Consider the following 112,970-nt stretch of genomic DNA (forward strand, 5'->3'; position numbering starts at 1 on the left):
GCCCAGCTGGTGGGCGCCTCTCGCGAGACCGTGAACAAGGCGCTCGCCGAGTTCGTGCAGCGCGGCTGGATCCGCCTCGAGAACCGCGCCGTCGTGATCCTGGACCTGCAGCGCCTGCGCCAGCGTTCGCGCTGACCCGCACCGCACACACGAGGGGGCCCGCCGAAAGGCGGGCCCCCTCGTGTGTGCTCAGTGCCGCCCGGTCTCCTCGGCGTGCATCCACAGGCGGCCGCTGCCGTCGTCGGGCTCGGTGACCACGGTGCGCTGCGGGATGGCGCCCCGCCCCACCCCTTCCGTGAGGGAGAGCAGGAAGGCGGCGGCCGTGCGGTGGGCGGCCACACGCCGCAGCAGCGCCTGGGTCATGGGCGTGGAGACCTGGTCGAGGCGCACCGTGCCCGCCTCGCCGAGCCAGCCCTCCGGACCGGGCAGGGCCACGGGCCCCTCGAGGATCCGTCGCGCGGAGCACCAGCCCCGCTCGCTCGCGCCGGCGGCCGCCTCCGACGCGGTCTGCTGCGGCGGCAGGGCCGCGGCGAACACCACCGTGTCGAAGCGCCGGTGGCTGTGGAGGGCGCTCTGCCAGCGCTCGAGCGGGCGCAGCAGGTCGGCGCGCAGTCCCAGACCGCGGGAGTCCAGGAGCGAGGGCAGTCCCGCCTCCCCCTGCTCGAGGGAGGCCCGTGTCCCGCCCCAGGTGCGGCCACGGGGCTGGAGCACGATGTCCCCGTCCGAGCGCCCCGCCAACAGGACGCCGGTCTCCTCGAAGAGCTCGCGGACCGCGGCCACCACGTGCTGGCGGGCGCGACGCCGATCCGGGATGCCGAGGCACGCGGACCAGCGCGCGGGCTCGGGCCCGAACCACCGGCACGTCTCCGCGTCCGAGGTGGAGAGCGAGCCCCCGGGAAGGCCCACCCGCCCGAGGGGAGTGTTCCCCGTCCGGTGGCGCAGCAGCACCTCGGGCCCGTCCGTCCCCTCGCGCACCATCACGACGGCGGACGCCGGACGGGCGGGGCGCACCTGCCGGAATCGCTGGGCGAGCCACTGGCGGGTGAGGTCCACGTCCTGGTCCGGGACGGGGACCCGCCGCGCGGCGGCGTCAGCGGACGCGGACAGTGATCTCGACCTCCACGGGCGCGTCCAGGGGCAGCACGGCCACGCCGACGGCGGAGCGGGCATGGCGGCCCGCGTCGCCGAAGATCTCGGCGAGCACGTCCGAGGCGCCGTTGATCACGCCGGGCTGACCGGTGAAGTCGGGGGCGGAGGCCACGAAGCCGACCACCTTGACCACCTGGACGACGCGCTCGAGGTCGCCGACCACCTCATGCACGGCCGCCACGGCATTCACCGCGGCGACGCGGGCCAGCTCGGCGGCTCGCTGCGGGTCCACCTCCGCGCCGACCTTGCCGGTGGCCGGCAGGGCGCCGTCCACGAAGGGCAGCTGGCCGGAGGTGAGGACGAGGTCCCCGTCCCGCACGGCGGGGACGTAGGAGCCCACGGGGGCGGCGACGGCGGGCCGGGCGAGGCCCAGCGCGGCGAGCCGGTCCGCCGCGGTCCCGGAGCCCCAGGAGGGGCGGTCGGGCTCGGTCATCGGGCTCACGCGGCCTTGGGGCGCTTGAGATAGGCCACGGGGTTGGCGCCCTCGGGGCCGGGGATCACGGCCACGAGCTCCCAGCCGTCCTCACCCCACTGGTCGAGGATCTGCTTGGTCGCGTGGATGAGGAGGGGGATGGTGGAGTACTCCCACCGCGTGTGCTGGGTCATGGGACCAGCGTAGCGAGCACGCGTCCCGCCCGCAGGGCGGCCCAGCCACGCGGGATACACTTCCCGCCATGGCGTCCCGCAAGTCCCCCCTCCCCGCTCGCTCCAGCGTCCTCGGACGGATGCTGGCGTACCTGGGGCTCTCCGCTCTGGCGGGGCTGCTCGTGGCGGGGCTGATGCTGCCGGCCGTGAGCCTCGCGGGCGCGGGCGTGGGCGTGGGGCAGGACATGCTGGACCGGATGCCGGACGAGCTGCCCACGGAGCCCGTCTCGGTCCCCTCCACGATCGTCTCGGAGGACGGCCAGGTGCTGGCCACATTTTATGCGGAGAACCGCACGCCGGTCACCCTGGACCAGGTCTCGGACCACATGGAGCACGCGATCGTGGCCATCGAGGACGCCCGCTTCTTCCAGCACGAGGGCGTGGACGCCCGCGGCCTGGTCCGCGCGGCCGTGCACAACGCCACCTCGGACTCCACCCAGGGAGCCTCCACGCTGACCCAGCAGTACGTCAACCAGCTGCTGATCAACTCACAGCAGATCCGCGGCGACTCCCGCCTGACCATCTCCGGCAACAAGAACGTGTCGGACAAGGTCAAGGAGATCAAGCTCGCGGTGGCCGCGGAGAAGCAGATGTCCAAGGAGCAGATCCTCGAGGGCTACCTCAACATCACGCTCTTCCAGGGCCGCGCCTACGGCGTGGAGGCCGCGTCCCAGTACGTCTTCGGCAAGCCCGCCGCCGAGCTGGAGAGCTGGGAGGCCGCCACCCTGGCCGGCATGGTCCAGTCCCCCACCGGCTACAACCCTTCCCGCAACCCCGAGGGCACCACGAACCGCCGGGACACCGTGCTGCGCGCCATGCGCAACAACGGCTACCTGAGCGAGGAGGAGCTGCAGCACGCCCTCGCCCAGCCCCTCGAGGTCGTGATGAAGGGCGTGCCGTCCGGCTGCCTCAACGCCGAGTTCGGCGCCTACTTCTGCGACTACGTGGAGCGCCAGGTCCTGGCCGATCCCACCTTCGGACCCGACGTGCTCTCCCGCCGCGCCCTCCTGGACCGCGGCGGCCTGACCATCCGCACCACCCTGAACACCGAGCTGCAGAAGTCCGCCGAGGACATCACGCGCCGCGCCATCCCGAACGACGAGGCCTACGGCGCCGGCCAGGCCCTCGTGTCCCTCGAGCCGGGCACGGGCAACATCCGCACGATGGCCCAGAACACCGAGTACGCCATCAAGGACGAGCTGGGCCGGACCACGCTGAACCTCAACGCGGAGCGCGAGTGGGGCGGCGGCGCCGGCTTCCAGGCCGGCTCCACCCTGAAGCCCTTCGTGGCGCTCGCGTGGCTGCGCAACGGCAACCACCTGGTGGACACCGTGGACGCCTCGCGGAACCTCTACCCCGCGGGGACCCGCTTCCAGGCCTCGTGCCGGCCCGGCGGGTACGTCAGCATCGGCACCGACTGGAACATCAACAACGTGGTGGACGGCCTCGTGAAGCGGGACCGCATCGACGAGGGCATCTTCTGGTCCGTCAACACGCCGACCGTGGCCACGGCCTACCAGATGGACCTCTGCGACATCACGAACCTCACGACCCAGCTGGGCATCCGCCGGGCGATCGACGGCTCCCCGTTGCAGCCGGACGAGCCCACCTTCCTGCTGGGCTCGGACTCCGTGGCACCGCTCTCCCTCGCCGGGGCCTACGCGGCCCTCGCCGCGAACGGCCTGTACTGCGAGCCGCGCGCGATCCTCGAGGTCACGGACACCACCGGCAACCAGTACGACGTGGGCGAGCCGACCTGCACCCAGGTCGTCGCCCCCGAGCACGTGGCCGAGCTGACCCCCGTTCTGCGCCACCACGCCGGCTACAACCTGGCCCCGGACGGCGCGGGCTACGAGTTCGCCGGCAAGTCCGGCACCAACAACAACAACTCCTCCACGTGGTTCGTGGGCTACACCACCGAGCTGGCGACGGCCGTGTGGTCCGGCCGGTACACCAACCTGAAGTCGATGATCGGCGAGACCGTCCGCGGCCAGAAGCGCGACGTCTTCTATGGCACCACCTTCAACGGCCCGTCCTGGCTCGAGTTCAACCAGCGCGCGAAGGAGATCTACCCCCCGGGAGAGCTCCCCGAGTACTCCGGACCGCAGTCCGAGGACCCCGGCGAGGAAGGTCCGCACCCGGACGGCATGGACTTCTTCGTGGAGGACATCCAGCGTGGCGGCGCGGACCCCGAGAACGTCCCGGAATGAGCACCGTGGACCTCACCCGGGGCCATGGACGGCGGCTCGTGCGCACCGGCGCGCGGGTCGCCGTCGGCGCGGGCACGACGGCGGCCCTCGGCCTGGCCTGGGGCCTCGCCGAGGCCGAGGCCCGGGTGGTGCGGACGCATACGCTCGCGGTCCTGCCCGCGGGGGCGCGGCCGATGCGCGTGCTGCACCTTTCCGACATCCACCTGCTCCCCCGGCACCGCGCGAAGCTCGCGTGGCTGCGCGGGCTCGTGGACCTGGAGCCGGACCTCGTGGTGAACACGGGGGACACCATCTCCGCGGCGGCCTCCGTGCCGCTCGTCCTCGACGCGCTGGGCCCGCTGCTGGACATGCCCGGCGTGTTCGTCCCCGGGTCCAACGACTACTACGCGCCCAAGCCGGCCAATCCGCTGCGCTACCTCCGGGGGCCCTCCCGGATGGAGGCCGGGCGGGCCGAGCTGCCGCACGGCGAGCTGTTCGGCGCCTTCCGTGCCGCCGGGTGGGCGGACCTGACCAACCGGGGGGCCGTGCTCGAGCTGGGCTCCGAGGGTGGCGTGCCGACGCGCATCGCGGCCGCCGGCACGGACGACCCGCACCTCGGCCTCGACGCGTGGCCGGGCTTCCCGGAGGAGGCCGCGGCGCCGCCCGGTGCGGCGGCCCGTCCCGACGATGGCGTCCTCCGCCTCGGCGTCACCCACGCTCCGTACCGGCGGGTGCTGGATGCCATGACGGCGGACGGTGCCGACCTGCTGCTGGCCGGCCACACGCACGGCGGGCAGGTGTGCCTCCCGTGCTTCGGGGCGATCGTGACCAACTGCGACCTGCCCCGCTCCCAGGCATCGGGCGTGTCCACGTGGACCGCGGCGGGGCGCACCGTGCCCCTCGAGGTGTCCGCCGGGCTCGGCTCGGCGCCGTCGGCACCCGTGCGGTTCGCGTGCCGGCCCGAGGCGGTCGTGCTGGACCTCGTGCCCCGGGTCTGAGCGGGACCCTCCGAACCGCACCTGCCTGGGGCGATCCCGCCCTGTGAGGTCCGCCGCCGCCGGTAGAGTGCGCGTGTGACCCGCACCTCCTCCGAGCCCCTCCCCCTGCGCGACGCCCTGCACGGGGTCGCCCCGTACCTGGAGGGCGTGCGCGGCCGCTGGGTGGGCGGGCTCCTCGCCGCCCTCGCCGCGGGGCTCGTGGCGCTGGCCATCCCCCAGGTGATCCGCGTGCTCGTGAACACCGTGTTCGCGCACTCGGCCCCCGGCGTCCCGGGTCCGGCGGACCCCGCTGCCGGGGTGTGGTGGGCGGCGCTCGCCCTGGGCGCCCTGGGCCTGGCCGAGGCGTTCTTCATCTGGCTGCGCCGCTTCTTCATCCTGCCGCCCGCCGCGGACGTGGAGAACCGGGCGCGGATCAGCATCTACCGGCGGCTGCAGCGCCTGCCCGCGAGCTTCCACGACGCGTGGCCCTCCGGCCAGCTGCTCTCGCGCGCCCAGGCGGACCTCTCCCTGCTGCGCCGCTGGATCGCGTTCGGGTCCGTGATGCTCGTGGTGGAGAGCGTGACCATCGTGGTGGGCCTCGTGCTGCTCTTCACCATGTCCTGGCAGCTGGCCCTGCTCTACCTCGTGGCCGCCGTGCCGATCATGATCCGCTCGTTCCGCTTCCGCAACGACTTCCGCGCCGCCTCCCGCCTCTCCCAGGACCAGGCGGGCGACCTCGCCACCACGGTGGAGGAGTCCGTGCACGGCATCCGCGTGCTCAAGGCGTTCGGCCGCGGACCCGACGCGCTCGAGGGCTTCCGCGGGGAGGCGGAGACCCTGCAGGGCACCGAGGTGCACAAGGCCGCGGTGCTCGCCCAGTTCACGGGCCTCGTGGTCGCGCTCCCCGAGGTGGTGCTCGGCGTCGCGCTGGCCCTGGGCGTCTACCTCGTGGCCGTCGGCGACCTCACGGTCGGCGCCCTGGCCGCGTACTTCGCCACCACGGCCGTGCTCTCCCGGCCCGTCGAGGGCATCGGCCAGCTCATGGGCATGACCCTGGCCGCCAAGACGGGCATCGACCGGCACCTCGAGGTCATGCGCACCCCCGTCGTCATCGCCTCGCCGACCGGCACCGACGCCGCCGAGGAGCAGGCCACCTCGCGCGCCGTCGCCTCCTCGGAGGCCACCTCGGCCGTGGTGCTGGACGGGCTGCCGCCGTCGTCGGGCCGCCTCGCGTTCCGGCACGCGCGCTTCGCCTACCCGGACACGCCCGCGGACGCCGCGCCCCTGCTGGCCGACGTCGACCTCGAGCTCGTGCCCGGGGAGACGATGGCGCTCGTGGGCGTGACCGGCTCCGGCAAGTCCACCCTCGTGCAGCTCGTGCCGCGCCTGCAGGACGTCACGGGTGGCGCCGTCGAGGTGGACGGGCTCGACGTGCGGGAGTATCCCCTCGAGGAGCTGCGGCGCCGCGTGTCCATCGCGTTCGAGGACGCCACCCTCTTCTCCGACACGATCCGGGCGAACGTGCTGCTCGGCGCGCCCGCGGAGGCGATCGCCGACGGCCTGGACTCCCCCGCCGCCGAGGAGCTGCTGGAGACCGCGCTGGACACCGCGCAGGCCGGGTTCGCCAAGGGCCTGCCCGAGGGCGTGGACTCAGAGATCGGCGAGGAGGGGCTCAGCCTCTCGGGCGGCCAGCGCCAGCGCATCGCGCTGGCCCGCGCGATCGCAGCGCGGCCGGCCATCCTCGTGCTCGACGACCCGCTCTCCGCGCTCGACGTGCGCACCGAGGAGGCGGTCACCGCCCGGCTGCGGCAGGTGCTCGCCGGGACCACGACCCTGATCGTGGCGCACCGGCCCTCCACGGTCGCCCTCGCCGACCGCGTGGCGGTGCTGGAGGGCGGGGTTATCGTCGACGTCGGCACGCACGCCGAGCTGCTCGCCCGCTCCGCCGCGTACCGCGACATCATCACCACGGGCGCGCAGGCCGACCGCACCCTCGAGCGGTTCGCCGACGCCGGCGACGCCGCGTCCCATGCCGATGCCGCCGGTTCCCACGCCGCCCCGACCACGGAGGACGCCCGATGAACCCGCAGGATCCCCGAGCGCAGGCGCCCGGCACGGCACCGGATCGCCCGGCCGACCGCGGCGTGACGGGCCCCGACACCTCGACGCTCACCGTGGTGGACCCGGCGCAGGCGGCCTCCCTGCGCGTCGTCGGGGTGGGCGGGGAGGAGTCCCTCGAGTACACGCCCGAGGAGCGTCGGCACGTCCGCCGCCGCTCGTGGGCGCTGCTGCGCCAGCTCGCGGCGCCCGTGCGGGGCACGCTCCTGCTCACCGCCCTGCTCGTGCTCGTCTCCAACGCGGCGCGGGCGGCCGTGCCGCTGATCATCGCGTGGGCCATCGACCGGGGCCTGCCCCAGGTGGTCGAGGCCGTGCGCACGGGCGCGGACCCGTGGCCCGTCGTCGTCCTGGTGGGCGGGGTGTACGCCCTGACGGGCCTGACCGCGGGCGTCCTGCTGGGCGTCTACCAGTGGCTCACGGCCAAGGCGAGCCAACGCATGCTGCTGGCGCTGCGCGTGCGGGTGTTCCAGCACACGCAGCGTCTCTCGCTCGGCTTCCACGAGACCTACACCTCCGGCCGTGTGATCTCGCGGCAGACCTCGGACCTCGAGGCGCTCCGGGAGCTGCTGGACCAGGGCGTGTCCTCGCTCGTCTCGGGCGTGCTGTTCATGGTGTTCACGTCCGCGTCGATCGTGCTGCTGGACGCGCCGTCGTTCCTGGTCCTGCTGATCGCGTTCGTGCCCGTGGCGATCGCGGTGCGCTGGTACCAGGTGCGCTCCGAGGAGGCCTATCGCCGCTCCCGCGTGTCCTCCGCGCGGTCCATCGTGCACTTCGTGGAGACCATGACGGGCATCCGGGCTGTGCAGGCGTTCCGCCGCGAGCGGGCCAACGACGCGAAGTACACCCGACTGGCCACCGCCTACCGGGACGACATGGTGGAGACGCTGAACCTCTTCGGCGTGCTGCAGCCCGTGCTCGTGGTGACCGGCAACCTCACGGTGGTGGCGCTGCTGGTGTTCGGCGGCCTCCGCGTGCTGGCCGGCGACCTCGAGGTGGGCGTGCTCGTGGCGCTGCTGCTCGCCGGGCGCCGCGTGTTCCAGCCCATGGAGATGGTGGCCATGTTCTACTCCTCGTTCCAGTCCGCGGGCGCCGCGCTGGAGAAGGTCTCGGGCCTGCTCGAGGAGGAGCCCGCCGTCGTCGAGGCCGCCCAGCCGGCGCTGCTGCCGGGGGCGACGCGCCCCGGCGAGGGCGTGGCCTCCGGGCGCATCGAGTTCCGCGACGCCGTGTTCGGCTACGGGCCGGAGAAGGTGATCCTGCCCGAGTTCGACCTGACGATCCCGGCCGGGCAGACCGTGGCCGTGGTGGGGCAGACCGGCGCGGGCAAGTCCACCCTGGTGAAGCTGATCGCGCGGTTCTACGACCTGACGTCCGGCTCGCTCACCCTGGACGGCGTGGAGCTGAAGGACCTGGCGAGCCGGGACCTGCGGCGCAACGTGGTGATGGTGACGCAGGAGGCGTTCCTGTTCTCCGGGTCCGTGGCGGAGAACATCGCGCTGGGCCGGCCGGGGGCGTCCGAGGCGGAGATCCAGGCGGCGGCGCGGGCCGTGGGCGCGCACGAGTTCATCCTCGCGCTGCCCGAGGGGTACGACACCGACGTGTCCAAGCGCGGGGGGCGGCTGAGCGCAGGGCAGCGGCAGCTGGTGTCCTTCGCGCGGGCGTTCCTCGCGGACCCGGCCGTGCTGATCCTCGACGAGGCGACGTCCTCGCTGGACCTGCCGAGCGAGCGCCTCGTGCAGGACGGCCTCGAGCGGCTGCTGGGCAACCGCACGGCGCTGATCATCGCGCATCGGCTGAGCACCGTGGAGATCGCCGACCGCGTGCTCGTGGTGCACGACGGCCGCATCGTCGAGGACGGCAGCCCGGCGGAGCTCGTGGCGCAGGGCGGCCGGTTCGCGGCACTCCACGGGGCGTGGGAGGACTCGCTCACCTGACCGATCCTCTCCCCTCCGGAGGCGGACACTTTCGCTAGGGACATCGTCGTCTCCATCCCAGCATTCTGGGATGGAGACGACGATGTCCCTAGCGAAAGTCAGGAGCGGTGGCGGCGGACCCACTCGATCGCCCGTGCGAAGCCGGTCAGCCGGTCGTCGGCGGTGAGGCGCAGCGAGCGCCACCCGTGGTCCTGGAGCCATCCGTCGCGCCGCGCGTCGCGTGCCTGCTGCTCGCGAGACCGATGGTGCTCGCCGTCGTACTGGAGTGCCAGCCGCCACGCCCGATAGCCGAGGTCGACGATGGGGGCGAACCGATCCTGCGGATCACCGGGCACCTGAAGCTCCGGCTCCGGCAGCCCAGCCTCGATCAGTGCGAGGCGGAGCTCGGTTTCCGGTGGAGGGTCGGCCCCGACCCGAACCAGGTGCAGAGCCTCCCGCGCCAGGCGCACTCCCTTGAACCGGCCCGTCCGGCGGAGGGCCTCTCGGAGTCGCTCGGGAGTCGTGACGGGGTCACTGCGCTGGCCGTCCGCCCACGGCCGGTTCACCCGCGCGTCTCCGGCGATCACGAGGGGGTCCCGGGGCCCGCGCGGCCTCAGCGCTGCCAGGTCGAGCCATGCCCGCTCCACCGAGGTGGTGCGGATGCCGTGGATCTCCACGACGTCGTCGGCCGCCTCCTCCGGAGGCCACGGCACGGGGTCCTCATCGTGCCCGAGCGCTCGCCAGTCCTCGACGGCGGCACCCGTGGCGCGGTGCACACCGTGCGTCACCGACCGGAGGTCCGCGCGGCGTGCTCGCTCGGCGCTGAACCCCGCGGCGGTCAGGTCCGTGAGCCGGAACGTGGAATGCGCAAGCGGGGAGGGGCGCGGGCTCGACGGGTGCCATGCCCCGCATGCTGGCCGCGCCCACGTCTCCCCCGCGCGCCGGCGCCGCGATCCGTGGACGACGCGCCCGACGACCGCCCCTGTGCAGGAGCGGCGGGCCGCGGCCGTCAGCCCCCCTTCCTTGTTTTCGCTAGGGACATCGTCGTCTCCATCCCACGAAGTTGGGACGGAGACGACGATGTCCCTGGCGAAAGTGCCGGGGGGTGGGACGGGTCAGGGGGTGAAGGTCCGGCCCGTCAGCTTCTCGTACGCCTCCACGTAGCGCGCGCGGGTCTTGGCCACGACGTCGGCCGGCAGCGCCGGCGGCTCCCCGCCCGAGGCACGGTCCCACCCGGATGCCTCGCTCGTCAGCCAGTCGCGCACGAACTGCTTGTCGAAGCTGGCCGGCGCGCGCCCGGGCTCGACGTCGTCGGCGTCCCAGAAGCGGGAGGAGTCCGGGGTCAGCACCTCGTCGCCCAGCACGATCTGCCCGGTCGTCGGGTCCACGCCGAACTCCACCTTCGTGTCCGCAAGGATGATCCCGGCCTCCCGCGCGATCGCCTCGGCCCGCGTGTAGAGGTCGAGCGTGAGGTGGCGCAGCCGCGCCGCGGCCTCGTCGCCCACCCGCTCCGCCATCTGCTCGAACGTGATGTTCTCGTCGTGCTCGCCCACCTCGGCCTTCGCGGAGGGCGTGAAGATCGCGGGGTCCAGCCGCGAGCCGTCCACGAGCCCGGACGGCAGCGGCAGTCCCGTCACGGCCCCGGACTCGCGGTACTCGGCCAGGCCCGAGCCGGTGAGGTAGCCGCGCGCGATGCACTCCACGGGGAACATGTCCAGCCGCTTGACCACCATGGCCCGGCCGGCCACGGCCTCGGGGACGTCCGTGCTGACCACGTGGTGCTCGAACGGCGACGCCGCCGCGCCGTTGCAGCCCTCCGCGAGCCTCTCGAACCACCACAGCGTCAGCTGCGTGAGGATCGCGCCCTTGTCGGGGATCGGCGGCGCCAGCACGTGGTCGTACGCGCTGATGCGGTCCGAGGCCACCACCAGGAGCGTCTCACTGCGTCCCGGCTCGGCGTCGGCCGGCTCGTAGAGGTCACGCACCTTGCCGGAGTACACGTGGCGCCAGCCCTCCAGCTCGAGGGCCTCGGCGCCGTCGAAGCCGCGGCGCGCCCCCGCGCCCACGACGTCGTCGCCCACCGCCGCGCGCTCGTCACCCGCCGCCGTGCGATCCGCGCCGGCACCCGGCACCGCGATCTCGCCGCGCTCGGCCTTCTCGGCGATGTCGGTGCGCCACTGGGCGCCCTCGAAGCGGATCCGCTCCACGCCCTCGTACGCCCGCTCGCGAGCCTCCACGAGGTCCGCCCCACGCCCGACGACGGCCAGCACGCGCCCGCCGTTCGTCACCACGCCGGCCTCGGTCGCGGCCGTCCCGGCGTGCATCACGTCCACGCCGTCGAGCCCGAGCGCATCCTCGATCCCCACGATCACGTCCCCCTTCGAGGAGCTCGCGGGGTACCCGGCCGAGGCCATGACCACGTCGACCACGGTGTCCGCGCTCCAGGCCAGCTCGCGGTCCGCGCCGAGGCGACCCGCGGCGGCGTCGGCCAGCAGCCCGCCCAGCGGGGTCTCGAGACGGGCGAGCACGGCCTGCGTCTCCGGATCGCCGAAGCGCACGTTGAACTCGATGACCTGCACGCCCTTCGCGGTGACGGCCAGGCCGCAGAACAGCACCCCCGTGAAGGGGGTCCCGCGGCGGGCCATCTCGGCCAGGACCGGGCGGGCCACGCGGTCCATGACCTCGTCCACGAATCGCTCGGGCAGCCACGGCAGCGGCGTGTAGGCGCCCATGCCGCCGGTGTTCGGGCCGGCGTCGCCGTTGTCGATGCGCTTGAAGTCCTGCGCGGGGCTCAGCGGCACCGCGTCCTCGCCGTCGCACACCACGAAGAGGGAGACCTCGGGGCCGTCGAGGTACTCCTCGATCACCACGGTGCCGCCCGCGGCGAAGCACGCCTCGGCGTGGGCCAGGGCCTCGGCGCGGTCCTCGGTGACCACCACGCCCTTGCCGGCGGCCAGGCCGTCGTCCTTCACCACATGCGGAGCGCCGAACGCGTCCAGCGCGGCCTCGGCCTCGGCGGCGGTGGTGCACACGCGGGCCCCGGCGGTCGGCACGGACGCGGCGGCCATGACCTCCTTGGCGAACGCCTTGGACGCCTCGAGCTGGGCGGCGGCCTTCGAGGGGCCGAAGACGGCGACGCCGGCCTCGCGCAGCGCGTCGGAGACGCCGGCCGCGAGCGGGGCCTCTGGGCCGACGATCACGAGGTCCGCGTCCAGCTCGCGGGCGAGCGCGACGACGGCGGCGCCGTCCGTCGGATCCACCGCGTGGAGCGTGGCGGCATCGGTCATCCCGGCGTTGCCGGGGGCCACATGGAGGGCGCTGACCTGGGGGTCACGGGAGAGGGCGCGGAGCAGCGCGTGTTCGCGGCCGCCGTTGCCGAGCACGAGGATCTTCACGCGCTCCAGCCTACGCGGTGGCGCCTGGCCACCCCGGGCTCGGGCCGCCTACCGTGGAGCCCATGACGATGCCCCCCATCCACCACGGTCGCGCCGACGGACCAGGCCCCGGCCTGCGGACGGCGTGGATCTTCGTGGCCACCCTGTTCACGTGCTCCCTCATCGGCTTCTGGAGCCTCCGCCTGTTCGGGGTCGGCCGGGGCGAGGTCGGCTGGGGCACGGTCGCGGTGATCCTCGCCGTGGCCACCGTGGCCGCCGCCCTCATCACGCGGTTCGTGCGGAACCGCTGAGGCACGGCGGCGGCGCATCCGGTGCGCCCGCCCCCGCACCCGCCCGCCGCGCCCGTTCTTCAGCAGGTCCCGGCCCGCCGCGGTGTCCGCCCCTCAGCGGATGATCCGCCGTCGCCGCGCCTCGGCCACCGCCGCCGTCCGATTGTCCACGCCGAGCTTCTGGAACGCGTGCACCAGGTGCGTCTTCACGGTGGCCTCGGAGATGAACAGCGCCTTGGCCGCCACCCGGTTCGTTGCACCCCCGCCGATCAGCGTGAGCAGCTCGATCTCGCGCGGCGTCAGCGCCCCGCTGTCCCCGGCCCCCCGGCCCACGAGCCGCGCCGCGATCTCCGGGGCGAGCGCGCGCCGCCCCGCCGCCGCCGTTCTCACGGCGCCCGCGATCTCCTCGCTGCTGGCGTCCTTGAGCAGGTAGCCGGCCGCGCCGGCGTCAAGGGCGGCAAGGACGTCCGCGTCCGCGTCGAACGTGGTGAGGATCAGCACCGGCAGCCCCGGGAACCGGCCCCGCACCGCGCGCGTCGCCGCCGCGCCGTCCATGCCGGCGCCCATCTGCAGGTCCATGAGCACGACGTCGACGCCGGGCCCGGCCGCCCCGACCGCCCCGAACTCGGCCTCGGCGGCGGCCCGCTCGAGCACACGCAGCGCCTCCTCGCCGTCGGCGGCCTCCGCCACCACCGCGAGGTCCTCGTGCCCCTCGAGCACGGCGCGCACGCCCGCGCGCACCACGGGGTGGTCGTCCACCAGCATCACGCGGATCATGCGTCCTCCACGCTCGGTCCCCGGTCATCCTCGCGCGCAGGGCCGCTGGGCGTCCGCGGCAGGGGCACCCGCAGCGCGACCACGGTGCCCTCCCCCGGCGCGGACTCTACCGCGGCCTCCCCGCCCAGCAGTTCCATGCGCTCGCGCACCCCGGCGAGCCCGACGCCGGTCGAGCCGTCCGTCCGCGGGGCGTCCGTCCGCGGGCCGCCCGCACGATACCCGTCGACCCCGGCGGGGTCGACGCCTCTGCCGTCGTCCGCCACGTCCACCGTGATCTCCCCCGGCAGGAAGGCGAGGGACACCCGCGCCCGCTCGGCACTGGCGTGCTGGCCGACGTTCGCCAAGGACGCGCGCACCGCCCGGACCAGCGCGGTCTCCACGGCCTCCGGGACGGGCACGGCCTCCCCGACGACGTCCACGTCCGCCGCCACCGGCGTCCCCGCCGCGGCCTGCTGCGCCGCGAAGGCCCGCACCGCCGCCTCGAGGGACTCCACGAGCCCGGCGCCCGTGGCCCCGCTGCGCAGCTCGCGCACGAAGGCGCGGGAGTCGGCGAGGCTCTCCGCGGCGGTCGCGCGCACGGTCTCGAGCCGCTCCCCCGCGAGCGCTGCGTCCCCGTCCCGCAGTGCGTCCTGCGCCGCGCGGGAGACGAGCACGATCGAGGCGAGGCCCTGCGTGAGCGTGTCGTGGATGTCCCGCGCCAGGCGCTCGCGCTCGGCGAGCGCACCCGCCGAGCGCTGGCTCGCCGCGAGGTCCGCGCGTGTCGCCCGCAGCGCCTCGGCCACGGCGCGCTGCCGCTCGGACTCCTCGAGCAGGGCGCGGTAGGCCCCCGAGAGCACGAGCGCGACCACCGCCCCCACGAGGGGGCCGATCACGGCGGCGGGCGGCACCCCCTCGCCGGCCGCGGCCATGCTCAGCCCCACGACGCCGGCCATGGCGAGCACGAGGAGGGTGCCCGCCACCCGGCCCAGGCGGCGGTGCCGTCCCGCGACGTGGCCGGCCACGTGCAGCACCACGAAGAAGAGCGGGAACGCCACCCACGCGACGTCGGGGTGGTGCGCCACGAGCAGACCCCACAGCCCGAGCACGACGGCGAGCCACACGGCCGCCGCGCCCCGGCCGACGTCGGCCCCACGCCGCCAGCGCCGCCGCTCGACCACGGTGCCGGCCAGGTACACGGCGGCGAGCGCGACGGAGAGGCCAACCAGCACGACGGTCGTGAACGGCCCGGGCGTCTGGCCGGCGCCTGCCGCGCGCACGCCCGCGAGCGCCCGGGCCAGCCCGACGGCGAGCATGGCCGCGAAGGCCACGTGCAGGATCACGCGCAGACCCGCCAGCACCGCCGCGGTGCCCGACGGCTCACCGGCCTCGGCGACGGGGGCGGACGTCGTCGTCGGAGGCGGGGTGCTGCTCATGCCGCCACCCTACGGCGGACGCCGCCGGCCCCCGCCCTCCGCCCCCCGAAGCAGGTGTCACGAAACGTTGGTATCCGAGGCGGATTCCCACACATCGTGACACCTCGTTCCGCAGGGGGTAGGGACGGGATCAACCGAAGGGTTGACCCGGGATCAACCCTGGCGGTCGATGTGCGGACCGAGTCCCGGCGGGAGGCTGGAACAGACGTTCCAGCCGGGCGGGAGGCGCCTCCTCCTCCCCGGCGCGACACCCCTCATCGAAAGGACGCGCACCATGTTCCTCGCCCTGCGAGACCTGCGCTTCGCCACCGGCCGCTTCGCCCTCATGGGCTGCGTGGTGGCGCTGATCTCCCTGCTCCTCGTCATGCTCTCCGGCCTCACCGGGGGTCTCGCCCACCAGAACACCGCCGCGCTGGACTCGTTCGAGGAGCAGGGCGTGCAACGGATCGTGTTCGGCGGCGCCTCAGGCCAGGAGCCCACCGCTGACTTCACGCAGTCCGAGTTCACCACCGCCCACCGGGACGCGTGGGCCGCCACCGACGGCGTCGCCGCCGTCGAGCCCGCCGGCGTGAGCCAGGGCCGGCTCGTGGGCCTCGAGCACGCGGTCGAGCCCGCGCCCGGCGCCCTCGCCCCGGCCGACGGCGTCACCCGCGTGGACACGGACGGCGTGCCGACCACCGGCGTCGCGTCGGCCTCCCTGCTCGGGCTCGAGGCCGGCTCCCCGCACGCCCCCGCCGGCCTGGCCGAGGGCACCGTGGTCCTCTCCCAGTCCCTCGCCGATGAGCTGCACCAGGGCGAGGGCGGCACCATCACCTCCTCCGGCGTGCCGCTGACCGTGGTCGACGTCGTCGCGGACTCCTACTACTCCCACACCCCCGTGGCGTGGGTGACCACGCGCGACTGGGCCGCCCTGGCCCACTCGGACGACGCCGACGTGATCGGCACCGTGGGCCTGGCCTCGTTCGACGCCGGCGCGGACGCCGACGCGGTGACCACCGCGGCCGACGACGCCGCCCACACCACCGCCGCCACCGTGCAGGGCTCCTACAACGCCCTGCCGGCCTACACGTCCGAGCACGGCTCGCTCGCGCTGATGCAGGGCTTCCTCTACGGCATCTCGGCCCTCGTGGTCATCGCGTTCCTCTCCATCTGGACAGTGCAGCGCACCCGCGAGATCGCCGTCCTCAAGGCCCTCGGCGGCTCCACGGGATGGGTCCTGCGCGACGCGCTCACCCAGGCGGCCTTCGTCCTCTCCGTGGGCGTGCTCGTCGGCACCGCGGCCGCGTTCGGCCTCGGCCTCGTGGCGGCGAACGTCGCGCCGTTCATCGTGGACCCCGCCACCGTCCTGGTCCCCGCGGCCGGCGTCCTCGTGCTCGGCATGCTCGGCGCCGCGCTGGCCGTGGCCCGCGTGACCCGCGTGGACCCGCTCACCGCGCTCGGCGGCAACTGAGCCACGCCCCGCCACCGCCGCCCGCTCCCCCACACGCCTGCCCGGAAGGACCCCCTCATGAGCACCGCCGCCACCGACCTCCGTCTCACCGCCGCCGATGAGAGCTCCGCCGACCTCGATGCCCTGCGCACCCCCGCCGCCGCGGCCGCCCGTCCCGGGGCCACCCCCGCGCTCTCCGTGCGGGACGCCGTCCTCGAGTACCCGGACGGGGACAACGGCGTGCTGCGCGCCCTCGACGGCGTGTCCCTCGACCTCCTCCCCGGCTCCTACACCGCGATGGTCGGCCCGTCCGGCTCCGGCAAGTCCTCCCTCCTGGCCGTGGCCGCAGGCCTCATCACGCCGACGTCGGGCACCGTGACCGTGGCCGGCCGTGAGATCACGGGCCTGACCCGCGGCGAGCGCACCGCCCTGCGCGGCAAGGAGATCGGGATGATCTTCCAGCAGCCCAACCTGATCGCCTCGCTCACGGCCCGCGAGCAGCTCGAGCTGACCGTGCACCTGGACGAGGACGCCACGCGGGCGGACAAGAAGGCCGCACGGTCCCGGGCCATGGAGCTGCTCGAACGCGTGGACCTGGCCGGCCAGGCGGACCAGCGCCCGCACCAGCTCTCGGGCGGCCAGCGCCAGCGCGTGAACATCGTCCGCGCCCTCATGGCCTCCCCCGCCCTGCTGCTCGTGGACGAGCCCACGTCCGCGCTGGACCGCGAGCGCTCGGCCGCCGTCGTCGCCCTCCTCGGAGAGCTGACCCGGGACGCGGGCGTGGCCACCCTCATGGTCACGCACGACCATGAGTTCCTCTCGGCGACGGACCGGACGCTGACCATGGTGGACGGGCGGCTGCAGGACTGACCCTCCTCTCCCTCGACGCATGCCCCGGACGCCTCCTACGTCCGGGGCCGTCGCTAGGGTGGGGCCATGACCCAGACCCCCGCCGCCCCCGCCGGTCAGACCTTCGCCCTCGCCGACGCCGTCGAGCTCGTCCACGTCACCCGCAACGGGTTCGTGGAGTCCCGCACGGCCGGCGCCGCCGTCGTGACCGGCCCGGACGGCGAGGTGCTCGCCGCGCTCGGCCCCGTGGACGCGCTGATCTACCCGCGGTCCACGCTCAAGCCGTTCCAGGCCATCGCCTCGCTGCGCCACGGCGCGGACCTGGAGGGCGAGCAGCTGGCCCTGGCGTGCGGCTCGCACCGCGGCACCGCCCGCCACCGGGACGTCGCGCAGGGCGTGCTCGAGGCCGCCGGACTGGGCGAGGACGCCCTGCAGTGCCCGCCGGCATGGCCGGCCGACGCGGACGAGATCCTGCGCGCGGTGGCGGACGTGGAGCATCGCGCGGCCAAGACACCGCTGGCCTACAACTGCTCGGGCAAGCACGCCGGCTTCCTCTCGGCGTGCGTCGCCTCGGGGCACGACGTCGGCACGTACCTCGAGCTGGACCACCCCCTCCAGGCGGAGGTCACCAGGGTCATCGAGGAGTACTGCGGCGAGCCCGTGGCCCACGTGGGCGTGGACGGATGCTGCGCCCCGGCCGCCGTCGTGTCCCTGGCAGGGCTGGCACGCGGCATCGGGAAGGTGGCCGGCGCCCCCGGCCGCCGCGACGCCGAGATGCACGCGGCCTCCGTGGCGAACGCGATGCTCGAGCACCCGTGGGCCGTGCAGGCGCCGGGCCGGGCGAACACCGTGGTCATGGAGGAGCTCGGACTGATCGCCAAGCTCGGTGCGGACGGCGTCCTCGTGATGGGCGCCCCGGACGGCACCGCCGCGGCCGTCAAGGCGCTCGACGGCGGCGACCGCGCTGGCACGCTCGTCGCGCTGGCCCTGCTGGCGCACGTCGCCCCCGAGCACGTGGACCACGAGCGCCTCACCGCGGTGCTGCCCCGCGTCGTGCCGCCGATCGAGGGCGGCGGGAAGCAGGTCGGCTCCATCCGCCTGGCCCGGCCCGTGCTCGAGCTGCTCGACTGATGACCGCCGGCTCCGTCCCCCGCCGCCGCGTGCCCGTCGTCGAGGGCCACGCGGCGCTCACCGCGTGGGCCCGCGCGCACGACGAGGACCCCGCCGCCGCGGCCGCCCTCCCGCGCTCGACGCGCGCCATGGCGGTCCGCTTCGCCCTGGAGGAGCTCGCCACGCGCGTGCCCGGGAACTCGGTGGAGGTGCGCGTGCCGCCCTTCGGCGTCGCCCAGTGCCTCCCCGGGCCCCGGCACACCCGGGGCACCCCGCCCAACGTGGTGGAGATGGACGCCGTGACATGGCTGTCCCTGGCGACAGGCCTGACCGCGTGGGGGGCCGCCGTCGAGAGCGGGGCCGTACGCGCCTCGGGGGTCCGCGCCGACCTGGCCGGGCACCTGCCGCTGATCCGGCCGTGAGACGCGCGGTGCGCGACGTCACCCGCGAGGCGAGATCGCCGCGACGTGCCCCGTCCGCCCGCTCGATAGACTGGCCCGCATGACATCCGGCTCCGAGCCAACCCCCGTCTCCCCGCGCGCCCACGCGGAGGCCTCCGACCGGCACCCGTACGTCGTCCGCCGCGCCCCCCGCCTGGCCGCGGTGCTCACCCTGGCCGGCGTGCTGGGCCTGCTGGCCGCCCTCGCGATCACGGCTGTCGTGCACGCCTCCCCCACCCCCGTGGCGGACCCGTACTCGGGCCAGCCCGTGACGTTCGGCACCACCTTCGGCTACATGGCGCTCGCGTGCCTCGTGGCGGCGGCGCTGCTCGGTCTGCTGGTGTGGCTGCTGATGGACCGCCGCTCGCGCACCACCGTCCGCACCGTGGTGCTCGAGCGCACGGACGACCCCGCGCAGGCGGACGTCAGCCTGAACCGCCTCGAGGCGGACGCGCTCCGTCGTCGCGAATCCGGCACCTCCCTCCCCGAGGACCCGGCCGCCCCCGCCGAAAGGACCCCCCAGCAGTGATCTCCGCACGCACGAAGCGTGGCGACGGCCGCCTCACGGCCGCCCTCGACCCCCAGGACGCCGGCCCCCAGGACGAATGCGGCGTGTTCGGCGTCTGGGCGCCGGGCGAGGAGGTCGCGAAGCTGACCTACTACGGCCTCTACGCGCTGCAGCACCGCGGCCAGGAGTCCGCCGGCATCGCCGTCTCGGACGGCAAGCGCATCGCCGTGTACAAGGACATGGGCCTGGTGTCCCAGGTGTTCGACGAGAACACCCTCACGGCGCTGACCGGCTCGATGGCCGTGGGCCACTGCCGCTACTCCACCACCGGCGTGAACAAGTGGGCCAACGCCCAGCCCACCCTCGGGGCCACCGCCGACGACGGCACCGTGGCCCTGGCGCACAACGGCAACCTCGTGAACTCCGCCGAGCTGCTGCGCATGGTCCAGGCCGCGGAGGGCCGGCACACCCACGGCGAGATGAAGCAGGGCAACACCACGGACACCGCCCTGGTGACCGCGCTGCTGCACGGCGAGGAGGGCAAGAGCCTCGAGGAGACCGCCCTCGAGCTGCTCCCGAAGATCCGCGGCGCCTACTGCTTCGTGTTCATGGACGAGCACACCCTCTACGCCGCGCGCGACCCGCACGGCGTCCGCCCGCTCGTGCTCGGCCGCCTCGAGCGCGGCTGGGTCGTGGCCTCCGAGCAGTCGGCCCTCGCCACCGTCGGCGCCTCCGTCATCCGCGAGGTGGAGCCGGGCGAGATGATCGCCATCGACGCGGACGGCATCCGCTCCACCCGCTTCGCCGACCCCACCCCGGCCGGCTGCGTCTTCGAGTACGTCTACCTCGCCCGCCCGGACGCCGCGATCAACGGCCGCTCCGTGTACGAGTCCCGCGTGGAGATGGGCCGCCGGCTGGCCCTCGAGCACCCGGTGGAGGCCGACGTCGTGATCCCCGTGCCGGAGTCCGGCACGCCGGCCGCCGTGGGCTACGCGGAGGCGTCCGGGATCCCGTTCCGGCAGGGCTTCGTGAAGAACGCCTACGTGGGCCGCACGTTCATCCAGCCGTCGCAGACGCTGCGGCAGCTCGGCATCCGCCTCAAGCTCAACGTGCAGTCCTCCGTGGTCTCGGGCAAGCGCGTGGTGGTGGTGGACGACTCGATCGTGCGCGGCAACACGCAGCGCGCCGTGGTCCGGATGCTCAAGGAGGCCGGCGCCGCCGAGGTGCACGTGAAGATCTCCTCCCCGCCCGTGAAGTGGCCGTGCTTCTACGGCATCGACTTCGCCACGCGCGCCGAGCTGATCGCCAACGGCGCGGGCGTGGCGGAGATCGCCTCCTCGATCGGCGCCGACTCGCTGGCCTACATCAGCGAGGACGGCATGATCGAGGCCACCGAGCAGCCGCGCGAGCGCCTCTGCACCGCGTGCTTCACGGGCACGTACCCGATCGAGCTGGCCGACGAGAAGCAGCGCGGCAAGGCCGTGCTCGAGGACAGCCCGATCACCGCCGAGGCCACCGAGGTGGTGGCCGCAGACGGCTCCGGCACCACCACCGTGGCCTCCACCGGGTGCGAGCCCGGCCCCGACTCCGACGACGAAGCCCTCCTCACCGAGACGGACAGGACCCCGCTGTGACCGACGCCCAGAACACCGCCCCCGCCGCGCAGGACGCCGCCCCCATCACCTACGCCGCCGCCGGCGTGGACGTGGAGGCGGGCGACCGCGCCGTCGAGCTCATGAAGGGCGCCGTGAAGGCGACCCACACGCCCGAGGTGCTGGGCGGCGTCGGCGGCTTCGCCGGCATGTGGGACGCCTCCGCGCTCACCGCCTACCGCAAGCCACTGCTGGCCACGTCCACGGACGGCGTCGGCACGAAGGTGGCCATCGCCCAGGCCCTCGACAAGCACGACACCATCGGCCAGGACCTCGTGGGCATGGTGGTGGACGACATCGTGGTGGTCGGCGCCACGCCGCTCTTCATGACCGACTACATCGCGTGCGGCAAGGTCGTGCCCGAGCGCATCGCGGACATCGTGCGCGGCGTGGCCGAGGGCTGCCGACTGGCCGACACGGCGCTCGTGGGCGGCGAGACCGCCGAGCACCCGGGTCTGCTGGGCGTGGACGAGTACGACGTGGCCGGCGCGGCGACCGGCGTGGTCGAGGCGGACATGGTGCTCGGCCCCGAGCGCGTGCAGTCCGGGGACGTGGTGATCGCCATGGCCTCCTCCGGCATCCACTCCAACGGCTACTCCCTGGTGCGGCGCGTGGTGAACGCGGCCGGCTGGCAGCTGGACCGCGAGGTCTCCGAGCTCGGCCGCACCCTCGGCGAGGAGCTCCTCGAGCCCACCCGCATCTACACGCGGGCGTGCCTGGACCTCGTGACCCGCCTCAACGGGCACGACGGCGGCGCCGACCTCCCCGTGCGCGCCTTCAGCCACGTGACCGGCGGCGGCCTCGCGGCCAACCTCGCGCGGGTGCTCCCCCAGGGCCTCATGGCCACCGTGGAGCGCGACACGTGGGCGCTGCCCCCCGTGTTCCGCCTCGTGGGCGAGCTGGGCCGGGTGCCCCAGGCGGACCTCGAGCGCACGCTCAACCTCGGTGTGGGCATGGTGGCCGTCGTGGACGAGGAGGTGGCCGGCAAGGCGATCTCCGCCCTGCTGGACGCCGGGATCGACGCGTGGGAGATGGGCCGGATCGGCCGGATCACGGACGAGGCGCAGGCCGCCGGCGAGGACTACGTGCAGGGCGCCAAGGGCGTCGACGGCGGCGCGGTCCTGATGCGCGGCGCCTACGCGGGCTGATTCCCACAGCCCCACGCAACGAGCCCTGCGTCGGTGCCGCTGTCCCGGTGAGACAGCAGCGACCACGCAGGGCTCGTCCGGGTGTGGGGCTCAGTCCGTCCGGGCCAGGAGGTGGCGCGCCGCGAGCACGATCATCGCGATGACGGTGAGGATAAGCATCCCGTCCACGGCGACGTAGGCGTAGTGCCAGAGCGATCCGCCGTCGTCGATGCCGGCGAGGACCATGTCCGTGCGGCGGTTGAGGAACGGGCGGATGGCGATCACCTTGATCGCGAGCAGCGCCGTGGCCGCGAGGCCAGCGAGCCACAGCCGGCCGGGCCCGGCCGTGATGCCGCGCGGCCGCCCGAGGGCCTTGACGAGGGAGAGCACGAGCACGGCCGCGAGCGCGATCTCCACCATGTTCATCGCGAAGAACACGCGGCGCCCGATGCCGAGGCCCAGCGGGATGGTGATGCCCGGGGCGGTGAACTTCAACGGCGCCTCGATCAGCGAGATGCCGGTGAGCAATCCGAGCCAGATCGCCGGGATCGCGAAGATCAGCGCCCGTGCCCAGACGGGCCCGCCCACGGAGGGCGAGAGGGTCCGGGAGGTGCGGGGGGCGGCGGCGCGGGTGTCCATGCCCGTCAGGCTACTCGCAGGGCTCGTCTCAGGGGTGTCGTCTCCGGCGGACGGGTCAGAGGCGGGCGTCGAGCCAGGCCAGCGCCTCGGCCACGCCCTCACGCCAGCGCCACTGCGCCTTGGCGTCCGCGCGGGTCGGCCCGCGGTTGATCAGCCCCACCTCGTGCCCCGCACGCTCGGCGCGCAGCACGAACCGGAACCCGCTCATCACCGCCAGGGACGTCCCGACGGCGAGCACCGCGCCGCCGGCGTCGGCCATCTCCTCGGCCGCTCGCCTGCGGGCCACGGGCACGTTCTCCCCGAAGTAGACGACGTCCGGCTTGAGCTCCACGGAGCCGCACGCCCGGCAGCCGACCATCACGAACTCGTCCACCCACCGGGCGTCCAGCGTCACGTCGCCGTCCGGGTTCACCGCGGCCGGGTCGATCGCCACCCGCTCCAGGTAGCCGGGATTCGCGGCCTCGAGCCGCACATCCAGCGCGCGGCGGGACTCGCTGGCGCCGCAGGTCAGGCACGCCACCCGCGCGAGGTCGCCGTGCAGCTCGATCAGCCGCTCCCCCGGCACGCCCGCCTCGCGGCCGGCGGCGGCATGCAGCCCGTCCACGTTCTGCGTGAGGATGCCCGCGATCCGCCCCTGCTGCGCCCAGCGCGCCAGGATCCGGTGCGCCTCGTTGGGCTGCGCCTGATCCATCCGGCGCCAGCCCACGAAGGAGCGCGCCCAGTAGCGGTGGCGCGCGGCGGGGTCGTCCCGGAACTCCTGGAAGGTCATCGGGCGGTGCCGGTGGAGCGAGCCGTTCGGCCCGCGGTAGTCGGGGATCCCCGAGTCCGTGGAGACGCCCGCGCCCGTGATGACGAGCGGCGTCGTGGTCTGCAGCAGGCGCAGAAGACCCCGAGACGCGGTCTCGGGGTCCTGCGGTGGTGCGGTGTCCTCCACGACGCGGGCGATCGACCGCAGCGCGGCCTGATGCCCGTCGAGCGCGGGATGCCTCACCGGTGTCATCGTGACGTCATCGCACGCGCGATGCGTCGTCCTCGTCCTCGTCGGCGTAGAGGTCGGCGTAGGGATCCTCGTAGAGGTCGTCGCCCTCCGTCTCCGGCTCGGGCTGCGCGACGGGAGTGACGTGCGTACGTCCGCCCGCGAGCTCCCGCTCCAGTGCCGAGAGGTCTGTGCCAGGCGTGTAGTACTTCATCTCACGTGCCTGCTTGGTGGCTTTCGCCTTCTGACGGCCGCGCCCCATGAGCGTGACCCCCTTCGCATCTCTCGTGCCCGGGTCTGACGGCGCTCAGAGGCCGGCCGGGTTCTCACTGGTCAATAAATGGTTCGTGCAGTCAAGGGTACAACACCACCCCGACGTCGGGCGCTCACCCGCGGGGGCCCGGGCGGGAGGCCACGCCCCCGCCCGCGCCCCGTTCAGTCCCGGCGCGCCTCCACGCTCAGCCCGTCGGCGTCCGCGCCCTCGGCACGGTCCACCAGCACCGTGTCGCCGTCGGCGATCGTGCCGCCCAGCAGGCCGCGGGCCAGCCGGTCGCCGATCTCCCGCTGCACGAGACGGCGCAGCGGGCGGGCGCCGTACGCCGGGTCGAACCCGGTCAGGGCAAGCCACTCGCGGGCCGCGTCCGTGACCTCGAGGCTCAGGCGGCGGCCGGTGAGCCGCTCCTGCATCGCGTCCACCTGCAGGTCCACGATCTTCGCGAGCTCGGCCACGCCGAGCGCGTCGAACAGGACGACCTCGTCCAGCCGGTTGAGGAACTCCGGCTTGAACGCCCCGCGGACCACGTTCATCACGGCGTCCTTGCGGGCCTGCTCCTGCATCGACGGGTCCACCAGGAACTGGCTGCCCAGGTTGGACGTGAGGATCAGGATCACGTTGCGGAAGTCCACGGTGCGGCCCTGGCCGTCGGTGAGGCGGCCGTCGTCGAGCACCTGGAGCAGGATGTCGAAGACCTCGGGATGGGCCTTCTCCACCTCGTCCAGCAGCACCACGGAGTACGGGCGCCGCCGCACGGCCTCGGTGAGCTGGCCGCCCTCGTCGTAGCCGACGTACCCGGGAGGGGCGCCGACCAGGCGGGACACGGCGTGCTTCTCCGAGTACTCGGACATGTCGATGCGCACCATGGCGCGCTCGTCGTCGAAGAGGAACTCCGCGAGCGCCTTGGCGAGCTCGGTCTTGCCCACGCCCGTGGGGCCCAGGAAGAGGAACGAGCCGGTGGGGCGGTTGGGGTCCGAGATGCCGGCGCGGGCACGGCGCACCGCATCCGAGACGGCGACGACGGCGGCCCTCTGCCCGATCAGCCGCTCCCCGAGGTGCTCCTCCATGGTGAGCAGCTTCTCCGACTCGGAGGCCAGCATGCGCCCGGCGGGGATGCCGGTCCACGCGGAGATGACCTCGGCGATGTCGTCCGCCGTGACCTGCTCGGACACCATCGGCGAGACCTCGTCCTCGGGTGCCTCCTCGGCGCGGCGGTCGGCCTCCTCGAGCTGCTTCTCCAACGCCGGGATCTCGCCGTACAGCAGGCGCGAGGCCTCGGCGAGGTCGCCGTCGCGCTGGGCCTTCTCGGCGAGCGAGCGCAGCTCGTCCACCTTGGCGCGCAGGTCGCCGGCCTCGTTGAGCGAGGCCTTCTCGGCCTCCCACCGGGCGGTGAGGGCGCGCAGCTCCTCCTCGCGGTCCGCCTTCTCGGCGCGCAGCCCCTCGAGGCGCTCCACCGAGCCCGGATCGGTCTCGCCGTCGAGGGCGAGCTCCTCCATGGTGATGCGGTCCACCTGGCGGCGCAGGACGTCGATCTCCACGGGGGCCGAGTCGATCTCCATGCGCAGGCGCGAGGCGGCCTCGTCCACGAGGTCGATGGCCTTGTCCGGCAGCTGGCGGCCCGTGATGTAGCGGTCCGAGAGGGTCGCGGCGGCCACGAGCGCCGAGTCCGCGATGGCCACCTTGTGGTGCGCCTCGTAGCGCTCCTTCAGGCCGCGCAGGATCGCGATCGAGTCGTCCACGGACGGCTCGCCCACGTACACCTGCTGGAAGCGGCGCTCCAGCGCGGGGTCCTTCTCGATGTTCTCGCGGTACTCGTCCAGCGTGGTGGCGCCGATGAGGCGCAGCTCGCCGCGGGCCAGCATGGGCTTGAGCATGTTGCCCGCGTCCATGGCGCCCTCGGAGGCACCCGCTCCCACCACGGTGTGGATCTCGTCGATGAACGTGACCACCTGGCCGTCCGACGCCTTGATCTCCTCGAGCACCGCCTTGAGCCGCTCCTCGAACTCGCCGCGGTACTTCGCGCCCGCGATCATCGCGCCGAGGTCCAGGCTGATGAGCTGCTTGCCGCGCAGCGACTCGGGCACGTCGCCCGCCACCATGCGCTGGGCCAGGCCCTCGACGACGGCGGTCTTGCCGACGCCCGGCTCGCCGATGAGCACGGGGTTGTTCTTGGTGCGGCGCGAGAGCACCTGCACGAGGCGGCGGATCTCCGAGTCGCGGCCGATCACGGGGTCGAGCTTGCCCGAGCGGGCGACCTCGGTGAGGTCCGTGCCGAACTTCTCCAGCGACTGGAAGGTGTTCTCCGGATCCGGGGAGGTCACACGGGTGTCCCCGCGGACGGCGGTGAGGGCAGCCGCGAGCGCCTCGGCGGTGGCTCCGGCGGAGCGCAGGGCCTCCCCGGCCTCGCCCGCGTCCCCGGCCAGGCCGAGGAGCAGGTGCTCGGTGGAGACGAAGTCGTCCTGACGCTGCTCGGCCTCGGCGCGCGCGTTCTGCACCACCTGCAGGCCGGCGCGGGAGAGCTGTGCCTGCGCCACGGTGGAGCCCTTGGAGGAGGGCAGGCGGCGGATGGCGGAGGACGCGGCCGTGGAGACGACGTCCGGGTCCGCGCCCGCGGCCTTCAGTACCGCGACGGCGACGGACTCCCGCTGGTCCATGAGGGCCTTGAGGAGATGGGCCGGCTCCACCTGCGGATTTCCGGCGGTGGAGGCGTTCATGGCCGCGGCCGAGAGCGCCTCCTGGCTCTTGGTGGTGAACTTGGCATCCATGTGCCTCGCTCCTTTCCTCCCCGACGACGGGGGTGTCTGGGCAACCGCCGCGCGGAGGCCTGATCCACCGCCCCGGCAACGTTGAGTCTAATCAACTCAACCATGGGCGGCCAGGCTGTATTCCCGCCGGCGCCCACTACCGTTGACCCCATGGCCGGCTCCACCGCAGCGCTCCGCGATCCCCGCACGTACGAGCACCCGCGGCTCTCCCTCCTCTACGTCATCCGCCGCACCTTCCACCGCCTCATGGATCTCCAGGTGTGGGACGTGGCCGCCGCCATGAGCTTCTTCGGCGCGCTGTCCCTGCTCCCCATGGGCGTCGCCCTCCTCGCCCTCGTGTCGGTGCTGGGCGTGGAGGAGGAGACCGTGCGCACCGTCGCGACGCTCGCGGCCGACCTGTGGCCCACCCTCACGCAGGAGGACGTGCAGGCGTGGCTCCTCTCCCTCCACGCCTCGAACACGAGCGTCGTCGCCTTCACGCTGGGCCTGCTCGGCGCGGTCTTCTCCGCGTCCGGCGCCGTGGCCGCCTTCCACCGCGCGATGCACCGCATCCACGACACCCGGGAGGGTCGCCTCCTCCCCCATTTCCGGCTCGTCATCTTCCTCGAGACCCTCGCGGTCCTGACCGGCACCGTCGTGGTCGTCGGCCTCGTGATCCTGGGCGGAGACCTCGCCGAGCTCCTCGGGGAGCTCATCGGCCTGCCGCGGGTGGCCGTGCAGGTCTGGAACATCGGGAAGTGGCCGGTCATCCTCGCGATCCTGGCCCTGGCCGTCACCCTCGCCTACCGGCTCGGCCCCAACGTCCGCTCCCCGCGCTACCGTCCCTTCTCCTCCGGCGGGGTGATCACGGTCTGCCTGCTCTTCGGCGCCACCCTCGCCCTCGGCTGGATCACGGCCACCTTCGGCCAGTTCGAGCTCGTGGGACGGATCAACTCCGTGATCGGCGTGCTCGGCCTCGCCTGGGCCGCCTGCATGGTCCTCGTGGCGGGGGCCGCGTACGACGCGGAGCGACTGCGCGCCCGCCAGGTCGCCGTCGGCGTGGACGCCTCCGCGGAGATCCAGCTGGCCACCCGCCACACCCGCGTGCTCGAGATGGCGGAGCGTCAGGAGGAGCGGGACCAGCAGCTCGCCGCGCTCGTGTGCGCCGCGGTCCTCTCCGGGGAGCCTCTGACGGCCGAGCGCACGCGGATGCTCACGGAGGCCGGCCACCCGTTCGCGGTGGAGGCACCGGGCCGCCGCCCCGAGGACCTCAGCTCCGGCCGCCCCTTCCACGCCTCGCCGCTCCGGGACGAGGCGCACCTGGGCGAGGACGTCGTCATCCCTGAGCCGCGCGGCCGCGGCTCCGCGTGACACACCGACACGGAGGCGGCCTCGGCCCGCCGGACGCCTAGGATGTGCTCCAGTTCACACGGCCTGCACCCCACGGCCCGCCCCGGAAGGCTCCCCCATGCTCCGCACCCCATCCCGCGCGGTCGGTGCGCTGACGCTCGGCGTCGGCGCCCTGGCCCTCAGCGGCTGCGCCGTCCTCGGCGGCGACGCCGGATCCGCCGGCATCGTGTCCGACGACGACCTGAGCACCTCGTACAGCCTCGTCCAGCCCGGCGTCCTGACGGTCTGCTCGGACGTCCCCTACCCGCCCTTCGAGTTCGAGGAGAACGGTGAGCTGACCGGCTACGACATCCAGCTGGTCGAGGCCGTGGCGGAGAAGCTGGGCCTCGGGGTGAACGTGATCGACTCCTCCTTCGAGGCCATCGAGTCGGGCGCCTCCCTCACCGGCTGCGACCTCAACGCCTCGTCGATCTCCATCACCGAGGCACGCCAGCGCGTCATGGCCTTCACCCTCCCCTACCTCGACGACGACCTCGTGCTGGTCGCGAAGAAGGGCTCCGGCATCACCAACATCGACTCCGCGAAAGGCCGCCGGATCGGCGTGCAGGCCGCGACCACCGGCGATGAGTACGCCCAGCAGAACGGCCTGAGCCCCGTGCAGTTCGAGGACGGCGGCATGCAGATCCAGGCCCTGCAGGCCGGCACCGTGGACGCCGCCCTGGGCAACCAGTCCGTGCTGCTCTACTCGCTCAAGGACGACGAGCGCTTCGAGGTGGTCGAGTCGCTGCCCACGGGTGAGCAGCTCGGCATGGCGGTCGGCCCGCAGAAGGCGCAGCTGGGCTCCGCCGTGAACCGCGCGCTGCAGGGGCTGCGCAACGACGGCACCGTGGCCGAGCTCCAGGAGCGCTGGTTCGGTCAGGCACAGGAGGACTACCGATGAGCACGCAGGCCCCCGTCTCGCCCGCCCCGGCCATGAAGCCCGGTCGCGCGCGCCGCCGTCGTCGGCTGTCCCTGATCATCCAGGCGGCCGTCTTCGTCCTCGCCCTCGTCGTCCTGGCCGTCCTCATCGACTGGGGCGCGCTCGCCGAGAACGTCCTGAACTTCCCCGCCGTGGCCCCGATGTTCCCCAACGTGATCCTCGTGGGCCTGGGCAACACGCTGTTCTACACGGTCACCTCGTTCGTCGTCGGCCTCCTGGGCGGCATCGTGCTCGCGCTCATGCGCCTGAGCTCGTTCGGCCCGTACCGGTGGCTGGCCACCGCCTACGTCGAGTTCTTCCGCGGCGTCCCGGCGCTGCTGGTGTTCCTCGCCTTCGGCTACGGGGTGCCCTTCGCGTTCGGGGTGTCCTGGCCGATCCCCGTCGTCGTGATGGCAGCCCTGGGCATGGTCTCGGCCGCGTACATCGCCGAGACCCTGCGCGCCGGCCTGCAGGCCGTGCCCCGCGGCCAGATGGAGGCGGCCCGGTCCCTCGGCATGCCGACGTGGCGGGCCATGGTCACCATCGTGATCCCCCAGGCGTTCCGCATCGTGCTGCCGCCGCTCACCAACGAGGTCATCCTCCTGACCAAGGACTCCTCGCTGGTCTACGTGCTCGGCCTGGCCGCGCACGAGTACGAGCTCACCAAGTTCGGCCGCGACGGCATCTCCGCCCTCGACGCCGGCATGACGCCGATCCTCGTGGCCGGCCTGTTCTACCTCGTGATCACCGTGCCGCTGTCCCTGCTGGCCCGTCGGTTCGAGACCCGTTCGACCAAGAAGGGGCACTGACATGGCCCAGCAGAACCCCATCACCGGATCCTTGGGCGCAGTGGCCTCCGCGGACGCCGCCGGCGTGCGCGTGGCAGGCCTCAACAAGTCCTTCGGCGCCAACCACGTGCTGCGCGGCATCGACCTCGACGTCGCCCCCGGCGAGGTCGTGTGCCTGATCGGCCCGTCCGGTTCGGGCAAGTCCACCCTCCTGCGCTGCGTGAACCTGCTGGAGAAGCCCGACTCGGGCGTCGTCACGGTCGGTGAGTTCACGGTCACGGACGAGGACGTGGACCTGGACGTGCTGCGCCGCCACGTGGGCATGGTGTTCCAGCAGTTCAACCTGTTCCCGCACCTGTCCGTGCTGGAGAACTGCACCGTGGCCCAGCTCAAGGTGCTCAAGCGGGGCAAGGCCGAAGCGGTGGACATCGCCCGTCGGCAGCTGGCCCGCGTGGGCCTGGCCGAGCTCGAGGACCGCTACCCGGACCAGCTCTCCGGCGGCCAGCAGCAGCGCGTGGCGATCGCCCGTGCGCTGGCCATGGACCCGCAGCTGATGCTCTTCGACGAGCCCACCTCGGCCCTCGACCCCGAGACCGTCGGCGACGTCCTGGCGATCATGCGCCAGCTCGCCCGCGAGGGCATGACCATGCTCGTGGTGACCCATGAGATGGGCTTCGCCCGCGAGGTCGCGGACCGGGTGGTGTTCATGGACGGCGGCGTCGTGGTGGAGTCCGGGCCCGCCTCCGCCGTGATCGCCGACCCGCAGCAGCCGCGCACCCAGGACTTCCTGCGTCGCGTGCTGCACCCCACCGAGATCGACCTCTGACGGTGAGGGGCCGCTGAGGCACCGGGCACGACGACGAGGGCCCCGGGCCCGGACCAGACGGTCCGGGCCCGGGGCCCTCGTTCTCGGCGTGCGGGAAGGATCAGGCCTTCTTGCGCAGCTTCTTCAGCTCCTCGCGGGCGTCGCGCAGCGCGGCGGTCTGCTCGTCGCGCGCGGCGAAGATGGCGGCCACCTTCTCGTCCTTGGCCTCGCGGATGGCCTGGACCTTGGCGTCACGGGCGGACTCGATGCGCTTCGCGCGCTTCTTGGCTGCCTTGCGGCGCTTGCCGGGGCGGTTGGCCACGGAGTCGGACATGATGGCCAGGCCGGAGCCCACCAGGAACACGTCCTTGGCCACGGAGGTGCCCTCCTGCGAGGGGCGGACGCCGTCGTCCTCGGTCATCTCCGGGGTGTTCAGGTACATGGACATCAGGCCGCCGGAGAAGGCGGTCAGCGCGGCGCCGGCGAGCCAGCCCGGGACGAGGGGCAGCAGCAGCGCGCCGCCCACGCCGACCTCGGAGGCCACGATGAAGTTCTTGAACTGGGCCGGGGAGAGCTGGGCCAGCGCGGGCACGCCCTTGGCGCCCATGTCACGGATGTAGGCAGCCTGCTCGTCGGAGAGCTGGCGCTTGCCGAGGCCGGAGTTGAGGATGAACGCGCCGGAGGCCAGGCGCAGCGGAATCTGGACGATGCTCATGGAGTCTTCCTTCCAGTGGGGCCCGCGGCACAGGGATGGGAATGTGGCGCGAACAGTCGAATAGAGCGGTCAGCACGCTCACCCTACCAACCCCTCCCCCCGCCGTCCGGGTCCCCTCTCCCCGCCGATGGGGGAGAATGTCTCCCATGCTCTCCTCCCTCACCCCCGCGCTCCAGGCCGTCGCCCCCGCCGAGGGGGCCGTGGACTACGGATGGCTCGGCAACGTCGTGGTCGGCATCATGGAGGCCATCGGCCCGGTCGGCGTGGGCGTGGCCGTGCTGGCGGAGAACATCTTCCCGCCCATCCCCTCCGAGGTGATCCTGCCCCTGGCCGGCTTCACCGCCGCCGGAGGAGCCTTCAGCCCGCACGCCGCCCTCCTGTGGGCCACCCTCGGCTCCGTCGTCGGCGCGCTCGCCCTCTACGGGATCGGCGCGTGGCTCGGACGACGCCGCCTGTACCGGATCGCGAACTGGATGCCCCTGGTGGACATCGAGGACGTCGAGCGCACCGAGCGCTGGTTCGGCCGGTTCGGGTACTGGTCCGTGTTCCTCGGCCGCATGATCCCCGTGTTCCGCTCGCTCATCTCCATCCCGGCGGGCATCGAGCGCATGCACCTCGGCCTCTTCACCCTCTACACAGCCCTGGGCTCGCTGCTCTGGAACGCCCTGTTCATCTACGGGGGCTACGTCCTGGGCGCCCAGTACCACGTGATCTCCGACTACGCGGACCTGTTCTCCACCGTGGTGATGGCGCTCATCGTCCTCGCCCTGGTGGTCTGGGTCCTGCTGCGCGTGCGGCGCGACCTGCGCCGCCGCCGCGATCCGAACTTCCGGGCCCCGAGCCCGGACGAGGCCGCCGCCCGCATGGACGCCGCCCTCAGCTCCACCGACCACCGGAAGTGATCTGCATGACCCACTCCACTCCCCGCCTCGCCGCCCGACGCCGGGCCGGCCTCGGCCTCGCCGCCGCGGCCCTGCTCGCCCTCACCGCATGCGGCGGGAACGACCCCTACGGGGCTCCCGCCCCCACCGCCGCGAGTGCCTCCGAGCTGCCGCCCATGGACATGGCGCCCTTCACGCTGGACATACCGGACCTGGACCTCGCGCTCGTTCCCGGCGCCTCCATGTCCGCGATCGAGGGGCAGAGCCCCGAGTTCCACGGCGCCTGGCTCGAGGTGCCCGGCGCCCGCTCCTGGACCGACGCCATGGCCGCAGACGTGCGCGCCCAGGTCGAGGCCTATCAGCGGGACACGGACCTCTCAGCCGACCCCTCCCTCGAGGTGCAGCCGCGCCTCGCGGTGGCGGGGCAGGACATCGCCGCCGTCCGCCTGCTCTCCACCGAGAAGCGCGGGACGGAGTCCGTGTCCTCCTCCCAGGCCAGCTGGTACTCCGCCCGCGAGGACCGCGTGCTGGCCACGTCGGACCTCTTCACGGCCGAGGGCTGGACCGCGTTCCGCGCCGAGGTGCGCGACCGCATGGCGAACGACCCGGACATCGTGCAGGAGCGGCTGACCTCCGCCGTCGAGGCCCCGGACCAGGCCGAGAACCGCCGCATCTGGGACGCGGTGGTGCTCCTGCCGGACGGCAGCGCCCTCCTCGAGGTCGACCAGGCGGCGCTCGCACCCGCCGCGGCAGGCGTGCTCACCGCCCGCATCCCCTCCGAGACGGTGCGGCCCTGGCTCTCCGAGCTGGGCCGCACGGCTCAGGACGCGGCTCGGACGCCCGCCGCCGTCCGCCTCCCGCAGGCCTCGTCCTCCCCGGCGGGCTCCTCGGAGGCGCCCTCCACCACGGCCGTGCCCGTGCCCCCGCCGCTTCCCGCCACGAGCGAGGCCCCCCGGCCGCCGGCGGAGACCTCGAGCGACCCCACGGAGACCGCGCCGACCCGGCCGGACCCCACCCCCGCGGACACCGACGAGCCGACCTCGGCGGCCCCTGCCCCCGACCCGTCGTCCACAGGAGCACCCGGCACCGGCGCCACGAGCACCACGCCGAGCGGCTCCTCTGCGCCGACGACGCAGCCGGGCAGCTCCCCAGCGCCGAGCAGCGACGTGCCCTCGGCGCCCTCCGGGCCCACGCGCCCGACGTCGGCGCCCACACCGGGCACCACGAGCGCACCCGGCACCCCCGAGCCCTCGACGTCGAGCTCCCCGACGCCGTCGGACACGCCCACGGACGCGCCGACGTCGGATCCCGGCACCCCCGAGCCGTCCGACTCCACGCTGCCGCCGGAGCCCACCTCCGACGTGACGCCGCTGCCCGAGCCGAGCGCGTCCGACGCGCCCGCGGACTCCGCCGCCCCGGTGACCGCCGAGACGTCGCCCACGATCGTGTCCACATCGTGACGTGAGGGAGGCCGGAGGCATCGCCCCCGGCCTGGCAGGATGAGGAGGTCGGCCGGGAGGCCGACCTCCCCTCGCGCTGAGCCCCGTCCTCGCGCGCTGATCCTCGAAGAGTGTGAGCCCGCCCATGACCTCGACGTCCCGCCCGCGCCTCTGCGCCGCCCTCCTCGCACTGACCCTGGCCCTCGGGGCGTGCGGCGGCCCCGACGGAGGCGACGCACCCGCTCCCCAGGCCGCCGCGGACTCCGCGGCCGCCACGAGCCCTGCGACCGACACCCCGAGCCCGGAGTCCGCGTCGTCGTCCCCGTCCGCGTCAGGCGGCAGCACGTCCTCCGCGATGACCAGTAGCGCACCGTCCACGTCCGCCGCCGCCCCTCAGTCGGACGACACCGGCGCGGGCCAGGAGTCGACGTCGGCCGCGACGCATGCCGAGGAGGCCGAGGACGCACGCGGTGCCGCCGAGTCCTCCTCCGCCGGGTCGGCCGAGGGCCAGGACGAGCGCGGCTCCTCCGCCGAGGGACGGCAGGACGCCTCCGCACCCGCCTCGTCGGCGTCGCCCTCGCGCCCCGGTGCGGACGCCCGCACCCAGGACCGCCCGGCACCCGTCGTCGCGCAGGACCGCGGGGTCCCCGCCGCACAGGACCTCGGCGGTCCGAAGCCCGGCGTCGCTCCCGAGGACACGCCGGTCGCCGTGACCACCCCGAAGCCCGTGATCCCCGTCGAGCGGATCGCACCGCAGGATGTGCGCCCCGCGCCCGTGCAGCAGCCCGCCTCCCCTCGCCCGGCCGCGCCGAGCGCGTCCGCCGGCACGGGTGCGACCGCCCCCGGCTCCTCTGGGCCGAGCGCCTCGGCCCCTGCGAGCTCCGCCTCGGCGGCGCCGCAGCCCTCCACGGCCCCGGCGCCCGCCGGCCCCGTGCGCCAGGCCCCGGTGGACTGCGCCGTCACCCGGTGCATCGCCCTCACCTTCGACGACGGCCCGGGCCGGCACACCGGCCGCCTCCTGGACGTCCTCTCCGCCGAGCAGGTCCCGGCCACCTTCTACGTGGTGGGGCAGAGCGCGAAGCTCAACCCCGCGATGATCGCCCGCATGGCGGCGGAGGGCCACCAGGTGGGCAACCACAGCTACACCCACCCCAACCTCACGACGCTGACGGCCGGGCAGGTGCGCCAGGAGATCGCGGCGACGGACGCCGCCGTCCGCGCGGCCGGCGTCAGCCCGAGCACCGTGCGCGCCCCCTACGGGGCGCTGAACGAGTCGGTGCTGGCCACCCTCGGCGGGCTGCCCCGCGCGGGATCGGTCACCTGGAGCGTGGACACCCGGGACTGGGAGCACCGCAGCCCCGCACAGACCCTCGCCGCCGTGAAGGCGGGGGCCCGCCCGGGCGGGATCGTGCTGATGCATGACATCCACTCCACCACCGTGGACGCCGTCCCCGCCGTCATCGCGCACCTGCGCTCGGAGGGCTACACGTTCGTGACCGTGGACCGCATCACGGGGGGCGTGGCCGCCGGTCACACGACGGGCTCCGGCCTGCACCCCTGAGCGCCGCCGTGGGAGGATCGTGCGGATGACTGAGCACACCGCCCCCGCCCCGTCCGCCGACGCGGCCCACCCGCACGACCACAACACCGAGAAGGACCCCGCACTGCACCGCATGGAGCCGGTCTCCTTCGTCCGCCGCGGCGCCCGCCTCACCTCCGGCAAGCAGGCCGTGTGGGACCGCCTCGCGGACACCGTGCTCGTGGACGTCCCCCGCCACCGGGCGGCCACCTCCGTGTCCCCGGACGCCCACCTGGACTGGGGGGCCGTGTTCGGGCGGGAGGCCCCGCTGCTCGTGGACGTCGGCTCGGGCCTGGGCGAGTCCACCGCCCAGGGCGCGGCGGACCGGCCGGACTGGAACGTGCTCTCGGTGGAGGTGTACGTGCCGGGGCTCGCGGCGCTCATGGCGCAGGTGGAGCACCGCGGGCTCACCAACGTGCGGGCCGTGGAGGCCAACGCCCCCGAGCTGCTGGACCAGCTGCTCGAGCCCGGCTCCGTGGGCGAGGTGTGGGTGTTCTTCCCGGACCCGTGGCACAAGAAGCGCCACCACAAGCGCCGCCTCGTCTCCCCCGCCTTCGCGGACCGCGTGGCCCGCGTGCTCGCCCCCGGCGGCGTGCTGCGCCTGGCCACCGACTGGTCCGGGTACGCCGTGCAGATGCGCGAGGTCCTGGAGGCCCACCCCGAGTTCGAGAACCTCTTCCCGGGCCGCGCGTCCGGGGAGGACTCCCCGCTGACCCGCGTGCGCCGCGAGGGCCGCGAGCTCGAGGTGGGCGCGCAGCCGCTGCCCGCCGGATGGGAGGACGCGGCCGCCGAGGAGCGCCCCCTGCGCGCGGGACTCGGGGAGGCCGTGGCCGCGAGCGAGGCGGAGGACCCGGTGGACCACGAGGGCGGGTGGGCTCCGCGGTTCGAGGGCCGCCCCGTCACGAGCTTCGAGGCCAAGTCCCAGCGCGCCGGCCGGCTCGTCTTCGACCTCGCCTACCGGAGGCGCTGAAGGCCGAGCGGCTGGCCCGCGGTGACGCGGGCGGCGGCCGCGAGCGTCACGGAGCCCGGATCGCGGTAGCCCCGCGGCGCGTCGTCGCCGGCCGCGGGCGTCCAGCGCGAGGTGTCGTGGCCGCGCACGGCGGCCCCGTCCATCCCCGGGACGGGGTCCACGGGCAGGGCGACGGCGCCGGGCCAGGCCTGCCGCAGCCCGCCGAGCCGGCCGAGGACGGAGAGCACGTCTCCGGGCGCGCGGGCCTCGAACACCCGGCCGGTGGCCGCGCCGAGCGCACGGGCTCCCGAGAGGAGGGCGAGCGGCAGGCCCACCGCCCCGGACACCACCAGGGTCTCGACGGGGCGCTCCGCGCTGTGGGGCGTGGGATCGGTGGCCGCGGAGTCGGCCGGAAGGAGCCCCCGCTCGTCGAGCTCTCGCAGGGCGTGCCCCGCCACGAGGGAGCCGTACGAGTGGGCGTCCACGGCCCCGTGCACCGCGGTGCCGCGGGCGCGCAGCCCCGACGCGTGCAGGTGTGCCCACCACGCGGCGACGTCGTCGGCGAGCTGCCGGCCGGCCTCCCGCGCGGGGCGGTCGAGGACCACGCGCCACGGCGCGGGTGCGGGGTAGCGCAGCCACGCGACGACGACGGGGCGGGGCGCCCCCGCCGCGTGCTGGGCCGCGGCCAGCTGAGCGGCCTCGTGCGCCGCGCCCCACAGGGCGGTGTCCGGGCGGATGCCCATGCCGGAGACCATCCAGGTCAGATGGGTGGCGGTGGCGGGGTCTCCAGCGCACACGGCGGCGGTGGGCCCACCGCGGCCCTCGAGGTCGTGGGCCAGCAGCTCGCGCGCCGGCAGGGCACGGTCCATGGAGTCCGGGGCGAGCGCGTGGGCGAGGCCCTCCAGCGCGGCGCGGCTCCGCGGGTCGAGCCGGTCCTTCCGGCCCAGGTCCTCCCGCAGCCGTTCCCGGCGGGCGGCGCGCTGCGGGGCCGTGAACGCCAGCGGCGTCAGGCCTGCGGCGGGTTCCACGCGAGGATCCGGCGGGAACGGGCGGTGCCCGCGGGCAGGGCGCGCACGGCCGCACCGCGCCGCGCGGCGCCGGACGGGGTGCCCGGCTCCGCGGCTCCGGACGCGGGGGCGACGCCGTCCGGGCGGCCGGCGCCCGAGCGGCGGTCGGCGTAGCGCGCCGAGACGTCACCGGCGGCACCCACCGTGAACACGCGGGCCAGCCGCGAGACCTGGTGCAGTCGGTCCACCTGGGAGGCGAGCTCCACCACGGTGTCCTGCAGCTGCTCCACCTCGCGCTGCAGGGCGACGATCCGGCGGATCCCCTCGAGGGAGACGCCCTCGCGGCTCAGCGCCTGGATGGTCTGGAGGCGCTCGACGTCGGCGCGGGAGTAGCGGCGCTGCCGCCCGCCCTGGCGCTGGGGCACCACGAGGCCGAGGCGGTCGTACTGGCGCAGGGTCTGCGGGTGCATGTCCGTCATCGCCGCGGCGGTGGAGATGACGAACACGGGCGCGGTCCACTCGCCGCCGCGCTCCCGCGCGTCGCGGGCGGCCCGGTCGGCGGCCTCGGAGCGCCGGGGCCCGGCGCTCACCAGTCGGCCCTCCGGGCCAGCTCCCGCCTCGGATCGTCGCCGGCGGTGGCGGCAGCGAGGGCCTCGACGGCGGCGCGCGCCTCGTCGGTGAGCTCGGTGGGCACGGCCACCTGCAGCTCGACCAGGAGGTCCCCGGCGCCCTTCGAGGTCTCGACGCCGCGGCCCTTGAGGCGCAGGGTCCTGCCCGAGGCGGAGCCCGCCGGGACCTTGACCTTCACGGTCCTCTCGAGGGTGGGCACCTCGATGGTCGCGCCGAGCGCGGCCTCGGGGAAGGTGACGGGCACGGTGATGCGGAGGGTGTCGCCGTCGCGGTGGAAGAACTCGTGCTCGCGCACCTTCACGGTGACGATCAGGTCGCCGCGGCCCGCCGCGCCCGGCGAGCCCTTGCCGCGGGCACGGACCTTCTGGCCGTCCCGGATGCCCTTGGGCACCTTGACGTCCACGACCTCCCCGTCGGCCGCCCGCAGGGAGACCGTCGTGCCCTCGATCGAGCCCCGGAAGGAGATGGTGGTGGTGGCGGTGCGGTCCGCACCCTTGGCGGGCCGCTGCTGGCCGAAGCCGCCGCCGGCCGGCCCGAAGCCCGGCTGGCCGCCGAACCCGCCGAACATGTCTCCGAAGAGGTCGTTCAGGTCCGGGCCCGCCTGAGCGCCGCGGGGTCCGGCGCCGCCGCCGAACATCCCGCCGAAGACGTCCTCGAAGCCCCCGCCGGCCCCGCCGCCGGGGGCGGTGAAGCGGGCGCCGCCGCCCATCGCGCGGACGGCGTCGTACTCCTGGCGCTCCTTGGGGTCGCTGAGCACCGCGTAGGCCTCGGAGATCTCCTTGAACTTCTTCTCCGCGGCCTCATCGCCGGGGTTCTGGTCCGGGTGATGCGTGCGGGCCAGCTTGCGGTAGGCCTTCTTGACGTCGGCCTCGGAGGCGTCCTTGGACACCCCGAGGGACGCGTAGAAGTCCTTGTCCATCCAATCCTGCGAGGCCATGGCGCCTCCCTTCGTTCGTCGTGGTGCGGTGATCGGTGCGGTTCAGCCGTGGCTCACTCGTCCCCGGCGGACACCATCACCTGGGCGGCGCGCAGCACGCGGCCGTCCCGTGCGTAGCCGTTGCGGAACACATGCACCACGTGGTCGGCGGGGATCTCGGGGTGCGGCTGGCGCATGACGGCCTCGTGGAGAGCGGGGTCGAACTCGACGCCCGCCAGCTCCTCCTGGTCGTGGCGCTGCACGCCGAGGCCCGCGAGGGCGGAGTCGAGCTTCTCGGCGATCTTGGCGAAGGGGCCCTCGGCCAGGTCGCCGGCGGACCGCGCCGCGTCGAGGTCGTCCAGCACGGGGATCAGCGCCAGAACGGCCTTCAGGACGCCCTGGTCCTTCGCGAGGTCGCGGTCGCGGTCCACGCGGCGCTTGTAGTTCACGTACTCGGCCTGCAGGCGGCGCAGGTCCGTCTCCAGCTCGGCCTCGCGGGAGGACCCGGACGGCGCCTCGCCGGCCTCGGCCCCGGCGTCGTCGAGGATGCGCGCGGCCTGCGCCAAGGCGTCGCCCTCGTCCTGGACCGGCGCGTCCTGCGGCTCGGCGTCGGGGGCGGCCTCTCCGCGCGGGCGGCCGGTCTCCGGGTCGATCCGGCGGCGATCCTGGAACGTGAAGGCCTGCTCCTCGGAGCCCTTCTCGCCCGGGGTCCGGTCGTCGTCCGGGCGGTCGGCGGTGTTCTCGCTCATGGTGGGTCCTTTCGCTGCGGCGGCGCGCCGTGCGCGCCGGAAGTCTGGGGTGAGAGGCCGGTGGGCCGGTCACGGACGTGCGATCGCCGTGACCGGCCCACCGGTGCTGTCGCGGGCCCCGTCGGGCCGGCGGGCCGCAGGGCTCGCCGGCGCCGACGACGGCGCGGGTGCGTCAGTTCTTCTTCTCGTCGTCCTCGTCGACGACCTCGGCGTCGACGATGTCCTCGTCCTCGGCCTGGGGGGCCTCGGCGCCGGCGTCGGCCTGCTGCTCGGAGCCCTGCTGGGCGTAGAGCGCCTCGCCGATCTTCACCTGGGAGGCCTGGAGCTTCTCGAACGCGGCCTTGACCTCGTCGTCGTTGTCCTGCTGCTCCAGGGCGGCCTTGAGGGCGTCGACGTCGGCCTGGACCTCGGTCTTGACGTCCTCGGGCAGCTTGTCCGCGTTGTCGGCCAGGAGCTTGTCCACGGAGTACGCGGACTGCTCGGCCTGGTTGCGGCGCTCGGCGGCCTCGCGGCGCTTCTTGTCGTCGTCCGCGTGGGCCTCGGCGTCCTTGACCATGCGGTCGATGTCCTCCTTGGACAGCGAGGAGCCGCCCGTGATGGTCATCGACTGCTCGGTGCCGGTGCCCTTGTCCTTCGCGGAGACGTGCACGATGCCGTTCGCGTCGATGTCGAAGGTGACCTCGATCTGGGGCATGCCGCGGGGGGCCGGGGCGATGCCGGTCAGCTCGAAGGTGCCCAGGGCCTTGTTGTCCCGGGTGAACTCGCGCTCGCCCTGGAAGACCTGGATGGACACGGAGGGCTGGTTGTCCTCGGCCGTGGTGAAGGTCTCCGAGCGCTTCGTGGGGATGGCCGTGTTGCGCTCGATGAGCTTGGCCATCACGCCGCCCTTGGTCTCGATGCCCAGCGAGAGGGGGGTCACGTCGATCAGGAGGACGTCCTTGCGCTCGCCGGCGAGCACGCCGGCCTGCACGGAGGCGCCGATCGCGACGACCTCGTCCGGGTTCACGCTCTTGTTCGGCTCCTTGCCGCCCGTGAGCTCCTTCACGAGCTCGGAGACGGCCGGCATGCGGGTGGAGCCGCCCACGAGGACCACGTGGTCGATGTCGGAGACCTTGACGCCGGCCTCCTTGATCACGTCGTTGAAGGGCTTGCGGGTGCGCTCGAGCAGGTCCTTGGTGAGGTCCTGGAACTTGGCGCGGGAGAGGTGCTCGTCCAGGTGCACCGGGCCCTCGGGGGTCACGGAGAGGTACTGGAGCGAGATGTTGGTGGAGGTGGCCGAGGAGAGCTCCTTCTTGGCCTGCTCCGCCGCCTCCTTCAGGCGCTGCAGGGCGATCTTGTCCTTGGACAGGTCCGCGCCCTTGGACTTGGCCTGCTGGAGCAGCCAGTCCACGATCCGCTGGTCCCAGTCGTCGCCGCCGAGGCGGTTGTCGCCCGAGGTGGCGCGCACCTGGATGGTGGCGAAGTCGTCCTCGTCCTTGGCGACCTCGAGCAGGGACACGTCGAAGGTGCCGCCGCCCAGGTCGAAGACGAGGATGAGCTCGTCCTCCTTGCCCTTCTCGAGGCCGTAGGCCAGGGCCGCCGCGGTGGGCTCGTTGATGATGCGCTTGACGTTCAGGCCCGCGATCTCGCCGGCCTCCTTGGTGGCCTGGCGCTCGGCGTCGTTGAAGTACGCCGGGACGGTGATCACCGCGTCGGTGACCTTCTCGCCCAGGTACTCCTCGGCGTCGTGCTTGAGCTTCATCAGCGTGCGGGCCGAGATCTCCTGCGGGGTGTACTTCTTGCCGTCCACCTCGGTGGTCCAGTCGGTGCCCATGTGGCGCTTGACGGACGCGTAGGTGCGCTCGGGGTTGTTGACGGCCTGGCGCTTGGCGACCTCGCCGACCAGGACGTCGCCGCCCTTGGAGAACGCGACGACGGAGGGGGTGGTGCGGGCGCCCTCGGCGTTCGCGATGACGACGGGGTCGCCGCCCTCGAGGACGGCGACGACGGAGTTGGTGGTGCCCAGATCGATTCCGACTGCACGGGACATGGGGTGGTCCTTTCCTGTCTGCGAATGAGGCGGCCGCGTCGCCCTGGGCCGGACCCGGGGGTCCGAACCGGCCGACGTGAGCCTTCCTGACTCAGGTTGCCACCGTCGGCGACGGCGTGTCAAGGGACGTGAGTCATCCTCACTCATGTTTTGCGGATGTCCGGTTCAACGCGCTCCACGGAGGATTCATTCCCGGAGAGGTCGGACGGGGCTCCTCGCCCTGCCGCGGGCGATCAGGGCTGGCGCCGCCCCCGCGCGGAGTGGTTGATTCAGGCGACGACGCGGCGCCCTCCGGCGCCGCCCGATCGAGACGAAGGAGCACCATCGTGGCCAACGCCAAGAAGAACGACGACGCCGCCTACACCGTTCCCGGCCTGCGCGTGGAGGACGGCCACCGCGTGGCCGAGGTCCTGCAGGGCCGGCTGCACGCCCTCAACGACCTCCAGCTCACCCTGAAGCACGCGCACTGGAACGTGGTGGGCCCGGGCTTCATCGGCGTCCACGAGATGCTCGACCCGCAGATCGAGAAGGTCCGCGCCATGGTGGACGTCGTCGCCGAGCGCATCGCGACCCTGGGCGTCTCCCCCGCCGGCACCCCCGGCGTCCTCGTGGCGGACCGCACGTGGGACGACTACTCGCTGGGCCGCGCGAGCACCCTCGAGCACCTGGCCGCGCTCGACCTGGTGTACGACGGCGTCGTGACGGACCACCGCGCCGCGATCGACGCCACCGAGGACCTCGACCCGGTCACGCAGGACATCCTCATCGACCAGGTGGCCCAGCTCGAGCTGTTCCAGTGGTTCATGCGCTCCTTCCTGACCACGGACGACGGCCGCCTGAGCAGCGCGGGTGCGGCCACGGAGGCCGCCGCCGCGGGCCGGGTGAAGGACGACCAGGCCGCGCCCGCCCCGCAGGGCGCGCGCCCGAAGAAGTCGGGTGCCAAGAAGGCCACGGCCTCGAACGCGAAGAAGTCCAAGAAGAAGTGACCGCGCGCCCCTGACGCGCCCCCGTGCCCGGAGGGCCCGACCGCACCGCCGGTCGGGCCCTCTGTCGCCGTCCGGGCTCAGGCGGCCCGCGCCGGCCACCAGACACGCGGGCCGATGTCCCGGACGAGCGCGGGGATCAGCAGGGAGCGCACGATCAGCGTATCGAGCAGCACGCCGAACGCGACGATGAATGCCAACTGCACCATGAACATCAGCGGGATCACCGCGAGCGCGGCGAAGGTGGCCGCCAGCGCTACGACGGTGGAGGTGGCCACACCGCCCGTCACGTCTCCCTCTTGACATCCACCACACAGGGAACAATAGTGTTCTGTGTCACTTATTCAAGGGGCAGGCGGCCACGCTACCTGCCCCCAGTAAGGAGACCCCATGTCGACCTGGAAGACCACTTTCGTATCGACGCTCACCGGCCTGGCCGTGGTGACCACGACCCTCGCCGCACCGAGCTTGGCCTCGGCGCAGTTCCGAGATGACCAGGTGACCCACACCCAAGGACAACCCTCGACTGACAAGGTCGACGACGCTATGCGGCTCGTTCGTCAAGCTGAGATGGAGGACCCGGCAGGCTTCGCCCGACGGGTCGCAATTCTGGAACAGCTCGGGGACACATTCCGCCTGCCCCATGAGTCGACTCTTGGCTCCACCGACATGGATCGACTGGCGTTTGCAGCAACCGTGCAGGACCCCCTTGTCCTGCAGGGGCTTGTCGAGATGGTCTCTCGCGGAGACATTGAGATCATCGAAGGTACACATGGCGCCCCAGTCTGGATAAGCCATCTCGACCCGGAAGACCTGACGGCCTCCAAGGAACCCACCACCCAGGATCTTCCCGCGTGCCCCTCCGCATGGGCAGCTGCACTGGCATGGATCGGCGCAAACGCGCTCATGTGCACACCGCTCGTTTCTGTTCCGCCGGCGGCCGTCGGCTGCGCCCTCACGTTCGGAATCGGGGGGTTCATCATCGACGTAAATCAGGGGTGCTGACCTCCGGCGAGGTTGATGACCCCTCCCGTTCTCAGGAATGAGGAGATCATGGAAGTTTGGCGAATTCTCACCGCCGTGTTCCTTGGAGCAACTCTGGCCTCCGCCGGGGCCCTTGGAACCGCCCATGGGATCTGGGTGATCCTGCCTGCCCTGTGCGTTGTCGCGTTCCTCACCCTGGACTGGCGGGATCGCGATCGCCCTCGCCTGTCCACGCCACGCATGGCAGCCCTGCTCCTGGCCATCGCTGTCGGCTTGATGGTGCTCCCGCGCGTCGATTGGAGCCCGTACCCGATCATCCTGATCGCCTTCGCGGTGGCATCGGGCACCTTCACGTGGTGGGCGTTGGAGGACGTCGGGGCCCGCAGCCTCGATGTGACGACGGCATCCCCGGGTGAAAGCCACGCGCACACCTGAGGTGCGGCGTGCAACCACGAACCCACAGCCTGCGGCCCCGACGACACGTCGTCGGGGCCGCAGGCTATGCACCATGTGCCGAAGCGGAGGACCGCCCTCAGTCGACCTTCGCCGGCCACCACACCTTCGGGCCGATGTCCCGCACGAGCGCCGGGATCAGCAGGGAGCGCACGATCAGCGTATCGAGCAGCACGCCGAACGCGACGATGAATGCCAACTGCACCATGAACATCAGCGGGATCACCGCGAGCGCGGCGAACGTGGCCGCCAGGACGACGCCGGCCGAGGTGATCACGCCTCCCGTCACGGTGAGCGCGCGCAGCACGCCCGCCCGGGTGCCGACGCGCAGGGTCTCCTCGCGGGCGCGGGTCATGAGGAAGATCGTGTAGTCGATCCCCAGCGCCACGAGGAACACGAACCCGTAGAGCGGCACCGTGGGGTCGGCGTCGTCGAAGCCCATCAGGTGCTGGAACACGAGGGTGGAGACGCCCAGCGCCGAGCCGAAGCTGAGCGTCGTGGCGAGCACCAGCAGCACGGGCGCCACCACGGATCGCAGCAGCGCCATCAGGATCAGCAGCACCACGAGCAGCACGAGCGGGATGACGAGGCGGAGGTCCCGCTGGGCGGTCTCGTTGGCGTCGAGGGCCTGCGCGGCCGTCCCGCCCACGAGCACCTCGCCCTCGACGTCGGCCAGGCTCTCCCGCAGGGCGCCCACGGTGCGCTCGGCCTCGAGGGAGTCGGCCGGGTCCGCGAGCGTCGCCGAGACGAGGACGCGGCCGTCGACGACCTTCGGCTCCGCGGGGGCGTCGGGCTGTCCCGCACCGGCGGGCGGACCGGCAGGGGTGCCCGCCGGGGGTCCGGCGGACTGCTCGGCCTCCAGCTCCGCCGAGGCGACGCCCGTGGTCCCGCGCACGATCTCCAGCACGCGGTCCCGCTGCGCCTCAGGCGCGACGATCTCCGCGGGCGAGCCGGAGCCTGCCTCGAAGTGGCGGGAGAGCAGGCCCTGCGCGTCACGCGCGTCGGACTGCCCGAGCAGCACGTCGGTCTGGGCCACGCCCGAGGCCTGCAGCTGCGTGACGCCGGCGGCGAGCGCGAGGAGGACGGCCGCCGTCGCGATCCAGACGGGGCGCGCGTTCCGGGCGACGAGCGCGGCCACCCGGGTCCACACGCCGTGGTCCTCCTCGAGGCCGGCGATCAACGCGCCGTCACGGTCCTCGGGCTGGACGAACCCGCGGCCGCGGGCGGCCCGCTTCTCCCGACGGCGGCGGGCGCTCTCGGGAGAGGGGACGGTGGGCCAGAACGCCGCGCGGCCCATGAGCTGCAGCAGGGCCGGGAGCAGGGTCAGCGCCGCGAGCCAAGCGAAGACGATGCCGGACGCGGCGATCGGGCCGAGCGATCGGTTCGAGTTGAGGTCGGAGACCAGCAGGATGAGCAGCGCCGCGGCGACGGTGGCCGCCGAGGCGGTGATCGCCCCGAACGAGCCGCGCACGGCGGCCATGAGTGCTGGGCCGATGCCGTCCCTCTGCAGCAGCTCCTCCCGATGGCGGGCCACGAGGAGCAGGCAGTAGTCCGTCGTCGCGCCGATGACGAGGATGGACAGGATGCCCTGCGACTGCCCGTTGAGCTGGATCCAGTCCGCGCGCGCCATCCAGTACACCGCGAGGATCGCGGCGCACAGCGCACCCATCGAGGTGAGCAGCACCAGGATCGGCAGGACCACGGAGCGGTAGACGGCCACCAGGATCACGAACACCACGACGAGGGCCACGAGCAGCAGCAGCCCGTCGATCCCGGCGAACGCGCCGCCGAGCTCGGAGGCGAGCCCCGCGGGGCCGCCCACGTGCCAGGTCGCGTCCGCGGCCGGCGTGCCGGCCACGGCGGGCACGCCGCCCGGGTCCGCGAGCACGGCCTCGAGGTCCTCGACGACGTCGGCGGCCTCCCGCGGCGCCTCCTGGCCCGTGCCGATCAGTGCGAGGAACTGCACGGCCTGGCCGTCCTCGCTGGGGATCGGCCCGACGACGCGCTCGACGCCCTCGACCTCGCCGAGCCGTTCCCCGAGCGCCGCGAGGGCGGGGAAGGCCACGGCCGGATCTGACGTGGAGGCCTCCCCCACGATGATCGCGGGGACCGCCGAGCCGTCCCGGAAGCCGGCGGCCGCCTCGGAGGCCAGCGTCGACTCGGCGGTGGCGGGCAGGAACGTGGACTGGTCGTTCGAGGAGACCTCGGAGATCTTCCCGAAGGTCGGGCCGCCGAGGCCCATCGCGGCGAACCACACGAGCGCCAGCGCCACCGCGAGGCCGATCCGCAGGAGCCGGGACGGACGGGCGGCCCGCTCGTCACGGGCGCCGGGGGCGGCGGCAGGGGCGCCCGCAGCGCGCGACGGCTCGGGGCCGGGAGCGTCGGGGGCCGCTGCGGCGGGGGTCCGGTAGGGAGAGAGGTCGGGGAGGCTGCTCACGCGGGACAGCCTAGCAAGATGGTTTGATCATCGAACGATTCGACCCCGCCGGTAGGATCCGGGGGGTGACCACCCCCGCGGCCGACCGCCCTGAGCAGCCCCTCGCCCTCCTGGCGAGCCTGCGCGCCTTCTCCGAGGTGGCCGACCGGGTCGCCGACCAGGCGAGCCGCGCCCTCGGCCTGCACCGCACGGACCTGCGCGCCCTCTCGATCCTCATGCGCCGCACGAGCCGCGGCCTCGCGACCACCCCCACGGACCTCGGGCACGGACTGCACCTCACCCGTGCTGCCACGACCTCCGTGATCGACCGTCTCGTCGCCTCGGGGCACGCCCGCCGGGCCCGCTCGGCCACGGACGGACGCCGGGTCATCGTGGAGCCCACGCCCGCGGCCTCGGCGGACGGCTCGGCGGCGTTCGGCCCGATGGCCCGCCGCATCGCCGCCGCGCTCGAGGGCTTCGACGACGCCGAGCTCGCCACCGCCCTGCGCGTGGTGGACGCGGCCACCCGGAGCATCGCCCCGCTCGCCGAGGACGGACCGTGACCTCCCCCGCACCACCGGCGGGCCCCGTGCTCGTCGGCGTGGACGGCCGCTCCGGCGCCGGCAAGACCACCCTCGCGGCCGCCCTCGCGGCGCATCTGTCCCCGTACGCCCGCGTGGCGGTGCTGCACGTGGAGTCCTTCTACGCGGGATGGGACGGCCTGGAGGCGGTGCTCGACCCCGCAGGGCCGTACGTGACGGCGCTGCGGGACCTCGGCGCGGGCCGTGCTGCGCGGTGGCGGGCCTGGGACTGGCACCACGCCCGCCCGGGGGCCGGCCAGCGGCTCGAGCCGGCCGACGTCGTGGTGTGCGAGGGTGTGGGCGCCACGAGCGCCGCAGCCCGGCCCCACCTCACGCTGAGCGTCTGGCTCGAGCTGGACGAGCGGATGCGCCGCGAGCGCGCCCTGGCCCGCGACGGCGGCGCGTACGCGCCGCACTGGGAGCGCTGGGCCGCGCAGGAGGAACGCTACCTCGCGGCGCAGGACCCGGCCGGGGCGGCCGACGTGCGGACCTCGATCGGCCCCTGAACCGTGGACCGGGCCCACCGGACCGGCCCCTCGGCGTCACGCGTGGAGCCGCTCCTGCGCCACGAGCTCCACGAGCGCGGCGATCCACTCCTCGGTGATCGGCTCGGCGAACAGCACGCGCATGATCAGCTGCGCCGCCACGGTCTCGGCCAGCATCTCCCGGTCCACGCCCTCCGCGAGCACCGCGGTGCGGAACCGCTCGTGGAGGCTGTGCCGCAGCGGGGCCACGAGCACGCCGTGGATCTGCTGGCTCCGGCTGTCGGCCGTGGCGATCGCGCCCACCAGGGCCTGGGAGAGGTGAGTGGCGCCGCCGCCGTCGATCTCCACCGCCATCGCGCGCAGCCACGTGGCGAGGTCCGCGCGCAGGTCCCCGGTGTCCGGCGGCAGGGGCAGGGGGATGTCCAGGTACCCGGCGCCGACGGCCTCCACGAGCACGTCCACCTTCGTCCTCCACCAGCGGTAGACCGTCTGCTTGCTCACCCCCGCACGGGCCGCGATGCCCTCCATGGTGAGCTTCGCCTGGCCCGCGGGCTCCATGAGCTCGGCGGCGGCGCGCAGCACCGCCTCCCGGGACGCCTGGCTGCGGGGGCGGCCACGTCGGCGCGAGGCCGGGACCGTGGGGTCGTCAGACGTCTCCTGTGCTGCCGCGGCGGTGCCCGCCACGTCGCTGCTCTCCTCCATCCGACCGAGTGTAGTGACGGGTTCACGGGAACGCGGCGTCCTGTTGCGGACGTGCAAGGTCAGGCCGCCGGAGGAGAGCAATCGCACAGTCCCTCGATCACGATGAACGGAGCACGGCGCTCCGCTTACCTGTACGCTGAGCGCAACGCGGCGGCCCTCTGCCCCGCCTCCTCACGCCCCCTCTCGCTCCCTGGAGATCCCCGCCCCATGGCAAAGCTGCTCTACCGGCTCGGCCTCGGCGCCGCTCGCCGACCCATGATCGTGATCCTCGCCTGGGCCCTCGCCCTGGCCCTCGCCGTGGGCGGCTTCCTCGCCTTCGGCGGCACCCTCTCCTCCGCCGTCACCATCCCGGGCACCCCCACGGCCCAGGTCACGGACCGCCTCAAGGAGGAGTTCCCCGACGCCTCGCGCGGCACCGGCCAGGTGGTCTTCGCCACCGAGGACGGCTCCGCGTTCACCCCGGACCAGCGCGATCGGATCGAGCAGCTCCTGAGCACGGTCCGCGACCAGCAGGCCGTGGCCGACGTCGTGGACCCCTTCGACGTGCAGAGGCAGCAGGAGGACGCCCGCACCGCTCTCGAGGACGGTCGGCAGCAGATCGCCGACGGCGAGCAGGGGCTCGCGGACGGCCGCCGCCAGGTCGACGGCGGCCGGGCACGGATCGCCGAGGCGAAGGAGCAGGCCGAGGACGGGCAGGCGAAGCTCGAGGAGTCGGCCCGGCAGCTCGAGGAGGGGCAGGCGACGCTGGACGCCGCGCGCACCGACTTCCAGGAGCGCGGCCTGGCCGCCCTGCCGGAGGACGCCACCGCGCCCCTGCGCGAGGCCGAGCAGAAGCTCGAGGACGGCCGCGCCCGGCTCGAGCAGGGCCGGGCCCAGATCGAGGAGCAGGCGCCGAAGGTGGAGGCCGGCCAGGCCGAGGTCGACGCGAACCGCGAGAAGCTCGACGCCGGCCGTCAGCAGCTGGGCGAGGGCTGGGCCCAGTACGAGGAGGGCAAGGCCGAGCTCGAGGAGCAGCGGGCGCAGCTCGAGGCCGGCCAGGCCCGGCTGGACGCCGCCCGCGAGCAGGCCCTCGCGCAGGGCGAGGCCGCCGGCGTCCCTGCCGAGCAGGTCACTGCGCAGTTCGCCGCGCAGCAGGCCGAGCTGGACGCCGGCGCGGCCCGGATCGAGCGGGCCCAGGCCGAGCTCGACGCCGCCAACGCCGAGCTGAAGGCCCGCGAGGCGGAGGTCCAGTCCGGCCTCGAGCAGCTGAGCGCGGCACAGGCGCAGGTCGACGCCGGCCGCGAGCAGCTCGCCGAGGGCCGCGCCCGGCTGCAGGCGTCCGAGAAGGAGCTCGCCGAGGGTCAGGCCCAGCTCGAGGCCGGCCGCGAGCAGGCCCGCGAGGCCGCCCGCGCCGAGTTCGAGAAGCAGCAGGCCACGATCGACGAGGGCCGCGAGACGCTCGCGCAGGGCAGGGCCGACCTCGAGTCCGGCCGCGAGGAGATCGCGGCCAACGAGCGGAAGCTGGAGCAGGCCGAGGAGGATCTCGCCACGGGCCGTCAGGACCTCGCCGACGCCCGCACCCAGGCCGAGCGCGGCCAGCGCACCGTGGACCTCGTGGAGGGCTACCGCGCCGTCTCCGAGGACGGCTCGACCGCCGTCGGGATCGTCTCCTTCGACCAGCCGTCCATGGACGTGCCCGCGGAGGACAAGAAGGCCATCACGGGCGTCCTGACCGCGGCGGACATCGACGGGGTGCGGGTCCTGCCCTCCCAGCAGCTCAGCCAGACCGTCCCGCAGATCGTGGGGCCGGGCGAGGTCGTGGGCCTCGTGATCGCCGCGATCGTGCTCGTGCTCATGCTCGGCACCTTCGTGGGCGCGGGTCTGCCGCTCGTGAACGCCCTCGTGGGCGTGGGGGTGGGGGCCGCCGGCGCGCTCGCCTTCTCCGGCGTCGTGGAGATGATGTCCGTGACCCCCGTGCTGGGGCTCATGCTCGGCCTGGCGGTCGGGATCGACTACGCGCTGTTCATCGTCAACCGCCACCGGCAGGAGCTGCGCCGCGGCACCCCGCTGCGCGAGTCCATCGCCCTGGCCAACGGCACGTCCGGCAACGCCGTGGTGTTCGCCGGCCTCACCGTGATCATCGCGCTCGCGGCGCTCAACGTCACCGGCATCCCGTTCCTCGGCCTGATGGGCACCGTCGGCGCCGCGTGCGTGCTCGTGGCCGTGCTCGTGGCCGTCACCCTGACGCCCGCGCTGCTCTCGCTGGCCGGCACGCGCGTGCTCTCCCGCAAGGAGCGCACCCGCCTGGAGGCCCTCACCCCGTCGGGCGAGGGCTCCCACACGGCCCCCCTCACCGGTGCCGACCCCGCCGAGGCCGCCCATGCCGTGCGAGGCGCGCACCGCTCGCCGCGGATGTCCACCCCCGCCGCGGTGGCCACGACCCTGGGCGCGATCGCCCTGCTCGTGGCGGTCTCCATCCCCTTCTTCTCGATGCGCCTGGGCCTGCCGGACGGCGCGTCCGAGCCGGTCGGCTCCGACGCCCAGGTCTCCTACGAGCTCATGGCCGACAAGTTCGGCGAGGGCTACAACGGCCCCCTCGTGGTGACCACGGACCTGCCCGAGGGGCTCTCGGAGGAGCAGGCGACGGACGCCCAGCTCGCCGTCGGCGAGCAGCTCTCGGCACTGGACCACGTCGGCGCGGTGGTGCCGGCGGGCTTCAACGAGGACCGCACCCTGGGCATGCTGCAGCTGCTGCCCGAGGAGGGGCCCAACGCGGTCTCCACCGAGGAGCTGGTGCACGAGCTGCGCACGGTGGAGCCCGCGGGCGAGGCCTCGAACCTGGCGGTGGCGGGCATGACCTCCGGGGCGATCGACGTCTCGGAGAAGCTCGCCTCGGCCCTGCCGCTCTACCTCGGCGTGGTGGTGGGGCTGTCCCTGCTCATCATGATCCTGGTGTTCCGCTCCATCCTGGTCCCGCTGATCGCCACCGGCGGCTTCGTCCTCTCGGTGTTCGCGGCCATGGGCGGCGTGGTGGCCATCTACCAGTGGGGCTGGTTGGGCTCGGTGTTCAACGTGCACCATGCGGGCCCGGTCCTGAGCTTCCTGCCGACGATCATGATCGGCGTGCTGTTCGGCCTGGCCATGGACTACCAGCTGTTCATCGCGTCCGGCATGCGTGAGGCCTACGCCCACGGCCAGCCGGCCCGCAGCGCCGTGATGAGCGGCCTGCGCGCCGGCCGGTCCGTGGTGATCGCCGCCGCGATCATCATGATCTCCGTCTTCGGCGGCTTCGTGTTCTCCCACGACGCGATGATCCGGCCCATCGGCTTCGGCCTCGCCTTCGGCGTGCTGCTGGACGCCTTCGTGGTGCGCCTGCTGCTGATGCCCGCGCTGATGCACCTGCTGGGCGAGTCCGCGTGGTGGCTGCCGAGGTGGCTCGAGCACATCATGCCGGACGTGGACGTGGAGGGTGCCCAGCTCGAGCGCCACGGCAGCTCCCACAGCCCCGCGGGGGCCACCGCGGAGGGCCTCCCTGCTGCCACCGGGGCCGGATCCGAGTCGGGCGGCCCGCACCGCACCTGAGCCTGCGGGACCGGCACTATCCTGGGCCCATGCCCGCCGACTCGCCCTTCGTCCCTGCCGCCCACGAGCCCGTGCTCGTCCTGCTCGAGCAGGATGCGCACGGGCTCGTCCGTCCCCGGGTCGCGGACCCGGACGTGCCGCACCTGCGCGTCACGGACCAGGGCGTCACGCGGGGCGACGGCCTGTTCGAGACCGCGCTCGCCGTCGCGGACGAGGCCGGGACGCTGCGGATGCGCAAGCTGCGCGCCCACCTCGGCCGGCTCGCCTCCTCTGCCACGGCGCTGCGCCTGCCCGCGCCGGACGCCGCCGCGTGGGAGGCCGCCGTCGACGCCGGCCTGCGCGCCGTCGAGGCGGCGAGCCGCCCCGCGCCCGGCGCGCGGCTCTCCGTCCGGCTCACCGCGACGCGCGGCCCCGAGGCGACGCCGGGCACGGCGCCGCACCCGACCGCGTGGGTGCTCCTGACCCCGGTGCCCGCCCCCGACGAGGCCGAGCGCCGCGCGGGCGTCCGCGTCCTCCTGCTGGACCGCGGCATCGACTCCACCGCCCCCGAGCACGCCCCCTGGCTGCTCACGGGCGCGAAGACCCTCAGCTACGCCGTGAACATGGCCGCCCTGCGCCACGCGCGCGCCCACGGGGCGGACGACGTGATCTTCACGAGCTCGGACGGCTTCCTCCTCGAGGGTCCCACCTCCACCGTGCTGATCGCGCGGCACGATCCGGACGGCCGGCGCCGCCTCCTCACCCCCCTGCGGCAGAAGGGCATCCTGGCGGGCACCTCCCAGGCGGTGGTCTTCGCGGCCGCGCACGCCGCGGGCTGGCGCCTCGGCTACGGCCCCCTCATCCCGGCGGACCTCGAGGACGTGGACGGGATCTGGCTCGCCTCCTCCGTGCGGGGCGTGCTCCCCGTGCGCGCGGTGGACGGGCGCGAGACGCCCGTGGACCCCACCCTGACGGCCCGGCTCCAGGCCTGGCTGGACGCCGACGGCGATCCGGGACACCACGTCAGCGGGGACCCGGTCACCTCGGACGCCTGATCCCCCGCGCTAGGCTGACTCCCGGACCGGTCCCACCCCACGGAAGGCGCACCATGAACACCATCGCCCAGAAGATCCTCTCCACCGGCATCACCCTGGCCGGCGGCGTCATCGGCTCCCGCCTCGTGGCCGGCGGCTGGAAGCTCGCCACCGGGCACGACGCACCGGACGACGCCGCGGACGAGACGCTGCCCCTCGTGGAGGCGCTCTCCTTCGCCTTCATCTCCGCCGGCGTGGCCGCGCTCATCAAGGTGGCCGGACAGCGCGGCGCGGGCACCGCGATCCGCAAGGCCTCCGAGAAGACCGCCCGCCGCGGCGCCAACGAGGTCTGAGACCCCGCGCGACGGGCTCAGCCCGTCGGGCTCCCGCCGCGGTCCAGGCCGTGCGGCGCGTCCTCGCGGCGCTGCGCCGCGGACGGGCGGCGGGGGCGACGCCGCGGGGCGTCGCCGTCGGCGGCCTCCACGCGGCGGGCCGCCGCGGCCAGGTCGTCGCGGTGCAGCAGCCCGTGCTGGGCGTGCTTGGTGCGGTAGCCCGTGCGCCCCACCAGGTGGGAGGCCACGGGGGCCGTCACCATCTGGGCGACCCACGCCAGCAGCAGGATGGGCACCCACGCCCACGAGCGCCAGAGCACCGCGAGCCCCAGGAGCATGAGCAGCAGGCCCAGCACCTGGGGCTTGGCGGCCGCGTGCATGCGGGAGAGCAGGTCGGGCAGCACGAACAGGCCCACGCCGGCCACCAGGGAGAAGAAGGCGCCGGCCACGATCAGCAGGGCGGCCAGCCAGTCCAGCAGCAGCAGCGGGTCCGTCATCGGTCTCCCCCCTCGGCGGGCGCGTCTTCCGAGCCCGGGATGTCGGTGGTGCCGGGCACGAGGGAGATCTCCTCCCGCATGTGCTCCGGGCGGCGGTCCTCCACGAAGCGGGCCACGGTCACCGAGCCCACGAAGCCCACCGTGGCGGCCAGCACCACGAGGACGATGTCATGGGTGTGGCGGTGCACGGCCATCTCCAGGACCAGGGCCGAGGAGAGCACCACGAGCAGCACGTCGATGGCGATCGCCCGGTCCAGCAGGGACGGGCCCCGCACGATCCGGTGCAGCGCGGCCACGGCGCCCACGAAGAGCATCGCGCCGCCCCCGTAGGCGGCCACGGTCATCGGGTCGATCATGCGCGCTCCTCCTCCGCCGCGGGCCCGTAGGCGGGATGCCGCCGGTTGCCCGCGATCTCGGCCCGCGGGGGCGCCGAGTCGGGGAAGCGGCGCAGCAGCTCCAGGTCCGTGCGCGAGCCGACCGCCTGGATGATCCCGGCCTCCACGCGCAGGGCCTTGGCGCGGACCGCGGCGATCTCCTCGTCCGTCGTCACGTTCAGGCAGTGCAGGTACAGGGTGGCGTCGGCGCGGTCCACGTCCAGCACGATCGAGCCGGGCACCAGGGCCAGGGCGTGGCTGACGAGGGTGATCAGGAGGTCGTCGTGGCTGCGCAGCCGAACGCCCACGATCGAGCTGTGCACCCGCCTGCCCCGCGTGAGCACGACGGCGGACACCGAGAGCGAGGAGCGCACCACGTCCGCGAGGAAGCGGCCGGTGAACACGAGCGCGTGCCAGGGGCTGAACCGGCGGCTGAACGGGATCGCGGGCATGGGGAACACCACGATCACCAGCGCGGCGAAGAGGAGTCCCGGCAGCAGCACGTGCAGGCCGAAGTCCTGCCACAGTGCTCCCCACACCAGGGTGAGGACGAGGGCGAGGGGCCACTGGCCCAGCACGGCACGGAAACTGCCGGGCCGGGGCGCCGCGCGGGCGGAGCCCCGGCCCGCGGGAACGGCCGGGTCCGCGGGAACGGCCGGGTCCGCGGTCTCCTCCCGGTCCCGCGACGGCGCCGTGCGCGGTGCCGGTGGGCGAGGGTCAGCGGTGGGCATCGTGCACCTCCGTCGGGTCGTTGCGCAGGCTCTCCGCGGCGCGCTCCGCGGCGTCCTCGCCCAGCACGGCGCCGATGTAGGGCGTGCGCTCCAACATGTCCGTGGCGGCGCGGTCCGCGAGGCCGTAGAGGGGTCCCGCGAGCACGGTGAACGCGACGCTGAGGGCCACGATCGCCGCGGTGGGGACGACGAGGCCGGCGCTGAGGCGCTTGGGCCGCTCCCCCCGCTCGAGGACGCGCTGGTACGCGGCCACGAGCTGGGCCGGCGGATGCTCCACGTCCTCCACCCTGCGCCAGAACGCGCGGGTCCACACGCGCACCATGACCAGCAGCGTGAGGAGCGAGGCGAGGACGGAGACGATCACGAGCGTGTACGCGAGCGGTGCGCCCTGCTCCACGCCGCCGCGCAGCAGGCCCACCTTGCCGAGGAACCCGGAGAACGGCGGGATGCCGCCCAGGTTGAGGGCGGGGATGAGGAAGAGCAGGCCCACGAGCGGGGAGACGCGGGCGAGGGAGCCGAGGCGGTCGATGTTGGCCGTGCCGGCCCGGTTCTCGATGAGCCCGGTGACGAGGAACAGCGCGCTCTGCACCGTGATGTGGTGCGCCACATAGAACACGGTCGCCGCCAGGCCCAGCTGGGTGGCCAGCCCGAGGCCGAAGATCATGTAGCCGATGTGGGAGACCAGGATGAAGGAGAGGATGCGCTTGATGTCCGTCTGCGCGAGGGCCCCGAGGATGCCCACGATCATGGTGAGCCCCGCGACCACCAGCAGGAGATCGTTCACGTGCTCCCCGGGGAACAGGAGGGTCTCCGTGCGGATCATCGCGTACACGCCGACCTTGGTGAGCAGTCCCGCGAACACGGCGGTGACCGGTGCCGGAGCCGTGGGGTAGGAGTCCGGCAGCCAGAAGGAGAGGGGGAACACGGCGGCCTTGATCGCGAAGCCCACGAGGAGCATCACGTGGAGCACCATCTGCATGTCGCTCGGCAGCTCGCCGAGCTTCACCGCCAGGTCCGCCATGTTCACCGTCCCCGTGGCCGCGTAGATCATGGCGATCGCGATGAGGAACAGCACGGAGGAGACGACGGAGACCACCACGTAGGTGACGCCCGCGCGCATCCGCTGCGCCGTGCCGCCGAGCGTGAGCAGCACGTAGGACGCGGTCAGGAGGATCTCGAAGCCCACGTAGAGGTTGAAGAGGTCGCCGGCGAGGAACGCGTTGGACACGCCGGCCACGAGGATCAGGTACGTGGGGTGGAAGATCGAGACGGGCCCGCCCTCGTCGCGGCTGATGAGGCCCTGCGCCGAGGCGTACAGGAGCACCGCGAGGGTGATGATCGTGGAGACGAGGAGCATCAGCGCCGAGAGCCGGTCCACCACGAGCACGACGCCGAGCGGTGCGGGCCACCCGGCCAGCTCCACCACCGCCACGCCCGCCTCCCACACCGCGGCGAGCAGGGCCGCGTTCAGCACGAGCGTGAGGAAGAGCGCGAGGACGGTGACGCTCACCTGGGCCCGGGGCCGGCCCACGAGGGTGAACGTGACGGCGGCCCCGAGCACCGGCAGCATAACGGCCAGGGGGGCGAGGTCGGTGAGGGGCACGGAGCCGATCGTCATGGGCGCTCGCCCTCCTGGTCCTGGGGCTGGCCGCGACGCTTCCGTGCCGACGGGGCGGTGCGTGCCGCCGCGGCCGGGCGGACGGACCGCCGCTCCGGTGCGCGGGGCGCGTCCGGGGTCGCGTGCTCGTAGTGCGCGTTCGGGTCCGCGGCGTCGTCGATGAACTCGGAGGACTCCTCCACGAGCACCGAGTCGTCCTCGACGTCCCACGCGGGCTGGCTGGCGATCTTGACGTCCTCCGCGTCCACCTGGATCAGGTCCTCGCGGCTGATGAGCCAGGAGCGGTAGATCATGGCGGTGAGGAAGGCGCTCGTGGCGAAGCCGATGACGATCGCGGTGAGGATGAGGGCCTGCGGGAGGGTGTCCGCGTAGGCCCGGGGGTCCGTGCCCTCGATCCGCAGGGGCGCCTGCCCCACTCCGCCCGCGCTCGCGAAGAGCAGGAGGATCGCGGCGTTGTTGATGAGCATGATGCCCAGCAGGATGCGGGTGAGGTTGCGCTCCAGCACGAGGTAGATCCCGCACGTGAACATCACGCCCATCGCGGCCAGCAGGGCCAGGTCCACGGTCGTCATCGGGCGGCCTCCTGGCCGGTCGGAGTGGACGGAGTGGGCAGGCGGGGGTGCCGGCGGCGCTCCGCGGCGCGGCGGCGGGCCCGGCGGGCCGCCTCTCCGCGCCGGTCCACCTCGCCGCCGAGGGAGCGCAGCACGTCCATGACCAGGCCCACCACCACGAGGTAGACGCCCACGTCGAACGCGGTGGCCGAGACGAACTTGAGGTGGTCCCCGAACAGGGGCAGGCCGTGGAGCTCGAGGGCGTAGGACTGCAGGATCTGGCCGCCGAAGAAGACGGGGGCAATGCCGACGAGCGTGGCCAGGCCCAGGCCCAGGCCGAGCATCGCGCCGGCGGGGATCAGCGAGGCCTCCTGGAGCTCGAACCGCCCCCCCGCGAGGTACCGCAGGGTCAGCGCCAGCCCGGCCAGGAGGGCGCCGGCGAAGCCGCCGCCCGGGGTGTTGTGCCCCGCCAGGAGGAGGTAGAGGGACATGAGCATCATGATCGGGAACATGAAGCGCGTGACCACCTCGAGGATGATCGAGCGCCGCTCGGGCGCCATGGTGCGCCCCGCCACGAGCCACTGGTTGTTCGTGTCGTCCACCGCGAAGGCGCGGACCACGGTGAGCTCCCGGGCGCCGAGAGCGGAGTCGGCGCCGAAGTCGCCCACGCTCCCGGAGCGGACGTCGGCGATGTCCTTGCCGGGGCCGTCGCGGTGCTGCAGGAAGACGAGGGAGGCCACGCCCGTGGCGGCCGCCGCGAGCACGGTGATCTCCCCCCACGTGTCCCACGCGCGGATGTCCACCAGCGTCACGTTGACGGCGTTGGTGCCGTAGCCGAACTCGTAGGCGAGGTCCGGCATGGGCACGGAGATCCGCTCCGCGGTGCGGGCGGCCAGGGACGTGGCCGCGACCCACACCATGACCGCGGAGAAGGACAGGGCCAGCAGCAGGCGGGTCAGCCTGCGGTTGCCCTCGCGTCGGGCGAGCCACTCCGGCGGGAGGACGCGCAGGCCGAAGATGAGGGTGACGAGGACGACCGACTCCACGAGCACCTGCGTGATGGCCAGGTCCGGGGCGCCGCGCATGGCGAAGAGGGCGGCCGCCCCGTAGCCCGTGACGGACACGAGCATGACCGCCATGAAGCGGCGGTGGGCGCGGACGGTCGCCACGGCCGCCACGCACAGCAGGACCGCCACTCCCAGCTGGGCCGGCGACTCCGCGAGGACGATCCGGGCGTCGAGGAACGAGGTGGCCAGGACGCGATCGGAGTCCCCCACCGGCAGGAGCAGGAACCCCAGGGGCAGGACGGACGCGCACGCGAACATGATGGCCAGGTAGCGGCGCAGCGAGCCGGTCTGGGTGCGGCCGGTGACCCACACGGCGACCTCGTCGAGGACGCCGATGAGCCGGCCGTAGGTCCGGGCGGCGTCCACGGGGGACTGCAGGCGGGCCTGGAGGGCCTGGACGGGGCGGCGGGTCCACGCCAGCAGGGCGCCCAGAGCCCAGATGCCCGCCGAGACCGCCAGGATCGGGGTGAGGCCGTGCCACAGTGCGAGGTGCGCGGGCTTCTCACCGGGCGACGCCGGCGACAGTCCGTGCGTGGCCGCCTCCACGAGCGGCGCCACGCTGCCCGGCACGAGCCCGAGGACCAGGCACGCCACCGCGAGCACGGCGGCGGGTCCGAGCTGCAGCGCCGTGACGGGCGAGTGGAACTCGGTGACGGGGCGGGGCCCGCCGACGCCGGGCTCCTTCGCGTCCCGTGGGTCGCGCCGCCCGAACGCGCCCCACACGAACCGCCACGTGTACGCGAACGTGAGCACGGAGCCGACCGCCATGAGCACGAACGGGGCCCAGGCCCAGGCCCCGGCCCCGTGTTCCCCGTGGGCGGCCAGGGTCTCCAGCACGGACTCCTTGGCCACGAAGCCGAACAGCGGCGGCAGGCCGGCCATGGAGGCCGCCGCCAGCACGGCGACGCCGGCCAGCACGGGGTGGCGGCGGCCGATGCCGGAGAGCTCGCGCAGGTCGCGGGTGCCGGCTTCGTGGTCGATCACGCCCACCACCATGAACAGCGGGGCCTTGAAAATCGCGTGGGCCAGGAGCATCGCCAGGCCCGCCATCGCGGCGTCGCGGGTGCCCAGGCCATTGGCCACCATGAGGAAGCCGAGCTGCGAGACGGTGCCGTAGGCCAGGATGAGCTTGATGTCGTCCTGGCGCATCGCCCGCCAGCCGCCCAGGAGGAGGGTGGCCAGGCCCACGCCGAGCACGAGCGTCTGCCAGGAGACGAGGGTGGCGAAGGCGGGTGCCAGGCGGGCCACGAGGAAGACGCCGGCCTTCACCATGGCGGCCGCGTGCAGGTACGCGGACACGGGGGTCGGGGCGGCCATGGCGGCCGGCAGCCAGAAGTGGAACGGCGCCTGGGCCGACTTGGTGAGGGCACCGAGCAGCACGAGCGCGACGGCGGCCTCCAGCATCCCGCGCACCGCGGCGTCCGCCACGAGGGCCGGCGCCGCGGCCAGCACGCCGGAGACCCGCCACGAGCCGGAGAGGTGGGCGAGCATGACGAGGCCCACCAGCATGGCCAGGCCGCCGAAGGTGGTGACGATCAGGGCCTGGATGGCGGAGCGGCGGGCGAAGATCCGGTGGCCCGAGTAGCCGATCAGCAGGAAGGACAGGACGGAGGTGATCTCCCAGAAGGTGTAGAGCACCATGAGGTCGTCCGTGGTGACGAGGCCGAACATCGCGCCCGCGAACGCGAGCAGCTGCCCGCCGAAGACGCCGCTGCGCCGCTCGTCGGGGGCGAAGTAGCGGGCGCAGTACGCGAGCACGAGGGCGCCCACGCCCAGCACGATGAGCGACATGAAGGCGGCGAGCGCGTCCAGGCGGAAGGCCAGGTCGATGTCCAGGTAGGGCACCCACGGCACCGTGCGCTCCAGGTGCGCCGCCTCGGCGGGCGCGGGGGCGCCGGCGTCGAGGGCCTCCTGCAGGGCGAGCACGTGCGGCAGCTGCGCGAGGACCCAGAGGAATCCCGCGGCCGGGACCGCGGCGAGGAGGTAGAAGCCCTGCCGGCCCGTCCACCGGAAGATCGCGGGAGCACAGAGCGCAACGGCGAACAGTGCGATGAGGGTTAGCAGCATGGGATCCCCGGGGCAGACGGGCGGTGGAGGGCTGTGGCCACTCTACGGGATTGGGCCGCGTCGAGCGGGACGGGCTCAGTCGGCGGCGGGGGCCGCGGCGCCCGACTCGGCCGCGCCCGGCTCTGCGACCCCGGCGAACAGGGCGGCGCCCGCCACGAGCACGATCCCGATCACGGGGATCACGGCGCGGTTGTCCGGCTGGACGGTGAGGGCCACGGAGACGAGCGCCGGGGTGATGAACCCGACGGCGCGGCCCGTCGTCGCGTAGAGGCCGAACACCTCCCCCGCCGTGCGCGGGGTGGTCACGCGGCCGAGGAACGCGCGCGAGGCGGACTGGACCGGGCCGACGAAGAGGCACAGCACGAGGCCGCCGATCCAGAACGCCGTGGTCCCCGAGGCGAGGAACAGCGCCGCCGCCGTGAGGACCATGGCGAGGAGGGAGCCCAGGATCACGCGGCGCGGGCCGATGCGGTCGTCGAGCCGCCCGCCCGCGAAGGCGCCGAGCGCGGCCACCACGTTCGCCGCAATCGCGAACAGGATGACGTCCGCGGGGTCGAGCCCGTAGACCGTGGTGCCCAGGATCGCGCCGTACACGAACACGGCGCCCACGCCGTCGCGGAACACCGCGGAGGCCACGAGGAACCGCAGGGTGTTGCGGTCCTCGCGCCCCATGCGGGCCAGGGTGCGGCCCAGCCCGGCGTACGAGCCGAGGATCGACTCCCGGCGCGGACGTCCGTCCGCGGCACGGGCCGGCGGCGGGTCCGGGACGACGACGAGCACCGGGACCGCGAAGACGAGGAACCACGCTGCGGCGACGAGCGCGACCACGCGGATGTTGAGCGCCTCGTCCTCGCCCACGCCGAACCAGTGCGCGTCCCCGGAGACGAAGCCGAGGTAGACGATCAGCAGCAGCACGATCCCGCCGAGGTAGCCCGCGCCCCAGCCGATGCCGGAGACCCGTCCGATCGTGGCGGGCGTGGAGATCTGCACGAGGATCGCGTTGATCTGCACCTCGGCGAACTCGAAGAACACGGTGCCCAGCGCGATCAGGGTGACGCCCAGCAGCAGGGAGGACTCGTGCGGGGTGACGAAGAAGCAGGCCGCGGTGCACGCGATCACCGCGGCGGTGGTGAGCCCCAGCCACAGGCGACGGCGGCCGGCGCCGTCCGCCTGCCGGCCCAGCACGGGCGCGGTGAGGGCGATCAGCACGCCCGCCAGCGCCATCGCGGCGGAGAGCCACGCCGTGCCCCGCTCGTCCGCCCCGAACGCGTCCGAGGCCAGGTACGTGCCGAACACGAAGGTGACCATGACGGCGTTGAAGGAGGCCGAGCCCCAGTCCCACGCCGCCCACGCGAGGACCTGGCCGCGCCGGGCGACGGGGGCGGGGGCCGGCGTCGTGGCCATCTCAGCGCTCGATGCGGGTGATGTGGAAGTTCTGGAAGGAGCGGGAGGCCGTGGGGCCGCGCTGTCCCTGGTACCGGTTCTGGTAGGCGCCCGCGCCGTACGGCGTCTGAGCCGGGGAGCTCATGCGGAAGAAGCACAGCTGGCCGATCTTCATGCCCGGCCACAGCGTGATGGGCAGGGTGGCCACGTTGGAGAGCTCGAGGGTGACGTGGCCCGTGAAGCCCGGGTCGATGAACCCGGCGGTCGAATGGGTCAGCAGGCCCAGCCGCCCGAGCGAGGACTTGCCCTCGAGGCGCGCGGCGACGTCGTCGGGGAGCGTGACCTGCTCATAGGTGGCACCGAGCACGAACTCGCCCGGGTGCAGGATGAAGGGCTCGTCCGGGGCCGTCTCCACGAGGCGGGTCAGCTCGTCCTGCTCCTGCGCGGGGTCGATGTGCGCGTAGCGGTGGTTGTCGAAGAGGCGGAAGAAGCGGTCCAGGCGGACGTCCACGGACGCAGGCTGGACCATCGAGGGGTCCAGCGGGTCCAGGCCGACCCGGCCGGCCTCGAGCTCGGCGCGGATGTCGCGGTCGGAGAGCAGCACGGCGCCAGTGTATCCGGCGCTACAGTGTGCGCCATGAGCATGCACGAGACCGCCCTGCCGGGCATCGGCGTCCGCCGCGAGCTCGACCTCGCGGACGGCCGGCGGATCGGCGTCGTGATCCACCGCGACGGCACCACCGACCTCTTCCTCGCCGACGCGGACGACCCGGACGCGTGCGCCGCGGCCGTCGCCCTCTCCTCGAGCGAGGCAGCGAGCCTCGGCGGGCTCCTGGCCGGGCCGCAGCTCGTCTCCCAGTTGGAGGGCGAGCACGCGGACCTGCCCGGCATCACCACGCGCCAGCTCATCCTCCCGGCTGACTCCCCCTACGCGGACGCCGAGCTCGGCGCCACGAAGATGCGCACCCGCACGGGCGTGTCCATCGTCGCCGTCGTGCGGGCCGGGCAGACCCACCCCTCCCCCGGCCCCGACTTCCTGCTCGAGGGCGGGGACCTGCTGATCGTCGTGGGGACGAGCGAGGGCACCCGGACGGCCGAACGGCTGCTCGACGCCTGACCCGCCCCGCCGGACGAGCCCCCGAACGGGGCCCGCCCCGCGCACGCCGACCCCGGAGAGGAGCGCCCATGGACACCACCGTCCTCGCGCTCATCGAGCTCGGCGCGGTCCTGCTGCTGCTGGGCATGCTCGGGCGCCTGGCCGGGCGGATCGGCATGTCCCCCGTGCCGCTCTACCTGCTCGGCGGGCTGCTCATCGGCGTCGCCGGGCTGCTGTTCCCCACCGCGGACGAGGCCGGGGTGGTGCACGGCCCCATGGAGCCGATCGCCGAGTTCAGCCACCTGGCCAGCGAGATCGGCGTGGTGCTCCTCCTGCTCATGCTGGGCCTGGAGTACTCCGCCCGCGAGCTCGTGGGGGGGCTGCGCGGCTCCTGGAAGGCCGGCCTGCTCGACGTGGTCCTCAACGTCACCCCCGGCGCGCTCGCCGGCCTCCTGCTCGGCTGGGGTGCCGTGGGCGCGGTGGTGCTGGGCGGCATCACGTTCATCTCCTCCTCCGGCATCATCGCGAAGGTGCTCGGCGACCTGGGGCGCGTGGGCAACCGCGAGACCCCCGTGATGCTCTCCATCCTCGTGTTCGAGGACCTCGCCATGGCCGTCTACCTGCCGCTCATGACGGCCCTCGTGGCCGGCAGCGCCCTCATGGCCGGGCTCACGGCGGTGGGCGTCGCCCTGGTGGTGGTCACCGTGGTCCTGCTCGCCGCCCTGCGGTTCGGCCCGCAGATCTCCCGGCTCGTCCAGTCCCCGGACCAGGAGACGTTCCTGCTCAAGCTCCTCGGTCTCGCCCTGCTCGTGGCCGGCCTCGCGGGGGCGCTCCAGGTGTCCGCCGGCGTGGGCGCGTTCCTGTTGGGCATCGCGATCTCCGGGGCCGCGGCCAAGCAGGCCCGCTCCGTGCTCGAGCCGCTGCGGGACCTCTTCGCCGCCCTCTTCTTCGTGCTCTTCGGGATGAACACGGACCCGCGCGCCCTGCCGCCCGTGCTGCTGGGCGCGCTCGTCCTCGCCGTCGTCACGGCCGCCACGAAGGTGGCCACGGGCTACCTCGCGGCGCGCGCGGCGGGCATCGGCGTCGCCGGCCGCTGGCGGGCGGGCGCCACGCTGACCATCCGCGGCGAGTTCTCCATCGTCATCGCGGGCCTGGCCGTGGCCTCCGGGTCCATGCCGCCCGAGGTGTCGGCGTTCGCCACGGCCTACGTGCTCCTCCTCGCTGTGGCAGGCCCCGTGCTGGCCCGCTACGCGGACGGCTTCGGCCGATCCCGCGCGAAGCGGGCGAGGGAGCGGGCCGCCGCTGCAGGCCAGGGGCACGCGACGGCCTGAGTGCGGGCGCTGGTGTAGGGTGGTATCCGCGCCGCAGGCGAGAGCCGAGCGGTTGCGCGGGCGTAGCTCAATGGTAGAGCGCTTGCTTCCCAAGCAAGATACGCGGGTTCGATTCCCGTCGCCCGCTCCACCGAAGGGGCCGGATCCACCAGGATCCGGCCCCTTCCTCGTGCGCACGGCCCCTCACGACGCCGGCACCCGTCTCGAGCGCCCCGCCCGGGGTACCCTGTGCGGGCCGTGTGCGCGCGGCCCGCCGCGAGGCCCCGGCAGCCCCGGCGCGAGCCCTGGTCTCACGACACCGTCCCCCGCGACTCCCCGGAAGGAGGCCCGACGTGCAGCAGGTCCTCTCCGGCTTCGCCGTGGTGTGGGTGATCATCGCCGTCGGCTTCCTCGTGGGGCGCACGGGCGTGCTCGGCGAGGACGCCCGCACGGTGCTCTCGCGCACCGCGTTCTTCGTGGGCAACCCCGCCCTGCTCTTCGTCACCCTCTCCCGCGCGGACGTCGCCGCCGTGCTGGGCCCCCAGCTGTGGGTGGCCGCGATCTCCGCGCTCGCCGCCGCGGGCGTGTACCTGGCCGTCACGGTGCCCCTGCTCAAGGTCCGGCCGCCCTCGGAGCGCGTCATGGCCGCCCTGAGCTCGTCCCTCGTCAACTCGGCCAATCTGGGCATCCCGATCGCCACGTACGTGCTCGGCGACGCGGCCCTCGCCGCGCCGGCGCTCATCTTCCAGCTGGCGGTCTACACGCCGCTGTACGTGGCCGCCATGGACGTCACGACGGCACGGGAGGCCGAGGAGCGGGCCTCCGGCCGGCGGGCCGTGCGCCGCTCCCCCGGACGGGCGGCGCTCGCCCAGCTCGGCCAGACCGCCCGCAACCCCATGGTCGTGGGCGCGATGCTCGGCCTGCTCTTCTCCGTCACCGGCTGGGCGCTTCCGGGGCCGCTCATGCAGTCCGTCGAGCTGATCGGCGGGCTGTCCATCCCGGCCATGCTCCTCGCGTTCGGCATGTCGCTCGTGGGCTCGCGTCCGCTCGCACGGGCCGGCGGCCGTCGGGCGGACGTGCTGATCGCCTCGGCCGTGAAGCTGCTCGTCCACCCGCTGCTGGCCTGGGTGCTGGCCCAGTTCGTGTTCGGGCTCGACGCCCGGCACGTGTTCGTCGCCGTCGTGCTGGCCTCCCTGCCCACGGCGCAGAACGTGTACGTCTCCGCCGTGCGCTACGACGCCGGCCTGCGCGTCTCGAAGGACACCATCCTGGTGACCACGGTCGTCGCGATCCCGGCGATGATCGGTGTGGCGCTCGTGCTGGCCTGACCGTGCCGAGCCCGCCCGCCGGCGGCGCACGTGCCACGGCCGGGGTGCGCCCTAGGATGAGCCGCATGAGCGAGAACACCGCGGGCGACGGCCTGCTCGAGTCCATCCGCCAGGGCTACACCTTCGAGGACCCCACACTCACGCTGGGGGCCGCCGTCGTGGACGGCGAGGTGCACCCCGAGGTGCCCGTGCGCCTGCCGCTGCGCATGATGAACCGCCACGGCCTCGTGGCCGGCGCCACCGGCACGGGCAAGACGAAGACGCTGCAGATGATGGCCGAGCAGCTCTCGAAGGCCGGCGTCCCCGTGTTCCTCGCGGACGTGAAGGGCGACCTCTCCGGCCTGGCCACCGCCGGGACGGCCTCGGACAAGCTCTCCGAGCGCACCGCCGCCACCGGCATGCCGTGGGAGCCGCGCGCCTACCCGGTCGAGTTCCTCGCCCTGGGCGGCGACGGCGTCGGGGTGCCGGTGCGCGCCACCGTGGACGCCTTCGGCCCTCTGCTGCTCTCCCGCGTGATGGACCTCAACGAGACCCAGGAGTCCTGCCTGCAGCTCATGGTCCACTGGGCGAACGAGCGTGACCTGCCGCTGGACGACCTGACGGACCTCAAGGCCGTGGTCACCCACCTGACCAGCGACGAGGGCAAGGACGACCTCAAGGGCCTGGGCGGCGTCGCGAAGGCCACCGCCAACGTGATCCTGCGCGAGGTCACGGGCCTGGAGGCCGCGGGCATGGACCGCTTCTTCGGCGTGCCCGAGTTCGAGACCGCCGAGCTGCTGCGCGTGGCCCCGGACGGCCGCGGCGTGATCTCGGCCCTCGAGCTGCCCACCCTGGCCACCAAGCCGCAGCTGTTCTCCACCTTCATGATCTGGCTGCTGGCCGACCTCTTCGCCGAGCTCCCCGAGGCGGGCGACCTGGACAAGCCCAAGCTCGTGTTCTTCCTCGATGAGGCGCACCTGATCTTCAAGGGCGCCTCGGACGCGTTCCTGGACTCCATCACGACCACCGTGCGGCTCATCCGCTCGAAGGGCGTGGGCCTGTTCTTCGTCACCCAGACGCCGCAGGACGTGCCCGCCGAGGTGCTCGGCCAGCTGGCCAACCGCGTCCAGCACGCGCTGCGCGCCTTCACCCCGCAGGACGCCAAGGCGCTCAAGCAGACCGTCCAGACCTTCCCGACGACGGACTACGACCTCGCCGAGGTCCTCACCTCCGCGAAGGTCGGCGAGGCCGTGGTCACGGTGATGGATCCGGACGGGGCCCCGACGCCCGTGGCGCTGACTCGCATGTGGTCCCCCGAGTCGGCCATGGAGCCCGCCGCGGCCGAGGCCATGCAGGCGATCGTGGCGGCCTCCCCGCTCATGGCGGAGTACGGCACGGCCGTGGACCGGGAGTCCGCGGCGGAGAAGCTGGCGGCCGAGGCCGCGGAGGCTCCCGCCACCGGCGGCAGCGCCCGCGGGGAGGACGCCCGCCTGGCGGACGGGCGCGCCGACGGCGGCACGGTGGTCTCCGGGGTCGACCTCGGCGACCTCGAGAAGATGCGCCGCGAGGAGGAGAAGGCCGCCGAGCGCGCGCGGCGGGAGGCCGAGAAGCCCAGCGAGTTCGAGAGGGCCATGGGCAACTTCGTGAAGTCGGCCGGCACACAGCTGGGCCGCGAGGTGGTGCGCGGCGTGTTCGGCACGCGCAGCCGCCGCGGCGGCGGGCTGCTGGGCGGGCTGTTCGGCCGCTGACCCGCGCCGGGGACGACATCGGCCCGCCCCCTCCTTCAGGAGGGTGCGGGCCGACGTCGTCGGTGGAGGCGCCGCGGGGTCAGCGCACGCCGTGGTGCGTGAGGGACTTGGCCCAGCGCTCGATGGCGTCCCAGTCGCGGAAGTCGCCGTAGTGCTCGTTCTTGGAGACCTTCAGCTTCATGCGCTCGATCCAGCTGAGCCGCTCCTCCACGAGGGCCCCGCGGAAGTAGGCCACGTCCCGGGCACCGTAGGTCTCGAGCTGCGCGGCGACCTTGGGCAGCGGCTCCGGGGCGCCGCCGGAGGCCAGGATGACCAGCGGGCGCAGGGACAGCTCGGCGCGGCGAGAGTCCAGGAAGTGCTTGGCCTCCGCGTCGAGGGAGCCGGTGTACACGGGCGCGGCGACGATGACGGCGTCCGCGGTGTCCAGCCAGGCGCCGGCGCCGGCGGGATCCTCCACGACGGTCTCCACGGACTGGCTGGTCCGCAGCACCTCGGCGACGCGCTCGGCGATCTCGCGGGTGGAGCCGTGGTGGGACGAGGCGACGATGAGCGTGGTCATGGGACTGCGCACCCTTCGGGTCGGCGGTGGGACGTCGGGCTCAGTGTATCCCGCGCAGGTCCAGGTCCAGGCGGGACTCCGCACCCTCCGGGGCCTGCCCGGGGGCGTGCACGCTCACGGGGATCCCCCAGTCCTGCTGGTACAGGTGGCAGGCCGCGTGGTCCGGGATCGGCTGGCCCTTCTCGCCGTCGCACGCCGCGGCGCGCGCGGTGATGTGCAGGACGCCCTCGGGGACGTCCGGGTTCAGGCGCAGCGTGCGGCTCAGCCCCGTGGACGTGCCCGCGCCCTCGAGGAGCAGCTCCTCCGGCGAGGAGGAGACCTTGAGCTGCGTGGGGTCGCCCCAGCGGTCGTCGAGCTTCTGCCCGGAGGGCGCCGCGAAGCCGATCCCCAGCGTCACCTCGCCCGCCACCATCGGCGTGCGGGGCCGCTGCGTCTGGCGCGCGCCCTCGTCCACGCTCAGGTACTCCTCGGGCACGCCGATCCGCACGAGCCGGTGCGCGTTGGTCTCCACGACGACGATCGCGCTCGCGTTCCCCTCCGCGTCCTCCTCCACGAGCACGTCGGAGGGCTCCTGGAGACCCCGCGCCAGGGTGGAGACCACGGCCGGCGTCGGGCGGCCGGCGGCGTCCTCGCCGGCGGGCGCGTACCGGCGGATCGCCCCGTTGTACGTGTCCGCCACGAGCACGGAGCCGTCCGGCAGCGCGGTCACCCCGAGCGGGTGCTGGAGCCGGGCCTGGGCGGCCTCGCCGTCCACGAAGCCGAAGTCGAACAGGCCCGTCCCGACGGCGGTGCCCACCGTGCGCTCCCCGTCCGCCTCGCGCACCCAGCGGATCGCGGAGGTCTCGGAGTCGGCGGCCCACAGGGTGGCGTCCGGGCCGTAGGAGAGGCCGGAGGTCTGCGCGAACCACGCGGTGGCGGCGGCGCCGTCGGTGAGACCCTCGAGGCCGGTGCCCGCGAAGACCGCGAGGCGGCGCGCCTCGGGGTCGAAGGAGAAGAGCTGGTGCGTGCCGGCCATCGCCACGACCACGCGCCCGGCCGCGCCGTCCCACGCGAGGTCCCACGGCGAGGAGAGGGAGACGGTCAGCGGGTCCGCCTCGATCACGCCCAGGTCGACGGCGGGGCCGTCCGCGGGGTCCGCCCCGTCGGCGCCGGCCGCGGCCTTGGCCCGCTCGGAGTCGATCAGGCGCTGCACGCCGTTGCCGGCCAGGGTGGTGACCTCGCCCGTGGTGAGCGAGAGACCGCGCAGGCGGTGGTTCACGGTGTCGGCCACCAGCACGTCGCACCCGAGCCGGGCCGCCACGTCCTCGGGCAGCACGAGCAGGCCGTTGGGCTCGTTGAAGAGGGCGGTCTCCGGGCCGCCGTCGCGGTGCCCGCGCGTGCCCGGCGTCGGGAGGGCGAGCCCGGCCGCCTCCGCCGAGGCCTGCGCCGGGTCCCCGCCGCCCCACGCGCGCAGCACGGTGGTGAGGTCCTCGGCGACCTCGACGATCCGGTGGTGTCCCGTGTCCGCCACGAGGAACGCGCCCGGCTGCGAGCCGCGCCCGCCGAGCGAGACGGCCTTGCCGGGGAACTTCAGGTCCCGCGCCACCGGGGCCGGCGGCACGTACGGCCCGCTGCCCCGGTGCAGGGTGCCCTTGGCCTCGTGCTCCGCCACGAGCTCCTGCACGAGGGAGTGCAGGCCCGCCACGTGGCCCTCACCGGAGAGGGTGGCGGCGATGCACCCCTCGGGGTCCACCACCACGAGGGTGGGCCACGCGCGCGCCGAGTAGGCCTGCCACGTGGTCAGCTCGGGGTCGTCCAGCACGGGGTGGGCGATCGCGTAGCGCTCGACGGCGGCCGCGAGCGCCGCCGGGTCCGCCTCGTGCTCGAACTTGGGCGAGTGCACGCCCACGGTCACCACCACGTCCGAGAACTCCTCCTCCAGGGGGCGCAGCTCGTCCAGCACGTGGAGGCAGTTGATGCAGCAGAACGTCCAGAAGTCGAGGATCACGATCTTGCCGCGCAGGTCCGCGAGGGTGACGGTCTCCCCGCCGGTGTTGAGCCAGCCGCGGCCCACGAGCTCGGAGGCCCGCACGCGGGCGCTCGTGCGCGGCACGGAGAGGGTGGGCGAGGAGGCATTCTGCGACGTCATGGCGTCCATTGTGGTCCCCCGCCCCGCGGGTCACGACATGCCGCGTCGCAAAGCCGGGGCCGCGGGCCGCGGCGGCTCCGGCCACCGCGGCCGCCCGGCCGGCCGCACCTCGCTGCCCGAGAGCGCGGCGGTCAGCCCGCGCGCAGCGCCGCGGCCAGGATCTCCTCGGCCATCAGGGTGAACTGCCGCTCCCCGGCCTGGTCCTGCCCCGAGAAGGACACCATCACCACTTGGTCGCCGGCGACGGCGGTGAGCACCTGCGCGGTCAGCTGCGGGGACTCCTCCGAGGCCAGCGAGCGCTGCCACACGAGGCCGGACTGGGCAGGCGAGCCGTCCGAGAGCTCGGCGGGCCGGGTGAGGAGTCGGTAGTCCTCGGTGCCGCCGCCCTCGCGCACCGTCATGTCCATCTGCCGGCAGTCGGCCAGCAGGCTGTTCGCGGTCTGCAGATGCTGCTCCACCTGCTGGCGCCCCGGGCCGTCGAGCGTGGCCACCTCCACCGTTCCGGTGCCGGAGAAGGAGTCCGCGCCCACGTCCACGCGCGTCACCTCCTCCTGGTCGAGCAGGATCGGCGAGAAGTCGAGAGCCGCGAGGGGCGGCTTGCAGGAGGCGGGCTCCACCGTGGTGCGGCCGCCGTCGGCCTGCCGCTGGCGGCTGTCCTCGCGCGCCGCGGCGATCTCCTGCTCCGAGGCGGCCTGCTGCCGGATGAAGCCGAAGGTCGCGGCCCGCAGCGCGGCGGCCTCGGCCATGCGCTGGTCCGGCCGGTCCCCCAGGTCCAGCCCGGCGGCGGCGGAGCTGGCCTCGGCAGCGGGCACGGACGCGCCGGGGGACGGACCGGCGCCCGCGTCGCCCCCGTCGCCGGCGTCGTCGGCGCCGCAGCCCGCGAGGACGAGCGCGGACGCCGCCGCGATCCCGGCGAGTGCGCGGCGCCGCGGGGCCCGGGACGAGGGACGGTGGGGACGCGGGTCAGCGGCCATGCTGGGGCTCCTGGGGGTGGTCGGCGGGGCTCGCCGCGCCGGCGCTCTCGGCGGCGGGGGTCTCGGCGGCGGACGCGCGGACGGGCGGGGCTCCCACGGAGGGAGACCCGTCCGCCGGGGCCGGCGCGTGGTTCAGGTTCGCGTACATGGCGTTCCACGCGTTCAGCTCGGCGTCGCCGTCCCGGTCGGCCTTGCGGTCCAGGCGCACGGCGTTCTTCGTGTCGCTGCGGTACCAGAGCACCGCCACGGTCACGGCCATGGCCACGGTGGGGAACTCGCCGATGCCCCACATGATGCCGCCGCCGATGCGCTGGTCCTCGAGGGCGGGCGGACCCCAGTCCCGGCCGAGGTTGCCGAACCACGAGGCCTGGAGCAGGCCCGTGGAGGAGGTCATGGCCACGCCGATGAACGCGTGGAACACCATGGTGGCCAGCAGCAGCACGAGGCGCAGCGGGTACGCCGGGCGGTCGGGCAGCGGGTCCGAGCCCACCATGACCAGGGCGAAGATGAACCCGGTGAGAAGGAAGTGCACGTTCATGAACTCGTGCCCCACGTGCTCCTCGAGGGCGAACCGGAAGAAGTCCGTGTAGTAGAAGACGAGGATCGACCCGGCGAAGTTCACCCCCGCCACGATCGGGTTCGTGATGAACCGGCCCCACGGCGAGTGCACGATCCACAGGATCCACTCGCGCGGCCCGCGCGTGCCGTCCGTGCGCGAGGGCAGGGCGCGCAGCGCGAGCGTGATGGGGGCGCCCATCACGAGGAACAGGGGCACGATCATGGTCAGCGTCATGTGGCCCACCATGTGCGCGCTGAACAGCACCATGCCGTACACCGCGGGAGCGCCGGAGGTCGCCCACAGGAGCACGGCGAGGCCCGTGAGCCAGGAGAGGGTGCGCAGCACGGGCCAGCGGTCGCCGCGCTGGTGCAGCTGGAGGGTGGAGCGGACGTACCACACGGCCAGGAACGCGATGATGGCCACCCACAGCCAGTCGAAGCGCCACAGGGTGAACCAGCGCTCGGGCGTGAGCTCGGGGGGCATCTCGTACCCGGTGAGGATGCGGGCGGGGGTGGCGTCCGGGGCCAGCTCCTCCGGCTTGGGCGGCGCGGTGCGGGCGAGGACGGCGGAGACGCCCATGACGGCCGCCATGATCACCGCCTCCACCGCGATCAGCTGCCACAGCAGTCGGCGGGCCGCGGCCGGGCTCTCCGCCTCCCCGTCCGCGCCCAAGCGGGGGATGATGCTGCGCCGGTGCACGAGCCCGATGGCGCCGAGCACCACGGCGGCCACGGCCTTGGCGACGACGACGAGGCCGTACGGGCTGGCCAGCTGGGAGAGGTGCTCCATGCGCAGCGCGGCGTTCACGATGCCGGACAGCACCACGGTCACCAGGCCCAGCCCGGCGAGGAGGGAGTAGCGGGAGACCACGGTGTGCAGCAGGGGCGCGGGGCCCTGGCGGCGGGTGCTCGCGCCGTGGCCCTGCGCCCCGTTCGGCCCGGTCAGCGTGCTCGAGATCGCGGCGAGCGCGAGCAGGCCGCCCACCCACGTGACGACGCCGATCAGGTGCAGGCCGATCGAGTTCACGGCGCCGTAGTGGTCGTCGCCGCCGGCCGCGTGGCCGATCAGCGCGAGCGGGACGATCGCCAGCATCGCGAGGATGCCGGTCCAGAACAGCCCGGAGTGGGAGCGCACCGCGATCACGAGGGTGGTCACCACGGCGGCGATCACCGTGACCCAGAACCACGCGCGGCCCACGGAGATGGAGGCCGCGTAGGCCAGGAGCCCGTCCGTGAACCCCTGCCCCGCGGTCACCGGGATGCCGGCCAGGTCCGAGTAGGAGAGGATCTCGACGGCGAGCGCCGCCACCGTCCACGTCCCCGCCGCCCACGCGGCCACCTGCATCACCCGCGCGAAGGCCGGGTGCTCCGGCAGCGGCCCCGCGGCGGCGTCGGCACGGCGCTGGGCGCCCGAGCGGTGCCGCCGTTCCGCGCCGGCCGCGTGCGGGGGAAGGATCCCGGCCGCCAGGATGGTCGCACCGATGGTGAGGGCCATGGCGGTGTGGGAGACCGCCGTCGCGAGCGGCACGCCCCACCGCGTGATCGGGCCGGGGTCCGAGAGCGCGCGGGCCGCGGAGACGCCGGTCAACCACGCGGTCAGCACAAGCGCGAGCACGCCGGCGGCCGCGGCCACGGGCCACACCCACGCGGGCACGCCGACGCGGCCGACGGTCCTGGGATCCGTGGAGCGCGGTGCGGCCGACGCGGGCGCGTCGGCGGGGGAAGCGGGAGCGGAGGGCATGGGATCCATTCAATCAGCAGGGGCGGAGGATCAGGCGAACAGGACGTCGCCCACGAAGCCGCCCTCGGCGCAGCCGGGCGGGATCGCGAACACGGCGGAGCCGACCGGGCGCGTCCAGATGTTGAGCCGGTCGGACTCGGCGAGCCGCCGCTGCACCGGGACGAACTGCCGCTCCACGTCCGCCTGGTAGGCGGCGAAGAGGAGTCCGGCACCGGTCGGGCCGTCGTCGTAGTTGTAGCCGCGCCGGAGCATCCCGTACTCGGGGACGTCCATCCGGGCGCGGGCCAGGTGGGAGTCCTCCGGGATGACGGGGAACCCGGCCGGGCCGAGCGCCGCGAAGTCCGGCGCATCCCCCTCCGCCTCCCCGGTGAGCGGGGCGCCCGTGCCGAGGGTGCGGCCGATCGTCTTCTCCTTCGCCGGGCGGTCCAGCTCGTCCCACGTGTCCATGAGCATGTCGATCCGCCGCAGCACCAGGGACGTGCCGTCCGTGATCCACGGGCTGATGCCCACCTGCTCGGCCCCGACGCCCCAGACCACGCGGTCGAGGTGCGGCGTCTCGGCGGCGGGGTTCGCCGTCCCGTCCACCTGGCCGAAGAGGTTGCGCATCGTGGTGCCGGTGGGGTGCGCGCCGCGGGCGGAGCGGAACCCCTCCTGCGACCAGCGCAGCCCCGCGAACGGTCGCGCGACCTTGAGGAGCATCCGGCGGGCGTGCGCCACCGAGACGCGGTCGTCGCCGCAGATCTGCAGCAGCAGGTCGCCGCCGCTGAAGCGTGCCTCGAGCCGATCGATCTCGGGGAAGGCCGGCAGCGGCCCCAGCCACTCCGGGACGGCCGTCGGCTTCACCCGCCGCACCAGCTCCGGCCCGAAGCCGAACGTCACCGTCAGCCGTGCGGGCGCGGCGGCGAGCTCGGGCTCGGTGTCGGCCAGGGTCGCCCGCCCCTGTGTGAGGCGGGCGGCGTCATCGCTCAGGAGGCGCAGCAGTCGGCCGATCCGCTCACGGTCCGTCCCCGGCTCGAGGTCGAGCGCGAGGAACAGGGCATGCGTCTGGGCGGGGGTGTCGACGCCGGCCTGGCGCGGTCCGTGGAACGGCACGGTGTCCGTGCCCACAGGCGAGCTGACCGCGACGCGCGCGGCCTCGCCGCCCGGCTCGGCCCAGCCGGAGCCGGGCTCGGCGCCCTCGAGGCCGGTGTCGTCCATGACGTCGGAGGGCGAGGCGGACGGGGTCCCCGGAGCGGGGGCCGCCGACCCGGGGGCGCCGGCCGCGTGGCCGGCGCCGAACCCCAGGGCGGATCCGAGCATGCCCCCGCCGAGCGCTCCGGCGCCGAAGAGGAGCCCGCGTCGGGTGGGGTCAGTGGTCTCCATGGCCGGCCGATCCCGGCGCCGCGGCGGAGGAGGTGCCGTGCTCCATCCCCGAGTGGTCCAGGGAGGAGGGGGCCGCCGACCCCGCCTCACCGCCGTGGTAGGACTCGTTCGCCCCCGTGAACGGGCGGGCGAGAGACCGCACGTCGAGCGTGGAGCCGTCCTCGAGGGCCAGCGTGTAGGCGACCTCCTCGCCCGGCTCCACGGGGTCCGTGAGGCCCATGAGCATGACGTGACGGCCACCGGGCACGAGCTCCAGCGAGCCCCCGGCCGGCACGGTGAGGCCGTCCTCGGTCTCGCGCATGACCTTCTGGCCGTTCGGGCCGTCGGCCATCTCGTGCAGCTCCGTGCGGGGAGCGGACGGCGAGGTCACGGAGACGATGTGGAGCGGGGCGTCGGACGCGTTCTCGAGCGTGCCGAACGAGCCGGTCATGGCGCCGTCGACGGCCTTGGTCCACGGGTCCACGACGCGCAGGGACGCGGCCTGGGCGCCCTCGGAGGCGGTGGTGCCGGAGCCGGACGCGGCCGGCGACGACGACGCGGCACCGGGGGCGGAGGAGGCGGAGACCGTGGCCGCCGAGCCGGCCGCAGCGCTGGACGTCGGAGCGGGCTCGGCGCCGCCGGTGCACGCGCTCAGGGTGAGGGCCGAGGCGGCGAGGACGGCGGCGAGGCCGAGGCGGGAGGAGGGATGGGTGGTGTTCGAGGGCATGTCGGTGTCCTTCAGAAGGAAGGGCGCGAGGACGCGCCGGAGATGCGGGGACGACGTCGCGGCCGCGCGCCCCGGGTGTCCGGGGGCGGCTGGCGTCGGTGAGGCGGTGGGAGAGCGCTCAGCGGTCCGCGTCGAGGTGGCCGAGCGCCGTGGCCTTGCGGTGCAGCGCGAGCGCGCCGAGGCCCAGCACCAGCAGGCCGCCGATGCCGAGAGGCCACACCCAGCCGGGCAGCCCCTCGTCCTCGGCCGAGGCCGGTGCGTTCGCGGCCGCGGCGGACGACGCCGCCGGGTCGGACGCGGTGGAGCCGGCTGTGGTGGACTCGGACGGCGCCGAGGACTCCCCGGCGGCCGGAGACGTCGATGCGGGGGTGGAGGTGCCGGCGGCGGCCACGCCGCAGCCCTCGGGCGCGGTGCCCTCTGCCGGGGCGGCGGGGTCCTCCACGGTGAACGCGTAGGTCTGCTCCTCGGAGTGGCCGTCCGAGTAGACCACGCGGTAGGCGACGTCGTACGCGCCGTTCGGCAGGCCCTCGCACAGGGGCACGCTCAGGGTGGGCCCGTCGACGGTGCCGGGGCCGGCCTGCCACTGACTGCCGTGCGCGTCGCGCACCTGCGCCAGGTTCTTGATGCCCTGGCCGTCGATCAGGTCGCCGCTGAAGGTCAGCGAGACCTCGGACGGCGCGTCGGTTGCGGACGCCCCCTGCGCGGGGACGGCCTTGACCAGCTCGTCGTGCGCGGCGGCCGGCGTCGCCCCGGCCAGGGCCAGGGCGGGGAGCAGCGCGAGCCCGGCGGCGGCGCGCAGGGCGGGACGCGGGGCGATGCGGGAGTGGCGGGGGATGGAGACGGGGGTCGAGTCGGGGCTTGAGACGGGGGTGTGGGGGTGCATGGTGTCCTCCCCGGCCCTCGGGGGCGCGGACGTGCCGCGGCCGGGGCCGAGATGCAGAGCGGGTGGGGGCGCGTGCGGCCCGCGCCCACGGGGCGCCATCAGGCCGCGAGGGCGAAGGGCGGCCCGCGCAGACCCGGCGTGCTGAGGACGAGGAGGGACTCCACGGGGCCCGCGGCGCGCGGGGCCGGGCGGCCCGCGGGGCGGGCCGGGGCGGGGGCGGGGGCGCTGGCCCACAGGATCAGGGTGGTCTCCAGGACGCGCTCCGCGAGCGCCACGACGGCGCGCTCGCCCCAGCGCAGCACCGCCACGGTGAGGACGGCGGCGACGAGGTGCGCCGCGAGCATGGCCGCCCCGGCGTCCGTCGACGCCCCGGCCGACGCCGGTCCGGGCACCACCGCGAGCAGCGGCGCTCCCCCGGCCGTGGCGCGGCCGAGGTGGCCGGCGTGCTCGGCGGAGGCGGCGGCGGCGGCCACAGAGTGCCCGCCGTGGGAGAGGCCGTACAGCGCGTGGAAGAGGCCCTGCGCCCCGATCACGGCCGCCACGGTGCGCCACAGGCTCAGCGCGCGGCCGGCGAGGGCGGTGCACAGCGGGGCGGCGAGGACGGTGCTCGCGAGCAGCAGGCCCGGCCCCGGAGCGCCGTGGCCCGGGGAGGCGGCCGTGTGGAACAGGGCGGCGAGCAGGGTCATCGCGGAGGCGCCGGCCCAGCCTCGCAGCAGGCGGGCGGGGCCGCGGACGACACGCGGGGACGCGTGTTCCATGGCGGGCTCCTCCCCCCTACGTCGCGGGACCGGCGGTGCCCTCGATTCTACGCCTCGTGGACGCGGACGCAGTCCGGAGATTGCCCGCCGAGACGACGACGGGCGCCCCGCGCGTGCGGGGCGCCCGTCTGGGCCGTGCCGGCCGCCTCGTCACGAGGCGCTCAGGCACCGGGACCGATCACTCGGAGGCGGCGGCCTTGAGCTTGGAGCCGGCGGTGACCTTCACGGAGTGACCGGCCGGGATGGTGATCTCCTCGCCGGTGCGGGGGTTGCGGCCGGTGCGCTCCTTGCGCTCGGTGCGCTCGACGGCGAGCCAGCCGGGGATCGAGACCTTCTCGCCCTTCTTCACCTGAGCGGAGAGCACCTCGAAGAGCGCATCCACGGTGTCGCTGACGGCGGACTGGGTGGTGCCGGCGCGCTCAGCGACGGCGGCGACGAGATCCTTGCGGTTCATGGCCATGGGGTCCTCCCTGTGGGACGTTGATGTCGGACCCGGGCCGATCGACCCGGGCTGCCAGTTGCGAACGTACCACCTGCGTCCGGCCTCCGCCCCATCTGAGCGGCGTGATTCCGCGAATTCCGGGCCGGAACGGCCCCAGGTGCACGAACGCCGACGGCGGTGGGGCCATCGCAGGGATGGCGCCCACCGCCGTCGGCGGGGTGGCGACGGCCGTCGAGGGCCGGTCTCCGACGCACCGGGCCGAGGGGCCCGGCGCCTCAGGTCACCAGGAGGACTTGGTCACGCCGGGCAGCTCGCCACGGTGCGCCATGTCGCGGAAGCGCACGCGGGAGATGCCGAAGCGCTGGAAGGTGCCACGGGGGCGGCCGTCAATGACGTCGCGGTTGCGCACGCGCACCGGCGAGGCGTCGCGGGGCATCTTCTGCAGGCCGATGCGGGCGGCCTCGCGGGCCTCGTCCGAGGCGTCGGGGTCGACCAGGGTCTTGCGCATCTCGGCGCGCTTCTCGGCCCAGCGGGCGACGATGGCCTTGCGCTGCTCGTTCTTGGCGATCATGGACTTCTTGGCCATCTCAGCGCTCCTCTCGGAAGTCGACGTGCTTGCGGACCACCGGGTCGTACTTCTTCAGGGTGATGCGATCCGGGTTGTTGCGGCGGTTCTTGCGCGTCACGTAGGTGTAGCCCGTGCCGGCGGTGGACTTCAGCTTGATGATCGGACGAACGTCCTTGTCCTTGGCCATGTCAGAACTTCACTCCCTTCGCGATGAGATCCGCGATGACGGCGTCGATGCCGCGCACGTCGATGGTCTTGATGCCCTTGGCCGACAGCGTCAGCGTGACGTTGCGGCGCAGGGACGGGACCCAGTAGGTCTTCTTCTGGATGTTCGGGTCGAACCGACGCTTGTTGCGGCGATGCGAGTGGGAGATGCTGTGGCCGAATCCCGGCCCAGCCCCGGTTACCTGGCAGTGTGCTGCCATGATCACTCCTCGTGGCAAGTAGTAGTAAAAGGACGGGCGGAACCCGCAGTGCGCTGCGCCCCGGACTCGTCGTCCAGGGACAACCTGTGAGCCCCGCCCCGGGTGTGGACACCGCACTCTTACTGCGACTTCTCGAAAAGGTGGACCAGGCTGGGTGAGAGCCAACCGAAGTGCCTTATGGGATCGCTGGTGTGAACGGTGAGCCCCGGCTCGCCCCACGGGAGGGGACGTCACCGGGATCCGGTCTGCGGGAGCGCGTTGCTTTTCCGACCCAGCCCCCACGCCCGAGGGCAGGGAGAATGAGAACAACGCGGCGTGCGCCGTCCCATCTTACGGGGAGCACCCCATGCGGACCAAACTCGGTCCGAAGGCGCGCGGCGACGTGCCGGAGCACGGATCAGGAGCCGGCGCGCGGACCCGGCCCGGCGGACCTGCGCGCGTCGGCGTCGGCGGACGCCTCGGACGCGAGCGGGAGGATCCAGTGGTCCTCACGCAGGCCCGCGAGGACCTTCGAGGACACCCGCGCGGCGTCACGGACGTCCGTCTCGTCCAGGTGCTGCACCCATATCTCACCCACCAGGCGGGTGTAGACCGCCGAGCACCGCACGGCACGCTCGAGGCCCTCGGACGTGAGGCGCACCAGGGTGACGCGGGCGTCGGTGGCGGAGGGGCGTCTGGCCAGCCAGCCGCGCGCCTCGAGCCGGCGCACCACGTGTGACAGACGGGAGAGGGAGGAGCTCACGCGGGTGGCCGCCACACTCATGGCCACCTCGCCGGACTCGGGATCGCCGTCCTCGCCGAGGAGCACCATCAGGAGGTGGTACTCGAAGGGCGTGACGCCGCACTCCCGGTGCAGGGAGGCCTCGAGCCTGGACTGGGCGGCCAGCATCGCGGCCACCGTCACGCCCCACGCGAGTCGTTCGTCCCGGCTGGTCTCACTCGTCTGGAGCGGATCTTCCAGAAGGCGGGCCAGGCCGGCCCGCTCCTCCTCCGAGGCGGGATGGGGGGCCGGGGACGACGATGCCATGCAGAAGACTCTCCCATGTCGGACCTCCGTGGCAGCCCCCACGCGCGGCGGCGGAACGTCACGTCCACGCCGGGACACTCCTCCGGCACCGCCGGATGACTGGCCAGATTGTTGAACAACATGTACCGTCACCTTCGCGCCACGTGACAGGAATCACCCCTGCCGGGACCCCCGCGCGCTCCCCACTCCTCCGGAAGGCCCCCCATGGCACATCCCGCTCCCGCCCCGCAGGGGACGACGCAGAGCACGCCCGCCCAGGGCTCCACCGCCCTCTCCTCCCCCCAGCGCCGCACGGCCCTGCTCGGCGCCATGTTCCTCATGGCCACGAGTGCGATCGGCCCCGGGTTCATCACCCAGACCTCCACGTTCACGGTGCAGCTCGGCGCCGCGTTCGCCCTGGCGATCCTGGTCTCGATCCTCATCGACATCGCCGTTCAGATGAACGTGTGGCGCGTCATCGGCGTCGCCGGCCTGCGTGCGCAGGAGCTGGCCAACCGCGTGCTCCCCGGCCTCGGCTGGCTGCTCTCCGCCCTCGTGTTCATCGGCGGCATGGTCTTCAACATCGGCAACATCGCCGGCACCGGCCTCGGCCTCAACGCCATGCTCGGCGCGGACGCCCTGATCGGCGGCGCCGTCTCCGCCCTGATCGCCATCGCGATCTTCCTCTCGAAGCGCGCCGGCGCCGCACTGGACCGCATCGTCGTCATCCTGGGCGCCCTCATGATCGCCCTGATGCTCTACGTGGCGATCGTCTCGAACCCGCCGGTGGGCGAGGCGCTGACCCAGTCCGTGAACGTCGGCAACCTGGACCAGAGCATGTTCCTCGCGCTGGCCACCCTCGTCGGCGGCACCGTGGGCGGCTACATCACGTACGCCGGCGCGCACCGCATGATCGACTCGGGCGTCTCCGGCGTGGACAGCGTCAAGTCCATCACCAACAGCTCCGTGCTCTCGATCATCATCACCGGCCTGATGCGCGTGCTGCTCTTCCTCGCCGTCCTCGGCGTGGTGGCCTCCGGCGCGGACCTGGGCACCACGAACCAGGCCGCCCACGCCTTCCAGGCCGCCGCCGGCGAGGTCGGCCTGCGCATGTTCGGCGTGATCTTCTGGGCCGCCGCCCTCACCTCGGTGATCGGTGCCTCCTACACCTCGGTCTCCTTCATCACGAAGTCCACCACCTCGGACCGGACCCGCAACCTGCTGACGGTGGGGTTCATCGTGGTGTGCGCGGTGCTGTACCTGGTGCTGCGCCAGGCGCCCACCACGCTGCTGGTGTTCGCCGGCGCGTTCAACGCCCTGATCCTGCCGGTGGGCTTCGCCGTGCTGCTCATCGTCGCCGCCTTCCGCCGCGACCTCATGGGCGGATACCGCTACCCGGTGTGGCTCATCGCGGTGGGCGTGCTCGCGTGGCTGCTCTCGGTGTTCATCGCCGTGCGCGCCTTCCAGCCCATGCTCCAGCTCTTCGCGGGCTGACCGCTCGCACCCCGCGCGGACGACGAGACGCCCTCCCGGTCCACAGCGGACCGGGAGGGCGTCTCGTCGTCCGTGGGCCGTCAGCCGCTGGCGGGGAGCTGCGGGCCCGGCCGTCCGCCGCGGGAGCCGAGGTGCTCGAGCACCGTGTGCTCGGCCTCGTCGAGGTAGGGGCCCAGGATCTCGGCCGCGGACTCGAGCTCCCCGTCCGCGATGAGCTCGGCCAGCCGGCGGTTGCGCGCGGCGAAGCGCGGGTGGAGGTCGGTCAGGACGTCCATCGGCTGGAACGCGAGGCGCAGGCGGGCGAGGACGCCGTCCATGACGGCCTCGAGGTCGCGGGAGTCCAGCAGCCGGACGATCGCCGCGTGGAGCCGGTGGTTCACGTCGCCGAGCAGGCGGGGCTCCCGGTCCGCGTCGGCGGCCAGGCGGGCGATCTCGGCCAGCTCCTCCACGGCGATGCGATCCGGGCTGCCCCAGCGGAGCGCGCTCAGCTCGATCACGCGACGGGTGCGGAAGATCTCGGAGACGTCGGCCTCCGTGGGGTGAGCCACGAACACGCCGCGGTGCGGGATGCGCACCAGCAGGTGCTCTGCGGCGAGCGCCGCGAAGGCCTCTCGGAGGCTGTTGCGGCTCACGCCCAGCTCCGCGGCGAGCGCCACCTCCCCCAGCCGCGTGCCCGGGGCCAGCTGCGCGGCGGCGATGCGCTCGCGCACGCGCCGGGCGGCCCCGACGGCGGCGGGCTCCAGGGAGGGCGGGCTCCCGGCGCCATCGGGACGCCGGGGACCGCTGCTGCCGAGCCTCATCCGCCCACGACGCCCAGCCGCTGGCCTCGGGTGAGGGCGGTGCCGGGCTCGAGCGACTCGCGGCGGAAGACGCCGGCGGACGGAGCCTTCACGGTGGTCTCCATCTTCATGGCCTCCATCACGGCCACGACGTCGCCCGCGGCGACCTGCGCGCCGTCGTCGGCCTTCCACGCCACGAGCGAGCCGGTGATGGGGGCCGTGACGGCACCGGCGTCCTCCGCCGCGGGGGCGGCGGCGAGCGCCGTGCGGCCCCGGGAGCCGCCCCCGCCCAGGAGCGCGGCGTGGACGGCGGACGGCAGCCCCAGGCGGACGGCCCGGCCGTCGATGTCCACGGTCATCTGGGTGCGCGTGTTCTCCGGCGCGGCGGCGCCGAGGTACGGCGAGGACTCGAGCTCGGCGGCGAAGGCCGACTCGATCCACGTGGTGTACACGCCCATCCGGTCCGCGCGGGTGAAGTCCTCGTCGTCCAGGACGGCGCGGTGGAACGGCAGCACGGAGGGCAGGCCCTCGATGCGCAGCTCGGCGAGGGCGTCCTTCGCGCGGGCGATGGCCTGGGGGCGGTCCGCACCCCACACGATGAGCTTGGCCATGAGCGAGTCGTAGTGGCCGGGCACCACGGAGCCGGAGCGCACGCCCGAGTCCACGCGGATGCCGGGGCCGGTCGGGGACTCGAACACCTCCACCGGGCCGGGCGAGGGCAGGAAGCCCATGGCCGGGTCCTCGGCGTTGAGCCGGAACTCGAGGGCGTGGCCTCGCGGCCTCGGGTCCTCGGTGAGGGAGAGCCGCTCCCCCGCCGCGATGCGGAACTGCTCGCCCACGAGGTCCACGCCGGTGGTCTCCTCGGTGACGGGGTGCTCCACCTGCAGGCGGGTGTTCACCTCGAGGAAGCTGATGAGCCCGTCCGGGGCGACGAGGTACTCCACGGTGCCGGCGCCGGTGTAGCCGGCCTCGGCGCAGATGCGGCGGGCGGACTCGTGGATGCGGGTGCGCTGCTCATCCGTGAGGAACGGGGCGGGGGCCTCCTCCACGAGCTTCTGGTTGCGGCGCTGCAGGGAGCAGTCACGCGTGCCCACCACCACGACGGTGCCGTGCGTGTCCGCCAGGACCTGGGCCTCCACGTGGCGCGGCCGGTCCAGGAAGCGCTCCACGAAGCACTCGCCGCGGCCGAAGGCCGTCACGGCCTCACGGGTGGCGGAGGCGAAGGCGTCCTCCACGTCGTCGAGCTCGCGGACCACCTTGATGCCGCGGCCGCCGCCGCCGAAGGCCGCCTTGATGGCGATCGGCAGGCCGTGCTCCTCCGCGAAGGCGCGCGCCTCGGCGGGGGACTCCACAGGGCCGTCGGAGCCGGGCACGAGCGGGGCGCCGGCACGCTGGGCGATCGCGCGGGCGGTGATCTTGTCGCCCAGGTCGCGGATCGCCTGCGGGGTGGGGCCGATCCAGGTCATGCCGGCGTCCATGACCTTCTGGGCGAAGTCCGCGTTCTCGGAGAGGAAGCCGTAGCCCGGGTGCACGCCGTCGGCGCCCGCGCGGCGGGCGACGTCGATGAGCGCATCCATGTCCAGGTACGTCTCGGCGGAGGAGGTGCCGGGCAGGTGGAAGGCCTCGTCGGCGACGGCCACGTGCAGGGCGTCCGCGTCCGGGTCCGAGTACACGGCGACGGAGGCCAGGCCGTGGTCACGGCAGGCGCGCGCGACGCGCACGGCGATCTCGCCTCGGTTGGCGATCAGGATCTTGGTGAGCTGCGGCATGGCTCAGGCCTCCTCGGCGGGGTCGGTGACAGCGGGGTCGACGGGCGCGGGGTCCGTCACGGAGATGGGGGTGAGGCGCACGCGGGCGCCCGGGGGGAGCTGGGCTGCGGCGCCGAGGTCCTCGGGGGCGACGACGGCGATCACCGGATAGCCGCCCGTCACCGGGTGGTCGGCCAGGAACAGGACGGGCTGCCCCGAGGGCGGCACCTGCAGCGAGCCCGTGAACACGCCCTCGCTCGCGAGCTCGCCCTCGCGGGAGCGCACGAGCGGGGCGCCGTCCTCGGGGGCGGCCAGGCGCACGCCGATCCGGTTGGACTCGGCGGTGACGAGCCACTCCTGCGTGGTGAGGCGATCGATCGAGGCGGCGTCGAACCAGTCGTCGCGGGGGCCCAGCACGATGCGCAGCTCCGTGACGGAGCCGGCGGTCGGGGTGACGCGCACGGGCGGCTCGGGATCGCCCACGAGGGCGTGGCCCGGGTCCAGACGGCGGTCGACGCGGGTGCCCGCGGCCAGCGGCTTCGGGCCGATCCCGGACATCACGTCCGTGGCGCGACTGCCGAGCACGAGCGGCACGTCGATCCCGCCGCGCAGGCCCACATAGGTGCGCAGGCCCGCGGCCGGCTCCTCGAGGGTGAGGGTCTCGCCGTCCAGGAGGGCGAACGGGACGCCCACGGGGGCGGGGCGCGTCGCGGGGCCGAGGTTGGCGGGCACGGCCGTGATGGCGCCGCGCGCCTCCGCGCCGGTCAGCGCGAGCACCTGCGTCCCGCGGGCCGTGAGGGTGAGCCCGCCCAGGAGCGTCTCGATGACGGCCTCGCCGGAGGTGTTGCCGACGATCCGGTTGGCCTGGCGTGCCGCCGTGCGGTCGGCGGCGCCGGACGGCGTGACGCCGAGATCGCCCCAGCCGTGGCGGGCGAGGTCCTGGATGAGCGACTGCATGCCGGGCTCCACCACTGTCAGGCCGGGGCGGTCGGCGGCGGGCGCCGCGTCGTCGGCCCGGGCCGGAGCGGGGGCGGGGGCCGCGGTGAGCGTGGCGAGCTCGCGGACGGCGCGGTAGCGCACACGGTCGCCGGGGCGGATCAGGGCCGGCTCGGCGCGCTCGAGGTCCCAGAGGACGGCGTCGGTGCGGCCGAGGAGCTGCCAGCCGCCGGGCGAGACGCGCGGGTACACGGCGGAGAACTCCCCGGCCACGGCCACGGAGCCGGCCGGCACCGCGGTCCGCGGGCTCGTGCGGCGGGGGACCTCGAACGGGGCGGGGTCCGCGGCGCAGTAGGTGAAGCCGGGGGCGAAGCCGCCGAAGGCGCCGAACCAGTCGGCGCTCGTGTGCGCCGCGATCACGGCGTCCACGCTCATCCCGGTGAGCTCGGCGACGTCGGCGAGGTCCTCGCCGTCGTAGAGGACGTCGACGGTGACGGTGCGTGCCTCATCGGCCACATGGTCGTCCGGGACGATGCCGATGACCTCCCGGGAGGCGTCCAGGGCCTCGCCGCGCGTGCGGAAGACGAGGAGGACGGTCTCGGCCGCGGCGATCGCCTCGCGCTGGCCCTGGAAGGGGTGAGCGGTGACGTGCGCATGCAGGCGCATCACGTCGCCCAGGTTCGCGCACTCGAGCAGCAGCGCGGTGGGTCCTGCCCAGCGCAGGGTCGGCGCGCGGAACGCGGGGCGGCTCACGCGAAGGGCCGGATCTCGACGCCCGCGGACTCCAGGCCCGCCCGGACGGCGGCGGCCATCGCGACGGCGCCGGGGGTGTCCCCGTGGAGGCAGATGCTCTCCGCCTCGACGCGGACATCCGTGCCGTCCACGGCGCGGAGGACGCCGTCGGTGGCCAGGCGCACCATGCGCTCGGCCACCTCGGCCTCGTCGTGGAGGACTGCACCGGGCTCGCGGCGCGAGACGAGCGTGCCGTCGGGGGTGTAGCCGCGGTCCGCGAACGCCTCGGCGACGCCGCGCAGTCCGGCCTTCTCGGCCTTGTCCAGGGCGGTCGAGCCCGGCAGGAGCAGCAGCGGGAGGTCGCCGCCGAAGGCCTTGACGGCGTCGACGACGGCCTGGGCGTGCGCCTGGTGGTGGACGATCGTGTTGTAGAGGGCGCCGTGCGGCTTCACGTAGCGGATGGTGCCGCCGGCGGAGCGGGCCAGGGCCTCGAGGGCGCCCAGCTGGTAGAGCACGTCGTCGGCGAGCTCGGTGGGCGAGCAGTCCAGGAAGCGGCGGCCGAAGCCGGCGAGGTCGCGGTAGCCCACGTGGGCGCCGATCGTGATGCCGCCCGCGACGGCGTCGCGGCACGTCTGCGCGATGCCCGAGGGGTCGCCGGCGTGGAAGCCGCAGGCCACGTTCGCGGAGGAGACGCTCTGGAAGATGGCGGCGTCGTCGCCCATGGTCCAGTTGCCGAACGACTCGCCGACGTCGCTGTTCAGGTCGATGTGCATGGAAGGGTCCTCTCGCGCGGTGTCGCCTGGATCACTCCATGATGGACCAGCGGGGCGGGTTGTTCAACAATCCCTCGGGGCGGGCGACGCCGTGGAGTGGAGACGCGCGCGGAGGTCGGTGCTCCCGACGCAGGGCCTCGTCCGTCTCCGGGTCCTTGGCCTGCGGGGCGCCGGACTCGTCCTCCCCCTCACCCATGGACCCGGTGTACGAGCGGCCGCGGAGGCCGGGGAAGCCCCGGCCGGCCTCAGCAGAGTCCGGCTCTCACCCCAGCTCCGGTCCTGCCGCGAGCCGGATCGGCCCGCGCGCGGCGCGCGGGTCCTCCACCCTCTTGCCCTTCTGCCGCACCTCCGCGACGCCGTCCGCGTGCAGCTCGGCGGCCACCTCGCGCGCGGCGTCCATCAGGTCACGCCAGTCCTCGCCTCCGGCCACGCGCGCTGCGTCGGAGGGACAGATGGTCGTGCCCTGGCCACGGGCGCGCAGCAGGGTGCGCATCGCCGCGGCCAGCCTCGTCCGCGTCCCCTCCGGCGTGGGCTCCCACCACGGCTCGCCCCGCTCCCCCAGCGCCACCTTCGCGTCCTGCACGCGGGGGCGCGCCCTCGTCGGGTCCGTCGTCACGAGCCGACGCGCGGCCATGAGCCCCTTCACGAGCTCGGCCCCGAGGGCCTCGGGGATGTGCGGGTCCTGCGCTCGCCACGTCCGCCCGTCCACGACGATGTGGTGCCCGTCGGGGGTCCGTTCCGGCCCTGTTCGTCCGGGCACCGTGCGCGTCGGCCCGGTCATGCCGCCACCACCCCGGTCACACCACGTTCGTGCCGAGCCACGCGCCCACGGCGAACGTGAGCGCGAGGGCGAGCGCGCCGCCGAGGACCACGCGCAGCATCGCGGGGATCGGCCGGGCGCCGCCGAGCCACGCGCCCACGGCGCCGGTCACGGCGAGCGCGAGCAGCGTCGTCGCGAAGGTGAGCGGCGCGCGGATGTCCACGGGCGCCAGGATGATGGTGAGGAACGGGAGCAGCGCACCCAGCAGGAACGCGATGAAGGAGGCGCCCGCCGCGGCCCACGGGCTGACGACGTCGTCCTCGCGCATCCCGAGCTCCATGCGCAGGTGCGCGGTGAGGGCGTCCTTCTCCGTGAGCTCGCGGGCCACGGACTCCGCGGTCGGCCGGCTCAGCCCCTCGGCCTCGTAGAGCTCCACGAGCTCCTCGAACTCCCCCTCCGGGTCCGCCGCGAGCTCGCGGCGCTCCTTCTGGATCAGCGCCTTCTGCGAGTCCGAGGAGGAGGAGACGGACACGTACTCCCCGAGCGCCATGGACACCGCCCCGCCGACGACGGCGGCCGCGCCCGCGAGCATGACGGGAGCCACCGCGGTGGTCGCCCCGGCCACGCCGACGACGGTCGCGGCGACGGAGACGATGCCGTCGTTCGCGCCGAGGACGCCCGCGCGCAGCCAGTTCAGTCGCTGCTGCAGGCCGTTCTGCGCGTGGGGCTCGGCGGCGTCGTGGGTGGCGGAGACGGAGGGGAGGTCGGTGCTCATGCGAGCATCCTCGTCCCGGATCGGGGCGCCCGCCACGCAGGGAAGGCGATCCTGACCCCGCCCCTCAGCGCAGCGGCGTGTGCTCCGGGTCCACGGCCTCGCCCTCGCGGACGGGCCCTGGCGCGGTGCCGTCGCCGAAGGGGCGGCCGCCCAGCTCCTCACGGCGGTGCGCGCTCATCCAGCCGTTCAGGTCCGGGCCCTTCGGCACGATCCCGGTGGGGTTCACGTCCCGGTGCACCTCGTAGTAGTGGTGCTTGATCTGGTCGAAGTCGATCGTGTCGCCGAAGCCGGGCGTCTGGAAGAGGTCACGCGCGTAGGCCCACAGCGCGGGCATCTCGGCGAGCTTCTGCCGGTTCGCCTTGAAGTGGCCGTGGTAGACGGGGTCGAAGCGGGCGAGCGTGGTGAACAGGCGCACGTCCGCCTCGGTGATGGTCGCGCCCATGAGGAAGCGGCGCGTGGTGAGGCGCTCCTCGAGCCAGTCCATCGCGGTCCAGAGCCGGTCGTAGGCCTCGCCGTAGGACTCCTGCTCCCCCGCGAAGCCGCAGCGGTACACCCCGTTGTTGACCTCGGTGAACACGCGCTCGATGACCTCGAACATCTCGTCGCGCTCGGGCCCGGCGTCGGGGATCAGCTGCGGGGCGCCGTCGCGGTGGAACGCGGTCCACTCGGTGCTGAAGTCCAGGGTGATCTGCGGGTAGTCGTTGGTCACCACGCCGCCGGTGGGCACGTCCACGAGGGCGGGCACCGTGATGCCGCGCGGGTAGTCCGGGAAGCGCTCGACGTAGTTCTCCTGGAGCCAGTGCGTGCCGAGCACGGGGTCCGTGCCGCCCTCGTCGAGGTCGAACGTCCACGAGCGCTCGTCGTGGACGGGTCCCGGCAGGCCGAGCGAGATCGCGTCCTCGAGCCCCAGCAGGCGCCGGACGATGATGGCGCGGTTGGCCCACGGGCAGGCCCGCGCCGCCACGAGGCGGTAGCGGCCGGCCTCCACGGGCCAGGCTTCCGCACCCTCGGCGAGGCCGCCGCCCACGCGCCCCACCCGCGCGGGCCCCTCCGTGGGCAGCGCCCGGACGGCGCCCGGGTCGGCGACGATGCGGTCGCCGATGTAGTTCGTGTCGCGGTCGTAGCCGCCCTCCTCGATGTAGCCCTTCGGCGAGGCCGCGGCGTCCGATCCCTGTCCGGTCGAGTCCTTGTCCATACACTCGACCCTATGACCGAGGCCGTCGAAACTCCCGGGCTGACGCCCGCCCCCTCCGTGCGCTGCGTGACCGCGCACAACCCCTCTCCCATGACCCTCGCGGGCACCAACACGTACGTCGTGGGCGCGCCGGAGGCGAGCGCCGTCGTCGTGGTGGACCCGGGGCCGGAGGAGGGCGCGCACGAGCATCTCGACGCGGTCCTGGGGGCGGCCGGGGGACGGCCGATCGGCCTGATCCTGGTGACGCACCGCCACACGGACCACACGGGCGGCACGGACGTGTTCCACGAGGCCACCGGCGCGCCCGTGCGCGCCGCGCTCCCGGAGCACTGCCGGGGCGGGGGCGAGCCGCTCCTCGACGGCGAGCGTCTCGCCGACGACGGCGGCGCCCTCGCCGGGGTGGAGATCCTCGCGTGGCACACGCCGGGGCACACCTCGGACTCGTGCTGCTTCGTGCTCCCGGGTGCGGGCGAGGCGGGTGCCGTGCTCACGGGCGACACGATCCTGGGCGCGGGCACCACGATGCTCGACCACCCGGACGGCACCCTGGCCGACTACCTGGACAGCCTGCGCCGCCTCGAGGCCGCGGGCCCCCTGACGGTCCTGCCGGCGCACGGCCCCGTCCCCGCCCCGCTGGACGTCGTGGCGAGGGACTACCGCCACCATCGGGAGGGCCGCCTCGCGCAGATCGAGGCCGCGCTCGAGGAGCTGAAGGAGGACGTGCTCGCCCGGATCACCCCCGAGGAGCTGACCCCGATGATCTACCCGGGCGTCGGGGGCACGGTCGGCCGCGTCGCCGAGCAGACCGTGGCCGCGCACCTGGAGTACCTGCGCCACCACGCCGTGGGGCGCTGAACCGCCCTGTCCCCCACCCCGCGAACCAAGGAGAGCCCCATGACCATCCTCATCGGCTACAAGCCCAGCGACTCGGGCGACGCCGCCCTCGACAAGGCCCTCGACATCGCCCGCTCCACCCGTGAGCGCGTCGTCGTGGTCAACGCGGGCCCGGGCGGAGAGCACCGCACCGACTCCCTCGTCACGGAGGCGCAGCAGCGGGGCGTGCAGGCCCGCCTCGACGCCTCGGGCGTGGACGCCGAGTTCCGCCAGTACGCGCGCGGCCGCTCCACGGTGCAGGAGATGAAGGACGTGGCGGCCGAGCTGGACGCCTCCCTCGTGGTGATCGGCCTGCGCCGCCGCGGCGGGTTCGGCCGCTTCGTGATGGGCTCGGTCTCCGACGAGCTCCTCCAGCAGCTCGACCAGCCCGTGCTGTGCGTGAAGGCCTCGGCGGGCACCACGCCCGACGCCCCGAGCCACGTGGCCGAGACGGACCCGGACTTCCAGCGCAGCCTGCCCCGCTCCGAGCCCCTGCGCGAGCAGCACCCGTTCGCGCCGGACGCGCACGGGGAGGGCGCGGGTCAGGCCTTCTCGGAGGAGCCGCCGGCCTCGTCGGGGTCCAGCGTCCGCTGATCCGGGCGGGCGGCGTGGGCTCCGGCCTGGCCCCCGCCGTCCGCCTCGCGCTGCGCGTCGCGCTGGGCCCGGCGTTCGGCGAACGCGTCCTCGCCGGGCCCGGCCATCTCCGCATTGCGCTGCACCGCGGTGATCGATCCCGTGTACAGCGCCGAGTGCTCGTCCACGCGGGTGAGCGGCGCGGTGGTGGGCCGCACGGCGGGGATCCGCATCGTCTGGGCGGCCGGCTCCCGGCCGCGTCCCGGCGACGCGGGCGCCGGAGCGCTCCCGTGGGCTGCGCCGGGGGCGGCGTCCTGGGGGGCGGCGGGCTCGTGCGCGGCGAGCTGCGGGGCCGACTGCCCCTCCGCGTGCCGCTGCGTGAGGATGCCCTCCGGGTGCTCCTGACGCAGGAAGGCCACGAGGTCCTCGCGGACGAGGCAGCGCAGGTCCCACAGCTCGCCGGAGTTCTTGGCGGAGACCACCGCGCGGATCCGCACCATGCCGCCCACGGCGTCCGTGACCTGCATGGCGTTCTCCTTGCCGTCCCAGAGCTCGGTGGACTCGAGCAGGGCGGCGAGCCGCGCCCGCAGGTCCTCCATCGGCACGCGCCAGTCCACGTCCAGCTCGACGACGCCGGCCACCGCCGAGCCCACGCGCGTCCAGTTCTCGAAGGGCTCGGTGGTGAAGCGGGAGGACGGGTAGACCATCCGCCGACCGTCCCAGATCTTCACGACCACGTTGGAGAGCGTGATCTCCTCGACCGTGCCGAACACGCCCTCCATGGTCACCACGTCCCCCACACGGATGGAGTCGGTGAAGGCCAGCTGCACGCCCGCGAACACGTTGGTCAGCGTGGACTGCACGGCGAGGCCGGCGATCACGGAGATCAGGCCGGCGGAGGCCAGGAGGCCGGCGCCGAGCGAGCGGACCTCCGGGATGGAGATGAGCACCGCGGCGATCGCGATCACCACGATCACGACACTGAGGATGCGCCGGATCAGCATGGTCTGCGTGCGGATGCGCCGCTCGCGGCGGTCGTTGACCCCGACCTCGCGGTAGCGCCAGAGGATGCGCTTCTCCACGAGGTCCACGATCCGCCACGCCGCCCACGCCAGCGCGGCCACGAGCACCACCATGAGCACGAACGCGGCGCCGCGGTACCAGGTCTCCGCGCGCGCCGTGACGCCGAGCGCCAGGCGGGCGGCGAGGGAGGCGCCGGCGAGGGAGAGCGGCAGGCTCAGCGGGGCCATCTGGCGGCGCAGCTCGGCGCGGCGGAGCATGAGCAGCCGCACCGCCTGGAACGCGAGCCACACCCCCACCCAGCCGAGCACGAACGCGATGGCCGCCGTGAACAGGGCGCCGCCGGTCACCCCGAGGGCCTCGGCCGCGGCGTCCGAGGTGCCCTGGACGCCGTCCTGCACCTCGTCGGGGACCTCGGCGGCGGCAGCCAGGCGCACGAGGCCGGGGAACAGGGCGGAGGAGGCGAGGCTGAGCATGGCGCCAGTCTGGCATCCGCGGCCGAACGCCGCCCGGATCGGAGCACAATGGAGCCTGACCGCCCGCCCGCCCCGTGGCCGAGCGCTCCCTCCGGAGCGGCGCCGCCCACCTGCACCCCCTTGGAGGATCCCCGTGCTCTCCGTGACCGATCTCCGCGCCGTGGACACCGCCACGGCGGACCTGTCCAGCATCATCCCCCGCGCGGACGTGGACGTGGCCTCGATGGTCCCCGCGATCACGCCGATCATCGACGAGGTCCGCGAGCGCGGTGCCGCCGCCCTGCTGGACCTGGCCGAGCGCTTCGACGGCGTCCGCCCGGCGTCCCTGCGCGTGCCCGTCGAGGCGCTCGCGGAGGCGCTCGCGACGCTGGACCCCCGGGTCCGCGCCGCGCTCGAGGAGTCGATCCGCCGCGCCCGTCTCGTCCACGCCGCGCAGGTGCCCGCCGGATCCAGGGTGGAGCTGGGCGAGGGCGCCGTCGTCGAGAACCGCTGGGTGCCCGTGGGCCGCGTGGGCCTCTACGTGCCCGGCGGGCGCGCGGTGTACCCCTCCTCCGTGGTGATGAACGTGGTGCCCGCGCAGGCGGCCGGCGTGGGCGCGCTCGCCGTGACCTCGCCCCCGCAGCGGGAGCACGGCGGCCTGCCCCACCCCACGGTGCTCGCGGCCTGCGCACTGCTGGGGGTGGACGAGGTCTACGCGGCCGGCGGCGCCCAGGCCGTGGCCATGCTCGCGCTCGGCGTCCGGGACGACGACGGCGACGGCTGGCTGTGCGCGCCCGTGGACCTGGTGACCGGGCCGGGCAACGTGTACGTGGCCGCGGCGAAGCGCGCCCTGCAGGGGACCATCGGCGTGGACGCCGAGGCCGGGCCGAGCGAGATCGCGGTGATCGCGGACGGCACGGCGCGGGCGGACTGGGTGGCCGCGGACCTGATCAGCCAGTCCGAGCACGATCCGCTGGCCGCGTCCGTGCTCATCACCGACTCCGAGGAGATCGTCCGGGACGTGCTGGCCGCCGTCGAGGCCCAGGTGCCCGGGTCGTTCCACGAGGAGCAGATCCGCACGGCGCTGACCGGCCCGCAGTCCGGGATCCTGCTGGTGCGGGACATGGAGCAGGCCCTCGAGGTCTCGGACCTCTACGCCACCGAGCACCTCGAGATCCAGACGCGCGACCCCGACGCCGTCGCGGCCCGGGTGCGCAACGCCGGCGCCGTGTTCGTGGGGCCGCACTCCCCCGTGCCGCTGGGCGACTACTCCGCCGGGTCCAACCACGTGCTGCCCACCTCCGGCACCGCGCGGCACTCCTCCGGGCTGAACACCGTGACGTTCCTGCGCTCCCAGCAGGTGATCCGCTACACGGCCGAGGGGCTGGCCGGGGTGGCCGAGGGCATCGAGGCGCTCGCGGCCGACGAGGGCCTGCCCGCGCACGGCGCCGCCATCGCCCTGCGCTCCGAGTGAGCGGGGCCGCGGAATGAGCGGGCCTGCAGGCGGGGGGACCGTCCGGATCGACGCGTGGCTCTGGGCCGTGCGCCTCTACAAGACCCGCTCCGCCGCGACGGCGGCCGTGCGGGCCGGCCACGTCCGCGTGGACGGCGAGCCGGTGAAGGCGGCGGTGTCCGTCGTCGTCGGGAACCGGATCCGGGTGCGGCAGGACGGCCGCGAGCGGATCCTCGAGGTGACCGGCCTGATCTCCAAGCGCGTGGGCGCGCCGGTGGCGGTCAAGCAGTACGTGGACCACTCGCCGCCGCCCGTGCCGCGCGAGCTGCTGTCCGTCCCCTACCGCGAGCGCGGCGCGGGTCGGCCCACCAAGCGGGACCGCCGGCAGCTGGACGCGCTGCGCGGGCGGGACGGGGCCGGGCGGGGCTGACCGCGGGGGCCCGGGCGCTCCCTCAGTCGTCCTTCCCCACGGCCTGGACGTGGGCGGAGGTGACCGGACGGGGTCCCTCCCTCTCGCTCGCGCAGGCCGACACCGTCAGGGCAGCGACGGCGAGGACCGCGTCGAGCGTGTTCGAGCGGGTGCAGGGGAGTGAGAGCGGAGGTGTGGAGATGGTGCGGGGTATGGAACGCTCCTCTGTCGATGCGATCGGGGTCAGTCCTCGCCGACGCGGACGGCCCGGTCGACGGCTGCGTGGACTAGAGGGTCGTGGCTGGCCACGAGTACAGCGGCCCCGGCCGCGGCGTGCTCGCGCAGCAGCGCGATGGCCTCACGGGCCGCAGAGCCGTCGAGGTGGCCGGTGGGCTCGTCGGCCACGATCAGGTGCGGCCGCTTGGAGAGGGCCCTGACCAGCGCCACCCGCTGGGCTTCGCCCCCGGACAGCCGGGAGGCGGGCGCGCCGAGCCGGTGCCCCAGTCCGAGTCGCTCGAGCTGGCCCCGGACCGTCTGCTGTGCCTCGGGCACAGACCCCGCGAGGCGCCCGCCGTGGATCCACACACCCGCGTTGTCGAGCGCGGAGAGCTCGCCGATGAGCTCGCAGGACTGGTCCACGTAGCCCAGGTGCACCCGCCGGTACCGCGCGAGATCCCCGGCCGAGAGGTCCGCGACCTCCCCGGCCAGCGATCCGTCGGGGCTGCGGTAGATGATCCGTCCGGACAGCGGGCGGGACAGCCCGGCCAGGTGGCGGATCAGGGAGGACTTCCCCGTGCCGGAGCGGCCCCAGAGTCCGACGACGTCGCCGGGCGCAAGGGTCAAGTCCAGGGACTCGACGAGCACGCGGGTGCCGCCGTCGGGATGGCGGTAGCCGACCTGGACGCGGTCGAGGGTGAGCACGGGCGCGATCACACTCATGCGGGCTGCCCCTTCCAGGCGCGGGCGAGCTGGGCTCGCCGGGTGAGCAGGGTGATGACGAGGGTGAGGAGCAGGGCGACGCCGGCCGCTCCCGCCACGAGGGGAAGGTCCGGGCGGGGGGTGAGCAGCGCCAGGACGACGCCGGCCACCACCGCGACCGCGATTGCTTCCACGGCCAGGGCGGGCACGTGGCGTCCCAGCAGCCGGGAACGGGTCCAGCCGGCGAGCAGGAGCACGGTGGCCTCCCCCCGGACGTCCGGGCCCTCCACCCGGTGCAGCTGCACCAGGAGGACCATCCCCACGACGGCGGCCAGCGCACCCAGCACCAGGCGGAACGGCAGGTCCTGGGCCACGGCGGCGCTGGCCAGCACGGAGACGCCGGCCTCGCGGCGGGCCTGCAGGACGACGGCCACGAGCAGGCCGGCACCGACTGCCACGGCCGCTCGGTATGCCGCGCCGGTGAGCAGCCGCGGCCACGTGCGCGCGGTCCACCGGGTCAGCAGCGCCGCCGGGGTGCGGGCCGGTCGGGCCGTGCCGACGCTCCCCTCCCGACCTGCCGACGCGGCGGGGCGGGCCGCGAGCACCGCCGCAAGCACCACGGCCCCGGCCAGCCCCGCCGTCGCCCCGAGGCCCACGGCCACCAACGGGGGCGCCACGCCGAGGCGCCTGGACATCGTGCCGACGACGGCGAGGGCGGCTGCCGCACCGACGAGCACCGTCAGTGTGGCGGCGTCCTCGCGGAGGTGGCGGGTCACGGTGGCGCTGCGTGTCCACCCATGGACCGCCAGCACACCCGCCCGGTGGCGCCGTGGCTGCAGCGCGGCGGCCACGCACAGCCCCGCCAGGGCGGTCAGCAGGACGACCACCGTCACCGTCTGCGAGGTCCCCGCGGTCCCGACGGCCGCGGAGACCCGCTGAGACGCGGCGAGCTCCGGGCCGAGCTGGCGCACGGTGCCGAGCGGCCCCGTCCGGGGATCACCCTCCGTGGAGTCGAACCGGTAGGACACCACCTGCATCTCGCGGGGCGCCAGGCTGGAGGCGGCCACGGTGACCGCTGCGAACCCGGCGGCCTCGAGGCGCTGGGCGACGGCGTCGATCGTCGCGAGGTTCTCCGGCGTCAGGTCCTCCCCCACACCGGCCACCCGGACGCGGACGGTGCTGAAGGGCCGTTCCAGTCCGAGTGCCCCCGCGGAGGCGGCGTCGACGTAGGCGGCGGGCATCTGGTTGGCGAGACCGAACCCGGTGGAGGCGGGCCGCAGCCGGACGTCCCGCGGAGTTCCGTCGGGGTCCGCTACCAGGGTGGTGGGCAGCTCGACATCCGTGAGCAGCGGGGCGATCCCCGCGAGTGCGGCGTCCGGCTCCGGCGTAAGGGTGCCCACGCTGACCAGCAGGGGCGCGTCCCCGGTTCCGAACCGTCGGCCATCGTCAGTGGCCGTGTAGTACGCGGACTCCCGGGACGTGGAGGCCGGCAGCGCCCGGGTGACCGCGACGTCGGGCCGGCCGGGGAGCGTGCCGGAGGCGGTCTCCACGGAGGCGGCCTCGGCCAGGGGCTCGTCCGCAGACGCCGGCCGGGTCAGGGTCCGCGTCTCCTGCACCAGGGACAGGCGGGGCGAGTCGTAGCTCAGGACCGGGTCCCGGCCCGTGGTCAACCCCGGCACGGGGACCACGGTGACCCCGAGCCCCAGGCCGCCGAACCGGCCTGAGACGTCGGAGGTGGAGATCTCGTCCTGCGTCGCTGTCCCGCCGGCGGGCAGCGCCCACACGGGCATCCCCACGATGCCGCGGGGCGCGGTGGGGTCCCGCGGATCCACCGGCGCCTGCTTGATGTCGAGCCGGGTGACCGGCTCCCGGTACGGGGCCGCGCGCACCTCGAGGGTCAGGGGCGCAGACCCGACGCTCGTGGCGAGCAGCGGGACGGCGGTGAGTGAGTCCACCGGCCGTCCGGCCGCATCCGCCAGGCTCTGGAGGTAGGCAGGGAGCCGATCCTTCGCCCTGACGAGCGCCTCAGCCTCCTCGGTTGCGGCGCCGGAGAGCCTGTCGACGACAGCCGGGAGGAAGCCGGCGGGCGAGGACTGCGCTAGCACGCGGAACGCGTCGGCGGCGGCGGGGTGCCCGCCGAGGGACAGCAGCTGCGCCTCAGCCGCGGCGTCCACCACGATCATCCGATTGCCCTGCGGGTCGGGGTCCGCCCACGGGGCGGCCCAGTACGTGCCGGCCGGGACCTCACGCTGGGCGGGCGGAGGCGTCTGACCGCGGGGACCGACGGCAAGGGTGGGGAGCTCGACGTCCGTGCAGGGGCCTGGCTCGGGAGGGGCCGGATCGCAGAGGGCGGGATCGTCCAGCAGCGGACGGGCGTCCGCGATCGGCCCGTCGGAGAAGGAGCCGATCAGTGTGGCGTCCATGCCGAGCACGGGGCGCGGGCCGAGTCCGTCGTCCGTGCTCACCCGCGCGTCCAGGTCGAACGCGTGGGGACCCTCCACGCTGCCGTCCGCGGGGTAGCCGATCATGACGGCGTCCTGGTTGGCCACGCTGCGCACGCCGACGTCGCCGAGCGGGGCGGCCACCTCGACACCGGGCACCGCCCGGATGCGGTCGAGATCGGCCGGGCTGAGGCGCTCGGCTGAGCTCGTCCAGGCGGCCGTGTCCAGCGGGGCCATGAGGGCTGCCGCGCTCTGTGCGGCCGCGGGTGCGGACACGATCAGGTCATAGGACCCGCGCCAGCTGCTGTCGACGAGGGCCTTGAGCCGCTGTGTGGCCTGGGCCTGGACACCAAGGCCCAGGACCAGGGCCACAGCGAGCGCCCCGGCCACCAAGCGCAGCAACCGCACGGCGGGGAAGGAGGGCCAGGCTGGTCCTACACGGCGAGAACCCTCACCAGTGCTCGTCTGGACTCGCGAGCTCTGGGGCGGTCGGGACGTCATTCGGAGGGAACCGTCAACGCCACCCGGTAGGGCTCGTCATTGTCCACGGTGACCGTGAAGGTCACTGGCCCGGCCTGTTCTATGGGAGGCGTCGCTGCGGACCACCCGCCGCACAGGGCCTCCGATCCGGCCATCCACGTTTTCTCATCGCCATCGCCACTCGAGACGTGGATGTCCGTCTTGCCAGTCGCATCGGAGGGGCAGAGCAGGACGACCCGAAGGACCGCGCCCTTCTGGGCATCCACCGTGATCTCCTGGGTGCCCCGACCGACCCTCTCCTCCAGGACGGACTCCTGCTCCACATCGATGTAGTCGGAGTCCGGATTCTGACGTGCGTACTCCTCAAGGGTCATGCCCCCCTCCTCGAACAGAGCCGCGGGGAGAGCCTCTGCCGCGTTCGGGGCCTGGGCCCCGGCATCGGACGAGCCGCTCGTGGCGGCTGACTCCGAAGGGGCCGCACTGGCGACAGCCGTGGAAGTGCCCGAGGGGGTCGGAGTGTCGGACTGAGAGGCGGAGCACCCGGAGATCGTCGTGCCGACGAGCACAGCGGCGGCGAGGGCGGCCAAGCGACGTGAAGGAGACAAAGGGAACATGACATGCCTATCCGTAGGGGGGGGAATAGGGGGGGTGCAGCGTCAGGCGCCCTGCGCCCGACGCTGCACCGCTCACCGCATCAGAGCTTGAAGTGCTGGAAGTAGAACTGCTGCCACGGGGTGTAGAACGAGCCGCTGCGCAGCGTGACCACGTCGCAGCTGCGGTTCAGCATCTGACGCTTCCATGTTCCCTGTGCCTGCTTGGCGCCGATGGCGAGCTTTCCACCGTTCGTGTAGGTGCTGGGCACGGTCCAAGCACCGCTGACGGTATTCGTAGACGAGTAGCTGACTCCCACACGGGTCCCGACCTTGGCGGAGACGCCAGCGACAATGGCGCTCACATCGCCAGAGAGTTCTCCTGTGATGTCGCCACTGACACCGAACGTGCGCCCGGTGGCGATAGTGAGCCTGACTCCGGGAGCCCCGGACACTGACGAGTAGGCGGAGTACGACTGCTTGAACTTGTTCGATGTCACGGTGGTGTTCGTCCAGTACTCCTCGGCACAGTACGCGTCCGGGGTAGCAGTCTCCCCTCCCACGGGCGCGGTCGCAGCCCCCGCTACGGGAGCCACCGCTAGCGACGCCGCCATCACCGCACCGGTGGACGCCGCCATGATCCTCTTCTTCATGTCCATCCGCATGATCCGATTCCTTCCAAAGAACCGCCTGCGGGGGCCGCGGGTCGCGGTCTCGAGCTCCCCCCCCCCTCTCGAATGACTGAATCCTGACTGCGGCCAGGAGCATGTGTCAAGCATCACATTTCTATGCTTCGCTCCACCCCAGCTCAGGTCGCGAACAAGCTTCTCTGCGCCGCCCCCTCAGCCTCCCGGCGATCGACGCACCCTCCGTGACCCCGCGCGTCGCCCGCCCCCGGGCCGCTTTGACCATCCCTCGGACCTCTCCGTAGGCTGATCCCCAGAATCACGAGTCCCCGTCATCACGGCCCTGGCCGGCGGGGCGGCAACCCTCTCACGCAGTAGTGGGGTGCTCCAGGTGAGGATTCGGCCCGGCGGAGGACCCCGACGGGCAAGTACTCGCGTCTCCGCGGATCACGCCGATCCGCTCAGGTGAACCGCCCTTCGCGGAGCCGCGTCCGTCACGAAGAGGACCCGCGCCATGACCTTGACCCTGACCGACCACCACGCCCCTTGCCGGCCTGCCGGCGCCCACCCCGCCTGGCAGGCCGACGTCTCCCGCGACCGCCTGCGCCCCGGCCTGGCGGCGTTCCCGACCGGCGTCGTCGCCGTCGCCGGCCTCGTGGACGGGCACCCCGAGGTGATGGTCTCCTCCTCCTTCAGCGTGGGCGTCTCGTGGGAGCCGGCGCTCGTCTCCTTCTCCGCACAGCTGACCTCGCGCACGTGGCCCCGACTGCGCCGGGCCGAGTCGATCGGCGTGTCGCTGCTCGCGGAGGACCAGGCGCACCTGTGCGGGCAGCTGGCCTCCCGCACCGGGGACCGCCTCGCGGGGATCGACGTGCACGTCAGCCCGAACGGCGCGCTCCTGCTCGAGGGGTCCTCCCTGTGGCTCGAGACAAGCCTGCACACCGAGGTGCCCGCCGGGGATCACGTCGTCGCCCTGCTGGAGGTCTCCGGCTTCGCGGACCACACGGACGCCCGCCCGCCCGCGGCGCTGCATCGCAACCTCTTCCACGGGCTCACCGCGCTCTGAGGAGCGCCCCGGAGCCGGGATCCGCACGGACTGGAACGGCCCCAGATTGCGCTCACAGGCGAACATCCGATGAACATCGACCCCGTGGTCGCCAGACGGTCGAATCCGTGGCAGTATGAACCTTGAAGTTGATCCAAGCTGTATCCCGTAACATCACTGCTTGTCAGTCCCGGCCCCGGTCGGAACGATGAGTGTGGGCACGCGGTTCAGTTCTGCCGCTTCACCCGGAGGCCACAGTGGCCACCGGTTCCCACACCGCCCCTCCGGGGGCACATCGAAAGGACACCATCATGGCTGTCGGTACCGTCAAGTGGTTCAACGCTGAAAAGGGCTTCGGCTTCATCGCTCCCGAGGATCAGTCCGCGGACGTCTTCGTGCACTTCTCCGCCATCACCGGCTCGGGCTTCAAGGAGCTCCAGGAGAACGACCGCGTCGAGTTCGAGACCCAGCAGGGCCCCAAGGGCCTGCAGGCCGCGAACGTGACCAAGATCTGATCTTCCTCCTCTGAGGATTCCGTCCCCGGCGCCTGAGGCGCTGATGGACGATCACCGAAGGCCCCGATCCCCACGGATCGGGGCCTTCGTCGTGCGCCGCGGCTCACACGCCGGACCGGCCCCGATCCACACGGCGGCGCAGCAGCCACGTGACCCCGAGTCCCAGCAGGTACGCCCCGCCCACCGCGAGCAGGCCGAGGCGGAAGTCCCCGGTGTGGTCGCGGAGCAGGCCCATCACGAGCGGTCCGCACGCGAAGCCGGCGTACATGCCCATGGCGTTCGTCCCCGAGGCGTCGCCGAGCTGCCCGGCCGGGACGCCGTCCATGATCCCGGCGTTGATCACCACGTTCGCGCCCAGCACGGTGAGGCCGTGCAGCACGGCGGCCGCCCACAGGAGGGCGGGCGCGTGGCTCACGTCGGCGGCCAGGAGGGCGGCCACCACCAGCAGCGAGCCGGCGCAGATCGCCGCGAGCAGGGTGGTGGGCCGATGCCCGGCGGCCATGCGGCGGCCCCACCAGATGCGGGAGAAAACCCCGATCACCCCGGAGACGGCGGCGGCCGCCCCGCCGACGACGAGGGACTGGTCGAGCGTCTCCACCGCGAACAGCGGCAGGTACGCGTTCACGGCCTGCATGCCGAGGCCCGTGAGGAACGCGATCGCCGCGAAGAACCACACGCTCGCCGGCAGCCGCTCACGCCCACCGGGTCGGCCGGTCGTCGGCGCTCCGGCACCCGCGGGACCCTCAGCGGCCCGCGGCGCGCCGTCGTCGTGCCGGATGTGCGCCGCGGCCGCGGAAGAGCCCGCCGGGAGCGGCGGCACCGTGGCCCACGCGACGACGCCCAGCACGCCCGCCACGAGCGCCGCCCCCAGCGCCGCGCCCGTCCAGCCGAGGGCCAGTGCCGCGGCGGGGAAGAACAGGCCGCCGAAGAGCTGCGCGAGCTGCACGCCGGACTGCTTCACCCCGATCCACCCGATGCGCCGCTCAGGCGGGGCGACCTCGCGGATGATGCGGTTCGTCGTCGGGTTCGAGATCGCCTGGGTGACCCCCGCGAGCGCCGCCGCCGCGTAGAGCGCGAAGAGCGTGGTGGAGAACGCGCCCACCACGAGCGCCAGGGCCGCACCGCCGAAGATGATGCCCATCTGTGCGCGCGAGGAGAGGCTGTCCGCGAGGCGTCCCAGCCACACGGACGTGACCGCGGCGGCGCCGAACACCACGGTGAGCACGGTGCCGAGCTGGCCGGAGGTGACGCCCAGGCGCTCGATCACCAGCGCGGAGGAGCTGGCCACCCCGTAGTTGAACAGTGGGCCGGCGGCCATGGCGGCGAGCAGCACCGTCAGCAGCAGGACGTCCCCGGGGCGGCCGGGCTGGCGGGCGGGTACGGAGGGCGGGGTCACGGCCCCAGGGTATGCCCCCTCCTGCGACGAGCCCTGCGCTGCTGCTCCTGTCCGGGGCGGACAGGGGCAGCAGCGCAGGGCTCGTCGAGGGGGACGGCGGGCCGGGTCAGACGACGCGGCCCTCGCCGCGCGGCTCATCCTCGACGCGACCGGTGGTGTCGCCGTCGGAGACCTCTTCGCCGTCCTGGCGCTCGGGGCGTGCCCCGGCCTCGGGCGGCAGCTCGCTCGCGTCGTCCGCATGGCCGCGGCGCGGGGACTGGTCGGACCAGTCGGCGTCGGTCTTGGCGGCCGCCGCCGAGTCCCCGGACGGGCCCGGGACGGGGCTGGCGGAGGCGTCGTCGTCCTTGCCGAGGCCCACGGCCTGGGCCAGGCGGCCCACCGTGCGCCCGTAGAGGGTCTCGCCCTCCTTGAGGGAGGCGACGCTGGGCATGGGGGAGGTGCTCAGCGAGACCCCGTTCGCATCCCGCGGCTCGACGGCGATCCGGTCCTTCGTGGCGAGGGAGGAGCCGGCGCGGGACAGGGCCGAGGGCGCCTGGCCCTGCTCGCCGTCGCGGCCCGGGGCGGCCAGCTCGGAGCGCCACTCGGGGTTGCGGTCCGTGAGGTAGTCGATCCGGGCGTGCTCACCGAAGTGGTCGGCGTCCGCCTCCTCCCAGTCGAGGTCCCAGCCGGCTGGCGGGTCGTTGAGCAGCTCGTCCGTGCGCAGCCAGTGGTAGATGGACGCGTAGGAACGGGTGCTCAGGTGGTCCACGCGGCGGCGCATCATGCGGGTGTTCAGCTGAGACGGGTGGGAGACGCCCATGGACGCCATGATCTGCACCGCCTCGCGGACGGTGAGGCGGTGGTAGTTGAACACGCGGTTCGACTTGTCCTCCACGTCGACGGCGCGGGCCAGGCGCGGGTCCTGCGTGGCGACGCCCACCGGGCACTCGTTCGTGTGGCACTTCTGCGCCTGGATGCAGCCGGTGGCCATCATCATGGCGCGCGCGGACATGGTGAAGTCGGCGCCCTGGATCAGGCGCTTGACGATGTCCGAGCCGGTGGCCACCTTGCCGGCGGCGCCGAGCTTGATCATGTGGCGCAGGCCGGTGCCCACCAGGGCGTTGTGCACGAGCATGAGCCCCTCGGTGAGCGGGGTGCCCACGCGGTCCGAGTACTCCAGCGGGGCGGCGCCGGTTCCTCCCTCGGAGCCGTCCACGATGATGAAGTCCGGAGCGATGCGCTCCTCCCACATGGCCTTGCACATGGCGAGCACGTCCACGCGGGAGCCCACGCAGAACTTGATGCCGATCGGCTTGCCGCCCGAGAGCTCGCGCAGCCGCCCGATGAAGCGGACCATCTCGCGGGGGGTGCGGAACGCGGAGTGCGAGGCCGGGGACAGGCAGTCGCGGTCCATGGGGATCTCGCGGGCCTCGGCGATCTCCTTGGAGATCTTCTCCTTGGGCAGCATGCCGCCCAGACCGGGCTTGGCGCCCTGCGAGAGCTTGACGGTGATGCCCTTGACCTCGGGGAGCACGGCCTTGGCGGCGAAGCGCTCGGCGCTGAACGTGCCGTCCTCGTTGCGGCAGCCGAAGTAGCCGGAGCCGATCTCCCAGAACAGGTCCGCGCCGTTGCCGCGGTGGTACTTGGTGAGGCCGCCCTCGCCGGTCTCGTGGATGAAGCCGCCCATGCCGGCGCCCTTGTTCATGGCCACCACCGCGTTGGCGGAGAGCGAGCCGAAGGACATCGATGAGATGTTCATCAGTGAGATGTCCGCGGGCTGCGTGCAGTCCGGGCCGCCGATGCGCACCGTGGGGGGCTCCTCCGGCGCGTTCACGGGCGCGGAGGAGTGGAGGAGGAACTCGTAGCCGATCTCCGAGGTGTCCCGCTCGGTGCCGAACGCCTTGTGGGCGTCCAGGCCCTTGGCGCGGGCGTACACGAGGGAGCGGGTGTCGCGGTCGAAGGGCTTGCCGTCGAAGTTGCGCTCGATGAAGTACTGCTGGATCTCGGGTCGGATGGACTCGAGCAGGTACCGCATCCGCCCGATGACCGGGTAGTTGCGGAGGATGGCGTGGCGCTTCTGCGTCACGTCGTGGATGGCCAGGATCAGGAGCGCGATCATGATCGCGGCCAACACCCACCAGGCGCCATTGCCGATGACTGCGACCAGGACCAGGACCGCGGCGCCGAGCGAGAGTGCGGCGACGATCAGAAGTCTGTTGTTCACCCGACCAATGGTGCCCCACATCCCACGGTTCCGACACCCGCCCCACCGGGATCCGACGCGGTGTCCCGGTCCCCTGCCGGGCCTCGGCCCCGCCCCTCACCGGGACGGGGCCGACGCCGAGCCGTCAGAGCACCTCGTCCGTGAGGTGGTCGGGGGTGCCGAAGCGGTGCGCGGTGACGGAGACGGCCTGCTCGTGGAGGAAGGGCAGCAGCTCCACCTCGCCCGCCGAGACCACGGGACCGGCGTAGACCGCCACGTCCGGGGAGTCACCGAGTGCCTCGTTCAGCGCGGCGCGGGCGGCGACGGCGCCGTCGCGGTCGCCCGTCCAGTCCGCGATGAGGCGGATGCGGGCGTCCCCGCCGCCCTCCGCGGTGGCCGGCACCTCGGCCATCCGCCGAGCGCGCTCGTGGAACGCGGCGGCGTCCTCCACGACGACGGCCACGGGCGTGACGCCGCCGTCGGCGTGGTCCTTGCGGACCGAGCGGGCGAGCTCCTCCACCTGGCCGCGGACGGCGGCGGTCGAGAGGTCGGCGGCGCTGCCGGGCTCGGTGGAGGGCACGTGATTCAGGCTCACGGTCAGCGGCGCTCCGGCCCGCAGGCCCGCCGACACCACGCGGAGGAGGTGCTCCGCCGGGCCGGACGCCCAGCGCACCAGCACGGGGGTGGGCACATGGCGCAGCACGTTGCGCTCGGCGACGAGGGCGGAGATGTCCCGGTCGGCGCCGAACACGGTGGTCCAGGCCTTCTCGTCCAGCTTCCGCGCGGTCTGCAGCCACGAGGGGTCCACGCCGCCCGCGATGCCCTCGGCGGTCTCCGTCGAGGAGGACTCGGGGCTCGTGAGCCACGTGGGCACGTCCTCCCAGTCCACCAGGCCGTGCAGGTAGTGCGGGCCGCCCGCCTTGGTGGTGGGCCCGACGACGGAGCGCTTCCAGCCGCCGAACGGCTGGCGGCGCACGATGGCGCCGGTGATGCCGCGGTTGACGTAGAGGTTGCCCGCCTGGATGTGCTTGAGCCAGTAGTCGATCTCCTCCGGGTCCAGCGAGTGCAGGCCGGAGGTGAGGCCGAAGTCCACCGCGTTGGCGAGCTCGACGGCCTCCTCGAGGGTGGCGGCCGTCATCACGGAGAGCACGGGGCCGAAGTACTCGGTGAGGTGCGCGTCCGCGCCGGGGCGCACGTTCGCGCGCACGCCGGGGCTGAAGAGCCGGCCCGTGTCGTCGAGGGAGCGCGGCTCGAGCGCCCAGGACTCCCCCTCGCCGAGCTCGGTGAGGCCGCGGCGCAGCTTCTCGCCGGGCTCCTCGATCACGGGGCCCATCTGCGCGCGGGGGTCGTCCGGGTGCGCCACGTGGATGGACGAGGCGGCGTCCAGCAGCTGGCGGCGGAAGCGCTCGGATGAGCCCACGGAGCCCACCAGGATCACGAGCGAGGCGGCGGAGCACTTCTGCCCGGCGTGGCCGAACGCGGAGGTGACCACGTCGCGGGTGGCGAGGTCCAGGTCCGCGGAGGGCGTGACGATCAGCGCGTTCTTGCCGGAGGTCTCGGCCAGCAGGTGCAGGTCCGGGCGCATGCCCTTGAACAGCGTGGCGGTCTCGTAGCCGCCGGTGAGGATGAGGCGCTCGACGGCGGGGTCCGTCACCAGCGCGGTGCCCACCTCCTCCTCGTCCTCGTCGGCCATTGTCACGAGCCGCACCAGGTCGGCCGGGTCGACGCCGGCGAGCGCGCCGTCGCCCTCGAACAGGCCGGAGTCCCGCAGGCCCTGCACGATGAGCTCCCACGCCACGGCGCCCGTGCGCTCGGACTGCGGGGCGGGCTTGAACACCACGGGCGAGCCGGCGCCGAGCGCCGCGAGGACGCCGCCCACGGGGATGGCCACGGGGAAGTTCCACGGCGGGATCACGAGCGTCAGGCGCACGGGCACGGCGCGCGCGCCCTCCACCTCGTCCAGGCCGCGGGACAGGCGTGCGTAGTAGTGGGCGAAGTCCACAGCCTCGGAGACCTCGGGGTCGCCCTGGTCCAGGGTCTTGCCGGTCTCGGACGCGGCCACCTCGAGCAGGCGGGCGCGGCCGGCGTGCAGGGCCCGCCCGACGGCGTCGAGGGCGTCCGCGCGCTGGTGGCCGGTCAGTGCGCCCCAGCGGGCGCCGGGCTCCTCGGTCGCGGCGATCGCGGCACGGGCCTGCTCGGCGCTCGTGGCGGCGTGCTCCTGGGCCGTGTCCGTGCCCAGGGTGGAGCGCGGGATCGCCTCGAGGATCTGCCGGGCCCACGCGCGGTTGCCGGGCAGCGAGGGGTCGGTGTCCGGGGTGTTGGCGAAGCCGTCCACGGGGGCAGGGGTCTCCCCGTCCACGCCGCGCGAGCGGTCCTGGCCGCGGGCCGGGCGGGGCACGGCGGTGTCCAGCCGGCGCAGGGAGGCGAGGAAGCGCTCGCGCTCCCGGTCGAAGAGCGCCGGGTCCGCGTCCAGGTCGAAGACGGCGGACATGAAGTTCTCGTGGGAGGCCCCTTCTTCGAGACGGCGCACCAGGTAGGAGATCGCCACGTCGAACTCGGAGGGCTTCACCACGGGGGTGTAGAGCAGCAGCGAGCCGACGCTCCTCTTCACGGCGGCGGCCTGGCCGGTGGCCATGCCGAGCAGCATCTCGAACTCCACCGCGTCCTTCGGCAGCCCGCGGCGCTCCATGAGGCGGTGGGCCAGCGCGACGTCGAAGAGGTTGTGGCCTGCCACGCCGATGCGCACGTTCGCGAGGTGCTCGGGGGTGAACGCGAAGTTGAGCACGCGCTTGTAGTTGGTGTCCGCCTCCTGCTTGGAGGCGACGGTGGCCAGCGGCCAGCCCATGAGGGAGGCCTGCATCTGCTCCATGGGCAGGTTCGCGCCCTTGACCACGCGCACCTTGATCGGCGCCCCGCCGCTGGCGACGCGACGCGCGGACCACTCCTGCAGGCGGATCATGGCGCCCAGGGCGTCCGGCAGGTAGGCCTGCAGCACGATCCCCGCCTCGTAGTCGCGCAGCTGCGGCTTCTCCAGGAGGCCCATGAACACGTCGAGCGTCAGGTCGAGGTCGTGGTACTCCTCCATGTCCAGGTTGACGAAGGTGCGCTTCTCGCGCGCCAGCTCGTAGAGCGGCGTGAGGCGGGCGGTGATGTCCTCCACGGCCTCGTCGTACGCGTAGGGCGCGTGCGGGGCGGTGGCCGCGGAGACCTTCACGGACACGTAGTCCACGTCGTCGCGGCGGATGAGCTCGGCGATGCCCTCGAGCCGGCGGTCGGCCTCGCCCTTACCGAGGATGGCCTCGCCGAGGAGGTTGATGTTCAGGCGCGTGTCCTCGTCGCGCAGCGTCTCGAGGGCCTTGCCCAGCTGCTTGTCACGGGCGTCCACGATCAGGTGGGAGACCATCTGGCGCAGCACGCGGCGTGCCACCGGCACGGCGATGCGCGGCACCAGCGGGGCGGCGCGGCCGCCGACGTCGAAGACGGCGCGCAGGGCCGGCGGCAGGAAGCCCGGGCGCTGCTGGGCGAGCTCGCGCAGCGCGCGGGCCGCGATGGCGGGGTCCTCGGGGCGGATCACGTGGTCCACGAAGCGCACGATGAAGTCCAGGCCGCCCGGCTCCTTGAGCGCGGCGGCCAGCTGCTGGGCGGCGAAGTCGGCCTCGTGGCCGCGTGCGTCCTCGAGCCAGGCGCGCACCTGCTCGACCGCCTCGTCGGCGAGGCCCTGCAGGTCGGCGGGGTCGGGGATGCCGCCCGTCGCCTCGAGGAGTGCATCGGTCTCGTGCGGGGCGGCGGCGCGGCTCTCTTCCATGCCTCCACCCTGTCTGTCCGGGGGGCTCCGGCGCAAACGCGGGGACGCCGGGTGACCCGGGCCCCGGAGGCGGGCCCGAGGCGGCAGGCGCGGCCGCGGGCTCAGCGGTGGTCCGCGCCGGCCCGCCAGGCGTGGGGCAGGGGGGTGCGCGCGGAGGGCAGCGCGACGTCGGCACGCCAGCCGTGGAGCCACTCGGGAACCGTGGGCTCGGCGCTCAGGTCGTGGCCCGCCTCGGCGAGGGCGGCGCGGACGACGTCGTTGGTCACCGGCGTGCCGTCCTTCGCGCGCAGGCGCGTGCAGATGAAGGCGCGCACCGCCACGTCCCCGTCCACGACGACGCGCTGCTCGAACCACACGGCCCGCTCGTCCAGGCCGATGCACTTCGTCTCGATGCTGAAGGCCTGGCCCAGCGTCACGGAGCGGCGGAAGGCGACCTGCTCGGCCTGGACCACGGGCGTCCATCCCCGGCGCTGGAATGCGCTCATGACGCCGGCGCGGGCCATGAGGTCGAAGCGGCCGAGGTCGAAGAGGCCGAAGTACTGGCCGTTGTTGATGTGCCACGCGATGTCCACGTCCGTGGGCAGGGCGCGCAGGGGCAGCGAGGCCGCGTCCCACACGCCGAGGCGGGGGCGGCGGCGGGCCCGGGCGAGGACCCAGAGGGTGCGCAGGAGCAGGTGCATGGGCACACCCTATGCTCGGTGGGGACCGCACCCCACCCCCAGGAGACGCCCCGGCATGGCCCAGCACCCCGACGCCCTCGATCGGCCGGAGCGCGTCTGGCTCGCCCTGCCGCCCCGCCACCCCTCGGCCGCGCTGCTGGAGGAGACCCGCGACGCGATCGCCGGGCTCGCGGAGACCCTCACCGAGGCGGCCGACGTCGCCGTCCTCGTGGACCCCGAGGACCGTGCGGCGGCCGCGCGCCTGCTCCCCGGCGCGGTCGAGCAGCTCCCGGTCCCCCTCGACACCCCCCTGGTCGGCCGCACCGGCCCCACGTTCCTGCCCGCCGGCGAGGCCGTGCACTGGCGCCTGGACCCGCGCTCCCGGCACCCCGACGTCGGCATGCACCGCGACGCCGCGGTGGGCGGCGCGATCGCCCGCGCCGCCGGGCTCCCCGTGCGCACCCCGCTGCTGGCCGCCTCCCGCGACTCGTGGGTGACGGACGGGGCGGGCACCGCCGTGGTCGACGCCGGCGCCGTGCTGGCCCCGGAGGTCAACCCGGGCTGGAGCGCCGCTCAGGCGGAGGCCGAGCTCGCGGGCCTGCTGGGCGTCACGCGCGTGGTCTGGACCGCCCTGCCCCGGCGTCCGGGGAGCGGGCCTTTCGGCGGACCGGGCCACCTCGGCGGCTGGATGCGCTTCGTCGAGCCGGGGCGGCTGGCGGTGCACTGGCGTGCCGACCGGTTCCACCCCGAGCACGCGGTCGGCGCGGCCGCGCTGCGCGGACTCCAGGGCACGCCGGACGCGGCAGGCCGTGCGCTGCGCGTGCGCACCGTGCCCGGGGGCGCGCTGCCCGAGGCCTACGACCCCGCCGAGCAGGGGGTGCGCTCGCTCGTGGACGCCGTCCCGATGGGCGGGCACGTGCTGCGGCCGGCGTTCGAGGACGCGCCGACGGAGGAGGCGGCCACGGCGCTCACGGCCGAGCTGCACCCGGGACGGCGTCAGCTGCGCTTCCCGGCGCCTCCCCTGCTGCGCCTGGCCGGCTCCCTCACCGACCTGGTGCTGGTGCAGCCCCGTTTGCAAGACCGGCCACGGGATCCGGGGCCGGACTCAGCGGCGGCCCCGCATCCTCCGGCCGCTCCCCCACGCCGCTGACCCCGGCGGGGGGCTGCCCCCGCTTGGCGCGCCGGGCCTCCGCGGGGCTCAGGCCCACGCTCACCCCGCGCGCCTCCTCGCGCGTGTGGCTGCCCTCCTCCGCGGAGGAGCCGCCGCGCAGCCGGGCCAGAAGGGTGGACTGCCTCCGCTCCATGCCCTTCAGGTCCGAGGCGATCAGCGAGTTGATCCACCGTGCGTTCGGATCGGCGTCGATCAGGATGGCCTTGGCCAGCAGGGTGCACGGGAGGGCGAGGATCGCACCGAGCGGGCCGAGGACCCACGCCCAGAACAGCAGGGAGAGGAAGCTGACGGTGGGGATCACGCCGATCGCGTCCCCGGCCACCTTGGGCTGGATGATGGACTGCAGCACGAAGTTGAGCACCGAGTAGCTGATGACGACGCCGAGGAAGGCGGGCCAGCCGCCCTCCGCGAGGCCCAGGATGGCCGGCGGGATCAGGCCGATGATGAAGCCGATGTTGGGCACGTAGTTGGTGAGGAAGCTCAGCACGCCCCACACGAGGGCCATCGGCACGCCGATCACCAGGAGCGCCACGACGTCCAGGACGGCCACGATCAGCCCGAACACGGTGGTCACCACCCAGTACCGGCGCACGCCGCCCGCGAAGTCCATGAGCGCCTGGCCGAACTCCCGGCGGGCCGAGCTCAGCAGCTGGACGCGGCGCTCCACGGCCATGGAGTCCATGGCCAGGAAGAACATCCCCATGACCACGGTGATCAGCAGGCCCACCACCGCGTAGACGTTGGACGCGATGGCGGTCAGCGCGGTGACGGCGGCGCCCGTGACCTGCTTGATGTCCACGGCCTGCAGCTGCGCGTTCACCATGTCCGGGGTGAGCCCCTGGGAGGACAGCCACGCCGAGACGTCCTGCATGATCGCCTGGAACCGCCCCGCGTACTCGGGCAGGGAGCTCACCAGCTCGAGCCCGGACCAGAAGATCAGCCCCACGAACACGGCCAGCACGGTGACCACGAGGAGCACCGTGGCCGTGGCCCCGAGGACGGGGTGCACGCCGCGCTCGATCAGCCAGCGCTGCAGGGGGTAGGCCACGATCACGAGGTTCAGCCCGAGGAAGACGGGCGCGATGATGGAGGCGATGCCCTGCAGGAACTGCACGAGCACCACGAGGCCCGCGAGCGTCAGCACGATCACGAGCATGCGCGGCCACATCCGGTGCGGCCGGCGGATGTCCCAGTCGGAGGCCGGCGTCGCCGGGGCGACCTGGGGGGCGGGGGCGGGTCCGGCCGGCGCGGCCTCGTCGGGGGTGCTCACGCGTGCAGTCTAAGGTCGGCGCGGACGCGATAGGCTGGCTCCAGTCCACATCGACAGGGGAGCGCCGCAGCGGCGCTGAGAGTGCGGTCCGCCGCAGACCCTCGAACCTGCTCCGGCTCGCACCGGCGAAGGAAGTCGAGACCCTTTCCCGGGGCGTCCGCATGCCGCGGGCCCGCCCCCGGCCCCTCCCGCCGCGCAGGAGGAGACCCGCATGACCCGCACCGCCACCGAACACGCCCGCCGCCCGCGCACCGCCGCGCTGGCGGCCCTCTCCGTCGCCGCCCTCGCCCTCACGGGCTGCTCGCTCTCCGGCCAGGGGGGCTCCGGCTCCTCCTCCGCGGCGGGCTCCGCGGACGCCGCGGCCGCGGCCACCACGTCCGGCTCCGACTCCGCGGGCGGTGGCAAGACCGTCACGATCATGACCCATGACTCCTTCGCGCTGCCCGAGGAGCTCATCGCCCGGTTCGAGCAGGAGTCGGGCCACCAGCTCTCCACCACCGCCCCGGGCGACGCCGGCTCCGTGGTCAACCAGCTGCTGCTCGCCAAGGACCACCCCACGGTGGACGGCGTGTACGGCATCGAGGACCACTCCACGCACCGGCTCATCGACGAGGGCGTGGTGGCCGAGTACACCCCCGCGAACCTGCCCGAGTCCGCGAAGGACCGCGTGGTCGAGGGCCGGATGATCCCCGTGGACCAGGGCCAGGTGTGCCTCAACGTGGACACCCCGTGGTTCGAGGCGGAGGGGGTGGAGGTCCCCGACTCCCTCGAGGACGTCACCGACCCCCAGTACGCGACGCTGACGGTGCTCACCAGCCCCGTGACCTCCTCCCCCGGCCTCGCCCTCCTGGCCGCCACCAAGGAGGAGTTCGGCGACGACTGGAGGGGCTGGTGGGAGAAGGCCCTCGACGGCGGCGCCAAGGTGGACGCCTCGTGGTCGGACGCGTACTACACCGACTTCTCCGGCGGCGAGGGCAAGGGCGAGTACCCGATCGTGCTCTCCTACTCCTCCTCCCCCGCGTTCGCCCCGGCCACGGACGTCCTGGAGGCCTCCTGCACCCCGCAGACGGAGTACGCCGGCGTCGTCGAGGGCGCGAAGAACCCCGAGGGCGCGCAGGCGTTCATCGACTTCCTCCTCTCCGAGGACGTGCAGAAGGCGCTGCCGGAGTCCATGTACATGTACCCGATCGACGAGTCCGTGGAGCTGCCCGCCGAGTGGGCCGAGAACGCCCCCCTCGCCGAGGACCCCATCTCCCCGGATCCGAAGGCCGTGGACGCCGAGCGCGAGGAGCTGCTCAAGGAGTGGACCGCGCTGCACGAGGAGCACGCCGGGAAGTGACCTCTCAGGTCCCCGGCCCGCCCGCGCTCGCCGAGCCCGTCCTCGCGCCCCCGGGTCGCCCCGCGGGCGGACGGCCACGGCGCCGCACGCGGGCCGGCGGGGACGGGATCGGCGCGTGGTGGCTGCTCGCCGCCGTCGTGCCGCTCGCGTTCCTGGCGGTGTTCTTCGCGTGGCCCGTGGCGGCCATGCTGTGGCGCGGCGTGTCCGCGGACGGCGCACTGGACCTCACCGCGTTCGGCGAGGTCCTCGCCCGCGAGCGCACATGGCGGATCCTCGGGCAGACCCTGGGGATGGCGGCGGCCGGCACGGTGGCCGCCCTCCTGCTCGGGCTGCCGGCCGCACTCGTGCTGCACCGCCGGGCGTTCCCGGGCCGCGCGCTGCTGCGCGCGGTGGTGACGGTCCCGTTCGTGCTGCCCACCGTCGTCGTGGGCGTGGCGTTCCGCGCCGTGCTGGCCCCCGGCGGGCCGCTGGGGTGGACGGGCCTGGACCAGTCCACCGCCGCCGTCGTGCTGGCCCTCGTGTTCTTCAACGTCTCCGTGGTGGTCCGCCAGGTGGGCGCGCTGTGGGCGTCGCTGGACCCGCGGCAGGAGGAGGCCGCGCGCACCCTCGGGGCCTCGCCCTGGCGCGCGTTCCGCACCGTGACCCTCCCGCAGCTGGCGCCCGCCGTGGCCAGCTCGGCCGCACTCGTGTTCCTCTTCTGCTCCTCGGCGTTCGGGATCGTCCAGACCCTGGGCCGGCCGGGCTACGGCACCCTCGAGTCCGAGATCTGGGTGCAGACCTCGGTGTACCTGGACCTGCGGGTGGCCGCGGTGTTCTCCACGCTGCAGTTCCTGGTGGTCATGGCCGCCGTCGGGATCTCCGGGGCCACCGCGGCGCGGAGCGTGCGCGCCCTGCGCCTGCGGGACGCCCCGCTGCGCCGCCTCACCCGCGCGGACGCGCTGCCCGTGGCCGCCACGCTGGCCACCGCGGCGCTCGTGCTGCTGCCGCTGGGCACCCTCGTGCTCCGCTCCTTCCACTCGAGCCAGGGGTGGGGGCTGCGCAACTACACCCTGCTGGCCACGAGCTCGGGGGCCGGCTTCGCCGGCGGCACCACGCCCCTGGAGGCGCTGGACCACTCGTGGCGCACCGCCGTGGACGCCACGCTCCTCACCCTGCTCGCCGGCGTGCCGCTCGCGCTCCTGCTCACGCGGCCCGTGCGCTCGGCGCTCGCCCGGCGGGCCCAGCGCTGGCTCGACGGCGCCGTCCTGCTGCCCCTCGGCGTCTCCGCCGTGACGGTGGGCTTCGGGTTCGTCGTCTCCCTGCGGGCGCAGGCCCCGGACCTGGCCGCCTCGGGACTGCTCGTGCCGCTCGCGCAGGCGGTGGTGGCGCTGCCCCTCGTGGTGCGCTCGCTCGTGCCCGTGCTGGCCTCCGTCGACCCGCGGCTGCGGGAGGCCGCCCGCACACTCGGGGCGGGGCCGCTGCGCGTGCTGGCCACGGTGGACGGGCCGTTCCTGGCGCGTGGGCTGGGGCTGGCGGCGGGGTTCGCGTTCGCGGTGTCCCTCGGTGAGTTCGGGGCCACGAGCTTCCTCGCCAGCCCGGACCGACCCACGCTGCCCGTGCTGATCGTGCGGCTGCTCGGCCGGCCGGGCGCGGACAACTACGGGATGGCGCTCGCCGCGGCCACGGTACTGGCCGTGCTGAGCGCCGCGATCATGCTGGTGTGCGAGAGGCTGCGTCCCCGGGGCGCGGCGGGAGCGGGAGGCGCGTGGTGAGCACGGCGGAGGGGCGCACGCCCCACCCAGGGAAAGCCAGCGGTGCGGCGGTCT

Annotated in this window: 101 protein-coding genes, 1 tRNA gene, 1 pseudogene and 2 riboswitches (1 of these 105 only partly in view); of the genes and pseudogenes, 44 read left to right on the top strand and 59 right to left on the bottom strand. The window is 74.0% G+C overall.

The window, feature by feature from the left end; translation table 11 throughout:
* Nucleotides 1-135 carry the end of a Crp/Fnr family transcriptional regulator gene (locus LG274_RS05825; protein WP_248117936.1) on the top strand. It extends 543 nt beyond the left edge of the window, so the window shows 135 of its 678 coding nt (coding positions 544-678); its start codon lies off the left edge, out of view; the stop codon is at nt 133-135.
* A gap of 54 nt (nt 136-189) precedes the next feature.
* On the opposite strand, the gene LG274_RS05830 is transcribed toward LG274_RS05825, so the two are convergent.
* The 3 genes from LG274_RS05830 to LG274_RS05840 are packed head-to-tail and all read right to left on the bottom strand — an operon-like array spanning nt 190 to nt 1,755.
* A complete protein-coding gene (locus LG274_RS05830) occupies nt 190-1,053 on the bottom strand; it encodes an NUDIX hydrolase (protein ID WP_298985004.1) in 864 nt (287 codons plus the stop codon).
* A gap of 37 nt (nt 1,054-1,090) precedes the next feature.
* Nucleotides 1,091-1,582 (bottom strand): RidA family protein, encoded by a 492-nt coding sequence (locus tag LG274_RS05835; protein ID WP_248117932.1) that lies wholly within the window; start codon nt 1,580-1,582, stop codon nt 1,091-1,093.
* A gap of 5 nt (nt 1,583-1,587) precedes the next feature.
* The gene (locus tag LG274_RS05840) at nt 1,588-1,755 is read right to left on the bottom strand and encodes a DUF4177 domain-containing protein (protein WP_248117929.1); all 168 of its coding nucleotides are present in this window, start codon (nt 1,753-1,755) and stop codon (nt 1,588-1,590) included.
* 68 nt (nt 1,756-1,823) lie between these two features.
* On the opposite strand from LG274_RS05840, the gene LG274_RS05845 reads away from it, so the two are divergent.
* From LG274_RS05845 to LG274_RS05860, 4 genes are all read left to right on the top strand, one after another.
* A complete protein-coding gene (locus LG274_RS05845; RefSeq protein WP_298712597.1) occupies nt 1,824-4,004 on the top strand; it encodes a transglycosylase domain-containing protein in 2,181 nt (726 codons plus the stop codon).
* Nucleotides 4,001-4,981: a metallophosphoesterase gene (locus LG274_RS05850; RefSeq protein WP_298712594.1), complete on the top strand. Its 981-nt coding sequence runs from the start codon at nt 4,001-4,003 to the stop codon at nt 4,979-4,981. The genes LG274_RS05845 and LG274_RS05850 overlap by 4 nt, the downstream gene beginning before the upstream one ends.
* Nucleotides 4,982-5,056: 75 nt before the next feature.
* Nucleotides 5,057-7,042: an ABC transporter ATP-binding protein gene (locus tag LG274_RS05855; protein ID WP_298712592.1), complete on the top strand. Its 1,986-nt coding sequence runs from the start codon at nt 5,057-5,059 to the stop codon at nt 7,040-7,042.
* Nucleotides 7,039-9,009 carry an ABC transporter ATP-binding protein gene (locus LG274_RS05860; protein ID WP_298985010.1) on the top strand — a complete coding sequence of 657 codons (1,971 nt, stop codon included), beginning with the start codon at nt 7,039-7,041 and terminating at the stop codon, nt 9,007-9,009. The genes LG274_RS05855 and LG274_RS05860 overlap by 4 nt, the downstream gene beginning before the upstream one ends.
* Nucleotides 9,010-9,107: 98 nt before the next feature.
* Here LG274_RS05860 and LG274_RS05865 read toward each other — a convergent pair whose 3' ends face one another.
* A complete protein-coding gene (locus tag LG274_RS05865; RefSeq protein WP_404465905.1) occupies nt 9,108-9,701 on the bottom strand; it encodes an endonuclease domain-containing protein in 594 nt (197 codons plus the stop codon).
* Between the two features lie 402 nt (nt 9,702-10,103).
* On the bottom strand, nt 10,104-12,383 hold the full coding sequence (gene purD, locus LG274_RS05870; RefSeq protein WP_298985014.1) for a phosphoribosylamine--glycine ligase: 2,280 nt from the start codon (nt 12,381-12,383) through the stop codon (nt 10,104-10,106).
* A 62-nt stretch (nt 12,384-12,445) separates the two neighbouring features.
* Between purD and LG274_RS05875 the strand changes: the two genes are divergently transcribed.
* Entirely contained in the window at nt 12,446-12,673 is a 228-nt protein-coding gene (locus tag LG274_RS05875) for a hypothetical protein (protein ID WP_404465908.1), read from the top strand.
* 93 nt (nt 12,674-12,766) lie between these two features.
* On the opposite strand, the gene LG274_RS05880 is transcribed toward LG274_RS05875, so the two are convergent.
* Nucleotides 12,767-13,429 carry a response regulator transcription factor gene (locus LG274_RS05880; protein ID WP_298985016.1) on the bottom strand — a complete coding sequence of 221 codons (663 nt, stop codon included), beginning with the start codon at nt 13,427-13,429 and terminating at the stop codon, nt 12,767-12,769.
* Nucleotides 13,426-14,841, bottom strand: a complete 1,416-nt coding sequence (locus tag LG274_RS05885) for an ATP-binding protein (RefSeq protein ID WP_404465910.1) — start codon at nt 14,839-14,841, stop codon at nt 13,426-13,428. The genes LG274_RS05880 and LG274_RS05885 overlap by 4 nt, the downstream gene beginning before the upstream one ends.
* 274 nt (nt 14,842-15,115) lie before the next feature.
* Between LG274_RS05885 and LG274_RS05890 the strand changes: the two genes are divergently transcribed.
* The 7 genes from LG274_RS05890 (at nt 15,116) to purM (ending at nt 21,977) form a co-directional block, all read left to right on the top strand.
* Nucleotides 15,116-16,291: an ABC transporter permease gene (locus LG274_RS05890; RefSeq protein WP_404465912.1), complete on the top strand. Its 1,176-nt coding sequence runs from the start codon at nt 15,116-15,118 to the stop codon at nt 16,289-16,291.
* Between the two features lie 57 nt (nt 16,292-16,348).
* On the top strand, nt 16,349-17,140 hold the full coding sequence (locus LG274_RS05895) for an ABC transporter ATP-binding protein (RefSeq protein WP_298712573.1): 792 nt from the start codon (nt 16,349-16,351) through the stop codon (nt 17,138-17,140).
* A gap of 66 nt (nt 17,141-17,206) precedes the next feature.
* Nucleotides 17,207-18,250: an asparaginase gene (locus tag LG274_RS05900; protein ID WP_404465915.1), complete on the top strand. Its 1,044-nt coding sequence runs from the start codon at nt 17,207-17,209 to the stop codon at nt 18,248-18,250.
* Complete coding sequence (locus LG274_RS05905; protein WP_298712570.1) at nt 18,250-18,651, top strand: sterol carrier family protein; 402 nt, start codon at nt 18,250-18,252, stop codon at nt 18,649-18,651. The genes LG274_RS05900 and LG274_RS05905 overlap by 1 nt, the downstream gene beginning before the upstream one ends.
* A gap of 79 nt (nt 18,652-18,730) precedes the next feature.
* Nucleotides 18,731-19,198 (top strand): hypothetical protein, encoded by a 468-nt coding sequence (locus tag LG274_RS05910; RefSeq protein ID WP_404465918.1) that lies wholly within the window; start codon nt 18,731-18,733, stop codon nt 19,196-19,198.
* On the top strand, nt 19,195-20,811 hold the full coding sequence (gene purF, locus LG274_RS05915; protein ID WP_404465920.1) for an amidophosphoribosyltransferase: 1,617 nt from the start codon (nt 19,195-19,197) through the stop codon (nt 20,809-20,811). Before LG274_RS05910 ends, purF begins: the two co-directional genes overlap by 4 nt.
* A complete protein-coding gene (gene purM / locus LG274_RS05920; RefSeq protein ID WP_298712564.1) occupies nt 20,808-21,977 on the top strand; it encodes a phosphoribosylformylglycinamidine cyclo-ligase in 1,170 nt (389 codons plus the stop codon). The genes purF and purM overlap by 4 nt, the downstream gene beginning before the upstream one ends.
* A 90-nt stretch (nt 21,978-22,067) precedes the next feature.
* Here the strand turns inward: purM and LG274_RS05925 are convergent, their stop codons facing one another.
* The 4 genes from LG274_RS05925 to clpB form a co-directional block, all read right to left on the bottom strand.
* A complete protein-coding gene (locus tag LG274_RS05925) occupies nt 22,068-22,595 on the bottom strand; it encodes a hypothetical protein (RefSeq protein ID WP_319073798.1) in 528 nt (175 codons plus the stop codon).
* Nucleotides 22,596-22,650: 55 nt separating this feature from the next.
* Complete coding sequence (locus LG274_RS05930) at nt 22,651-23,595, bottom strand: Sir2 family NAD-dependent protein deacetylase (RefSeq protein ID WP_298985033.1); 945 nt, start codon at nt 23,593-23,595, stop codon at nt 22,651-22,653.
* A gap of 7 nt (nt 23,596-23,602) precedes the next feature.
* On the bottom strand, nt 23,603-23,833 hold the full coding sequence (locus LG274_RS05935) for a DUF3073 domain-containing protein (protein WP_248116357.1): 231 nt from the start codon (nt 23,831-23,833) through the stop codon (nt 23,603-23,605).
* 173 nt (nt 23,834-24,006) lie between these two features.
* Nucleotides 24,007-26,610, bottom strand: coding sequence for an ATP-dependent chaperone ClpB (gene clpB, locus LG274_RS05940; RefSeq protein WP_404465923.1), 2,604 nt, complete (start codon nt 26,608-26,610; stop codon nt 24,007-24,009).
* A 150-nt stretch (nt 26,611-26,760) separates the two neighbouring features.
* On the opposite strand from clpB, the gene LG274_RS05945 reads away from it, so the two are divergent.
* From LG274_RS05945 to LG274_RS05960, 4 genes are all read left to right on the top strand, one after another.
* A complete protein-coding gene (locus LG274_RS05945; RefSeq protein ID WP_298712548.1) occupies nt 26,761-27,960 on the top strand; it encodes a YihY/virulence factor BrkB family protein in 1,200 nt (399 codons plus the stop codon).
* 97 nt (nt 27,961-28,057) lie between these two features.
* The gene (locus tag LG274_RS05950; RefSeq protein ID WP_404465926.1) at nt 28,058-28,879 is read left to right on the top strand and encodes an ABC transporter substrate-binding protein; all 822 of its coding nucleotides are present in this window, start codon (nt 28,058-28,060) and stop codon (nt 28,877-28,879) included.
* Complete coding sequence (locus tag LG274_RS05955; protein WP_298712542.1) at nt 28,876-29,706, top strand: amino acid ABC transporter permease; 831 nt, start codon at nt 28,876-28,878, stop codon at nt 29,704-29,706. Before LG274_RS05950 ends, LG274_RS05955 begins: the two co-directional genes overlap by 4 nt.
* 1 nt (nt 29,707) lies before the next feature.
* On the top strand, nt 29,708-30,511 hold the full coding sequence (locus tag LG274_RS05960; protein ID WP_404465928.1) for an amino acid ABC transporter ATP-binding protein: 804 nt from the start codon (nt 29,708-29,710) through the stop codon (nt 30,509-30,511).
* Nucleotides 30,512-30,611: 100 nt separating this feature from the next.
* Here LG274_RS05960 and LG274_RS05965 read toward each other — a convergent pair whose 3' ends face one another.
* A complete protein-coding gene (locus LG274_RS05965; RefSeq protein ID WP_298712536.1) occupies nt 30,612-31,205 on the bottom strand; it encodes a hypothetical protein in 594 nt (197 codons plus the stop codon).
* Nucleotides 31,206-31,351: 146 nt separating this feature from the next.
* Here LG274_RS05965 and LG274_RS05970 point away from each other — a divergent pair, with 146 nt between their 5' ends.
* The 4 genes from LG274_RS05970 (at nt 31,352) to trmB (ending at nt 36,074) form a co-directional block, all read left to right on the top strand.
* Complete coding sequence (locus tag LG274_RS05970; RefSeq protein WP_298712533.1) at nt 31,352-32,107, top strand: DedA family protein; 756 nt, start codon at nt 31,352-31,354, stop codon at nt 32,105-32,107.
* Nucleotides 32,108-32,112: 5 nt separating this feature from the next.
* Nucleotides 32,113-33,546, top strand: coding sequence for a hypothetical protein (locus tag LG274_RS05975; RefSeq protein ID WP_298712530.1), 1,434 nt, complete (start codon nt 32,113-32,115; stop codon nt 33,544-33,546).
* A gap of 124 nt (nt 33,547-33,670) precedes the next feature.
* Complete coding sequence (locus LG274_RS05980) at nt 33,671-35,086, top strand: polysaccharide deacetylase family protein (RefSeq protein ID WP_298712527.1); 1,416 nt, start codon at nt 33,671-33,673, stop codon at nt 35,084-35,086.
* A 25-nt stretch (nt 35,087-35,111) separates the two neighbouring features.
* Entirely contained in the window at nt 35,112-36,074 is a 963-nt protein-coding gene (gene trmB, locus LG274_RS05985) for a tRNA (guanosine(46)-N7)-methyltransferase TrmB (protein ID WP_298712524.1), read from the top strand.
* Here the strand turns inward: trmB and LG274_RS05990 are convergent.
* The 5 genes from LG274_RS05990 to dnaK all read right to left on the bottom strand — a co-directional run bounded on the left by LG274_RS05990 (nt 36,059) and on the right by dnaK (nt 41,384).
* Nucleotides 36,059-37,081: an alpha/beta hydrolase gene (locus LG274_RS05990; RefSeq protein ID WP_404465932.1), complete on the bottom strand. Its 1,023-nt coding sequence runs from the start codon at nt 37,079-37,081 to the stop codon at nt 36,059-36,061. The genes trmB and LG274_RS05990 overlap by 16 nt on opposite strands.
* Nucleotides 37,060-37,650 (bottom strand): heat shock protein transcriptional repressor HspR, encoded by a 591-nt coding sequence (locus tag LG274_RS05995; protein ID WP_319074558.1) that lies wholly within the window; start codon nt 37,648-37,650, stop codon nt 37,060-37,062. Before LG274_RS05995 ends, LG274_RS05990 begins: the two co-directional genes overlap by 22 nt.
* Nucleotides 37,647-38,627 (bottom strand): DnaJ C-terminal domain-containing protein, encoded by a 981-nt coding sequence (locus tag LG274_RS06000; RefSeq protein WP_248116332.1) that lies wholly within the window; start codon nt 38,625-38,627, stop codon nt 37,647-37,649. Before LG274_RS06000 ends, LG274_RS05995 begins: the two co-directional genes overlap by 4 nt.
* Nucleotides 38,628-38,680: 53 nt before the next feature.
* Complete coding sequence (locus tag LG274_RS06005) at nt 38,681-39,355, bottom strand: nucleotide exchange factor GrpE (RefSeq protein WP_404465935.1); 675 nt, start codon at nt 39,353-39,355, stop codon at nt 38,681-38,683.
* A 172-nt stretch (nt 39,356-39,527) separates the two neighbouring features.
* Nucleotides 39,528-41,384: a molecular chaperone DnaK gene (gene dnaK, locus LG274_RS06010; protein ID WP_404465937.1), complete on the bottom strand. Its 1,857-nt coding sequence runs from the start codon at nt 41,382-41,384 to the stop codon at nt 39,528-39,530.
* 326 nt (nt 41,385-41,710) lie between these two features.
* Between dnaK and LG274_RS06015 the strand changes: the two genes are divergently transcribed.
* On the top strand, nt 41,711-42,370 hold the full coding sequence (locus LG274_RS06015) for a Dps family protein (protein WP_404465939.1): 660 nt from the start codon (nt 41,711-41,713) through the stop codon (nt 42,368-42,370).
* Between the two features lie 77 nt (nt 42,371-42,447).
* On the opposite strand, the pseudogene LG274_RS06020 reads toward LG274_RS06015, so the two are convergent.
* A pseudogene (locus tag LG274_RS06020) lies at nt 42,448-42,657 on the bottom strand (MMPL family transporter); the annotation flags it as partial.
* A gap of 100 nt (nt 42,658-42,757) precedes the next feature.
* Between LG274_RS06020 and LG274_RS06025 the strand changes: the two are divergent.
* The gene (locus LG274_RS06025) at nt 42,758-43,372 is read left to right on the top strand and encodes a hypothetical protein (protein ID WP_404465941.1); all 615 of its coding nucleotides are present in this window, start codon (nt 42,758-42,760) and stop codon (nt 43,370-43,372) included.
* A gap of 48 nt (nt 43,373-43,420) precedes the next feature.
* The gene (locus LG274_RS06030) at nt 43,421-43,786 is read left to right on the top strand and encodes a hypothetical protein (RefSeq protein ID WP_010080226.1); all 366 of its coding nucleotides are present in this window, start codon (nt 43,421-43,423) and stop codon (nt 43,784-43,786) included.
* Between the two features lie 97 nt (nt 43,787-43,883).
* Here LG274_RS06030 and LG274_RS06035 read toward each other — a convergent pair whose 3' ends face one another.
* Nucleotides 43,884-46,241 carry an MMPL family transporter gene (locus tag LG274_RS06035; RefSeq protein ID WP_404465944.1) on the bottom strand — a complete coding sequence of 786 codons (2,358 nt, stop codon included), beginning with the start codon at nt 46,239-46,241 and terminating at the stop codon, nt 43,884-43,886.
* 65 nt (nt 46,242-46,306) lie between these two features.
* Between LG274_RS06035 and LG274_RS06040 the strand changes: the two genes are divergently transcribed.
* Together LG274_RS06040 and LG274_RS06045 are read left to right on the top strand one after the other, a co-directional pair.
* Nucleotides 46,307-46,783, top strand: coding sequence for a MarR family winged helix-turn-helix transcriptional regulator (locus LG274_RS06040; RefSeq protein ID WP_404465946.1), 477 nt, complete (start codon nt 46,307-46,309; stop codon nt 46,781-46,783).
* A complete protein-coding gene (locus LG274_RS06045) occupies nt 46,780-47,307 on the top strand; it encodes a hypothetical protein (RefSeq protein WP_298712498.1) in 528 nt (175 codons plus the stop codon). Before LG274_RS06040 ends, LG274_RS06045 begins: the two co-directional genes overlap by 4 nt.
* Nucleotides 47,308-47,343: 36 nt before the next feature.
* Here the strand turns inward: LG274_RS06045 and LG274_RS06050 are convergent, their stop codons facing one another.
* Complete coding sequence (locus LG274_RS06050) at nt 47,344-47,988, bottom strand: TetR/AcrR family transcriptional regulator (protein WP_404465948.1); 645 nt, start codon at nt 47,986-47,988, stop codon at nt 47,344-47,346.
* 207 nt (nt 47,989-48,195) lie between these two features.
* On the opposite strand from LG274_RS06050, the gene LG274_RS06055 reads away from it, so the two are divergent.
* Genes LG274_RS06055 through LG274_RS06065 form a run of 3 tightly spaced genes read left to right on the top strand, consistent with a single transcriptional unit; the run spans nt 48,196 to nt 52,915 of the window.
* The gene (locus LG274_RS06055) at nt 48,196-51,549 is read left to right on the top strand and encodes an MMPL family transporter (protein WP_404465950.1); all 3,354 of its coding nucleotides are present in this window, start codon (nt 48,196-48,198) and stop codon (nt 51,547-51,549) included.
* Nucleotides 51,550-51,578: 29 nt separating this feature from the next.
* Complete coding sequence (locus tag LG274_RS06060; protein ID WP_404463404.1) at nt 51,579-52,583, top strand: aminotransferase class IV; 1,005 nt, start codon at nt 51,579-51,581, stop codon at nt 52,581-52,583.
* Nucleotides 52,584-52,636: 53 nt separating this feature from the next.
* Nucleotides 52,637-52,915: a DUF4235 domain-containing protein gene (locus tag LG274_RS06065; protein ID WP_248116311.1), complete on the top strand. Its 279-nt coding sequence runs from the start codon at nt 52,637-52,639 to the stop codon at nt 52,913-52,915.
* Nucleotides 52,916-52,932: 17 nt separating this feature from the next.
* Here LG274_RS06065 and mnhG read toward each other — a convergent pair whose 3' ends face one another.
* The 8 genes from mnhG to dcd all read right to left on the bottom strand — a co-directional run bounded on the left by mnhG (nt 52,933) and on the right by dcd (nt 61,786).
* Nucleotides 52,933-53,391, bottom strand: coding sequence for a monovalent cation/H(+) antiporter subunit G (gene mnhG, locus LG274_RS06070; RefSeq protein WP_404463406.1), 459 nt, complete (start codon nt 53,389-53,391; stop codon nt 52,933-52,935).
* Complete coding sequence (locus tag LG274_RS06075; protein WP_298712486.1) at nt 53,388-53,747, bottom strand: monovalent cation/H+ antiporter complex subunit F; 360 nt, start codon at nt 53,745-53,747, stop codon at nt 53,388-53,390. Before LG274_RS06075 ends, mnhG begins: the two co-directional genes overlap by 4 nt.
* Nucleotides 53,744-54,496 carry a Na+/H+ antiporter subunit E gene (locus LG274_RS06080; protein WP_404463409.1) on the bottom strand — a complete coding sequence of 251 codons (753 nt, stop codon included), beginning with the start codon at nt 54,494-54,496 and terminating at the stop codon, nt 53,744-53,746. Before LG274_RS06080 ends, LG274_RS06075 begins: the two co-directional genes overlap by 4 nt.
* Complete coding sequence (locus tag LG274_RS06085) at nt 54,483-56,114, bottom strand: Na+/H+ antiporter subunit D (RefSeq protein ID WP_248116304.1); 1,632 nt, start codon at nt 56,112-56,114, stop codon at nt 54,483-54,485. The genes LG274_RS06080 and LG274_RS06085 overlap by 14 nt, the downstream gene beginning before the upstream one ends.
* On the bottom strand, nt 56,111-56,686 hold the full coding sequence (locus LG274_RS06090) for a sodium:proton antiporter (protein WP_298985054.1): 576 nt from the start codon (nt 56,684-56,686) through the stop codon (nt 56,111-56,113). Before LG274_RS06090 ends, LG274_RS06085 begins: the two co-directional genes overlap by 4 nt.
* On the bottom strand, nt 56,683-59,799 hold the full coding sequence (locus LG274_RS06095; RefSeq protein WP_298712478.1) for a Na+/H+ antiporter subunit A: 3,117 nt from the start codon (nt 59,797-59,799) through the stop codon (nt 56,683-56,685). Before LG274_RS06095 ends, LG274_RS06090 begins: the two co-directional genes overlap by 4 nt.
* A 75-nt stretch (nt 59,800-59,874) precedes the next feature.
* Nucleotides 59,875-61,203: an MFS transporter gene (locus LG274_RS06100; RefSeq protein WP_298712475.1), complete on the bottom strand. Its 1,329-nt coding sequence runs from the start codon at nt 61,201-61,203 to the stop codon at nt 59,875-59,877.
* Nucleotide 61,204: 1 nt separating this feature from the next.
* On the bottom strand, nt 61,205-61,786 hold the full coding sequence (dcd, locus tag LG274_RS06105) for a dCTP deaminase (protein WP_248116297.1): 582 nt from the start codon (nt 61,784-61,786) through the stop codon (nt 61,205-61,207).
* Nucleotides 61,787-61,819: 33 nt separating this feature from the next.
* On the opposite strand from dcd, the gene LG274_RS06110 reads away from it, so the two are divergent.
* The 5 genes from LG274_RS06110 to LG274_RS06130 all read left to right on the top strand — a co-directional run bounded on the left by LG274_RS06110 (nt 61,820) and on the right by LG274_RS06130 (nt 66,643).
* Nucleotides 61,820-62,299 (top strand): cation:proton antiporter regulatory subunit, encoded by a 480-nt coding sequence (locus tag LG274_RS06110; RefSeq protein ID WP_248116295.1) that lies wholly within the window; start codon nt 61,820-61,822, stop codon nt 62,297-62,299.
* Between the two features lie 68 nt (nt 62,300-62,367).
* Nucleotides 62,368-63,609, top strand: coding sequence for a cation:proton antiporter (locus tag LG274_RS06115; RefSeq protein WP_298712471.1), 1,242 nt, complete (start codon nt 62,368-62,370; stop codon nt 63,607-63,609).
* A gap of 56 nt (nt 63,610-63,665) precedes the next feature.
* Nucleotides 63,666-63,739, top strand: a tRNA-Gly gene (locus LG274_RS06120).
* Between the two features lie 202 nt (nt 63,740-63,941).
* The gene (locus tag LG274_RS06125) at nt 63,942-64,916 is read left to right on the top strand and encodes an AEC family transporter (RefSeq protein WP_343282096.1); all 975 of its coding nucleotides are present in this window, start codon (nt 63,942-63,944) and stop codon (nt 64,914-64,916) included.
* Nucleotides 64,917-64,981: 65 nt separating this feature from the next.
* On the top strand, nt 64,982-66,643 hold the full coding sequence (locus LG274_RS06130; RefSeq protein WP_298712465.1) for a helicase HerA-like domain-containing protein: 1,662 nt from the start codon (nt 64,982-64,984) through the stop codon (nt 66,641-66,643).
* Nucleotides 66,644-66,722: 79 nt separating this feature from the next.
* On the opposite strand, the gene LG274_RS06135 is transcribed toward LG274_RS06130, so the two are convergent.
* The 13 genes from LG274_RS06135 to LG274_RS06195 form a co-directional block, all read right to left on the bottom strand.
* Nucleotides 66,723-67,202, bottom strand: a complete 480-nt coding sequence (locus LG274_RS06135) for a flavodoxin domain-containing protein (protein WP_298712460.1) — start codon at nt 67,200-67,202, stop codon at nt 66,723-66,725.
* Between the two features lie 40 nt (nt 67,203-67,242).
* Nucleotides 67,243-69,330 carry an NHL domain-containing thioredoxin family protein gene (locus tag LG274_RS06140; RefSeq protein WP_298712457.1) on the bottom strand — a complete coding sequence of 696 codons (2,088 nt, stop codon included), beginning with the start codon at nt 69,328-69,330 and terminating at the stop codon, nt 67,243-67,245.
* Between the two features lie 131 nt (nt 69,331-69,461).
* The gene (locus LG274_RS06145) at nt 69,462-70,304 is read right to left on the bottom strand and encodes a hypothetical protein (protein WP_404463414.1); all 843 of its coding nucleotides are present in this window, start codon (nt 70,302-70,304) and stop codon (nt 69,462-69,464) included.
* Nucleotides 70,294-72,603 (bottom strand): cytochrome c oxidase assembly protein, encoded by a 2,310-nt coding sequence (locus tag LG274_RS06150; protein WP_404463416.1) that lies wholly within the window; start codon nt 72,601-72,603, stop codon nt 70,294-70,296. Before LG274_RS06150 ends, LG274_RS06145 begins: the two co-directional genes overlap by 11 nt.
* Before the next feature lie 30 nt (nt 72,604-72,633).
* Complete coding sequence (locus LG274_RS06155) at nt 72,634-73,965, bottom strand: Dyp-type peroxidase (protein WP_404463418.1); 1,332 nt, start codon at nt 73,963-73,965, stop codon at nt 72,634-72,636.
* Nucleotides 73,952-74,671 (bottom strand): copper chaperone PCu(A)C, encoded by a 720-nt coding sequence (locus LG274_RS06160; protein WP_298985072.1) that lies wholly within the window; start codon nt 74,669-74,671, stop codon nt 73,952-73,954. Before LG274_RS06160 ends, LG274_RS06155 begins: the two co-directional genes overlap by 14 nt.
* Nucleotides 74,672-74,789: 118 nt before the next feature.
* Complete coding sequence (locus LG274_RS06165) at nt 74,790-75,554, bottom strand: copper resistance CopC family protein (RefSeq protein WP_298985074.1); 765 nt, start codon at nt 75,552-75,554, stop codon at nt 74,790-74,792.
* 98 nt (nt 75,555-75,652) lie between these two features.
* A complete protein-coding gene (locus LG274_RS06170) occupies nt 75,653-76,312 on the bottom strand; it encodes a hypothetical protein (RefSeq protein ID WP_404463420.1) in 660 nt (219 codons plus the stop codon).
* 178 nt (nt 76,313-76,490) lie between these two features.
* On the bottom strand, nt 76,491-76,772 hold the full coding sequence (locus LG274_RS06175; RefSeq protein ID WP_248116273.1) for an HU family DNA-binding protein: 282 nt from the start codon (nt 76,770-76,772) through the stop codon (nt 76,491-76,493).
* Between the two features lie 262 nt (nt 76,773-77,034).
* Nucleotides 77,035-77,340, bottom strand: a complete 306-nt coding sequence (gene rpsN, locus LG274_RS06180; RefSeq protein ID WP_248116271.1) for a 30S ribosomal protein S14 — start codon at nt 77,338-77,340, stop codon at nt 77,035-77,037.
* 1 nt (nt 77,341) lies between these two features.
* Nucleotides 77,342-77,509: a 50S ribosomal protein L33 gene (gene rpmG / locus LG274_RS06185; protein WP_017488899.1), complete on the bottom strand. Its 168-nt coding sequence runs from the start codon at nt 77,507-77,509 to the stop codon at nt 77,342-77,344.
* A 1-nt stretch (nt 77,510) separates the two neighbouring features.
* On the bottom strand, nt 77,511-77,747 hold the full coding sequence (gene rpmB, locus LG274_RS06190; protein WP_248116269.1) for a 50S ribosomal protein L28: 237 nt from the start codon (nt 77,745-77,747) through the stop codon (nt 77,511-77,513).
* Nucleotides 77,748-78,144: 397 nt separating this feature from the next.
* Nucleotides 78,145-78,774, bottom strand: coding sequence for a MarR family winged helix-turn-helix transcriptional regulator (locus LG274_RS06195; RefSeq protein ID WP_404463424.1), 630 nt, complete (start codon nt 78,772-78,774; stop codon nt 78,145-78,147).
* A gap of 204 nt (nt 78,775-78,978) precedes the next feature.
* Between LG274_RS06195 and LG274_RS06200 the strand changes: the two genes are divergently transcribed.
* Nucleotides 78,979-80,247, top strand: a complete 1,269-nt coding sequence (locus LG274_RS06200) for an NRAMP family divalent metal transporter (protein WP_298712435.1) — start codon at nt 78,979-78,981, stop codon at nt 80,245-80,247.
* Between the two features lie 80 nt (nt 80,248-80,327).
* On the opposite strand, the gene LG274_RS06205 is transcribed toward LG274_RS06200, so the two are convergent.
* The 8 genes from LG274_RS06205 to LG274_RS06240 form a co-directional block, all read right to left on the bottom strand.
* Nucleotides 80,328-80,957: a GntR family transcriptional regulator gene (locus tag LG274_RS06205; RefSeq protein WP_298712432.1), complete on the bottom strand. Its 630-nt coding sequence runs from the start codon at nt 80,955-80,957 to the stop codon at nt 80,328-80,330.
* An 86-nt stretch (nt 80,958-81,043) separates the two neighbouring features.
* Nucleotides 81,044-82,795, bottom strand: coding sequence for an acetyl/propionyl/methylcrotonyl-CoA carboxylase subunit alpha (locus LG274_RS06210; protein ID WP_404463426.1), 1,752 nt, complete (start codon nt 82,793-82,795; stop codon nt 81,044-81,046).
* Nucleotides 82,796-82,798: 3 nt separating this feature from the next.
* Nucleotides 82,799-84,463, bottom strand: a complete 1,665-nt coding sequence (locus LG274_RS06215) for a 5-oxoprolinase/urea amidolyase family protein (RefSeq protein WP_404463428.1) — start codon at nt 84,461-84,463, stop codon at nt 82,799-82,801.
* On the bottom strand, nt 84,460-85,215 hold the full coding sequence (locus LG274_RS06220; protein WP_298712425.1) for a LamB/YcsF family protein: 756 nt from the start codon (nt 85,213-85,215) through the stop codon (nt 84,460-84,462). Before LG274_RS06220 ends, LG274_RS06215 begins: the two co-directional genes overlap by 4 nt.
* Before the next feature lie 31 nt (nt 85,216-85,246).
* Nucleotides 85,247-85,411, bottom strand: a complete 165-nt coding sequence (locus LG274_RS06225) for a hypothetical protein (RefSeq protein ID WP_298712422.1) — start codon at nt 85,409-85,411, stop codon at nt 85,247-85,249.
* Between the two features lie 66 nt (nt 85,412-85,477).
* Entirely contained in the window at nt 85,478-85,996 is a 519-nt protein-coding gene (locus LG274_RS06230; RefSeq protein ID WP_298712419.1) for a DUF3253 domain-containing protein, read from the bottom strand.
* A 16-nt stretch (nt 85,997-86,012) separates the two neighbouring features.
* Entirely contained in the window at nt 86,013-86,750 is a 738-nt protein-coding gene (locus LG274_RS06235) for a VIT family protein (protein WP_298712416.1), read from the bottom strand.
* A gap of 64 nt (nt 86,751-86,814) precedes the next feature.
* On the bottom strand, nt 86,815-87,945 hold the full coding sequence (locus LG274_RS06240) for a glutathione S-transferase family protein (protein ID WP_298712414.1): 1,131 nt from the start codon (nt 87,943-87,945) through the stop codon (nt 86,815-86,817).
* Nucleotides 87,946-87,957: 12 nt separating this feature from the next.
* Here LG274_RS06240 and LG274_RS06245 point away from each other — a divergent pair, with 12 nt between their 5' ends.
* Complete coding sequence (locus LG274_RS06245; protein WP_404463431.1) at nt 87,958-88,800, top strand: MBL fold metallo-hydrolase; 843 nt, start codon at nt 87,958-87,960, stop codon at nt 88,798-88,800.
* 39 nt (nt 88,801-88,839) lie between these two features.
* Nucleotides 88,840-89,412 (top strand): universal stress protein, encoded by a 573-nt coding sequence (locus tag LG274_RS06250; RefSeq protein WP_248116245.1) that lies wholly within the window; start codon nt 88,840-88,842, stop codon nt 89,410-89,412.
* On the opposite strand, the gene LG274_RS06255 is transcribed toward LG274_RS06250, so the two are convergent.
* Nucleotides 89,361-90,887: a mechanosensitive ion channel domain-containing protein gene (locus LG274_RS06255; RefSeq protein WP_404463434.1), complete on the bottom strand. Its 1,527-nt coding sequence runs from the start codon at nt 90,885-90,887 to the stop codon at nt 89,361-89,363. The two genes, LG274_RS06250 and LG274_RS06255, sit on opposite strands and share 52 nt — an antisense overlap.
* Nucleotides 90,888-91,020: 133 nt before the next feature.
* Between LG274_RS06255 and hisD the strand changes: the two genes are divergently transcribed.
* A complete protein-coding gene (gene hisD, locus LG274_RS06260) occupies nt 91,021-92,340 on the top strand; it encodes a histidinol dehydrogenase (protein ID WP_298985106.1) in 1,320 nt (439 codons plus the stop codon).
* Nucleotides 92,341-92,353: 13 nt separating this feature from the next.
* A complete protein-coding gene (locus tag LG274_RS06265) occupies nt 92,354-92,749 on the top strand; it encodes an RNA-binding S4 domain-containing protein (protein ID WP_298712406.1) in 396 nt (131 codons plus the stop codon).
* A 222-nt stretch (nt 92,750-92,971) separates the two neighbouring features.
* Here the strand turns inward: LG274_RS06265 and LG274_RS06270 are convergent, their stop codons facing one another.
* The 4 genes from LG274_RS06270 to LG274_RS06285 form a co-directional block, all read right to left on the bottom strand.
* The gene (locus LG274_RS06270) at nt 92,972-93,667 is read right to left on the bottom strand and encodes an ABC transporter ATP-binding protein (RefSeq protein ID WP_248116237.1); all 696 of its coding nucleotides are present in this window, start codon (nt 93,665-93,667) and stop codon (nt 92,972-92,974) included.
* Nucleotides 93,664-96,495: a hypothetical protein gene (locus LG274_RS06275; RefSeq protein WP_404463437.1), complete on the bottom strand. Its 2,832-nt coding sequence runs from the start codon at nt 96,493-96,495 to the stop codon at nt 93,664-93,666. Before LG274_RS06275 ends, LG274_RS06270 begins: the two co-directional genes overlap by 4 nt.
* Before the next feature lie 89 nt (nt 96,496-96,584).
* Nucleotides 96,585-96,941, bottom strand: coding sequence for a hypothetical protein (locus LG274_RS06280; RefSeq protein WP_229667278.1), 357 nt, complete (start codon nt 96,939-96,941; stop codon nt 96,585-96,587).
* Nucleotides 96,942-97,261: 320 nt separating this feature from the next.
* Nucleotides 97,262-97,816, bottom strand: coding sequence for a hypothetical protein (locus LG274_RS06285; RefSeq protein WP_404463439.1), 555 nt, complete (start codon nt 97,814-97,816; stop codon nt 97,262-97,264).
* A gap of 284 nt (nt 97,817-98,100) precedes the next feature.
* A riboswitch (SAM riboswitch) is annotated at nt 98,101-98,220 on the top strand.
* Between the two features lie 77 nt (nt 98,221-98,297).
* Between LG274_RS06285 and LG274_RS06290 the strand changes: the two genes are divergently transcribed.
* The gene (locus tag LG274_RS06290) at nt 98,298-98,849 is read left to right on the top strand and encodes a flavin reductase family protein (RefSeq protein ID WP_248116231.1); all 552 of its coding nucleotides are present in this window, start codon (nt 98,298-98,300) and stop codon (nt 98,847-98,849) included.
* A gap of 290 nt (nt 98,850-99,139) precedes the next feature.
* The gene (locus tag LG274_RS06295) at nt 99,140-99,343 is read left to right on the top strand and encodes a cold-shock protein (RefSeq protein WP_248116229.1); all 204 of its coding nucleotides are present in this window, start codon (nt 99,140-99,142) and stop codon (nt 99,341-99,343) included.
* Nucleotides 99,344-99,446: 103 nt separating this feature from the next.
* On the opposite strand, the gene LG274_RS06300 is transcribed toward LG274_RS06295, so the two are convergent.
* The 4 genes from LG274_RS06300 to LG274_RS06315 form a co-directional block, all read right to left on the bottom strand.
* Complete coding sequence (locus LG274_RS06300; RefSeq protein ID WP_404463441.1) at nt 99,447-100,739, bottom strand: MFS transporter; 1,293 nt, start codon at nt 100,737-100,739, stop codon at nt 99,447-99,449.
* Nucleotides 100,740-100,845: 106 nt separating this feature from the next.
* Nucleotides 100,846-102,963 (bottom strand): FMN-binding glutamate synthase family protein, encoded by a 2,118-nt coding sequence (locus LG274_RS06305; RefSeq protein WP_404463443.1) that lies wholly within the window; start codon nt 102,961-102,963, stop codon nt 100,846-100,848.
* Nucleotides 102,964-103,066: 103 nt separating this feature from the next.
* Entirely contained in the window at nt 103,067-106,726 is a 3,660-nt protein-coding gene (locus LG274_RS06310; protein WP_404463445.1) for a bifunctional proline dehydrogenase/L-glutamate gamma-semialdehyde dehydrogenase, read from the bottom strand.
* 101 nt (nt 106,727-106,827) lie between these two features.
* Nucleotides 106,828-107,406 carry an acyl-CoA thioesterase gene (locus tag LG274_RS06315; protein WP_248116221.1) on the bottom strand — a complete coding sequence of 193 codons (579 nt, stop codon included), beginning with the start codon at nt 107,404-107,406 and terminating at the stop codon, nt 106,828-106,830.
* A 55-nt stretch (nt 107,407-107,461) separates the two neighbouring features.
* Here LG274_RS06315 and LG274_RS06320 point away from each other — a divergent pair, with 55 nt between their 5' ends.
* Nucleotides 107,462-108,535 carry an agmatine deiminase family protein gene (locus LG274_RS06320; RefSeq protein WP_404463447.1) on the top strand — a complete coding sequence of 358 codons (1,074 nt, stop codon included), beginning with the start codon at nt 107,462-107,464 and terminating at the stop codon, nt 108,533-108,535.
* On the opposite strand, the gene LG274_RS06325 is transcribed toward LG274_RS06320, so the two are convergent.
* Nucleotides 108,429-109,826, bottom strand: a complete 1,398-nt coding sequence (locus LG274_RS06325) for an AI-2E family transporter (RefSeq protein ID WP_404463449.1) — start codon at nt 109,824-109,826, stop codon at nt 108,429-108,431. The genes LG274_RS06320 and LG274_RS06325 overlap by 107 nt on opposite strands.
* Before the next feature lie 45 nt (nt 109,827-109,871).
* Nucleotides 109,872-109,977, top strand: a riboswitch (TPP riboswitch).
* A gap of 60 nt (nt 109,978-110,037) precedes the next feature.
* Between LG274_RS06325 and LG274_RS06330 the strand changes: the two genes are divergently transcribed.
* The gene (locus LG274_RS06330) at nt 110,038-111,165 is read left to right on the top strand and encodes a thiamine ABC transporter substrate binding subunit (RefSeq protein WP_404463451.1); all 1,128 of its coding nucleotides are present in this window, start codon (nt 110,038-110,040) and stop codon (nt 111,163-111,165) included.
* On the top strand, nt 111,162-112,916 hold the full coding sequence (locus tag LG274_RS06335; protein WP_404463453.1) for an ABC transporter permease: 1,755 nt from the start codon (nt 111,162-111,164) through the stop codon (nt 112,914-112,916). Before LG274_RS06330 ends, LG274_RS06335 begins: the two co-directional genes overlap by 4 nt.
* Nucleotides 112,917-112,970 lie beyond the last annotated feature (54 nt).

Source organism: Micrococcus antarcticus, assembly GCF_044872765.1.
In the GTDB taxonomy this organism is placed as follows: Bacteria; Actinomycetota; Actinomycetes; order Actinomycetales; family Micrococcaceae; genus Micrococcus.

Excerpts from the sequence above, each read along its gene's own strand:
- LG274_RS06220 (WP_298712425.1), bottom strand. The coding sequence starts at position 85,215 with ATGCACATCGACCTGAACAGCGACGTCGGCGAGTCGTTCGGCAACTGG.
- LG274_RS05875 (WP_404465908.1), top strand. The coding sequence starts at position 12,446 with ATGACGATGCCCCCCATCCACCACGGTCGCGCCGACGGACCAGGCCCC.
- rpsN (WP_248116271.1), bottom strand. The coding sequence starts at position 77,340 with ATGGCCAAGAAGTCCATGATCGCCAAGAACGAGCAGCGCAAGGCCATC.
- LG274_RS06175 (WP_248116273.1), bottom strand. The coding sequence starts at position 76,772 with ATGGCCATGAACCGCAAGGATCTCGTCGCCGCCGTCGCTGAGCGCGCC.
- LG274_RS05845 (WP_298712597.1), top strand. The coding sequence starts at position 1,824 with ATGGCGTCCCGCAAGTCCCCCCTCCCCGCTCGCTCCAGCGTCCTCGGA.
- LG274_RS06140 (WP_298712457.1), bottom strand. The coding sequence starts at position 69,330 with ATGACGTCGCAGAATGCCTCCTCGCCCACCCTCTCCGTGCCGCGCACG.
- clpB (WP_404465923.1), bottom strand. The coding sequence starts at position 26,610 with ATGGATGCCAAGTTCACCACCAAGAGCCAGGAGGCGCTCTCGGCCGCG.
- LG274_RS05860 (WP_298985010.1), top strand. The coding sequence starts at position 7,039 with ATGAACCCGCAGGATCCCCGAGCGCAGGCGCCCGGCACGGCACCGGAT.
- LG274_RS05840 (WP_248117929.1), bottom strand. The coding sequence starts at position 1,755 with ATGACCCAGCACACGCGGTGGGAGTACTCCACCATCCCCCTCCTCATC.
- LG274_RS06110 (WP_248116295.1), top strand. The coding sequence starts at position 61,820 with ATGAGCATGCACGAGACCGCCCTGCCGGGCATCGGCGTCCGCCGCGAG.
- LG274_RS05905 (WP_298712570.1), top strand. The coding sequence starts at position 18,250 with ATGACCGCCGGCTCCGTCCCCCGCCGCCGCGTGCCCGTCGTCGAGGGC.
- LG274_RS06100 (WP_298712475.1), bottom strand. The coding sequence starts at position 61,203 with ATGGCCACGACGCCGGCCCCCGCCCCCGTCGCCCGGCGCGGCCAGGTC.
- LG274_RS05850 (WP_298712594.1), top strand. The coding sequence starts at position 4,001 with ATGAGCACCGTGGACCTCACCCGGGGCCATGGACGGCGGCTCGTGCGC.
- LG274_RS06285 (WP_404463439.1), bottom strand. The coding sequence starts at position 97,816 with ATGGACATGAAGAAGAGGATCATGGCGGCGTCCACCGGTGCGGTGATG.
- LG274_RS06245 (WP_404463431.1), top strand. The coding sequence starts at position 87,958 with ATGACCGAGGCCGTCGAAACTCCCGGGCTGACGCCCGCCCCCTCCGTG.
- LG274_RS06195 (WP_404463424.1), bottom strand. The coding sequence starts at position 78,774 with ATGGCATCGTCGTCCCCGGCCCCCCATCCCGCCTCGGAGGAGGAGCGG.
- LG274_RS05890 (WP_404465912.1), top strand. The coding sequence starts at position 15,116 with ATGTTCCTCGCCCTGCGAGACCTGCGCTTCGCCACCGGCCGCTTCGCC.
- LG274_RS05965 (WP_298712536.1), bottom strand. The coding sequence starts at position 31,205 with ATGAGCATCGTCCAGATTCCGCTGCGCCTGGCCTCCGGCGCGTTCATC.
- LG274_RS06065 (WP_248116311.1), top strand. The coding sequence starts at position 52,637 with ATGAACACCATCGCCCAGAAGATCCTCTCCACCGGCATCACCCTGGCC.
- LG274_RS05945 (WP_298712548.1), top strand. The coding sequence starts at position 26,761 with ATGGCCGGCTCCACCGCAGCGCTCCGCGATCCCCGCACGTACGAGCAC.
- LG274_RS06145 (WP_404463414.1), bottom strand. The coding sequence starts at position 70,304 with ATGGCCGCTGACCCGCGTCCCCACCGTCCCTCGTCCCGGGCCCCGCGG.
- LG274_RS06050 (WP_404465948.1), bottom strand. The coding sequence starts at position 47,988 with ATGGAGGAGAGCAGCGACGTGGCGGGCACCGCCGCGGCAGCACAGGAG.
- LG274_RS06170 (WP_404463420.1), bottom strand. The coding sequence starts at position 76,312 with ATGGAACACGCGTCCCCGCGTGTCGTCCGCGGCCCCGCCCGCCTGCTG.
- LG274_RS05885 (WP_404465910.1), bottom strand. The coding sequence starts at position 14,841 with ATGAGCAGCACCCCGCCTCCGACGACGACGTCCGCCCCCGTCGCCGAG.
- LG274_RS06155 (WP_404463418.1), bottom strand. The coding sequence starts at position 73,965 with ATGGAGACCACTGACCCCACCCGACGCGGGCTCCTCTTCGGCGCCGGA.
- LG274_RS06290 (WP_248116231.1), top strand. The coding sequence starts at position 98,298 with ATGACCTTGACCCTGACCGACCACCACGCCCCTTGCCGGCCTGCCGGC.
- LG274_RS06270 (WP_248116237.1), bottom strand. The coding sequence starts at position 93,667 with ATGAGTGTGATCGCGCCCGTGCTCACCCTCGACCGCGTCCAGGTCGGC.
- rpmG (WP_017488899.1), bottom strand. The coding sequence starts at position 77,509 with ATGGCCAAGGACAAGGACGTTCGTCCGATCATCAAGCTGAAGTCCACC.
- LG274_RS06060 (WP_404463404.1), top strand. The coding sequence starts at position 51,579 with ATGCCCGCCGACTCGCCCTTCGTCCCTGCCGCCCACGAGCCCGTGCTC.
- LG274_RS05930 (WP_298985033.1), bottom strand. The coding sequence starts at position 23,595 with ATGACACCGGTGAGGCATCCCGCGCTCGACGGGCATCAGGCCGCGCTG.
- LG274_RS06255 (WP_404463434.1), bottom strand. The coding sequence starts at position 90,887 with ATGCTCAGCCTCGCCTCCTCCGCCCTGTTCCCCGGCCTCGTGCGCCTG.
- LG274_RS06235 (WP_298712416.1), bottom strand. The coding sequence starts at position 86,750 with ATGAGCACCGACCTCCCCTCCGTCTCCGCCACCCACGACGCCGCCGAG.
- LG274_RS06030 (WP_010080226.1), top strand. The coding sequence starts at position 43,421 with ATGGAAGTTTGGCGAATTCTCACCGCCGTGTTCCTTGGAGCAACTCTG.
- LG274_RS06230 (WP_298712419.1), bottom strand. The coding sequence starts at position 85,996 with ATGACCGGGCCGACGCGCACGGTGCCCGGACGAACAGGGCCGGAACGG.
- LG274_RS06210 (WP_404463426.1), bottom strand. The coding sequence starts at position 82,795 with ATGCCGCAGCTCACCAAGATCCTGATCGCCAACCGAGGCGAGATCGCC.
- LG274_RS05960 (WP_404465928.1), top strand. The coding sequence starts at position 29,708 with ATGGCCCAGCAGAACCCCATCACCGGATCCTTGGGCGCAGTGGCCTCC.
- LG274_RS06085 (WP_248116304.1), bottom strand. The coding sequence starts at position 56,114 with ATGACGATCGGCTCCGTGCCCCTCACCGACCTCGCCCCCCTGGCCGTT.
- LG274_RS05975 (WP_298712530.1), top strand. The coding sequence starts at position 32,113 with ATGACCCACTCCACTCCCCGCCTCGCCGCCCGACGCCGGGCCGGCCTC.
- LG274_RS05900 (WP_404465915.1), top strand. The coding sequence starts at position 17,207 with ATGACCCAGACCCCCGCCGCCCCCGCCGGTCAGACCTTCGCCCTCGCC.
- LG274_RS06075 (WP_298712486.1), bottom strand. The coding sequence starts at position 53,747 with ATGATCGACCCGATGACCGTGGCCGCCTACGGGGGCGGCGCGATGCTC.
- LG274_RS06150 (WP_404463416.1), bottom strand. The coding sequence starts at position 72,603 with ATGCCCTCCGCTCCCGCTTCCCCCGCCGACGCGCCCGCGTCGGCCGCA.
- LG274_RS05935 (WP_248116357.1), bottom strand. The coding sequence starts at position 23,833 with ATGGGGCGCGGCCGTCAGAAGGCGAAAGCCACCAAGCAGGCACGTGAG.
- LG274_RS06240 (WP_298712414.1), bottom strand. The coding sequence starts at position 87,945 with ATGGACAAGGACTCGACCGGACAGGGATCGGACGCCGCGGCCTCGCCG.
- LG274_RS06005 (WP_404465935.1), bottom strand. The coding sequence starts at position 39,355 with ATGAGCGAGAACACCGCCGACCGCCCGGACGACGACCGGACCCCGGGC.
- LG274_RS06080 (WP_404463409.1), bottom strand. The coding sequence starts at position 54,496 with ATGCCCACCGCTGACCCTCGCCCACCGGCACCGCGCACGGCGCCGTCG.
- LG274_RS05950 (WP_404465926.1), top strand. The coding sequence starts at position 28,058 with ATGCTCCGCACCCCATCCCGCGCGGTCGGTGCGCTGACGCTCGGCGTC.
- LG274_RS06225 (WP_298712422.1), bottom strand. The coding sequence starts at position 85,411 with ATGGGTGAGGGGGAGGACGAGTCCGGCGCCCCGCAGGCCAAGGACCCG.
- LG274_RS06200 (WP_298712435.1), top strand. The coding sequence starts at position 78,979 with ATGGCACATCCCGCTCCCGCCCCGCAGGGGACGACGCAGAGCACGCCC.
- LG274_RS05970 (WP_298712533.1), top strand. The coding sequence starts at position 31,352 with ATGCTCTCCTCCCTCACCCCCGCGCTCCAGGCCGTCGCCCCCGCCGAG.
- LG274_RS06165 (WP_298985074.1), bottom strand. The coding sequence starts at position 75,554 with ATGCACCCCCACACCCCCGTCTCAAGCCCCGACTCGACCCCCGTCTCC.
- LG274_RS06250 (WP_248116245.1), top strand. The coding sequence starts at position 88,840 with ATGACCATCCTCATCGGCTACAAGCCCAGCGACTCGGGCGACGCCGCC.
- LG274_RS06280 (WP_229667278.1), bottom strand. The coding sequence starts at position 96,941 with ATGACCCTTGAGGAGTACGCACGTCAGAATCCGGACTCCGACTACATC.
- LG274_RS06135 (WP_298712460.1), bottom strand. The coding sequence starts at position 67,202 with ATGACCACGCTCATCGTCGCCTCGTCCCACCACGGCTCCACCCGCGAG.
- LG274_RS06000 (WP_248116332.1), bottom strand. The coding sequence starts at position 38,627 with ATGGCCTCGCAGGATTGGATGGACAAGGACTTCTACGCGTCCCTCGGG.
- LG274_RS06295 (WP_248116229.1), top strand. The coding sequence starts at position 99,140 with ATGGCTGTCGGTACCGTCAAGTGGTTCAACGCTGAAAAGGGCTTCGGC.
- LG274_RS05980 (WP_298712527.1), top strand. The coding sequence starts at position 33,671 with ATGACCTCGACGTCCCGCCCGCGCCTCTGCGCCGCCCTCCTCGCACTG.
- LG274_RS06055 (WP_404465950.1), top strand. The coding sequence starts at position 48,196 with ATGGCAAAGCTGCTCTACCGGCTCGGCCTCGGCGCCGCTCGCCGACCC.
- LG274_RS06310 (WP_404463445.1), bottom strand. The coding sequence starts at position 106,726 with ATGGAAGAGAGCCGCGCCGCCGCCCCGCACGAGACCGATGCACTCCTC.
- LG274_RS05895 (WP_298712573.1), top strand. The coding sequence starts at position 16,349 with ATGAGCACCGCCGCCACCGACCTCCGTCTCACCGCCGCCGATGAGAGC.
- LG274_RS06160 (WP_298985072.1), bottom strand. The coding sequence starts at position 74,671 with ATGCCCTCGAACACCACCCATCCCTCCTCCCGCCTCGGCCTCGCCGCC.
- LG274_RS06330 (WP_404463451.1), top strand. The coding sequence starts at position 110,038 with ATGACCCGCACCGCCACCGAACACGCCCGCCGCCCGCGCACCGCCGCG.
- trmB (WP_298712524.1), top strand. The coding sequence starts at position 35,112 with ATGACTGAGCACACCGCCCCCGCCCCGTCCGCCGACGCGGCCCACCCG.
- LG274_RS05925 (WP_319073798.1), bottom strand. The coding sequence starts at position 22,595 with ATGGACACCCGCGCCGCCGCCCCCCGCACCTCCCGGACCCTCTCGCCC.
- dnaK (WP_404465937.1), bottom strand. The coding sequence starts at position 41,384 with ATGTCCCGTGCAGTCGGAATCGATCTGGGCACCACCAACTCCGTCGTC.
- LG274_RS06315 (WP_248116221.1), bottom strand. The coding sequence starts at position 107,406 with ATGCACCTGCTCCTGCGCACCCTCTGGGTCCTCGCCCGGGCCCGCCGC.
- rpmB (WP_248116269.1), bottom strand. The coding sequence starts at position 77,747 with ATGGCAGCACACTGCCAGGTAACCGGGGCTGGGCCGGGATTCGGCCAC.
- LG274_RS05835 (WP_248117932.1), bottom strand. The coding sequence starts at position 1,582 with ATGACCGAGCCCGACCGCCCCTCCTGGGGCTCCGGGACCGCGGCGGAC.
- LG274_RS06265 (WP_298712406.1), top strand. The coding sequence starts at position 92,354 with ATGAGCGGGCCTGCAGGCGGGGGGACCGTCCGGATCGACGCGTGGCTC.
- LG274_RS06305 (WP_404463443.1), bottom strand. The coding sequence starts at position 102,963 with ATGTGGGGCACCATTGGTCGGGTGAACAACAGACTTCTGATCGTCGCC.
- LG274_RS06130 (WP_298712465.1), top strand. The coding sequence starts at position 64,982 with ATGAGCGAGAACACCGCGGGCGACGGCCTGCTCGAGTCCATCCGCCAG.
- LG274_RS06320 (WP_404463447.1), top strand. The coding sequence starts at position 107,462 with ATGGCCCAGCACCCCGACGCCCTCGATCGGCCGGAGCGCGTCTGGCTC.
- LG274_RS05910 (WP_404465918.1), top strand. The coding sequence starts at position 18,731 with ATGACATCCGGCTCCGAGCCAACCCCCGTCTCCCCGCGCGCCCACGCG.
- LG274_RS06025 (WP_404465941.1), top strand. The coding sequence starts at position 42,758 with ATGTCGACCTGGAAGACCACTTTCGTATCGACGCTCACCGGCCTGGCC.
- LG274_RS05955 (WP_298712542.1), top strand. The coding sequence starts at position 28,876 with ATGAGCACGCAGGCCCCCGTCTCGCCCGCCCCGGCCATGAAGCCCGGT.
- LG274_RS06090 (WP_298985054.1), bottom strand. The coding sequence starts at position 56,686 with ATGACGACCGTGGACCTGGCCCTGCTGGCCGCGATGGGCGTGATGTTC.
- LG274_RS05880 (WP_298985016.1), bottom strand. The coding sequence starts at position 13,429 with ATGATCCGCGTGATGCTGGTGGACGACCACCCCGTGGTGCGCGCGGGC.
- LG274_RS06095 (WP_298712478.1), bottom strand. The coding sequence starts at position 59,799 with ATGCTGCTAACCCTCATCGCACTGTTCGCCGTTGCGCTCTGTGCTCCC.
- LG274_RS06115 (WP_298712471.1), top strand. The coding sequence starts at position 62,368 with ATGGACACCACCGTCCTCGCGCTCATCGAGCTCGGCGCGGTCCTGCTG.
- mnhG (WP_404463406.1), bottom strand. The coding sequence starts at position 53,391 with ATGACGGACCCGCTGCTGCTGCTGGACTGGCTGGCCGCCCTGCTGATC.